The organism is Pseudoalteromonas sp. 19-MNA-CIBAN-0066, from assembly GCF_040308705.1.
Lineage (GTDB): Bacteria > Pseudomonadota > Gammaproteobacteria > Enterobacterales > Alteromonadaceae > Pseudoalteromonas > Pseudoalteromonas nigrifaciens.
Genome location: NZ_JBEONZ010000001.1, coordinates 1 through 115,343, shown reverse-complemented (window position 1 = coordinate 115,343; position 115,343 = coordinate 1). Strand labels below are relative to the sequence as shown.

Annotated in this window: 104 protein-coding genes, 1 tRNA gene and 1 pseudogene (1 of these 106 running past the window's edge); 44 read left to right on the top strand and 62 right to left on the bottom strand. The window is 40.1% G+C overall.

The window, feature by feature from the left end:
- The 5 genes from metK to serA form a co-directional block, all read left to right on the top strand.
- Positions 1–617: the 3' portion of a methionine adenosyltransferase gene (gene metK, locus AAEZ18_RS00530; RefSeq protein WP_011327367.1), read on the top strand. The gene continues 535 nt to the left of window position 1, outside the view; only the last 617 of its 1,152 coding nucleotides appear in the window; its start codon lies off the left edge, out of view; the stop codon is at positions 615–617.
- A 152-nt stretch (positions 618–769) separates the two neighbouring features.
- Positions 770–1,321 (top strand): hypothetical protein, encoded by a 552-nt coding sequence (locus tag AAEZ18_RS00525; RefSeq protein ID WP_011327366.1) that lies wholly within the window; start codon positions 770–772, stop codon positions 1,319–1,321.
- Positions 1,322–1,341: 20 nt separating this feature from the next.
- Entirely contained in the window at positions 1,342–1,938 is a 597-nt protein-coding gene (locus tag AAEZ18_RS00520) for a 5-formyltetrahydrofolate cyclo-ligase (RefSeq protein ID WP_011327365.1), read from the top strand.
- A 52-nt stretch (positions 1,939–1,990) separates the two neighbouring features.
- On the top strand, positions 1,991–2,644 hold the full coding sequence (gene rpiA, locus AAEZ18_RS00515) for a ribose-5-phosphate isomerase RpiA (RefSeq protein ID WP_041454659.1): 654 nt from the start codon (positions 1,991–1,993) through the stop codon (positions 2,642–2,644).
- A 9-nt stretch (positions 2,645–2,653) separates the two neighbouring features.
- Positions 2,654–3,883: a phosphoglycerate dehydrogenase gene (gene serA, locus AAEZ18_RS00510; protein WP_011327363.1), complete on the top strand. Its 1,230-nt coding sequence runs from the start codon at positions 2,654–2,656 to the stop codon at positions 3,881–3,883.
- Between the two features lie 103 nt (positions 3,884–3,986).
- Here serA and AAEZ18_RS00505 read toward each other — a convergent pair whose 3' ends face one another.
- From AAEZ18_RS00505 to radA, 3 genes are all read right to left on the bottom strand, one after another.
- Positions 3,987–4,565, bottom strand: coding sequence for a TMEM175 family protein (locus tag AAEZ18_RS00505; RefSeq protein WP_011327362.1), 579 nt, complete (start codon positions 4,563–4,565; stop codon positions 3,987–3,989).
- A 249-nt stretch (positions 4,566–4,814) separates the two neighbouring features.
- A complete protein-coding gene (locus tag AAEZ18_RS00500) occupies positions 4,815–5,747 on the bottom strand; it encodes an aq_1923 C-terminal domain (RefSeq protein WP_011327361.1) in 933 nt (310 codons plus the stop codon).
- An 81-nt stretch (positions 5,748–5,828) separates the two neighbouring features.
- Positions 5,829–7,214: a DNA repair protein RadA gene (radA, locus tag AAEZ18_RS00495; RefSeq protein WP_011327360.1), complete on the bottom strand. Its 1,386-nt coding sequence runs from the start codon at positions 7,212–7,214 to the stop codon at positions 5,829–5,831.
- A gap of 365 nt (positions 7,215–7,579) precedes the next feature.
- Here radA and AAEZ18_RS00490 point away from each other — a divergent pair, with 365 nt between their 5' ends.
- Positions 7,580–10,057, top strand: coding sequence for a PilZ domain-containing protein (locus tag AAEZ18_RS00490; protein WP_350593920.1), 2,478 nt, complete (start codon positions 7,580–7,582; stop codon positions 10,055–10,057).
- On the opposite strand, the gene serB is transcribed toward AAEZ18_RS00490, so the two are convergent.
- Positions 10,054–11,082: a phosphoserine phosphatase SerB gene (gene serB, locus AAEZ18_RS00485; protein ID WP_011327358.1), complete on the bottom strand. Its 1,029-nt coding sequence runs from the start codon at positions 11,080–11,082 to the stop codon at positions 10,054–10,056. The two genes, AAEZ18_RS00490 and serB, sit on opposite strands and share 4 nt — an antisense overlap.
- Positions 11,083–11,255: 173 nt before the next feature.
- Between serB and AAEZ18_RS00480 the strand changes: the two genes are divergently transcribed.
- Complete coding sequence (locus AAEZ18_RS00480) at positions 11,256–11,876, top strand: AhpA/YtjB family protein (protein ID WP_011327357.1); 621 nt, start codon at positions 11,256–11,258, stop codon at positions 11,874–11,876.
- On the opposite strand, the gene AAEZ18_RS00475 is transcribed toward AAEZ18_RS00480, so the two are convergent.
- From AAEZ18_RS00475 to prfC, 4 genes are all read right to left on the bottom strand, one after another.
- The gene (locus AAEZ18_RS00475; RefSeq protein ID WP_011327356.1) at positions 11,843–12,610 is read right to left on the bottom strand and encodes a TatD family hydrolase; all 768 of its coding nucleotides are present in this window, start codon (positions 12,608–12,610) and stop codon (positions 11,843–11,845) included. The two genes, AAEZ18_RS00480 and AAEZ18_RS00475, sit on opposite strands and share 34 nt — an antisense overlap.
- Positions 12,611–12,631: 21 nt before the next feature.
- On the bottom strand, positions 12,632–13,270 hold the full coding sequence (gene pdxH, locus AAEZ18_RS00470; protein ID WP_011327355.1) for a pyridoxamine 5'-phosphate oxidase: 639 nt from the start codon (positions 13,268–13,270) through the stop codon (positions 12,632–12,634).
- A 309-nt stretch (positions 13,271–13,579) separates the two neighbouring features.
- Positions 13,580–15,322, bottom strand: coding sequence for an arginine--tRNA ligase (argS, locus tag AAEZ18_RS00465; RefSeq protein WP_350593922.1), 1,743 nt, complete (start codon positions 15,320–15,322; stop codon positions 13,580–13,582).
- A gap of 57 nt (positions 15,323–15,379) precedes the next feature.
- A complete protein-coding gene (gene prfC / locus AAEZ18_RS00460) occupies positions 15,380–16,969 on the bottom strand; it encodes a peptide chain release factor 3 (protein WP_011327353.1) in 1,590 nt (529 codons plus the stop codon).
- A 366-nt stretch (positions 16,970–17,335) separates the two neighbouring features.
- Here prfC and AAEZ18_RS00455 point away from each other — a divergent pair, with 366 nt between their 5' ends.
- On the top strand, positions 17,336–20,002 hold the full coding sequence (locus AAEZ18_RS00455; RefSeq protein WP_350593923.1) for an ATP-binding protein: 2,667 nt from the start codon (positions 17,336–17,338) through the stop codon (positions 20,000–20,002).
- A gap of 65 nt (positions 20,003–20,067) precedes the next feature.
- Here the strand turns inward: AAEZ18_RS00455 and rimI are convergent, their stop codons facing one another.
- The 3 genes from rimI to AAEZ18_RS00440 all read right to left on the bottom strand — a co-directional run bounded on the left by rimI (position 20,068) and on the right by AAEZ18_RS00440 (position 20,984).
- On the bottom strand, positions 20,068–20,535 hold the full coding sequence (gene rimI / locus AAEZ18_RS00450; protein ID WP_179808051.1) for a ribosomal protein S18-alanine N-acetyltransferase: 468 nt from the start codon (positions 20,533–20,535) through the stop codon (positions 20,068–20,070).
- On the bottom strand, positions 20,522–20,842 hold the full coding sequence (locus AAEZ18_RS00445; RefSeq protein ID WP_350593924.1) for a hypothetical protein: 321 nt from the start codon (positions 20,840–20,842) through the stop codon (positions 20,522–20,524). Before AAEZ18_RS00445 ends, rimI begins: the two co-directional genes overlap by 14 nt.
- 65 nt (positions 20,843–20,907) lie before the next feature.
- Positions 20,908–20,984: transfer RNA gene (locus tag AAEZ18_RS00440), tRNA-Trp, on the bottom strand.
- Positions 20,985–21,788: 804 nt separating this feature from the next.
- Here AAEZ18_RS00440 and AAEZ18_RS00435 point away from each other — a divergent pair.
- The gene (locus AAEZ18_RS00435; protein ID WP_011327349.1) at positions 21,789–22,361 is read left to right on the top strand and encodes a TetR/AcrR family transcriptional regulator; all 573 of its coding nucleotides are present in this window, start codon (positions 21,789–21,791) and stop codon (positions 22,359–22,361) included.
- Between the two features lie 66 nt (positions 22,362–22,427).
- Positions 22,428–23,858 (top strand): MDR family MFS transporter, encoded by a 1,431-nt coding sequence (locus tag AAEZ18_RS00430; RefSeq protein ID WP_011327348.1) that lies wholly within the window; start codon positions 22,428–22,430, stop codon positions 23,856–23,858.
- A gap of 85 nt (positions 23,859–23,943) precedes the next feature.
- Here the strand turns inward: AAEZ18_RS00430 and guaA are convergent, their stop codons facing one another.
- Together guaA and guaB are read right to left on the bottom strand one after the other, a co-directional pair.
- A complete protein-coding gene (guaA, locus tag AAEZ18_RS00425) occupies positions 23,944–25,521 on the bottom strand; it encodes a glutamine-hydrolyzing GMP synthase (RefSeq protein ID WP_011327347.1) in 1,578 nt (525 codons plus the stop codon).
- Positions 25,522–25,627: 106 nt separating this feature from the next.
- Positions 25,628–27,097: an IMP dehydrogenase gene (guaB, locus tag AAEZ18_RS00420; protein ID WP_011327346.1), complete on the bottom strand. Its 1,470-nt coding sequence runs from the start codon at positions 27,095–27,097 to the stop codon at positions 25,628–25,630.
- A 136-nt stretch (positions 27,098–27,233) separates the two neighbouring features.
- Between guaB and xseA the strand changes: the two genes are divergently transcribed.
- Positions 27,234–28,568 carry an exodeoxyribonuclease VII large subunit gene (gene xseA, locus AAEZ18_RS00415; RefSeq protein ID WP_193038664.1) on the top strand — a complete coding sequence of 445 codons (1,335 nt, stop codon included), beginning with the start codon at positions 27,234–27,236 and terminating at the stop codon, positions 28,566–28,568.
- Positions 28,569–28,575: 7 nt separating this feature from the next.
- On the opposite strand, the gene AAEZ18_RS00410 is transcribed toward xseA, so the two are convergent.
- The 4 genes from AAEZ18_RS00410 to AAEZ18_RS00395 all read right to left on the bottom strand — a co-directional run bounded on the left by AAEZ18_RS00410 (position 28,576) and on the right by AAEZ18_RS00395 (position 34,140).
- On the bottom strand, positions 28,576–29,223 hold the full coding sequence (locus AAEZ18_RS00410; RefSeq protein WP_350593928.1) for a hypothetical protein: 648 nt from the start codon (positions 29,221–29,223) through the stop codon (positions 28,576–28,578).
- A gap of 18 nt (positions 29,224–29,241) precedes the next feature.
- Positions 29,242–30,060, bottom strand: coding sequence for a serine O-acetyltransferase (cysE, locus tag AAEZ18_RS00405; RefSeq protein ID WP_011327343.1), 819 nt, complete (start codon positions 30,058–30,060; stop codon positions 29,242–29,244).
- Positions 30,061–30,198: 138 nt separating this feature from the next.
- Complete coding sequence (locus tag AAEZ18_RS00400; protein ID WP_339683658.1) at positions 30,199–31,122, bottom strand: diguanylate cyclase; 924 nt, start codon at positions 31,120–31,122, stop codon at positions 30,199–30,201.
- 138 nt (positions 31,123–31,260) lie between these two features.
- Positions 31,261–34,140: a M16 family metallopeptidase gene (locus AAEZ18_RS00395; protein ID WP_086997831.1), complete on the bottom strand. Its 2,880-nt coding sequence runs from the start codon at positions 34,138–34,140 to the stop codon at positions 31,261–31,263.
- A 271-nt stretch (positions 34,141–34,411) separates the two neighbouring features.
- On the opposite strand from AAEZ18_RS00395, the gene AAEZ18_RS00390 reads away from it, so the two are divergent.
- Entirely contained in the window at positions 34,412–35,368 is a 957-nt protein-coding gene (locus tag AAEZ18_RS00390) for a methylenetetrahydrofolate reductase (RefSeq protein WP_011327340.1), read from the top strand.
- Between the two features lie 173 nt (positions 35,369–35,541).
- Here the strand turns inward: AAEZ18_RS00390 and AAEZ18_RS00385 are convergent, their stop codons facing one another.
- The 4 genes from AAEZ18_RS00385 to AAEZ18_RS00370 form a co-directional block, all read right to left on the bottom strand.
- Entirely contained in the window at positions 35,542–35,754 is a 213-nt protein-coding gene (locus AAEZ18_RS00385; protein WP_350593930.1) for a hypothetical protein, read from the bottom strand.
- 235 nt (positions 35,755–35,989) lie between these two features.
- Entirely contained in the window at positions 35,990–36,889 is a 900-nt protein-coding gene (locus AAEZ18_RS00380) for a hypothetical protein (RefSeq protein WP_350593932.1), read from the bottom strand.
- 452 nt (positions 36,890–37,341) lie between these two features.
- Complete coding sequence (locus AAEZ18_RS00375) at positions 37,342–38,589, bottom strand: DEAD/DEAH box helicase (protein ID WP_197182203.1); 1,248 nt, start codon at positions 38,587–38,589, stop codon at positions 37,342–37,344.
- A 157-nt stretch (positions 38,590–38,746) separates the two neighbouring features.
- A complete protein-coding gene (locus AAEZ18_RS00370) occupies positions 38,747–39,448 on the bottom strand; it encodes a DUF3581 domain-containing protein (protein WP_011327338.1) in 702 nt (233 codons plus the stop codon).
- A 203-nt stretch (positions 39,449–39,651) separates the two neighbouring features.
- On the opposite strand from AAEZ18_RS00370, the gene AAEZ18_RS00365 reads away from it, so the two are divergent.
- Positions 39,652–40,437 (top strand): CPBP family intramembrane glutamic endopeptidase, encoded by a 786-nt coding sequence (locus AAEZ18_RS00365; protein ID WP_350593934.1) that lies wholly within the window; start codon positions 39,652–39,654, stop codon positions 40,435–40,437.
- 104 nt (positions 40,438–40,541) lie between these two features.
- Positions 40,542–40,934, top strand: coding sequence for a hypothetical protein (locus AAEZ18_RS00360; protein ID WP_011327336.1), 393 nt, complete (start codon positions 40,542–40,544; stop codon positions 40,932–40,934).
- A 4-nt stretch (positions 40,935–40,938) separates the two neighbouring features.
- Here the strand turns inward: AAEZ18_RS00360 and AAEZ18_RS00355 are convergent, their stop codons facing one another.
- From AAEZ18_RS00355 to proB, 4 genes are all read right to left on the bottom strand, one after another.
- Positions 40,939–41,238 carry a hypothetical protein gene (locus AAEZ18_RS00355; protein WP_011327334.1) on the bottom strand — a complete coding sequence of 100 codons (300 nt, stop codon included), beginning with the start codon at positions 41,236–41,238 and terminating at the stop codon, positions 40,939–40,941.
- A 162-nt stretch (positions 41,239–41,400) separates the two neighbouring features.
- Entirely contained in the window at positions 41,401–42,885 is a 1,485-nt protein-coding gene (gltX, locus tag AAEZ18_RS00350) for a glutamate--tRNA ligase (protein ID WP_011327333.1), read from the bottom strand.
- Between the two features lie 38 nt (positions 42,886–42,923).
- Positions 42,924–43,283 (bottom strand): glutaredoxin family protein, encoded by a 360-nt coding sequence (locus AAEZ18_RS00345; protein ID WP_011327332.1) that lies wholly within the window; start codon positions 43,281–43,283, stop codon positions 42,924–42,926.
- Positions 43,284–43,459: 176 nt separating this feature from the next.
- Positions 43,460–44,563, bottom strand: a complete 1,104-nt coding sequence (gene proB / locus AAEZ18_RS00340; RefSeq protein ID WP_011327331.1) for a glutamate 5-kinase — start codon at positions 44,561–44,563, stop codon at positions 43,460–43,462.
- Between the two features lie 118 nt (positions 44,564–44,681).
- On the opposite strand from proB, the gene AAEZ18_RS00335 reads away from it, so the two are divergent.
- Positions 44,682–45,671: a DMT family transporter gene (locus tag AAEZ18_RS00335; RefSeq protein ID WP_350593958.1), complete on the top strand. Its 990-nt coding sequence runs from the start codon at positions 44,682–44,684 to the stop codon at positions 45,669–45,671.
- Here the strand turns inward: AAEZ18_RS00335 and AAEZ18_RS00330 are convergent.
- From AAEZ18_RS00330 to pdsO, 3 genes and pseudogenes are all read right to left on the bottom strand, one after another.
- Positions 45,671–46,093: pseudogene (locus tag AAEZ18_RS00330) on the bottom strand (class GN sortase); the annotation flags it as partial. The gene AAEZ18_RS00335 and the pseudogene AAEZ18_RS00330 sit on opposite strands and share 1 nt — an antisense overlap.
- A 62-nt stretch (positions 46,094–46,155) precedes the next feature.
- A complete protein-coding gene (locus tag AAEZ18_RS00325) occupies positions 46,156–48,150 on the bottom strand; it encodes a marine proteobacterial sortase target protein (RefSeq protein WP_350593936.1) in 1,995 nt (664 codons plus the stop codon).
- A 26-nt stretch (positions 48,151–48,176) separates the two neighbouring features.
- A complete protein-coding gene (gene pdsO, locus AAEZ18_RS00320) occupies positions 48,177–48,911 on the bottom strand; it encodes a sortase-associated OmpA-like protein PdsO (RefSeq protein ID WP_089367805.1) in 735 nt (244 codons plus the stop codon).
- A 202-nt stretch (positions 48,912–49,113) separates the two neighbouring features.
- Here pdsO and pdsR point away from each other — a divergent pair, with 202 nt between their 5' ends.
- The 3 genes from pdsR (at position 49,114) to AAEZ18_RS00305 (ending at position 52,253) form a co-directional block, all read left to right on the top strand.
- Positions 49,114–49,803, top strand: coding sequence for a proteobacterial dedicated sortase system response regulator (pdsR, locus tag AAEZ18_RS00315; RefSeq protein ID WP_011327326.1), 690 nt, complete (start codon positions 49,114–49,116; stop codon positions 49,801–49,803).
- A complete protein-coding gene (gene pdsS / locus AAEZ18_RS00310; protein WP_350544543.1) occupies positions 49,803–51,938 on the top strand; it encodes a proteobacterial dedicated sortase system histidine kinase in 2,136 nt (711 codons plus the stop codon). The genes pdsR and pdsS overlap by 1 nt, the downstream gene beginning before the upstream one ends.
- Positions 51,939–52,088: 150 nt before the next feature.
- A complete protein-coding gene (locus tag AAEZ18_RS00305; RefSeq protein WP_011327324.1) occupies positions 52,089–52,253 on the top strand; it encodes a hypothetical protein in 165 nt (54 codons plus the stop codon).
- 18 nt (positions 52,254–52,271) lie between these two features.
- On the opposite strand, the gene AAEZ18_RS00300 is transcribed toward AAEZ18_RS00305, so the two are convergent.
- A complete protein-coding gene (locus tag AAEZ18_RS00300; RefSeq protein WP_011327323.1) occupies positions 52,272–53,522 on the bottom strand; it encodes a multifunctional CCA addition/repair protein in 1,251 nt (416 codons plus the stop codon).
- Between the two features lie 142 nt (positions 53,523–53,664).
- Between AAEZ18_RS00300 and AAEZ18_RS00295 the strand changes: the two genes are divergently transcribed.
- Positions 53,665–53,892 carry a hypothetical protein gene (locus AAEZ18_RS00295; protein ID WP_089367803.1) on the top strand — a complete coding sequence of 76 codons (228 nt, stop codon included), beginning with the start codon at positions 53,665–53,667 and terminating at the stop codon, positions 53,890–53,892.
- Between the two features lie 15 nt (positions 53,893–53,907).
- Here AAEZ18_RS00295 and AAEZ18_RS00290 read toward each other — a convergent pair whose 3' ends face one another.
- From AAEZ18_RS00290 to AAEZ18_RS00275, 4 genes are read right to left on the bottom strand one after another with little or no spacing between them, the layout of a single operon-like run.
- Positions 53,908–54,408, bottom strand: a complete 501-nt coding sequence (locus tag AAEZ18_RS00290; protein ID WP_011327321.1) for a DUF1543 domain-containing protein — start codon at positions 54,406–54,408, stop codon at positions 53,908–53,910.
- A gap of 24 nt (positions 54,409–54,432) precedes the next feature.
- Positions 54,433–55,782 (bottom strand): sigma 54-interacting transcriptional regulator, encoded by a 1,350-nt coding sequence (locus AAEZ18_RS00285; protein ID WP_011327320.1) that lies wholly within the window; start codon positions 55,780–55,782, stop codon positions 54,433–54,435.
- Positions 55,783–55,784: 2 nt separating this feature from the next.
- Entirely contained in the window at positions 55,785–56,327 is a 543-nt protein-coding gene (locus AAEZ18_RS00280; protein WP_011327319.1) for a hypothetical protein, read from the bottom strand.
- A gap of 1 nt (position 56,328) precedes the next feature.
- Positions 56,329–57,786, bottom strand: a complete 1,458-nt coding sequence (locus tag AAEZ18_RS00275; RefSeq protein ID WP_309216869.1) for a HAMP domain-containing sensor histidine kinase — start codon at positions 57,784–57,786, stop codon at positions 56,329–56,331.
- Positions 57,787–58,096: 310 nt separating this feature from the next.
- Between AAEZ18_RS00275 and AAEZ18_RS00270 the strand changes: the two genes are divergently transcribed.
- From AAEZ18_RS00270 to AAEZ18_RS00245, 6 genes are all read left to right on the top strand, one after another.
- Complete coding sequence (locus tag AAEZ18_RS00270; RefSeq protein WP_011327316.1) at positions 58,097–58,330, top strand: EF-hand domain-containing protein; 234 nt, start codon at positions 58,097–58,099, stop codon at positions 58,328–58,330.
- A 27-nt stretch (positions 58,331–58,357) separates the two neighbouring features.
- On the top strand, positions 58,358–58,585 hold the full coding sequence (locus AAEZ18_RS00265) for a hypothetical protein (protein WP_058372653.1): 228 nt from the start codon (positions 58,358–58,360) through the stop codon (positions 58,583–58,585).
- A gap of 155 nt (positions 58,586–58,740) precedes the next feature.
- Complete coding sequence (locus AAEZ18_RS00260) at positions 58,741–58,977, top strand: EF-hand domain-containing protein (protein ID WP_011327314.1); 237 nt, start codon at positions 58,741–58,743, stop codon at positions 58,975–58,977.
- A 7-nt stretch (positions 58,978–58,984) separates the two neighbouring features.
- Positions 58,985–59,221: an EF-hand domain-containing protein gene (locus AAEZ18_RS00255; protein WP_011327313.1), complete on the top strand. Its 237-nt coding sequence runs from the start codon at positions 58,985–58,987 to the stop codon at positions 59,219–59,221.
- A gap of 123 nt (positions 59,222–59,344) precedes the next feature.
- Positions 59,345–61,018: an amidohydrolase gene (locus AAEZ18_RS00250; RefSeq protein ID WP_179807413.1), complete on the top strand. Its 1,674-nt coding sequence runs from the start codon at positions 59,345–59,347 to the stop codon at positions 61,016–61,018.
- A gap of 113 nt (positions 61,019–61,131) precedes the next feature.
- Entirely contained in the window at positions 61,132–61,800 is a 669-nt protein-coding gene (locus AAEZ18_RS00245; RefSeq protein ID WP_011327311.1) for a FlgO family outer membrane protein, read from the top strand.
- Positions 61,801–61,823: 23 nt separating this feature from the next.
- Here AAEZ18_RS00245 and AAEZ18_RS00240 read toward each other — a convergent pair whose 3' ends face one another.
- Entirely contained in the window at positions 61,824–62,060 is a 237-nt protein-coding gene (locus AAEZ18_RS00240; protein ID WP_011327310.1) for a YgjV family protein, read from the bottom strand.
- 277 nt (positions 62,061–62,337) lie between these two features.
- Between AAEZ18_RS00240 and AAEZ18_RS00235 the strand changes: the two genes are divergently transcribed.
- Positions 62,338–62,994, top strand: coding sequence for a Crp/Fnr family transcriptional regulator (locus AAEZ18_RS00235; RefSeq protein ID WP_011327309.1), 657 nt, complete (start codon positions 62,338–62,340; stop codon positions 62,992–62,994).
- Positions 62,995–63,083: 89 nt separating this feature from the next.
- Here the strand turns inward: AAEZ18_RS00235 and AAEZ18_RS00230 are convergent, their stop codons facing one another.
- Both AAEZ18_RS00230 and pepB read right to left on the bottom strand, forming a co-directional pair.
- On the bottom strand, positions 63,084–63,650 hold the full coding sequence (locus AAEZ18_RS00230) for a phosphoribosyltransferase (RefSeq protein ID WP_011327308.1): 567 nt from the start codon (positions 63,648–63,650) through the stop codon (positions 63,084–63,086).
- Between the two features lie 186 nt (positions 63,651–63,836).
- Positions 63,837–65,132, bottom strand: a complete 1,296-nt coding sequence (pepB, locus tag AAEZ18_RS00225; protein WP_011327307.1) for an aminopeptidase PepB — start codon at positions 65,130–65,132, stop codon at positions 63,837–63,839.
- A gap of 104 nt (positions 65,133–65,236) precedes the next feature.
- Between pepB and sfsA the strand changes: the two genes are divergently transcribed.
- The 8 genes from sfsA to AAEZ18_RS00185 all read left to right on the top strand — a co-directional run bounded on the left by sfsA (position 65,237) and on the right by AAEZ18_RS00185 (position 71,675).
- Positions 65,237–65,953, top strand: coding sequence for a DNA/RNA nuclease SfsA (gene sfsA, locus AAEZ18_RS00220; RefSeq protein ID WP_350593939.1), 717 nt, complete (start codon positions 65,237–65,239; stop codon positions 65,951–65,953).
- A 315-nt stretch (positions 65,954–66,268) separates the two neighbouring features.
- Positions 66,269–66,712 (top strand): RNA polymerase-binding protein DksA, encoded by a 444-nt coding sequence (gene dksA / locus AAEZ18_RS00215; RefSeq protein WP_011327305.1) that lies wholly within the window; start codon positions 66,269–66,271, stop codon positions 66,710–66,712.
- 20 nt (positions 66,713–66,732) lie between these two features.
- Positions 66,733–67,629, top strand: a complete 897-nt coding sequence (gene gluQRS, locus AAEZ18_RS00210) for a tRNA glutamyl-Q(34) synthetase GluQRS (RefSeq protein ID WP_350593941.1) — start codon at positions 66,733–66,735, stop codon at positions 67,627–67,629.
- 193 nt (positions 67,630–67,822) lie between these two features.
- Positions 67,823–69,244: a polynucleotide adenylyltransferase PcnB gene (gene pcnB / locus AAEZ18_RS00205; protein ID WP_080516806.1), complete on the top strand. Its 1,422-nt coding sequence runs from the start codon at positions 67,823–67,825 to the stop codon at positions 69,242–69,244.
- A gap of 5 nt (positions 69,245–69,249) precedes the next feature.
- Positions 69,250–69,735: a 2-amino-4-hydroxy-6-hydroxymethyldihydropteridine diphosphokinase gene (folK, locus tag AAEZ18_RS00200; RefSeq protein WP_011327302.1), complete on the top strand. Its 486-nt coding sequence runs from the start codon at positions 69,250–69,252 to the stop codon at positions 69,733–69,735.
- Between the two features lie 30 nt (positions 69,736–69,765).
- Positions 69,766–70,560, top strand: a complete 795-nt coding sequence (panB, locus tag AAEZ18_RS00195; RefSeq protein WP_306287496.1) for a 3-methyl-2-oxobutanoate hydroxymethyltransferase — start codon at positions 69,766–69,768, stop codon at positions 70,558–70,560.
- Entirely contained in the window at positions 70,560–71,408 is an 849-nt protein-coding gene (gene panC, locus AAEZ18_RS00190) for a pantoate--beta-alanine ligase (protein ID WP_208834617.1), read from the top strand. Before panB ends, panC begins: the two co-directional genes overlap by 1 nt.
- Before the next feature lie 30 nt (positions 71,409–71,438).
- The gene (locus AAEZ18_RS00185) at positions 71,439–71,675 is read left to right on the top strand and encodes a hypothetical protein (protein ID WP_011327299.1); all 237 of its coding nucleotides are present in this window, start codon (positions 71,439–71,441) and stop codon (positions 71,673–71,675) included.
- Between the two features lie 78 nt (positions 71,676–71,753).
- Here AAEZ18_RS00185 and AAEZ18_RS00180 read toward each other — a convergent pair whose 3' ends face one another.
- The 6 genes from AAEZ18_RS00180 to epd form a co-directional block, all read right to left on the bottom strand.
- Positions 71,754–72,722 (bottom strand): PstS family phosphate ABC transporter substrate-binding protein, encoded by a 969-nt coding sequence (locus AAEZ18_RS00180; protein WP_011327298.1) that lies wholly within the window; start codon positions 72,720–72,722, stop codon positions 71,754–71,756.
- Positions 72,723–72,812: 90 nt separating this feature from the next.
- Positions 72,813–74,144: a phosphate regulon sensor histidine kinase PhoR gene (gene phoR / locus AAEZ18_RS00175; protein ID WP_350593943.1), complete on the bottom strand. Its 1,332-nt coding sequence runs from the start codon at positions 74,142–74,144 to the stop codon at positions 72,813–72,815.
- 54 nt (positions 74,145–74,198) lie between these two features.
- Positions 74,199–74,888: a phosphate regulon transcriptional regulator PhoB gene (gene phoB, locus AAEZ18_RS00170; protein ID WP_011327296.1), complete on the bottom strand. Its 690-nt coding sequence runs from the start codon at positions 74,886–74,888 to the stop codon at positions 74,199–74,201.
- A gap of 562 nt (positions 74,889–75,450) precedes the next feature.
- Entirely contained in the window at positions 75,451–76,515 is a 1,065-nt protein-coding gene (gene fba / locus AAEZ18_RS00165; RefSeq protein ID WP_011327295.1) for a class II fructose-bisphosphate aldolase, read from the bottom strand.
- 208 nt (positions 76,516–76,723) lie between these two features.
- The gene (locus AAEZ18_RS00160; RefSeq protein ID WP_011327294.1) at positions 76,724–77,899 is read right to left on the bottom strand and encodes a phosphoglycerate kinase; all 1,176 of its coding nucleotides are present in this window, start codon (positions 77,897–77,899) and stop codon (positions 76,724–76,726) included.
- 43 nt (positions 77,900–77,942) lie between these two features.
- The gene (epd, locus tag AAEZ18_RS00155) at positions 77,943–78,974 is read right to left on the bottom strand and encodes an erythrose-4-phosphate dehydrogenase (protein WP_089367797.1); all 1,032 of its coding nucleotides are present in this window, start codon (positions 78,972–78,974) and stop codon (positions 77,943–77,945) included.
- Between the two features lie 511 nt (positions 78,975–79,485).
- Between epd and AAEZ18_RS00150 the strand changes: the two genes are divergently transcribed.
- Entirely contained in the window at positions 79,486–79,842 is a 357-nt protein-coding gene (locus tag AAEZ18_RS00150) for a hypothetical protein (RefSeq protein WP_011327292.1), read from the top strand.
- A 57-nt stretch (positions 79,843–79,899) separates the two neighbouring features.
- Positions 79,900–80,640, top strand: a complete 741-nt coding sequence (locus AAEZ18_RS00145) for a complement resistance protein TraT (protein WP_011327291.1) — start codon at positions 79,900–79,902, stop codon at positions 80,638–80,640.
- Positions 80,641–80,849: 209 nt separating this feature from the next.
- On the opposite strand, the gene AAEZ18_RS00140 is transcribed toward AAEZ18_RS00145, so the two are convergent.
- The 5 genes from AAEZ18_RS00140 to AAEZ18_RS00120 form a co-directional block, all read right to left on the bottom strand.
- Positions 80,850–81,947 carry a transporter substrate-binding domain-containing protein gene (locus AAEZ18_RS00140; protein WP_115121833.1) on the bottom strand — a complete coding sequence of 366 codons (1,098 nt, stop codon included), beginning with the start codon at positions 81,945–81,947 and terminating at the stop codon, positions 80,850–80,852.
- A 266-nt stretch (positions 81,948–82,213) separates the two neighbouring features.
- Positions 82,214–82,837, bottom strand: a complete 624-nt coding sequence (locus AAEZ18_RS00135) for a 3'-5' exonuclease (protein WP_350593945.1) — start codon at positions 82,835–82,837, stop codon at positions 82,214–82,216.
- A gap of 47 nt (positions 82,838–82,884) precedes the next feature.
- Positions 82,885–84,723: a putative nucleotidyltransferase substrate binding domain-containing protein gene (locus AAEZ18_RS00130; protein WP_089367795.1), complete on the bottom strand. Its 1,839-nt coding sequence runs from the start codon at positions 84,721–84,723 to the stop codon at positions 82,885–82,887.
- 115 nt (positions 84,724–84,838) lie between these two features.
- Positions 84,839–86,563, bottom strand: a complete 1,725-nt coding sequence (locus AAEZ18_RS00125; RefSeq protein WP_011327287.1) for a sodium:solute symporter family protein — start codon at positions 86,561–86,563, stop codon at positions 84,839–84,841.
- A gap of 10 nt (positions 86,564–86,573) precedes the next feature.
- Positions 86,574–86,837, bottom strand: coding sequence for a DUF4212 domain-containing protein (locus AAEZ18_RS00120; RefSeq protein ID WP_011327286.1), 264 nt, complete (start codon positions 86,835–86,837; stop codon positions 86,574–86,576).
- A 402-nt stretch (positions 86,838–87,239) separates the two neighbouring features.
- On the opposite strand from AAEZ18_RS00120, the gene AAEZ18_RS00115 reads away from it, so the two are divergent.
- Complete coding sequence (locus tag AAEZ18_RS00115) at positions 87,240–90,680, top strand: PAS domain-containing hybrid sensor histidine kinase/response regulator (RefSeq protein ID WP_350593947.1); 3,441 nt, start codon at positions 87,240–87,242, stop codon at positions 90,678–90,680.
- Between the two features lie 63 nt (positions 90,681–90,743).
- Here the strand turns inward: AAEZ18_RS00115 and AAEZ18_RS00110 are convergent, their stop codons facing one another.
- Together AAEZ18_RS00110 and AAEZ18_RS00105 are read right to left on the bottom strand one after the other, a co-directional pair.
- On the bottom strand, positions 90,744–93,389 hold the full coding sequence (locus AAEZ18_RS00110; protein ID WP_350593948.1) for a DUF2339 domain-containing protein: 2,646 nt from the start codon (positions 93,387–93,389) through the stop codon (positions 90,744–90,746).
- Positions 93,390–93,429: 40 nt separating this feature from the next.
- Positions 93,430–94,014 (bottom strand): YqaA family protein, encoded by a 585-nt coding sequence (locus AAEZ18_RS00105; RefSeq protein WP_011327283.1) that lies wholly within the window; start codon positions 94,012–94,014, stop codon positions 93,430–93,432.
- Between the two features lie 193 nt (positions 94,015–94,207).
- Between AAEZ18_RS00105 and AAEZ18_RS00100 the strand changes: the two genes are divergently transcribed.
- Positions 94,208–95,458: a TMEM143 family protein gene (locus AAEZ18_RS00100; protein WP_024605789.1), complete on the top strand. Its 1,251-nt coding sequence runs from the start codon at positions 94,208–94,210 to the stop codon at positions 95,456–95,458.
- Between the two features lie 83 nt (positions 95,459–95,541).
- On the opposite strand, the gene AAEZ18_RS00095 is transcribed toward AAEZ18_RS00100, so the two are convergent.
- The 4 genes from AAEZ18_RS00095 to AAEZ18_RS00080 form a co-directional block, all read right to left on the bottom strand.
- Positions 95,542–98,688, bottom strand: coding sequence for an efflux RND transporter permease subunit (locus tag AAEZ18_RS00095; protein ID WP_350593950.1), 3,147 nt, complete (start codon positions 98,686–98,688; stop codon positions 95,542–95,544).
- An 8-nt stretch (positions 98,689–98,696) separates the two neighbouring features.
- The gene (locus AAEZ18_RS00090; protein ID WP_024605791.1) at positions 98,697–99,929 is read right to left on the bottom strand and encodes an efflux RND transporter periplasmic adaptor subunit; all 1,233 of its coding nucleotides are present in this window, start codon (positions 99,927–99,929) and stop codon (positions 98,697–98,699) included.
- Positions 99,926–101,191, bottom strand: coding sequence for a TolC family protein (locus AAEZ18_RS00085; protein ID WP_024605792.1), 1,266 nt, complete (start codon positions 101,189–101,191; stop codon positions 99,926–99,928). Before AAEZ18_RS00085 ends, AAEZ18_RS00090 begins: the two co-directional genes overlap by 4 nt.
- A 165-nt stretch (positions 101,192–101,356) precedes the next feature.
- Positions 101,357–101,677 carry a hypothetical protein gene (locus AAEZ18_RS00080; protein WP_350593952.1) on the bottom strand — a complete coding sequence of 107 codons (321 nt, stop codon included), beginning with the start codon at positions 101,675–101,677 and terminating at the stop codon, positions 101,357–101,359.
- A 97-nt stretch (positions 101,678–101,774) separates the two neighbouring features.
- On the opposite strand from AAEZ18_RS00080, the gene AAEZ18_RS00075 reads away from it, so the two are divergent.
- Entirely contained in the window at positions 101,775–102,161 is a 387-nt protein-coding gene (locus AAEZ18_RS00075; RefSeq protein ID WP_024605794.1) for a Cd(II)/Pb(II)-responsive transcriptional regulator, read from the top strand.
- Between the two features lie 59 nt (positions 102,162–102,220).
- On the opposite strand, the gene AAEZ18_RS00070 is transcribed toward AAEZ18_RS00075, so the two are convergent.
- A complete protein-coding gene (locus tag AAEZ18_RS00070; RefSeq protein WP_350593954.1) occupies positions 102,221–103,366 on the bottom strand; it encodes an iron-containing alcohol dehydrogenase in 1,146 nt (381 codons plus the stop codon).
- A gap of 184 nt (positions 103,367–103,550) precedes the next feature.
- On the opposite strand from AAEZ18_RS00070, the gene AAEZ18_RS00065 reads away from it, so the two are divergent.
- The gene (locus AAEZ18_RS00065) at positions 103,551–104,435 is read left to right on the top strand and encodes an AraC family transcriptional regulator (protein ID WP_041454651.1); all 885 of its coding nucleotides are present in this window, start codon (positions 103,551–103,553) and stop codon (positions 104,433–104,435) included.
- Between the two features lie 8 nt (positions 104,436–104,443).
- On the opposite strand, the gene AAEZ18_RS00060 is transcribed toward AAEZ18_RS00065, so the two are convergent.
- On the bottom strand, positions 104,444–105,244 hold the full coding sequence (locus tag AAEZ18_RS00060; protein ID WP_050754469.1) for a hypothetical protein: 801 nt from the start codon (positions 105,242–105,244) through the stop codon (positions 104,444–104,446).
- A 311-nt stretch (positions 105,245–105,555) separates the two neighbouring features.
- On the opposite strand from AAEZ18_RS00060, the gene AAEZ18_RS00055 reads away from it, so the two are divergent.
- On the top strand, positions 105,556–106,659 hold the full coding sequence (locus tag AAEZ18_RS00055) for a polysaccharide lyase family 7 protein (protein ID WP_208834652.1): 1,104 nt from the start codon (positions 105,556–105,558) through the stop codon (positions 106,657–106,659).
- Between the two features lie 325 nt (positions 106,660–106,984).
- Here the strand turns inward: AAEZ18_RS00055 and AAEZ18_RS00050 are convergent, their stop codons facing one another.
- Positions 106,985–107,404, bottom strand: a complete 420-nt coding sequence (locus AAEZ18_RS00050; RefSeq protein WP_011327270.1) for a VOC family protein — start codon at positions 107,402–107,404, stop codon at positions 106,985–106,987.
- Positions 107,405–107,663: 259 nt separating this feature from the next.
- Here AAEZ18_RS00050 and AAEZ18_RS00045 point away from each other — a divergent pair, with 259 nt between their 5' ends.
- Positions 107,664–108,029, top strand: a complete 366-nt coding sequence (locus AAEZ18_RS00045; protein WP_176359692.1) for a hypothetical protein — start codon at positions 107,664–107,666, stop codon at positions 108,027–108,029.
- A complete protein-coding gene (locus tag AAEZ18_RS00040) occupies positions 108,029–108,424 on the top strand; it encodes a hypothetical protein (RefSeq protein ID WP_011327268.1) in 396 nt (131 codons plus the stop codon). Before AAEZ18_RS00045 ends, AAEZ18_RS00040 begins: the two co-directional genes overlap by 1 nt.
- A gap of 4 nt (positions 108,425–108,428) precedes the next feature.
- On the opposite strand, the gene AAEZ18_RS00035 is transcribed toward AAEZ18_RS00040, so the two are convergent.
- The gene (locus tag AAEZ18_RS00035; protein WP_086997331.1) at positions 108,429–109,241 is read right to left on the bottom strand and encodes a sterol desaturase family protein; all 813 of its coding nucleotides are present in this window, start codon (positions 109,239–109,241) and stop codon (positions 108,429–108,431) included.
- Entirely contained in the window at positions 109,238–109,681 is a 444-nt protein-coding gene (locus AAEZ18_RS00030) for an SRPBCC family protein (RefSeq protein WP_089368931.1), read from the bottom strand. The genes AAEZ18_RS00035 and AAEZ18_RS00030 overlap by 4 nt, the downstream gene beginning before the upstream one ends.
- A 96-nt stretch (positions 109,682–109,777) precedes the next feature.
- Between AAEZ18_RS00030 and AAEZ18_RS00025 the strand changes: the two genes are divergently transcribed.
- A complete protein-coding gene (locus tag AAEZ18_RS00025; RefSeq protein ID WP_089367787.1) occupies positions 109,778–110,788 on the top strand; it encodes an AraC family transcriptional regulator in 1,011 nt (336 codons plus the stop codon).
- 105 nt (positions 110,789–110,893) lie between these two features.
- Here the strand turns inward: AAEZ18_RS00025 and AAEZ18_RS00020 are convergent, their stop codons facing one another.
- Genes AAEZ18_RS00020 through AAEZ18_RS00005 form a run of 4 tightly spaced genes read right to left on the bottom strand, consistent with a single transcriptional unit; the run spans position 110,894 to position 115,177 of the window.
- Entirely contained in the window at positions 110,894–112,060 is a 1,167-nt protein-coding gene (locus AAEZ18_RS00020) for an FAD-dependent oxidoreductase (RefSeq protein ID WP_309216853.1), read from the bottom strand.
- Positions 112,057–113,247 carry a 2-octaprenyl-6-methoxyphenyl hydroxylase gene (gene ubiH / locus AAEZ18_RS00015; protein WP_309216851.1) on the bottom strand — a complete coding sequence of 397 codons (1,191 nt, stop codon included), beginning with the start codon at positions 113,245–113,247 and terminating at the stop codon, positions 112,057–112,059. Before ubiH ends, AAEZ18_RS00020 begins: the two co-directional genes overlap by 4 nt.
- Positions 113,248–113,262: 15 nt before the next feature.
- Positions 113,263–114,585 (bottom strand): Xaa-Pro aminopeptidase, encoded by a 1,323-nt coding sequence (gene pepP / locus AAEZ18_RS00010; RefSeq protein WP_309216850.1) that lies wholly within the window; start codon positions 114,583–114,585, stop codon positions 113,263–113,265.
- Between the two features lie 28 nt (positions 114,586–114,613).
- A complete protein-coding gene (locus tag AAEZ18_RS00005; RefSeq protein WP_011327261.1) occupies positions 114,614–115,177 on the bottom strand; it encodes a UPF0149 family protein in 564 nt (187 codons plus the stop codon).
- Between the last annotated feature and the right edge of the window lie 166 nt (positions 115,178–115,343).

The following is a 115,343-nucleotide window of genomic DNA, read 5'->3' as shown; positions in this document are numbered from 1 at the left end:
TAGGTATTGATGCTGTTGTACTTTCTACGCAGCACAGCGAAGATATTTCACAAAAAGATTTAATCGAAGCGGTGATGGAAACTATCATCAAGCCGGTACTTCCTGCTGAGCTAATTACTAGCGCGACTAAGTTTTTTATTAACCCAACAGGTCGCTTTGTAATTGGCGGACCAATGGGCGATTGTGGCTTAACCGGTCGTAAAATCATTGTAGATACCTACGGCGGCATGGCTCGTCACGGTGGCGGTGCTTTCTCTGGTAAAGATCCATCAAAAGTTGACCGTAGTGCTGCCTATGCTGCACGTTATGTTGCTAAAAACATTGTTGCTGCTGGCCTTGCTGATAAGTGTGAGCTACAAGTATCGTACGCTATTGGTATTGCAGAGCCTACGTCTATAAGCGTAGAAACCTTTGGTACCAGCAAACTAGAAGAAAGCCGTTTAATTGAGCTTATTCGTGAGCACTTTGACTTGCGCCCTTACGGTTTAATTAAAATGCTTGATTTAGAGCGCCCTATCTACCTTCCAACGGCGGCTTACGGCCACTTTGGTCGTGAAGAGTTCCCTTGGGAGCGTACTGATAAAGCAGAAGCACTTCGCGCTGCTGCTGGTCTTTAAGCCAACATACTATTAAAAATATAAACGGCCCTTTTAAGGGTCGTTTTTATATCTAAAGCTTATTATTCAAGCCGTGAAACATAAATCACTCTCGAATTGTTTTGCACTTTCGGTATATACTCGTTTTACTATAAAAGCTTAGGGAATTAAAAATGGCCGACAACTTTCGTGTTACCTTTGTAGGACTCGCTGAGGGCGTTGACAGCAAAGCTGTTACTGCCATGCTTGCTACTAAATTAAAAACATCAAATGAAAAAGTGTCGCTTTTTTTTAATGGTAAACCGCTATTTGTGCCAAGCAATAAAGACAAAGCCCTAAAGCAAGCCAAACTACTTGCCAGCTTAGGTATTAAAAGTAAGCTGCAGGCTGTTACCAACCCTAATCAAAATACTCAACTGGCAAGTGCAACGAGTAGCCAGCGCGATGACAGAATTTTTGATGCGCTTGATTACATTACCAGTAGCTTAATTCGCCTTGAAGAAAAACTAGACGAGCTTGAACAGCGCCTACCCGAGGTTGAAGCCACAGCAATTACCGATGAACACATAGAGTGGCAAGACGATGATCTTATGCTTGATGATGAGTTGCTCACACCACTGCAAAAACGCAGTAATGTGTTGTTATATTCACTCATAGCAACTGTGGTTACTTTGCTTATTTTATTAGCAATATATTTAACCGTCCCTAACTTATTCTCTTTTTAATTACGGGGTGAAATCCTAAAGTGAGCAATAAACGTGCAACAATAAGAGCATCTGTCCGCGAACTGCGTAATAATTTATCAAGTAACCAACAATTAATTGCCGCCCAATCGCTAAAAATGAATTTTATTCAATACTTAAATGGCAAAAAAAACACTAAAAAAGAGCATATTGCCATTTATTTTAGTAACGACGGCGAGTTAGATACCTCATTGTTAATTAATGAATTGTGGGATAAAGGGCACACCCTTTACCTACCTGTAATCCACCCCTTTAACGGGGCTAATTTACTATTTCAGCGTTATGAAAAAAACTCACCCATGAAGGCAAACCGCTATGGTATCTTGGAACCTAAGCTCAATTGTACTCAAATATGCCCGTTACCTGAGCTTGATTACCTACTTATGCCATTAGTGGCATTTGATAACCAAGGTAATCGCTTAGGAATGGGGGGTGGGTTTTACGATCGGACATTGGCGCGGCTACACCAGCAACACTGGCAAAAGCCGCAACTTATTGGTTTAGCACATGAATGCCAAAAAGTAACAGCTTTACCCATAGAATCATGGGATGTGCCACTTAAAACAATTATCACCCCAAATAAAACCTACTGTTGGTAAAGCGTTACTTTGTATACCAGCAGAAATTTTTGACATAAATGAGCATAAAACAATGACACAAGACGAATTAAAAAAAGCAGCTGCTTGGGCAGCGTTAGAGTTTGTAAAAGAGAACACTATTGTAGGCGTAGGTACAGGCTCAACGGTTAATCACTTTATTGATGCACTAGGCTCAATAAAAGACACCATTAAAGGTGCGGTTTCTAGTTCAGAAGCCTCAACTGCTCGTTTAAAAGCGCTAGGCATTGAAGTATTTGAACTTAATGACGTTGATGTTTTAGATGTATACGTTGACGGCGCTGATGAAATTAACGCCCATAACGAAATGATTAAAGGCGGCGGTGCAGCCCTTACTCGTGAAAAAATAGTAGCAGCGGTAGCTAAACAATTTGTGTGCATTGTAGATGACACCAAATTAGTAGCAACCTTGGGTGGTTTTCCACTGCCGGTTGAAGTTATACCCATGGCACGCAGTTACGTAGCACGCGAATTATTAAAACTTGGTGGTGATCCTGTGTATCGCCAAGGTGTAGTTACCGATAACGGTAACGTTATTTTAGATGTACATAATTTAAATATTACCCAAGCTAAACAACTTGAAACACAAATTAATCAAATTGTTGGCGTAGTTACCAACGGCCTATTCGCAGAGCGTGGCGCTGATAAAGTGATTATCGGCACTAAAAATGGGCCACAAATTAAATAGGATGAGGTTATGAGTAAGGTATCGTTGGCAAAAGACAAAATTAAAATTCTTTTGCTTGAAGGTGTTCACCAAAGCGCTGTTGAAACGCTAAAACGTAACGGTTATAGCAACATCGACTATGTTAAAACATCCTTACCTGAGGACGAGCTAAAAGAACGTATTAAAGACGTACACTTTGTGGGGCTTCGTTCTCGTACTCATATTAACCAAGCTGTGTTAGAAGCAGCTGAAAAGCTCGTTGCGGTTGGCTGTTTTTGTATTGGCACCAACCAGGTTGACTTAAATGCGGCGCGCGAACGTGGTATTGCTGTATTTAACGCACCATTTTCTAACACCCGCTCGGTTGCAGAGCTTGTACTTGGTGAAATACTGTTGCTATTACGCGGTATTCCTCAGCGTAATGCTGCTGCACATCGTGGCGGCTGGTTAAAAACCGCAAACGGCTCGTTTGAAGCTCGTGGTAAAACATTGGGTATTATTGGCTATGGCCACATTGGTACCCAGTTAGGTATTATGGCCGAAAATATTGGTATGCATGTTGAGTTTTACGATATTGAAGATAAGTTATCACTTGGCAACGCTAAGCAAGTACATAATTTAACTCAGCTATTACAACGCTCTGATATTATTACGTTGCATGTACCTGAAACCCCACAAACTAAGAACCTTATTGGTACTGCCGAACTTGCGGTTATGAAACAGGGCGCTATTTTAATTAATGCGTCTCGCGGCACTGTAGTTGATATTGATGCATTGGCAGAAGCGCTTACCGATAAAAAACTCAGCGGCGCAGCAATCGATGTATTCCCGGTTGAGCCTAAATCTAACGATGAAGAGTTTGTATCGCCACTGCGTAATTTCGACAATGTTATTTTAACGCCGCACATTGGTGGTTCAACTCAAGAAGCACAAGAAAACATTGGTATTGAAGTAGCTGGAAAACTAGCTAAATACTCAGATAACGGCTCAACTATTACTGCTGTTAACTTCCCTGAGGTTTCACTACCAGAGCTTGCTAATCGTAGTCGCTTACTGCATGTACATCACAACCGTCCTGGCGTATTAACACAAATAAACCAAGCGTTTGCGCAGCACGGTATTAACATTGCCGCGCAGTACCTACAAACGGATGAGTCAATTGGTTATGTAGTTATTGATGTAGATACCGACCACTCAGAAGTTGCCCTTAAAGAGCTAAGCGCTGTTGAAGGCACGATAAGAGCACGTATTCTGCACTAACTAATTTAAGTTTTAGAAAATTTTAAGCCGCGTTTGCTTTATAACAAACGCGGCTTTTTTATTGTCCTACTTAGCGGTAAAACTAATTAAAAGAGTAATAAATTTAATTTTGATTAACGGCCTGCTCTATTCTTTTATCTGGCACTAACCATAACAGCGCCACTGCCACATATATTACTTGTGCTAACCATGGTGCTACAAATGCTACGCCTACTGCCGATAAGTAAAGCGCCATAGACACTTTGCCTTTCCAGTCTGCACCGATTGCTTTGCGCAATACAGAGCTGCAGCCATCTGTCGCCATTATGCTGCGTTGTAAAATATTATACGCAATCGCCGCCATAAACAGCACGGCACCATAAGTCGCGGTAGGTAGTGGCTCAAAGTGATTACCTCCCATCCAACTGGTCGAAAACGGGAATAATGATAACCAAAAAAGTAAATTTAAATTTGACCACAATACCCCACCCGAAACACTGCCAGCAGCGTGTAATAAATGATGATGGTTATTCCAGTAAATCCCTACGTATACAAAACTTAAAACATAGCTAAAAAAGTTAGGGAGCATAGGCACAAGTGCTTCAATTCCCGCGCCTTCAGGTATTTTTAGCTCCAATACCATAATGGTAATAATAATTGCCAACACACCATCACTAAAAGCTTCTAATCGACCTTTTCCCATCTGTAACCCCATTCAACTTTAAGTAATTAGTTTGAGCCTTAATGGCTATTTAATATGATAAATAACAGTTTTTATAGTAATGAATACTAACGATAAAATGAGTACTGGTAAACTAATTGTTAATTTTGAGAGTTAACACCTAGTCTAAACGCAAAATTTACGCATAAAAAAGCGCGAGTTAAACCCACGCTTTAATTATGTGTATCGTGTTATCATTTTTAACTGATATCGCGATTGCTATAGCTACTTTTAGTCGCCTTTAACTTCTAGATTAATGTACTCTACAAGCTTTTCAGGCTGGCCTATTAGCATCATTATTTGTTGGTTAACTTCCATCATAGTTTTGCCTTCAGGTAGTTTTGCCGACACGCTAAATGAATTTAAGCCTTTAACAAAGCCGCTAATCGCTCCTGCAATTTCTTCGGTTACTGGCGCTTGCTGTAGCTGCTGCTCAACCATCATTTGCATTTGCTCAACACTCATACCTTGCTTAATAAGCTCGCTTTCTAGCAATGCTTTAAGCTCGCCTTGGTTATTAAGTTCAAAGTTAACACTGCGCGGCTCTAACTTACTCATAGCTTGCATTATTAGCGTTTGCTGCTGTAATTCTTGCTCATAAGTTAAAGGTTCGCTGCCCGCTGCTTGCTGCGCTTTACTGATCGCAAGCGATGCATCCATAAGTGCTTGTGTGTTTGCCAGACCCATATTCATATTAAAGCTAACAATGTCTTTTGCATCTAACTTAACTACCACATCGCTGTCGCCCGATTTTTCATCGTAATCAAGTGATGAATGTAAATCGTAACTGGCCGACGCTAACATAGTATTTGTATCGGCTGGTAATTTAGCCACAAAGTCTTTATTAAATTGAAAGCTTTTTACATCAAATGTAGTGTGTGGTGAAATTTTATCGGTTTCGTAGCCTGTCACTTCAATGCTTTGAATACTGGCAACATTATCGCCTTCAGAACTAATGACTTCCATATTGCTAATTTCTACACTATTGGAAATAACACTAGCCGATAAGTCTGCATACTTAAATGTAGCGCCGGTTTGCTCGCTCACTAGTGCTAGTTGCTTATCTATTTCTGCACGTACTTCTTTAGTGGCTACGTGATTTGCATAACTTACGCCACCAACACCGGCAGCTACAATTGCTGCAGCTATAACTAACTTTTTCATGTTATTTCCTTATTTAAGTCTTTATATAAATTGTTTCAGCTCAAGAGTAACATTGCAGAACATCACCGATAAGCGTTTTTGCTAATTAATTAAACTAAGTAACTCATGTACTGTTTTTATCGGGGTGATCTTAGCGCCCAGCCCTTCCATTGATTTATGGTAATTACGAAATGGAATAAATATTTCCGTAAAGCCATGCTGCGCAGCTTCTTTAACGCGCGGTACGCCACTGTCTATTGGGCGTACGTCGCCATTTAAGCTCAGCTCTCCCATAATACAAGTGGTACGTGGCACCACAAAATCATTTAAGCTGCTAAGTAGCGCAGCAACCAACGCTAAATCTATACAGGTTTCTGATTCATCAATTTTTAAGCCACCCACTATATTAAAAAACGTATCGTGAAATATTTTAGTTTTTGTGTGCTTACGCAGTATGCCGGTGAGCATTTTTATTCGGTTCATGTTTAAACCAACGCAAACACGCTGCGGAAATTCCGCCTCAATCTCAGTGGTTAAACATTGAATTTCGAGTAATAAATTACGATTACCTTTACGAATACACGTAATTGCAGAGCCAGGTGAATCTGTAGTTGAGCCTGATAAAAATATTTCGCTGGGGTTATCAACGCTGAGCATACCGCGTTCGCACATTCTAAAAATACCGACTGTATCTATATCACCAAAGCGGTTTTTATTTGCTCGTAAGGTACGAATTTGCCCATCGTTAGTATCTATATGCAATAGTGCGTCAACTATATGCACCAGCGTTTGCGGACCAGCTATTTCGTTGTTTTTATTTACATGGGCAATAATGAACATAGTGACATCATTTTGCTTACAGTATTGCGTAAGTGCTTGCGCGGCACTTTTCACTTGCGAAGGCGAGCCTGGGCTACCGTTAGCTGTGTCGGTGACCACTGCTTGAATGGAGTCTATTACTGCAAACTTAATTTTATTTTTATCGAGTTCTTCAATGATGGTTTCAACACTGGTTTCGGAAAGTAAATAAAGCGCATCAGGGTTATAATTTAACTTTAAACGATTCACTCTGTTTTTAAACTGCGATAAAGATTCTTCTGCGGTACAGTAAAGTGAGGGCATGCGTTGTGACATTCGTGCCACTAAATCAGATAACAAGGTTGTTTTACCAGCCCCTGGATCGCCAGAGATTATATTAACTGACCCCGTTGTTACACCGCCACTTAAAACACGATCGAGCTCGCCAATTTCAGTTAACTGTTTTTCAGTTTCTGCGGTAGCAATATCATTAATTTTTTTAGAACCGCCACCAATCCCCCCAGCATAACCACCTACACTTACGCGTGCCGATGCTTTTTTACTTTGCCCTGCTGACGGTTTAAATTCTGCTAATGTGTTCCATGCACCACAGCGGCATTGACCTTGCCAACGTTGGTAGTTCATGCCACATTCGGTACAAACAAACTCTACTTTTGCCGCTTTAGCCATTTATAACTTTACCTACTATTCTTTAATTTTAAAAATACTTAATGTTAAGTGCTTATTTTACCATTTTAAACTTTCGCCTAACAATGAGTCATGCCAACAAGATAATTTAGCACTACTATTATTATCTATAAATGCTGTTTTCTTTTTTACTATACTTTAGGGCATACTTATTGCTTGAATAATAGTTTAAAGTAACTTGCCAATAAATTGGTATTTAACACATAATAACAAGCGCTAAACTGTAGTTACTCGAATAATCGTACCTATATTAACAACAATAACACGATACGACATTTATTGAGTTTTCTAATAAATGGATTTAATAGTATACCTACTTTTTTAATTAGACGGTGATGGTTTTATAAATGGCTGAAGACATACTGCTCAAGCACGAAGATCTTATATCTGAATTAAAACATTATTTAGGCAATCCTAAATTTGATTTAATTTTTAAGTCTAAAATAGCTGGGCTTACAAAGCCTGAACAATTTTTAATGAAAATGGAAATGACACGCTTATCTCAGCCGATAGCGCGCTTTATTGACTTACGTGGTTTAGTGACTGGGCAGGTAAAGCCTTATGATCACAATGGCAAGCAACATTTCATGGATGAAACAGCGATTGAAGTATTTGAAGCTGCGCTAAAACAACACGGTGGTTATACCCTTGCCGTTTATGAGGCAGTGATGAACACCGAAAATAATCATCGGGTGTTACAACGCAAAACCACAGAAAAAATTGCAGAGCAAGCCATTGATGACTCCCTTAATACAAATGTTATAAAGTTTGCCTCTTATGAAAGCCGCTCTGAAGAGCGAATGAACTATTCAATTAAAGTAACGGTTGAATACAACGACAAAAAAAGTATTGCTGCTAGCACTTCCGATATATCCCTCAGTGGTTGTAAAATAAAGCTAGCCACTCGTTATGTACTAAAAAAAGGACATTTAATCGCCTTGCGTTTGGTAGGTTTAGAGCAAGACTTTGAGCTAGGTTTAAAAAATGGCATTCAGTATGAGGTTGTCGCCGTAGAAAATATTTCTAAAGAGTTTAATCATATTCGTTTAAAACGCACCTTTATTGAAAATAATGAAGCGTTTGATAATTTTTTAGAAAGCTTTATCCACGGTAATAAACGTCGCTATAAAGTAAACCTTGATAATACGCTCGATGCTGTGGTTTCTAAGGGTTACGAGCAATACTATATTCCACGCGTCACCTCTTTATATGTGTTTTTAAGTAAAAAAGACAATGTACTTTATCCTAGCTTAAGTCTAACCACCGAAAACAACATTTTTATTCAACGTTACTTTACCGATGAACGCCAAAACCCTTGTTTATACAGTGTGCTTAATGAGCAACGCATTAATGCATTACTTTTAAAACAGGCTCCAGTTAAAGAAGATTATTTATATACTTTTACTCATATTTCAGCGGGCAAAATTTATTATTATTCTGCAACACGTAATGAGCTTGAACAAAACCCTCAGCTAAAAAACTTATTTTTAAGTTTTGGCAGTCAAAAAGACACTTGGCAGTGCTTTAAAATACAAATTATGCCAAGCCATCCAGATGACTCATTTATTCCTTTATCGTTACCGAACACTGTAAGTAAAAATATTGAAAAGCTCAATAAGCCGCCTTCTCCTCGGGTAGAAGGGTTAGTGAAAAATGTAAAATATATGGTGGTACTAACTGCTATTGGTAATAAAACTGAACAGCAACACTATCAGCAATTAAATTACGATAAAGCTTTGATTAATCAATTGAAGAATTTTGGCCATAGCAAAAGTAAGTCTGCGCCTTATTTAGATATTGTACCTTTAGAGTATGTAAATCTTCGCTCTGATAAGCGCTACTTATATAAAACGAATGTGTCGATTAACGTAAACGATGAGGTAGTACATGGCCTTACTCGCGACTTTTCGGTTATGGGCTTGCAGCTTGAATGCAAACAACCAGTAAGCTTAAAAAAAGGCGACATTGTTTTACTCTCGTTTCCTGACTTACAAAAAATAACCAAAACATATCAGCTTAGTGAGCTAAAGTACGAAGTGATGGCTGTAAATAAGTCGTTCACTATTATTAATTTAAAAGCCAGCCGAGTTGCCGACTTACCCCATGCTGGAGTGCTGTTTTTTACGCAGTTAATTAACAGTAATAAAGATAAACTAAAAGTGTCAGAAGAAGCGCCTAAAGTGCCTGGGCTCTCTACAGCACTTAGAAATATGGTAACTAAAAGCGTTTGCCAGTTCCCACTTTATTTACATAAAGAAGGAGCGCACTTTAAAGCAGGTGCAATTGGCTTTGGCTTATACCCTAGCCCACTACATGTGCTTTTACAAAACTTTGGTTTGTTGGGTAATAAAACCGATTTATCGAGCATTATTACTGATGAGCAAATCGTTAATGTGATCACCCCACAGATAAAAGATCTTAGCCGCCAAGATCCGCCAAGCGCCTTTACACTTGTGATTAATTTTGATCCCCGTAAGGGCAGTATTTCAGAGTCTATTACCAGTTATTGCATAGCAGGTGAGGATTATAATGATTTTCAGGAACAAATAAGCAAAGGCTTAAAGTCGAATCTTATTTTTGTTATGCGCTTGTATATATCACGTACTGGACGCCCAGATACCGATTATTTATCTAACGAACTAAAATATGTGAGTCAATATGCGCTGCATAAAGCAAGGGAATTAGAAGAGGCATTGTGGTCTGTAGCGGGTGTCGGTGATATTGTCGATATCACCGAAGAAGCCTTAAGCCATTTAAAACTTGAACAGCAACAAGTTGACCAAATGGGTCGCCGCAAACTGCTTTGGCTAAACCGCCTGCGTTAAACAGTAGCCTCACTATTTAATGGTATAGCTAGCATATACAGTAATTGTAATAACGAGCCTTGGCAAATAGCTGCTTGGGCTTGCTCAACCACTTTTGCTTTACCATGTACTGCTACACCTAGCCCTGCTGTTGCCATCATTTTTAAATCGTTAGCCCCATCGCCAATCGCCACTGTTTGCGACTTTATTAATCCCAGCTGTTGCTGTAATGACTCTAAAATAACGGCTTTTTGCTGTGCATCTACAATTGTGCCTAATACTTTACCTGTGAGCTTATTATCTTTAAATTCAAGCACATTAGCGTGTACTTCATCTAAATTGATTAACGCTTGTACTTGCTCTGCAAAGGGTACGAAACCACCCGACGCAATGGCTAAGTGCCACTGATGCTGTTTAAGTATTTGGCAAAGCATTTTAATACCCGGCATTAAAGGTAAATTATTTTTTAACTCATCTATTAAGCTTTTTTCAATTCCGGTAAGTTTAGCGACGCGCTGATTTAGGCTTTCACTAAAATCAAGCTTACCAGCCATTGCCAGTGCTGTTACCGAAGCAACCTCATCGTATACGTTAGCTAAGCGTGCAATTTCATCTATGCACTCAATAGTAATAGCGGTTGAATCCATATCCATTACCAATAAACCTGGCTCATACAAGTTGGGTGGGCAAGCTATTTGCACTAGCTGAAAATCAAGTGTGCTGGAAAATTGTTGTAATACTAGCGGGTTAATCGGCAGCTCTGCTTGCTTAATATAAAAACACAGTGCCGCTGGTAAACTTAAGTCGGGCTGATACTGGCAAAGCCCTGTAACGGTTTGATTATGCTTCGCAAAAAAATCTATTATGGCTTTAATATGGGTAATACTAAAATTGCCAGCAAAGGCAATACTAAATAAACCTTGGTGTTTATTAGGTAGGTTTTTTAACGGTAAAAACACCTCATCCTGATAGCTAAACCATTTATTTAATACTAACTGCGTTAATGGTTGCTCAGCACCAGGCTGTGCCATGTTCGTTTGCGACATGGATTCTCCGTGAATTTTTTTGTTATCCTGATAGCTACTTACAAAATGTTAAATATATTACTTGCGCTAAATTCGCCATCAGGTGGGGTTTAAGGTTATAGTATACCCAAACAACTTGGGTATAGCATTTGTAACATCAAATCAAAATGCTGTCAGTAGTATATACGGTGACTATGAAAAATAACCATCTTAAAAACCCTATCACTGCCTCACAAAAAAAACGCTTAGTGCGTTTATTGCTTGCTACTGCCTGCTTAATATTACTGAGCTGGGTGGGCATTAATAGTAGTTTTCAAAGCCATCAATTACTTTATGACAGTGCCGATAGTACGGCAAAATCGCTCACCAAATTTATGGCATTAAATGCTAAAACCCCGTTAATTGAAAAAAACAAGCCGCAACTTAATGCATTATGTAACAACATAAGCAAAGATGAATTTGTACTTTCAGCTACAATTTACGACCAGCAAGGCATGCTTATAGCCAGTAGCGATAATTGGCAATCGCTGCATGTTAGCGGCCAGCTATCTGAATCAACTCCTGGTGTTAGTAAACTTAAAACACCGTTTATAGAGCCCGTGGTAAGTGACGACGACAGACCTGTTGGTTTTGTATCTATTACTTATTTAACCCGTGCGGCAGTTACATCTAGCCACAATCATTTTCATGACTTAGGTCGCCAAGTATTATTAATGTTGGTAATTGCATGTATTTTTACTTGGCAATTTGGCCGTGGCTTAAAAATATGGCAGGTTAATCGTTATATACAAAAAACATCACAGCATGAGTCGTAAAGCTCTGTAGCTAGTTGCTCTTTGTGTTGTTTGGGCTTTAATTCACACAATACATCAAATACCCGCACTATTTGCAGCGGCGTATTGATCTCCCCTTGATAACCACATAGCGGCATTGATGGCGAGTCGGTTTCAAGCACTAGGTGCGATGTATTTATATTGGCAATTACATCGCGCGTTTTAACCGCTCGCGGGTAGCTAATAACACCGCCTACACCGAGCTTAAAACCTTGCTTAATATAATATTGAGCTTGTTGAAGTGATCCCGAAAACGCATGAATTACCCCTCCATACTTAGGCTTACAACGCTTAAACGACTGCGCTATTAAATCATGGCTTTGCCTATGATGCACAATTAACGGTAACCCTAGCTGATTAGCCAGTGCTATTTGTTGTTCAAATAAAAAGGTTTGTTTGGAGAGGTTTTCAATACTTCGATCTAGACCGCATTCGCCAATTGCCACCAGCTGGTTTTTATTGGCCGTAGCAAATGTAAATAGCAGCTCTATATGGGACTCTTGATGCTGATTTAAAAAGTAAGGATGCAGTCCTGCAGCTATTTTTACGCCTGCAAAGTTAATTTTAAATTCAAGTAATGCACGCGATTGGGCCAAACTAATACCGGGCACCACAAACTGCTCAACTCCCTTTGCTACACACTCGCTAATGAGTGACTCGCGGTTTGAGTCAAACTCTGTAAAGTCGAGGTGGCAATGAGAGTCAATAAATTGCATTGTTACTTACTCATCGATTTATTAAGGGTTTAAGCGTGTAATTTGCCAGCTGTTGTCTGCTTGGCGCTGATACATAAAGCGGTCGTGCAGGCGGTGTGCCCCACCTTGCCAAAACTCAATTTTTTGCGGTACAACACAATAGCCACCCCAAAAGTCAGGTAAAGGAATTTCACCTTTAGCAAACTTGTTTTTCATATTGGCAAAGGTTTCCATCAACACTTTACGCGATGAAACTGGGCGACTTTGTGCTGATGCCCACGCTGCTAGCTGGCTTTCTTTAGGGCGAGATAAAAAGTACTTAGCCACCGCAGAAGTAGGTAAAGGTTTAGCCTCGCCATACACAATTACTTGGCGTTCCATAGGGTGCCAAGGAAAGTGCAGCGATATTTTATTATTACCTTTAAGCTCCTGCGCTTTGCGCGAACCTGTATTAGTAAAAAACACAAAACCATCATTATCTAAATGCTTAAGCAATACAATGCGCTGCGAAGGCTGCCCGGTATCATCAACTGTCGCCACTACCATAGCGGTTGGATCAGGTAAATTACTTGCTACAGCGTGCTCAAGCCAGGTTTCAAACTGTTTAAACGGATCATCAAGCAAGTTATCTTCGCTTAACGCGTTTTGCAGGTATTCACGACGGATATCTTCGAGTTTCATAATAAATCCTTTAAATAAAGCGTTAGAAAAGAGCTTAGAGTAACGAGCTTAAATAGTGATGCTAGTAACAACAAACATCAAGCTTTAGGTATATTCGATAGCAATAAACACAGAGTCTCAGGTGTATCGTTGGGTTTCGTTTCACTCAACCCAACCTACGGTGTCAATGTAAAGCGTTACATCTGCAAGTGTAGGAGTGCTAGCAAGGCGGTAAAACTATTTATGCCAAGGAACATACGGTTTGTATGTGACTTAGGCTAAATAGTTTTACCAACGCTGCTAAAGCGAACTACACGCAGCAGAAGGTGATTACATTTGCTCCATGACTTCAATGCCAAGTAAGTCCAATCCCGTTTCTAATGTTTTAGAAACCAAATTACATAACACTAAACGGCTATCACGTACGTTTGGCTCTACGCCTTCTTTAAGTACTGGGCAGGCTTCGTAGAACGTCATATATAAGCTTGCTAGCTCATATAAGTAACCACATAGTACGTGTGGTGTGGCTTCGCTGATCATTAAATCAAGTACTTCTTCAAGCTGCAGCAACTTAAGCGCTAGCGCTTTTTCTTGCGGCTCTACGATAGTAACGTTTGAATTTAGTGTAGCTGCATCAACGCCTGATTTACGAAAAATACTGCGTATACGCGTATAGGCATATTGTAAGTAAGGTGCTGTTGCGCCTTCAAAGCTTAGCATGCTGTCCCAGTTAAAAATATAATCACTGGTGCGGTGCTTAGAAAGGTCGGCATATTTAACTGCGCCAATACCTACTTTGCGGGCAATTTCGCTGCGCTCTTGCTCTGATAGATCAGATTCACGCTCGGCTAATTTTATTGCTGCGCGATTAATCGACTCTTCGAGTAAATCGGCAAGTTTAACTGTGCCACCGGTACGGGTTTTAAATGGTTTGTTGTCGGCGCCCATCATGGTGCCAAACGGGCAAAACTCATAGCTAGTTTCATCGCGTAAAAAACCAGCTTTACGTGCTGTAAGCTCTACTTGGTTAAAGTGCAGGCTTTGGCGCGCATCAACAAAAATTAAGATACGATCGGCACCCAACTTATTTGAGCGGTAATCACATGCGGCTAAATCTGTAGTTGCATATAAAAAGCCGCCACCCGATTTTTGTACAATAAATGCCGATGGTTCGCCATCTTTGTTTGCTAGTTCATCTAAAAATACAACCTGTGCGCCTTGCGACTCCACGGCAATATTTTTATCTTTTAATAAACTAATAATGTCATTTAGCTCAGCGTTGTATGCGCTTTCAGCCATAATATCAGCTTGTGTAAGCGTTACATTTAAGCGCTTATATACTTCTTCAGAGTGCTTAACTGAAGTGGCAATAAAAAGCTTCCACAGTTTTTCACAATGCGCGTCGCCGCCTTGTAATTTAACTACATAATTACGTGCTTTGTCGGCAAAGCCTTCTTCATCGTCAAAACGTTTTTTAGCGTCGCGGTAAAAGGTTTCTAAATCGGCAAGTGCTACTGTATCTAAATCTACGCCTTGGCTAATTTGATCTTCTAAATGCGCAATCAACATACCAAATTGTGTGCCCCAATCACCCATGTGATTTTGACGCACAACGCTGTCGCCTCTAAATTCAAGCGCACGCACAATCGCATCACCAATAATGGTTGAGCGTAAATGGCCTACGTGCATTTCTTTAGCAAGGTTTGGCGATGAGTAATCAACAACCACTTTTTGTGGATTAGCGTGTTCATTAACCGCTAATTTTGCATCACTGTTCGCCGCTTTAACGCTTTGTGCTAAAAATTCAGGCTTTAAATGAATATTTATAAACCCTGGGCCGGCAATTTCAGTTTTTTCGGCAATATCGCTTACATCTAGGTTATCAATAATTTTTTGCGCAAGCTCTCGTGGGTTGCTTTTCATTTTTTTAGCCGCGCCCATGGCAGCATTAATTTGGTAGTCACCAAATTGTGGACGAGTACTTTGTGTAACTGCTGGGTTAGTATCTGCTGGTAAGCCTACAGCTTTCATAGCGGCAATGGCTTTTTCTACTAAAATAGTACGAATGTTCATATTTTTTACCTTAATAAGCCCGCCAAAGCAGGCTTTTAAAATTTTACTAAGCTGGCTTTAGTTTTCGCGTGTATGGCTAAAGGTGACTTCTGGGTAGCGCTCTACTGATAAATTAAGGTTTACACGGCTTGGCGCTATGTAAGTTAAATTATCGCCGCCATCTAAGGCTAGGTTGCTTTCACATTTACGCTTAAAGTCTTCAAACTTTTTAACGTCGTCGCTACTTACCCAGCGGGCTGTATTTACGTTAACCCCTTCGTAAATTGCATCTACGTTATATTCTGCTTTTAAGCGCGCTACAACCACATCAAACTGAAGTACACCTACTGCGCCTACAATTAAATCGTTGTTTATTAGCGGTCTAAATACCTGTACAGCACCCTCTTCTGAAAGTTGTACTAAGCCTTTTAATAACTGCTTTTGCTTAAGCGGATCACGTAAACGAATACGGCGGAATAATTCCGGTGCAAAGTTAGGAATACCACTAAACTTAAGCTTTTCACCTTGGGTAAAAGTATCACCTATTTGAATCGTACCGTGGTTATGTAAACCAATAATGTCGCCAGCGAATGCATCACCTGCGCGCTCACGATCGCCAGCCATAAACGTAACCGCATCAGAAATACTTACTTGTTTGCCAATTCGCACATGATTCATTTTCATGCCTTGGCTGTATTTACCCGACACTATGCGCATAAAGGCAATTCGGTCGCGGTGTTTCGGGTCCATATTGGCCTGAATTTTAAATACAAAGCCAGTAAAGTTCTCTTCAGTGGCAACTACTTGGCGGTCTTCTGTTTCACGTGGCAATGGCGTTGGCGCCCATTTAGTTAAGCCGTCAAGTACATGGTCAACACCAAAGTTACCTAGTGCTGTACCAAAATAAACTGGCGATAGTTCGCCGGCTAAAAACAGCTCTAAATCAAATTCATTTGATGCGCCAATAACCAGCTCTAGCTCATCGCGTAATTGCGCGGCAAGATCGTCACCAATAGCATCAACCAGTTCTGGGTTATCTATCCCTTTAATGGTGCGCACGTCTTGAATTTTATGACCTTGGCCAGTTTTATATAAAACCGCTTCATCGTTATGAATATGATAAACACCTTTAAAGCCTTTACCGCTACCAATTGGCCAAGTAATTGGCGCACACGCTATTTTAAGCTCGGTTTCAACTTCGTCAAGCAGCTCCATTGGGTCGCGTATATCACGGTCACATTTATTCATAAAAGTAACAATTGGCGTAGTACGCAGGCGTGTTACTTCCATTAATTTACGCGTACGGTCTTCTACACCTTTGGCCGCATCAATAACCATTAAGCACGAATCGACTGCTGTTAGGGTACGGTACGTATCTTCTGAGAAGTCTTCGTGTCCAGGTGTGTCGAGCAGGTTAACCAAGGCGTTTTTATACGGAAACTGCATTACTGAGGTAGTAACAGAAATACCACGCTCTTTTTCCATGTCCATCCAGTCAGATTTAGCATGCTGGTTAGAGCCACGGCCTTTTACTGTACCGGCTTTTTGGATAGCTTGTCCGAATAAGAGTACTTTTTCGGTGATGGTGGTTTTACCCGCATCTGGATGCGAAATAATCGCGAAGGTACGTCGTTTATTAATTTCACTGAGGAGATTTTGCTCTGCCATTAAAAAAGTTCTTTTAGTTTGAATACGGACATTTATGTATGCTGACGTTTCAGAGCTAATATTGCTCAACCCCGAAAGCTCAACACACCCTAGGAAGAACCCAATTTGGCTCCTCACACGCGATCCGTTATGTTAATCGTAATTGAAGACTATTTTCGCTGATCTTCACTCTATAAACAATCAATGCTTAGTTATTAACTGATTCTTTTTTTATTAACTCTCCCAGAGCGCGTATTTACTCAATTATTGTCCTAGATTGTGCTTAGTTATAAATATTACCAGCACAATAAACAAACGCTAAGCTTGAGTAATATAGCTGTAAAACATATTATTACTAACATTACATGGAGGATGTGTTGTTTGGTAATGAAAACCAGTAAGTTAAGCATTAGGTTATTATGGTATATAACGCCGTTAGTTATACTTCCGCTGTTATTTTTAGGTGGTTTTACGCTAACTAATGTAACCAACTCAACACAAAAACAAGCTGATTTAATTATGAGCCGGTTTGTTGAACAACAACAACAAAAAGTATTTAACTATATTGACTCATTTCAATCCACTGCTAAGCTATTATCCACCTCACCCGTATTGAACGATTTTTTAGCTAACGATTTACATGCCGATGGTGGCTACACCTATCGCTTGGGTGCGTTAATGGATGTGTTTGCCAGTTATAGCGAGGCCTATCCCGATATTATTAGCATTAACTTAATGTCGGTAAACGGCAAAAGCGATGCCTACTACTCAAGTAATTTAAGCATAGCACCAAAATCGTATCCTTTTTTTGACAAAGTACAGCAAAGTAATTTAAGCCAACAGCAGTTTATGATGCAAAAAGCAGATGGCACCACCAGCTTGTATTTTATTCAGCGTATTTATAGCATTGACTACTATCTTAAGCGCCCACAACAGCTTGGTTTTATAGTACTGCATATTGATCCTTCTATTCTTAATACCAGTATTTTAGAAGCCCCTTACAACAACACTCTTAACTTACTCGTTAGTAACGAGGGGAAAATTTTATTTAGTTCCGATTATAGTATTCGTGGCCAATACATTAGTGAATTTGAGCTCAACCAAGTACATAACTTAGCCGACATTGGCTCTTTATCAACCATAGAGCTTTCGAGTATAGATAAAATAGAGCGGATGATTTTTGCGGTGCAAATGAGCGGTGGTTATTATGTATCGACTATTCCTAAAGCCGTTTTGTATCAATCGGGTAAGGCTATTAGCTTAATTACCGGCTTAATTGTTATTATTTCGGTTATTACGCTGCCAATACTTATTTTTATTGTAGTGCGTAATTTATTACTTAATCCTATTGAGCTATTAGGTGCAGCTAGCCACCGTGTAGGTGATGGCGATTTAGGTGTTTCACTGCCCGCGCACACCGATGATGAAGTAGGCATATTGTTTAACGACTTTAATCACATGGTTAATCAAATTAGGCATTATCAAGAGCAGTTAGAAGAATATAAACATCACCTCGAAGACAAAGTAGAAAGCCGTACCAAAGCGCTAGAAACCATGAACAGCCAGTTAGAGCTTGCGATTGGCCAAGCAGAGCAAGCAAATCAACTTAAAAGTCGCTTTTTGGCTAATATGAGCCACGAAATTCGTACCCCACTCACGGCAATAATGGGCTTTACCGAACAGCTTTTACATAACGATAAAATCACCAACAACAAACAGCATTTAAGCACCATTTTACGCAACTCTAAGCATTTACTAGAGTTAATAAATAACATTTTAGATTTGTCTAAAATTGAAGCCGAAAAAATTGCTGTAGAGCAAGCTCCACTAAATGTAGTGCGCTTAATGCACGACATTGAGTCAATTATTGAACCGCTGGCACAACAAAAAAAGCTAAAGCTTAGTATTAATTATCAACTCCCGTTACCACACACTATAAACAGCGACGAAACCCGCTTAAAACAAATACTGATCAACATTGCCAGCAATGCAGTTAAGTTTACCGAGCAAGGCCATGTATCTATAACGGTTCATTACCTAGCAAGCCAAGAGCTGATGTTTGTAATACAAGATAGCGGAATTGGTATGGTTGAAAGTCAAATTAAGCGCTTATTTACTCCTTTTGAGCAAGCAGACGCTACCACAACCCGTCGCTTTGGCGGCACCGGGCTTGGGCTATGTATTTCAAAAAATTTAGCACAACGTCTTGGCGGTGATATAACCGTTAAAAGCGAATTAGATGTAGGTAGCTGCTTTACTATAACCATAGCCTGTAATTTACAAACGCCATTAGCCGATAACCTGTTTTTAGAGCAATCCAATCAACTCATTCCAGAAAAAGATCCGCTGCTTTCCTTCGCTAGTAATAATTTTGATGCACATATTTTAGTGGCCGAAGATAACCCCGATAATCAATTATTAATAAAGCTGCTGCTGCAAACTTGGGGATTAGAGCCCGACATAGCAAACAATGGCGCTGAAGCGGTAGAAATGGCGCTAGTAAACGACTATCAGTTAATTATTATGGATATGCAAATGCCAGTAATGGGTGGCCTAGAAGCGACTAAAATATTACGCCATGCAGCATACGACGGCCCTATAATCGCACTCACTGCGAATGTAATGAACCATGACGTAGACACATATATTACTGCAGGATGCGACAAGGCTCTGGCGAAACCTATAGATAAAGATGCCCTAGAAAGCGTATTAGTAAGTTACCTACACCTTGAAAAAGACAATCAAAATAAATGGGACGTCATACTCAAAAGTGAAAAATTCCAACAAATAAATGCAAATTACGTCGCTAACCTGCCAACTTATTTAGCTGAAATAAAAAGCTTACAATTTTCGGGTAACTTAGTCGCATTACGCGCATTAGCACATAATATAAAAGGCAGTGCTGGGTGTTTTAACTTTGATGATATTTATCACTGTGCTGCGCGTTTAGAAGATCATTTAAAAAGCGATAGCAAAGCCGCGTTAAACGAATTAACAGCTAACTTAATTAACGCTATTGAGCAGGTTATTAGTGAGCAAAGTAAGCCGGTATAAGTTATCGGCTTACTGCAACAATATTCTTTATACAGTTATCACTGCAAACTCTTCACTACAAAATATTATTGAAAGTTTAAGCCCAGTGCCATGCCCATTAAAATAGCGTCTTCAAATCCGTTTTTAGCAGGATTGTCGCTTGGGTAATAGTTTTTACGCACTGACATTTCTATAAAGCCTGCATTTTCGTAGAGCTTTATTGCGGGGGTATTTGATTCGCGTACTTCTAAAAATAAATTTTCAGCATTTTGCTGCTCACCATATTCAATAAACTGGTTCAGTAGCTGTTTTGCAATGCCTTTTCCTTGCTCGCTTGGGGCAACGCAAATATCCATCAAGGTAAAGTCGGGCCCGGCCTTTTCGCCAATATAAAAACCTACCATGGTATCACCGTTAAACGCTGCTAAATTAAAATAGCGCCCACCAATACATGAGCTCATGGTATTTAACGTCCACGGGTGGCTGTGGCATGCGGTTTCTATAGCCATTAATTGCGGTATAGCGGTTGCGTCTACTGATTTAAAGTTTATCAAGATGGTCACTCATTAAAGCCCATAAAGCACGTTTATCGGCAGTACTGAGCTGTGAATTTGTTAAAACTAACTGATCGCCATGTAATTGCAGTACCGTGCCTTGTATTACACTATTGATGGTAATGGGGGCTATGGCACGCTTTATATCTGCAAATAACTGGCTTGTGAGCGAAATAGACTCAGGCGCGACGCTGTCTGCTTTAGTGTCAGTTGCTTTATTATTTATTGGGTGGTTATTAACCGTTTGATAATGCTGATTTAATTCGAGGTTTTCTATACCAAAAACAGCTGCGTAACGTGAATGCATAACGACTCGATGAAATTAGTAAGTAAGGTAATATAAGAAGTAATAAATTCGATGTAAAGAAGAAATGGCAGGGGCGGAGAGATTCGAACTCCCAACCGTCGGTTTTGGAGACCGCTGTTCTACCAATTGGAACTACGCCCCTGCAATACCGACGAATTATAGAGACCTTTGGCCAAAGGTAAAGAAAAAAATCATCTTTTTGGTTTGATTGCCTTTTAAATAAACAAAACGACGAATTAGCAGGCTAATTCTTCATTTTTTAATTACTTAGACTCAGGCAAATATTAATAGCCGAGCACTAAATTAATTATTTTTACGTTTTGTGAATAAAAATATAATAGCAATAAAGTGCTGTAGCTTACTTTATCTCACTGTGCTGATACTACTATTTGTTGTGGTTCAATAAAACTAGGCACTAATTTAGATAGTTTGCTAATAACTTACTGATAGCTTGCTGATAGCTTGCTGATAGCTTGCTGATAGCTTGCTGATAGCTTGCTGATAGCTTGCTGATAATTTGCTGATAGTTTGCTGATAGCTTGCTGATAGCTTGCTGATAATTTGCTGATAGTTTGCTGATAGTTTGCTGATAGTTTGCTGATGGTTTCTAGGCAGCTTTTAGATACTTTTTAAATAGTTTTTACAATTTGAATAACTCAAGCTCCCTGCCTTACTAATTTTAGCATGCTCTTAAATCTTCGCTATTCCCTTTAAACTTGCTCTTGTAGCTAAATTATCACCTTCAAACCATATTGATAAGAACAAAGCGTACTACTATTCCGCCCCCCTTTGGCTATCGCCTTTTGTCGCATTTTTAGAGCCATGCTGGTGATAATATTACCGGTTACACAAAATAAAATGTAAAGCCGATAGCATTGACACAGAGTCGATTCCTCCTTACCATTGAAATAATAGACCAGTCGTTATAATTTGAGGTGTTTTAGTTATGAGTGAAAAAGTAAAGCCGAAAGACGTTCTAATTGAGACGGCATCACGCTTATTTAGAGTGCGCGGATATTGCGGAGTGGGCCTAAATGACATAATTGAAGAAAGTGGCGTACCTAAGGGCTCCTTGTATTACTACTTTCCAAAAGGCAAAGAGCAGTTGGCGACTGCTGCAATTAACAATACTAAAAGACTTGTTATGGAAGATATTCAAAAAAACTTTGCGGGTGTATCCAATCCAATAGATGCTTTTCAAGCTTATGTTTATGAATTATCCAGAGTGTTTGGACAAGGCGGAACCCCTCTTGGCTCTCCAATTGGCACTATTGCTGGAGAAAAACATTCCACTAGTGAACCTATTCGCTTGGCGTGTGAAGCGACCTTTAAAAGTTGGCAATCTATTTATACTGAAAAGTTTCTTGAAGCAGGCTACACAGAGCAACAGTCCACAAGTTTAGCTACTGTTTTTCATGCGCTAACTGAGGGCGGTATTCTCTTAGCTTTAACAATGAAAACGGGCAAGCCGCTTGAAACAATAGCAGAGCAAATTCCCTCATTGCTTATTAAAAAGTAAATTTAAAAAGTAAATAAAGTATCAATCAACACAGGTCAATTTAGTTAATCAGCGAAGAGAGTTTTAATGTCTACAATTGCATATGAACAAGATAAAACAGTTATAAGACCAGTCCCTATTCTAATATCCTTTTTAATTGCCGGATTCATTGGCTTATTTAGCGAAACGGCTTTAAATATGGCACTTGGCAATTTAATGAGTGAATTAGATGTTGTTTCCTCTACCGTGCAGTGGATAACAACAGGTTACTTACTGACTATGGGGATCCTCATTCCCGTTTCTGCACTATTAATACAATGGTTTAGTACTCGGCAATTATTCGTTGCTTCGTTACTTTTTTCGATTATTGGGGCGATAGTTTCCGGTATAGCCCCCTCTTTTAGTGTTTTGCTGTTAGGTCGTATTATTCAGGCAATCGGAACCGGTTTATTAATTCCCTTAATGTTCCATACAGCCCTCATCATTTTCCCTGTTCATAAAAGAGGCACTATTATGGGGTTAATTGGCCTTGTTATGATGACAGCACCGGCTGTTGGACCAGCTACTTCGGGGCTAATTATTGAGCTGTTGAGCTGGAATTGGATTCTTTGGTTACTCATTCCGTTTCTTGTTTTTTCATTAGTATACGGGCTGGCTTATGTGCAGAACGTTTCTGTTTTGAGTAAGCCTAAAATAGATGTGCTGTCAATTTTGTTATCGACTGTCGGGTTTGGTGGCATTGTATATGGATTTAGTATTGCAGGTGAAAAAGGATGGGGAAATTTACTGGTAATTAGTACCATTATAATTGCGCTAATCTCTCTTATTATATTTTCGTTAAGACAGTTTAAACTCGATAAACCAATGTTAGATTTACGTACTTTAAAATACCCAAAGTATACTTTAGGTTTATTGAGTGTATCTGCCACATTCATGATTATTTTATCAACCATGATTCTTTTGCCTTTATATTTACAAATTGGCCTTGGATTAACTGCGCTTACTGCTGGCCTTGTGCTTATGCCTGGTGGAATAATAAATGGTGCTTTGTCTCCGATCGCGGGGCGTATATTTGATAAGTTTGGCTCTAAGTGGCTACTTACACCTGGCTTTATTATTATGATTATTACGCTATGGAATCTGTCGAATGTAACCACAGAAACCTCTATTGCAATGGTTATCTTTTTGCATTCATCTCTCATGATTGGCGTAACATTAATTATGATGCCTGCGCAAACAAATGGTTTAAATGAGCTCCCCAGAGAACTATATGCTGACGGGACCGCTTTAATAAACACTTTACTGCAAGTATCTGGCTCAATTGGCACCGCCTTGGCGATTACAATCATGTCGGCTTCTCAAAATAGTTTTTTGGAAAACGTTGCTGATCCATCAGCGCCCTCTGCAGTAAGTAGCTCATTAACAGCGGGTGTACAAACAGCGTTTATTTTGGGAATTGTACTTGCGATTAGCGGGTTAATTATGTCGTTCTTTATAAAGTCATCTAAAAATACTTAAAGTAATATTAGCAACAAAAAAGCCCATGAAATCATGGGCTTTTATTTTTATATACTGCTAATACTAGCTAGTAGCTAACGCGCGATTATTCCCACTCAATAGTTGCAGGTGGTTTACCCGAAATATCGTAAACAACACGCGAAATACCATCAATTTCATTAATGATACGGTTTGAAACCACACCTAAAAATTCATATGGTAAATGTGACCAGCGCGCGGTCATAAAGTCGATAGTTTCCACGCAGCGCAGTGATACAACCCAATCGTATTTACGCGCATCACCCATAACCCCTACCGATTTAACCGGTAAAAACACAGTGAACGCTTGGCTTACTTTATGGTAAAGCTCTGCTTTGTGAAGCTCTTCGATGAAAATAGCATCGGCGCGACGCAGTAAATCACAGTATTCTTTTTTAATTTCGCCAAGTACACGCACACCTAAACCTGGTCCAGGGAAAGGATGACGGTAAAGCATGTCGTACGGTAAACCTAGCTCTAGGCCAATTTTACGTACTTCATCTTTAAATAACTCACGTAGCGGCTCAACTAGGCCCATTTTCATGTCTGCTGGTAATCCGCCCACATTGTGGTGCGATTTAATTACGTGTGCTTTACCGGTGGCAGATGCCGCAGATTCAATTACGTCTGGGTAAATTGTACCTTGCGCTAACCATTTTGCATTTTTAAGCTTTTTAGCTTGCTCATCAAATACATTAATAAACGTGTGGCCAATGGCTTTACGCTTATCTTCTGGGTCTGACTTACCAGCAAGGTCATTTAAAAATTGCTCTTCGGCTTCAACTTTAACAATGTTTAGGCCAAACTTATTACCAAACATGTCCATAACTTGCTGGCCTTCGTTTAAACGAAGTAGGCCGTTATCAACAAATACACAAGTTAGCTTTTCGCCAATTGCACGGTGAATAAGCATAGCCACAACCGATGAATCAACACCGCCCGAAAGACCTAAAATAACTTCGTCATCGCCAACTGTTTCTTTAATGCGCTCAATGGCATTATCGATAATTTTTGCTGCAGTCCATAATTTTTCACAACCACAAATATCAATAGCAAAACGCTCTAATAAACGCTGCCCTTGATGTGTGTGCGTTACTTCTGGATGAAACTGTACGCCGTAAAAGCGTTTTTCTTCGTTCGACATTGCCGCATGCGGACACGTAGATGTTTTAGCTGTGGTTTTAAAGCTTTGTGGAATATCCATTACTTTATCGCCATGGCTCATCCATACATCTAGTACGCCATTGCCGCCGTCGGTGATATGATCTTCTATCGCATCAAACAACGCACAATTACCCACTTTTTCTACTTGGGCGTAACCAAACTCTTTTTTATCAGAGCTGTGTACACTGCCGCCAAGCTGAGCTGCCATAGTTTGCATGCCGTAGCAAATACCTAGTACTGGCACACCAGCATTAAATACATATTCAGGAGCGCGTGGGCTGTTTTCAAGTGTTGTCGACTCTGGGCCACCAGAGAGAATAATACCTTGTGGGTTGAACTCGCGAATTTGCTCTTCGGTCACATCCCATGCCCACAGTTCACAGTAAACACCAATTTCGCGCACACGACGGGCAATTAATTGAGTGTATTGTGAACCAAAGTCTAAAATGAGAATTCGTGAATCGTGAATGTCTTTGCTCATGGAGTATCTCGTAAAGTCAGATGCTAAATAATGCTACTGATATAGTGAGTAGCTATTTAAAAAGGGCTAGTAAAACTAGCCCATAAATTGATGTAATTACGGCTGATTAGCCTAAACGGTAGTTAGGTGCTTCTTTAGTGATTTGCACGTCATGTACATGCGACTCACCCATACCAGCTGAAGTAACACGTACAAACTGTGGTTTGGTGTTTAGCTCTTCAATAGTGGCACAACCGGTTAAGCCCATTGCGCTGCGCAGGCCGCCCACTTGCTGATGGATAATAGTTGCAATAGGACCTTTGTACGCTACGCGACCTTCAATACCTTCTGGTACTAACTTGTCGGCTTCGTTTGACTTTTGGAAGTAACGATCTGATGAACCTTCTTTTTGATCCATCGCGCCTAACGAGCCCATACCACGGTATGATTTGTAGTAACGGCCTTGGTAAAGCTCTACTTCGCCAGGTGCTTCTTCAGTACCAGCAAGCAAAGAGCCCACCATTACACACGATGCACCAGCAACAAGTGCTTTTACAATATCGCCAGAAAAACGAATACCGCCATCGGCAATTACCGGAATATCGCGGCCTTTTAAGCCATCAACAGCATCTGAAATAGCCGTAATTTGTGGCACACCACAACCTGTAACAATACGCGTAGTACAAATAGAACCTGGGCCTATTCCTACTTTAACCGCATCGGCTCCAGCGTCTGCAAGCGCAACAGCGCCTTCTGCTGTTGCTACGTTACCAGCAATAATTTGTAAGTCTGGGTATTCTTTGCGGGTTTTCGCAACGCGGTCAATAACACCTTGAGAATGGCCGTGCGAAGTATCGATAAGTAATACGTCAATACCTGCTTCTACTAATGCAGCAATACGCTCATCAGTACCTGCGCCAACACTCACAGCAGCACCTACACGCAAACGACCTTGGTCGTCTTTACAGGCATCTGGTTTTTCTTGTGCTTTTTGGTAATCTTTTACGGTGATCATGCCCTTTAGTTTAAACGCATCATCAACCACAAGAATTTTTTCAATGCGGTGTTCGTGCATTAAGCCTAAAATCTCTTCGCGCGCAGCACCTTCGTTTACAGTAACTAGCTTGTCTTTTTTAGTCATAACAGTAGAAACAGGCTGTTCAAGCTTAGTTTCAAAGCGCATATCACGCCCTGTTACAATACCAACAAGATTGTTATCGCTATCGGTTACTGGAAAGCCCGAAAAACCTTTTTCTTGCGACAGCTCAAGTGCATCTGCAATGGTTAAATCGGCAGTTACTGTAATAGGATAAGTAACAATACCCGCTTCATAGGTTTTAACTTTACGAACGTTTTTCGCTTGTTCTGCAATAGTCATGTTTTTATGAATAAAACCAAGACCACCTTCTTGCGCAAGGGCAATAGCTAAACGAGCTTCGGTAACAGTATCCATAGATGCTGAAACAAGCGGCAAGTTAAGTTTGATTCCACGCGTTAAGCGAGTTGAAATATTTGCCGTATGTGGCAAAACAGTAGAATGACCAGGTACTAAAAGTACGTCATCAAAGGTAAGAGCTTCTTTAGCGATTCTAAGCATTTTGGCAACTTCTCACATGGTGGATCTAAGATAAGGAATTGCGGCCAAATTTTAACAGCGTTGCTGGCACTAGTAAATCATATTTTGTAAATATTTATGATAAACTAGGGTTATAAATAGTTTTTGGTAGTTTTTTATGTTTTCGAAGCCTTTGCAAACGGTTTACACCGTGTCACGCCTTAATAGAGAAATACGTGTCCTACTCGAGCAAGGCTTTGCCTCGCTGGTACTAACTGGCGAAATTTCGAACTTTATTACTCCGGCATCTGGGCATTGGTATTTTTCGTTAAAAGACGATAAAGCACAAATAAAAGCAGCCATGTGGCGCGGCAATAATCGTAACCAAAGTTACCGACCCATTAACGGTGCGCAGGTAACGGTAAAAGCGCGCGTTTCACTTTATGAACCACGCGGCGACTATCAACTTATTGTTGAACATATGGAACCTGCTGGCGAAGGACAACTTAAGCAAGAGTTTGACGCCCTAAAAATGCGTTTAGCCGCTGAGGGGCTATTTAGCTCGGTTTATAAAAAACCTCTACCGCAAAACATTAACCGTATCGGGGTAATAACCTCTGCAACTGGCGCGGCCATAAAAGATATTTTAACCGTACTAAAACGCCGCGCACCGCAGTTAGAAGTTATTATTTACCCTGCTATGGTGCAAGGTAAAGACGCACATCTGCAGTTAATTAAACAAATAGAGTTGGCTAATATTCGCAGCGAAGTAGACGTGCTTATTTTAGGGCGTGGTGGCGGCTCTTTAGAAGATTTATGGTGTTTTAACCATGAGCAACTTGCACGCGCTATATTTAATAGCCAACTGCCTATTGTGAGCGCGGTAGGCCACGAAATCGACACCACTATTAGCGACTATGTAGCCGACGTACGTGCAGCTACGCCTTCTGCGGCGGCAGAGCTGGTAAGCCCTAATACGCAAGAGTTACATAATAAAGTAACTCAGCTAGTTAACCGTCTTGCTAATGCGTTTAAACACGATATGAGCGAAAAGCGCGCTCAAGCATTACAACTACAGCACAGGTTAAATTTATGCCATCCGCGTAATCAGTTAAATCAAAAAGCGCAGCGCTTGGATGAACTAAGCATTGCACTACAACAAGCTATGCGTAATAGTTTATATCAACAAGAGCGCACCCTTAATAATTTAACGCCTAGATTAATGCGCCAATCACCCGACAAAAAGCTCACTCAAGCAAGTCACCAACTCGCACAATTACAAACTCGGCTTAACCAAGCAATACAGCAGCAATTACAGCAAGCTAATAACAGCTTAGCACTGCAGGCAAGTCGCCTAGATTCGGTAAGTCCACTTAATGTATTAGCGCGAGGCTATAGTATTACAAAAACAGATAAGCAAAAGGTGGTTAAATCGGTAGCGGATGTAAAAGTCGGAGATACTTTAATTACTGAACTGGTTGACGGCACGCTACACTCGCAAGTACTAAGTTAGCAGCGTCTTACTCTTTAGTGCTCACTATAAAGTCTATCTGTTCATCGGTTGAATTTGACGAAGTGAGCTTAAATTGCTGCCACCATGGCATTAGCGCTAATTTATCGTTCAGCTCGCGCCACTGCACATGCCCTTGCTGATTAGTTTTATCGGCAACTAGGCTAAACTTACAAAGTGTTTGTTTGCACTCTAAACTAGTTAGTTGCGCGGTATTACTTAAATCGCTGGTAATTAAAAAATCAGTTAGCGCGGTTTCTACTTCGTAGCTCCACTGGCTATTTTCATCCTCAGCTATAAACTTCTCTTCTAACTGCTTAGCAAAATCAAGCTGATCTAGTTGCGCTAATTTTAACGCTTGTTCAACGCGTTTAAGTTGTTTGTTTTTAAGCTCAAGCTCATTGGTAAGCGTGGCAATTTTATGCGTATATGGCGCAATACTCTCAGCCTGAAAGTTACCATCGGCAGGGTTAACATGCTCGTCAGTACTATTGAGTGACTCATCGTTAGCTTGCTTTATAACAATACTTTTATAAGGAAACGGCTGGCTTTGTTGCGCTTGAATAGGCATAGAATGTAAAAACAAAAAGTAACCACTGGTTAATCCTACGCCTAAAATAAAACAGCACAGGCCAAGTAAGTTACTTTTGTTTAGCATTTTAAATTGCTCATTACTTTATAGCATAGAGCTAGTATGCGATTCATTTTCAGGCTCAGGTTTAGCTAAAAAGTTTTGGTTCATACTTTTTGCAGGGCATTCGCAATCTGGGCGACCAATAATTTTTGCCGGTACACCTACCGCAGTCGTGTGTGGCGGTACATTACTTAGCACAACAGAGCCTGCGCCAATACGCGCGCCCGCACCCACTTCAATATTGCCTAATATTTTAGCCCCAGCACCAATAAGTACCCCGGCTCTAATTTTAGGATGACGATCGCCTTGTTCATTGCCCGTGCCACCTAAAGTAACCGACTGCAGTATTGATACGTTATCTTCAATTACCGCCGTTTCGCCAATAACAATACCGGTTGCATGGTCAAACATTATTCCTTTACCCACTTTACAAGCAGGATGAATATCAACGCCAAATACTTCTGAGCTACGGCTTTGAATAAAGCGCGCCAACTCTTTACGGTTTTGCGTCCACAAACAATTAGCTAAACGATGCGCCTGAATAGCATGGAAACCTTTTAAATTTAATATTACCGTAAGGTAAGTTTCGGCTGCAGGGTCACGATCTTTTACCGCTTTAATATCGTGAGCAACGTGCGTTAGCATACGCTCACACCTTACAAATGACTGATCAAATAGCTCACGAATAGTAAATGCCGACACCACCGCATCTGCCAATTTATTAGCAACAATAAAACTCAGCGCCGCCCCTAAACATTCATGGTTCAAAATACACGAATAAACATGGCTCGCTAAAAGAGGTTCGCGTTTTACTACTTCATTTGCTTCGCTGCGAAGCTGTTGCCAAATTTCATGTCGCATATTACTGCCTTTGTTGATCAAAAAGAGCCTTTTGCTAAGTTTAACGGATTTAGCCGATAAGGTGTTAATTCCTTCTTTATTTTATCTGGTTATTAGATATAACCGTAATGAGCATAAGGTAGTACAGCAAAGCCCACATTAGCTTAAATCTGTCACTCGCACGCTATTTTTACCGGCTGTTTTTGCTTTATAAAGCAGTTTATCTGCTTCATTAAGTAAATCTTCAGCGCAGCTGTTATTACTTGGTATTATCGTCGCTATTCCCACACTTACAGTAACTATTTTACTTGGTAATGAGTGCTTATTTTCGATATTTAGTGCCTTTAATTGCGTAACAATCCGATCTATGTTGGCCGTTGCTTGTAAAGAGTTTGTATTGCCGTAAATTAATACAAACTCTTCGCCTCCAAAACGTGCACATAAGTCGCTCGGCCTTTTGCTATATTGCTTTAACAAGTTAGCAATTTGTTGTAAGCAAACATCACCTTGTTGATGGCCATAGGTATCGTTTAACAGTTTAAAATTATCTACATCTATCATCGCAATTGATAAAGGCAGAGCCAAACGCTCGCAGCGCCTCCACTCACTATTTAATACGCTATCAAAATACCTGCGGTTAGCAATTTTCGTCAACCCATCAAGTCTTGCCAACTGTTTAGCTTTATTTTCGGCCTGTTTTCGCTCGGTTATATTGTTATGGTTAATAACATAGTATTCACTGTTATTATGACTAAATGGCATCACCCTCATCATAAACCAACGTTGTTCATCATCGCTGTGACATGGATATTCTAAATAAAAATCAGCCTGTTTATGGCTTATTACAGCAGTAATTCCCTTCAAAGCACTGACACCAAACTCATCGCCTTGTTCAGCCGCCTTTTTGCATTCATGTAAATAATTATACTGTTGTGACATAGCTATATAATTACTGCTATTTTGTACGCCAAAAGATTGCCAACTTATATTTTCATAAATAATTTCACCAACCTTATCAATCACCACAATGTGATCAGGTATGGTATTTAATATCGATCGTAAAAATACTTTGTCGTCTAACATCTCTCCTCCATACCTATTTAATGTCACTTTATTTACTGTAATTAATAACTCAAAAAAGCAGTTTTTAACTAACTAAAAAAATACCCCGAATATATCGGGGTATTTTACTAAGTTAATTTTAATTGTTGCACTAATTACTTACTTAAATACTTTATCTACTGCTATTACTGCAATATTTTTTGCCGGAATAGCTAATTTGTAATCGGCAATCACTTTATCTTCTGCAACAAGCTCTGCTGGTTTATCGGTATTATAAACCATTGGCGATGTTTGCTCAGGCGCTAAACGCTTTTGCATATCAGCGCCGTCACCGGTAATAAATACATAATGGATATTATCGGTTTGTAGATTATCTTTAATAACGCGGTTTACATCCTTTACTGTTAGCGTTTTAAGTTTGTTAGTTACGTAACTTACAAAGCTGTCGGTATTGTAAAACTCGCTATCAAGTGCATAACCTAGTTGGCGATTTTGGCTTGCCACCATTTGCGGCACAAAGTTAATTAAAAAGTTACGTGTGGCTTCAAAGTCGTCTTCACTCATGCCATTTTTAATTAGCTTATCAAGCTCAAACAAGGCGGTACGAGTCGCAAAATGCGCATCGTTATTAGAGCGAAGTGGGCGTAACCACACTTGAAATATTTGCTCAGAGCGCCCTAGGTTTGCATCAGGCTTAGTTTGAAACATACCACGCGGAAAGTATTCAATGTACGCGTAATCGCCGTAGTTCATGCCACGGGTTTCACGAATACGCTCATATAAAAAGCTGTTAGAACTACGGTGCTCACCAAAGTAAGAACGCACTAACCACAGTGCAGTCCAATCCTCACTACTTCTTATTGTATCAATTGGAAAACCAAACGATACCGCTGTCGACTGCGCACTCTTTTCAACAATAGTAGCATGATGGCCTTTAAGCTCAGGCGCATCAGGAATACTTAAACGGCTTTGCTCGCCTTTAGGCAGGCCTGCTAAATCAGCTAACATAGTAGCTTTTAGTTTTTCCGGTACTGCACCAATTAAGCCAAGTGTTAGCTTAGATTGCGTAAGCTCTGTGTTATAAAACGTTTTAACATCATCAAGCGTAAGTGCTTCTAAATCTGAAATATCACCATAGTTGTAGCTTTCATAAGGATGGCCTTTGTAAAGCGCGCTGTAGAGTACTTCTTTACCTAGTTCTTCATCGTTAGATGCTTTTAAGCCCGATTTAATACCGTCAATTAGCTCTTTTTTAAGGCGCTTAAAGTCATCTTCTCTAAAACCGGGATTAAGTAACTGATCGCTCACTAATGCATACCACTTAGCAGCGTTATCTTTATGAATACGCCCTTGAAACGACAGCATTTCTTTATCTATTTGATAACCAAAGCTACCTGCCAGCGGATAAAGTGCTTGTTTAATATCTTTATAGCTTGTTGATTGTGAGCCACCTTGCGCCAGCATAGCTGCAGTTAATGCGCCAAGGCCTTTTTTACCTTGCGGGTCAGCAGCAGCCCCGGTATTGAATAAAAAGTTAACGTCGATTAATGGCGAGCTGTTAGTTTTATCTAGCACTTTAAATGCAGCAGCCTGAGGTGCTTGCTCCAGTTTTGCAACCAGTGCGTTTAAATCAACCTCTTGCTCAAAATTTGGCGCTTTATCAAGTGCCGACATAGTCACGGTAGTGCGTGCATTATCAACAAAATACTTGTTAGCAATTGCTTTAATATCTTCAGCTGTTATTTCATCTGAGGTTTTATATAGCTGGTTTATTACCCTAGGGTCACGCTCAAAATGCATATAGCTTGCAAGGGTTGCAGCAATTGCTTGCGACGAATCTAAACCATTTATAAAGCTGTATTTAAGGTTAGATTTTAAGTCGCTGAGTTTTTGGCTATCTACTAACTCAGTACGCGCTTGAGCGTAGGTACGATTGATTGCATCGCGTACTTTGGCTAAATCGTCTGCTTTTTCTACTTTTACAAATACATGCAGTAAACCCGGATCTTTGGTTTCTGGGTTATAGCTAAACATTTGGCTGGCAATTTGTTTATCTACCACTAGCTCTTGGTATAAATCTGAGTTGTTTGAAAAATAAAGCTGCGAGAGTAAATCAAGCGCAGCTCTGTCTTTTTTAGCCGGCTCCCACGCAGTGCCTTTATACGATACTAATAACCAATGCCCTGGTAAGCCTGGGTTTTGTTGATGACTATATTTTGGCGCTTGCTGTGTTGGCTCTGCTTTAATGTCGGCAACATAGTCACCCTTTTTCCACGCACCCCAGTGTTTTTTAACCATAGCCATAGTGGCTTTTGGGTCTACATCACCCACAATTACGAGTGATACATATTCGGGCTTATAAAATTTGGCAAAAAATTCTTTACCATAAGCCATTTGATCAGGCATGGCTTCTATGTCTTTAAAAAAGCCCATAGTGGTGTGTTTATAAGTGTGTTGCTCAAAGGCCTCTTCGCGTACTGCGCTAAGTAATTTACGCACTGGGCTGGCATTATTTTTTAAGTACTCGCCTTTTACCGTTTGCGCTTCGGTTCTAAATTGCTCTTCGGTATAGGTTAAGTTTTGAAAAATATCAGCTTCAAGTTCAAGTACTTTATCAAGATGCTGCTTTGAAAAGTTTAAATGATAGTTAGTGTAATCGTTGGTGGTGTAAGCGCGGTTATCAACGCCAGAATTTTTTAAAATACTTGAATACACAGCCTCAGGAAATTTTTCAGAGCCTTTAAACATCATGTGTTCAAAAAAATGCGCAAAGCCCGTTTTGCCCGCTTGCGTTTCATTACGTGATCCTACCGATACAGGAATTTGCAACGAGACTACATCAGGGTAATCGGTTTTAACCACCATAACGCGCAAGCCATTTTCAAGCTCTTCTAGTAAGTAGTCTTGTGAAAAAACGCCCTCGCCCGTAGTGTTTGTTTGTTGTTGTGTTACTGCTTGGCTCGTTTGATTTTGTTCAATAGCGCAACCCGACAGTGCCAGCGATACCGCTAAACTGGTTGCTAAAAATTTAAATTTCATTGTTTTTCCTTTTATAGCAATCAATTTTAATCGCTAAACGTTGAGCTAGTTTAATAAAAAGTACCATCTGATTATGCCGCAAAGCCGCCAATAATAAGAGCCTAAAGCGTTGTTATTATGTAAACAACTGTATCAAATTTACTAATTGGTAACGAGCTTGTATGAATAAACCTCACTACGATTGAAAAACTTTCATTAAATAAAGCTATCTAGCCATCTAAATGGCTGCTATATTAATTCCATCGTAACAAACTAAGCTGGAATGAGGATTATGGCTTTATCACTTCAAGAGAAAATAGAAGATAGCAATCAAGGCGTATACCTTATTGGTACTACGCCGCCAAAAATTGGTACCGATAAAGCGCAACTAAAAACCATTGCAGAAAAGCTATTGGGTCGCCTACACGAAATTGAATACGACGGCGTAATAATTTACGACATTCAAGACGAAAGCAGCCGTACTAATCAAGCGCGTCCGTTTCCATTTAGGCAAACTGTCGATCCACGTGAATACAGCAACCTATTACGTGGCTTATCGCACCTAGATGTAATTACCTATAAAAGTGTGGCGCAACGCAGTGCGAACGAGTTTAAAGATTGGCTAAGTGAAACTAAAAACGACTACGATTTAAAAAATATTGTTTTAGTAGGTAGCCCATCATCGATAGGCGATATAAAACTAAGCCTACCAGATGCGTATAAAACGCTGGCAGAGCAATCTGATGACTTCTTTTTAGGCGGCGTTACTATTGCAGAGCGTCATTCTAATAAACGTAATGAACACGAGCGCCTAATAGAAAAAACCGCTCAAGGCTGTAAGTTCTTTATTTCGCAAGCGGTTTACGACGCACAAGCAACAATAGAGTTAATAACTAGCTATGCACGTAGTTGTAAAGCACAAGGGCTTGAGCCTAAGCGCCTTATTTTAACTTTTACTCCGTGCGGCGGCGAAAAAACCTTAGAGTTTATGCAATGGTTGGGGATCTCAGTGCCAGAGGCCACTAAATGGCGCATGCTTGATGCGAACAATACGCTGAGTGAATCGGTACGTATTTGCCGCGAAAATCTCGATTTAATACTTAAAAGCTGTGCGCATTTAAACGTGCCGCTGGGCTTAAATATAGAAAGCTTAACTAACCGTAAAGAAGAAATTGACGCATCAATTAACTTATACCGCTTATTAAAAGCCACCATGGAATTAAATCTAGCTGAAAAGTTAATAGCTTAAGGGCTAAGCATTTAATACAAAACCAGATTAATTAGTTACACTCTTTGGCAAGCCTTATAGCTTGCCTTTTTTTATTTTAAATTTGAGAAGTAACGTATTTAGTTAAAGGTAAGGGGAAATTAGCAGTTATGTGCTAAATGCATTTTGCGCTTTATTATCAATGTTAACTATGTTTACTTTTGTTGCTGGCCGCTTTTGTTACTAACCTTTTGCCCTGAATAGCTTTTTAACGCTGCTCCCATAGCAGCGCACATAACACCAAAAATAACTCCTTCGTTAGATATAAACCTAAAGCTGGTAAAAATATCTAATAAATTTATTATTGCCAGCGATAAAACTAAACCTATGCCTGAATACAGCAACCATATTTTAGTAACTTTGTTCATAGATTAATTCCTTTTAAATGTGCTCATTAATAAAAACTTGCTTTCCCTATGCTGTAAAACGGCTTTGTGGTGGGTAATATTTCTATAAATTAATGAAGTTAATACCTAAGTATCCATACTACTTCTTTTGGGAGGGGACATTTGAAGGCTTCTTTTATTTCCCCTCCTCCTTAACTCTGATTACACTAACAATATTATCGTTTTCATTGGTACATTATTGAAAGTATAGTGTTTTCTAACCTACAAATTTAACACAGTTCAATTCATCTACAACGATAGGTTTTCCATTTTTTATAAAAAAGCCTCCGTAGCAAGGCTTTCCTTCTTTCGCAAAGTAATACGAGATGCCACGGTAAATTAAAATCGTCGGGTGTCTCTTAGAAACATTAATCAGCATATTTGATGCTTCTATATAGGGCAAATCAAGAAAACCCATTGTATCAGGCATACTTCTAGGATCTTTATTACCCCAAATAAACTGCTCCTCATTAATTTCGTCTAATTTAGGAACAGACATAACAGTCCAATCTAAATCCCTTTTACCTTCTGGCTCATCATAATTATAAAAAAGAGTAACTCTATCTAGTATGAAATTGGACGTTTTGATTTCAACTTTCTCAATAGGAGCGCCATTATGTCCCTTGTTAAAACTACTCTTGATGTACTCATCTGACATATCTTTGAAAAAACTAGATAGTGCTTTTTCAGTACATTTTAAATCGTCACACTTAGGGTCTTTATTGAAAAAGTATGTATAGGTTAGAGGGTGACGTTTCATATCTTTTGATACTAAAAAGCTCATAGCAGAAAACCCGAGTTGCCCCCAATTTGTGAAATTCCCAGGTGAGACCCAGGCACCTGATTCAGCTAGTACAGCGGCAGAGCTAACTAACCCACTTCCAAAAACAACATTTGTAGTAGTATCAAGCTGCGCGACAAGCTCTTTCGAATATTCATTATTTGGTAAGTCTTTAGTACTTTTTTCAAGTAGCTTCTTGATTTCATTATTTGATTGTATTTTAGTTTCCAGGAGTAATTGACCGCCTGCAGATAATGTTAACGGTTGCTCCGAAGTTGAACTACAACCAGCTAAAGTACTTAAAAATAATAAATATAATACCTTTTTAAATCTCATTTATTGCCTCATGTTAATAATATTGGAATTAAAATTTTATCTGTTTGCTACTTTGTTTGAATACGCTTATTCGTAACATCAAGTTTTAGGTGTATTTAATTCGTTTACTAAAAAACTCATAATTAAGCTTAAATTCTCTTACTTAATTCAATGTTATCATTATGTAAAACAATTTAAAATTACTTATGCGTGTTAAGTATTTAGAACAATATTGCAGCTAAAAATATGATGAGGGATTTCATTCTAAAATTGAATAAATAGATGGTATCTTTATAAAGTTAAAGATAATTATAGAAGGCTAAAGTTCACAGTTAAATGATTATGCCGTGTCTTACTCCGTTTTGAAGAGATTTACTCTTTGGATCAACCTGATCAATCCATACCACGGCGCTTAATTTAACGCCGTGGTACTTTTTCTCTTACAGGCCGCTGATAGCTAGACTAAAAAACTGTTATTTACGTCTTCTACTTGGCTCTCTTTGTCCTGTAATGCGTTTTTTATCGCGGTCTTTTCGTGATTTATTGGTGTTTTTGCGGTTATCTTTTGGCTTTTTGTTTGGATCTGGCTCGTAGCCTGCTAGCCACTGTGGCGTTAAGCGGGTATCTAACAGTACTTCTATTTCTTCAAGTAACCATTGCTCGTCAATACTTACTAGCGACATTGCAAGCCCTTGCTCACCAGCGCGACCTGTACGGCCAATGCGATGTACGTAGTCTTCGGCTATGTATGGCAGTTCAAAGTTAATTACAAACCTAAGTGTCGGAATATCCAAGCCACGTGCGGCTACATCGGTAGCAACTAATACACGGGTAATGCCTTCTTTAAAGTTTTGTAGTGCGCGGTCGCGTGCGCCTTGTGATTTATCACCATGGATTGACTCGGTTTTTAAACCGTCTTTACACATTTCTTTAGCCAGTTGGTCGGCCATTTGTTTGGTGCGGGTAAAAATAAGCACTTGGCGCCAATTTTTCATGCCGATCATGTGCGATACCAGCTCGCGCTTGCGATCCTCGTCTACTGAGTAAATTACTTGCTCAACCTCAACTGCTGCTGAGTTGCGTTTATCAACTTCAACTAATTCTGGGTTTTTAAGTAGTTTTTTACTAAGCGCAAATACGCTGTCATCAAAAGTCGCCGAAAATAACAAAGTTTGGCGATCGCCTGGAATATGGCGCAATATACGTTTAATTTCGTCAATAAATCCCATATCAAGCATACGATCGGCTTCATCAAACACCAGTGAGTCAACACTTGAAAGCACCACACTGCCTTTAACAATATGATCGAGTAAGCGCCCCGGGGTGGCTACTATTACTTGCGCATCTTTTAGGGCTTTTATTTGTGGGCCTATGCTTGCGCCGCCATACGCTAATGCCCCTTTAATATTGGTGCCTTGGGCATATTTTTCAAAGCTGGCAAATACTTGCTGAGCAAGTTCGCGAGTTGGCGTTAAAATTACCACGCGAGCAACACCTGGCTCATCTTTTTTAAGGGTGTTTAAAAGTTTGTGTAGCAGTGGTAGTACAAACGCTGCGGTTTTACCTGTGCCAGTTTGTGCACTGCCCATTACATCACTGCCCGCTAAAATAGGCGGGATGGTTTTAATCTGAATTGCGGTAGGTTGAGTGTAATTATTTTGCTCAATCGCAGTTAATAACAACGGGTCGAGATTAAGTGATGAGAACGTAGTGGCAGACATAGGCTTAGCTTTAAAATGACAAAGAGCGCTATTGTACTCATATTCACTCATGCCGTAAATTAGAGTGCTTGAGAAAACTATTTAATCGTATTTATCTGCTTTTATTTGTGCCAATAAAAAAGGCGCTAAATAGCACCTTTTAAAATTCATCTCGTTTTTAAGCTGGTTTTAAATTTGCTTTGCGCTCGTTGTAAAAAGCAATCAAATCATCAACCGTAGCTTGGCAGTACTCGCGAATACCCGATACCACCATGTGCTTTTCACCAAAACCCACTTTTTTACCGTTTTCTAGCAAATTAAAGCGCAAAGTAATTTTGCCGCGTTTACCTGCGTATTCAAAACTAGGCTCTGCAAATTCAAGTGTCGGTGCACTAATTTCAACAGTATCAAGATTTATAATCATCGATTCGTAAATAATCATCGGGCGTGCAGGGTTAATCATTACCTCTTGCTTACCCATGAGCGGAATAATCACGTGCGGAAACGCCGCGCCTGAAAACTCAACATAATTTTTAATTAAGCTATTAGTAAGTGCTGGGCATTTGCTGGTTTTACCTTCGCGTTTTACCTTTAAAATTACTTTATCGCCGTTTGTTACATCAAACTCATCGGCCTCTGCTGGGAAGCTAAGTTTGGTATTTTCGTCAACCATACCCGCAAAAGTAAACTCCATGCGTTCACTAATACCGTAACGATCTAATACTAATGAAAAAAGTAAGTCTCCTGGAGCACAAAATTTCTTCGCATCTTTATCGTGAAGTGGGTTGTAATCATCAGCAATACACTTGGCGAAACGACAGCCTTGCTCACGAGAGATCGAAACATAATCAGCATGTTGCTGATAAAAAGGACTTAACATAGGGTGTTCACTACTTAAACGGCTTATAACCTGGCTATACTAACAGAAAAAATAAAATGAGAGGTCGAATCTGTTAGATTAGTTACTAAATAAAACAGAGTAATAAAAAAATAATGACTTTTTATTTATTAGCATTATCGATTATATGTGTTTTTCCGTACTGTAAAGTATCAATAATACGGCAACCACTTTGGCACTACTTAATGGCTTTAAGTGTTATATGTGCGTATTTTGAGGGTTATATAAATTTATATGGACTGCTCAGTACTGGGCTTTACGTTGCTTTATATCACTTTGTGCTTCATATAAAGCAAACAATAATACGCGCTATATTAAGCACTGTTTTTATAGTTTCCTCATTGGCATTAGCGCTTCATTGGGTGCCTGGTTTTAACAACCTTCCTATTGCTATAAACGAGCATATTACCAGCGATGCAATTGCTTTTACCCTTTATGCTAATTTTGATAAAGCTATGGCTGGCCTCTTTCTTTGTGCTTACTTTTATTCAAATATAAAGCCTTTAAAAGCAGAGTCTAAAAAGACGACTTCATTAATTACCCCCCCTATTTTAATAATTATTACTACCATTTTAGCCGCACTTACTGCAGCTTTAATGCTTGGGCTGGTAAGCTTTAACCCTAAGGTTCCTGACTTCTGGTTAGCATTTATTGCTATAAACCTTTTATTTACCTGTGTTGCTGAGGAAGCTTTATTTAGAGGCTTATTACAAACCAAGCTTAGCCAAATTATTACGCCTACCCGCTTGGCAATATTTGCGCCTGTAATTACTGCAGGTATTTTTGCTTTGGCACATTTTGCTGGGGGAGTTAGCTATGTATTAGTTTCATTTATTGCAGGTTTGGGATATGGCTATGTTTTTTATAAAACGCAGCGTTTAGAGTGGGCTATTTTATGCCATTGGTTAGTAAATATTTGTCATTTCTTTTTGTTTACTTATCCTATGCTAAGTAAAACCGAGTGCATATAAAGTCATTTACAAATACTAACAATTTACTCAGTAGTAAACATTGCCCACATTCGATTTTGTTAGTAATTTACTACTTCAAACAATAAATTAAAGGACTAATTAATATGCTACGTTTTATGGCAATAATAACTGCACTGGCTACTTTAAGTGGTTGCTCAAACATGACTTTTCATACTGATATAGACAACGACGTTTTATCTCAAGAAATTGGTACCTACGTTAATAAAAGAGATTTGCAGCAGTTTTACAGCGACCAAGAAGCACACGAAAGTGGCGCTACACTTTTAGGCCGAATAGCAGGTGAAAGCTGTGATGGCGATGGTATGGGTAACAATAATGTAAGCTATAACCGTTCTAAATCAAATGCTATTGATTTACTTAAAGCTGATGCCATGCGCAGAGGCGCAAATGCTTTTACTATTAACTCTTGTAGCGAAACCTCTGTATCGTATTGCGACCTATCTGTTTTATGTACCGGACAGGCCTACGACTATTAATAAATCATATATTAAGTGCAAAGCTCAGTAGCACACGCTTTCCAGACTCGATTTTAGATACGCTGTGTTCGTACTTATCGGGCCTAAATAAATACACCCTATTAAACCAGTTAATAATACATTTAGCGCATTTAAACACCCCACCGCTTTTAGGTTTTACTAATACAAAGTTGAGTTTGTAATAGCGCCCTTGCTGCACCGGATCAATGTGGTTCATTACGCTGTGATTAGTTGGGTAAGTAACAAGGTTTATCGAAAATGTATTACTGCTAAAAATGGCTTTGTTTTTAACGGTTGCAATCATACTGCCTCCTATGAGTTTATATGCCGCATTGTAGCATTTAGTAAATTATGAATGCTTAGACTAAACAATATCAAAATACGATGTCATATAACTAAACAACCTGAAACAAAAAAGCCGAACTTATTTACTAAGCTCGGCTTTTAAAAATGCATTATTTAGCAATTATGCACTTGGGTATTCGCGGTAGGCACGTTCGATATTTTTAGCCTGCTTTTTAGAAATACCTAAATGCGCCAATGCTACACGTAAACGAGCACGCGATAAGTCAGATCCTAATATTTCCATAGCATCAAGCACAGAGGTAGATGACGTTTTACCCGTAATTGCCACAAAAATCGGCTCTAAAAAGTCTTTAATTTTAAGCTCGTGGAACGTTGCTACTTCTTTTGCAATGGCAAAAATAGCTGGTTTATCAAAGCTACGTAGGCCTTCTAGCTGCCATACAAAAAATTGTAGTGCTTGGCGAATTACGTCTTCATCGGCTTTGCCCGCTGTTAATAGCGCAGGATCATAAGTAGGTATACCACCAACAAAATGCCCAGCTAAGTCAACTAAGTCCGACAATGTGTTAATACGTGCTTTGGCTTCTGGTAATACTTTAGCTAGCATTTCGCCATTAAACTTCCAATCAACAAAGCGCTGAATTAACTGCTCGTCAGTTAGGTTTTCGCGGATCCACATGCCGTTTAACCAACTAAGTTTATCTACGTCGAATACTGGGCCACCTAGTGATACGCGCTTCATATCGAAGTTTTCAATCATTTCGTTAAGAGTGAATTTTTCACGCTCATCTGGCATTGACCAACCCATGCGGCCTAAATAGTTAAGCACGGCTTCTGGCAGGTAACCCATTTCTTTATAGTAGTTAATAGAGGTTGGGTTTTTACGCTTAGACAGTTTTGACTTATCTGGGTTACGCAGTAGCGGTAAATGCCCAAGTACTGGCGCTTCCCAACCAAAATCTTCGTAAAGTTTTAATAGTTTAGGCGCTGAGTTAATCCACTCTTCGCCACGGAAAATATGGCTAATTTGCATATGGTGGTCGTCAACTACGTTCGCTAAAAAGTAAGTTGGGAAGCCATCAGCTTTTAATAGCACTTGCATATCGACGTTTTCCCACGGGATCTCAATTTCGTCGCGTAGGTAGTCGTTAAATTTAAAAGTGCCTTCGCTAGGGATTTTCATACGTATAACGTAAGGTTTACCCGCTGCTAGGTTTGCTTTAATTTCGTCGTCTGTGTGGTTTAAGCCACGGCCGTCGTATTTAGGGCGTAGACCTTCTGCCATTTGCTCTTCGCGCATTTTATCCAGCTCTTCGCTTGTTGCAAAACAGTAAAATGCTTTGCCGTCGTCAACGAGTTGGTGTGCGTATTTTTTGTATAAATCGCTACGCTCAGACTGGCGGTACGGGCCAAACTCACCGCCCACATCTGGGCCATGATCCCACTCGAGTCCTAACCAACGCAAACTATCCATAATTGCTTGCTCTGACTCGGCAGTGCTACGTACTTGGTCGGTATCTTCAATGCGAAGTACAAATTCACCACCTTGCTGTTTAGCAAAACAGTAATTAAATAAGGCGATATAAGCGGTGCCAAGATGCGGGTCGCCAGTTGGCGACGGGGCAACACGGGTGCGAATTGTCATGGTAATGTCTCTTTTAATAAGTGAGATGGTAAAGTTATTTATGCTGCTACTTTATTTATATAAGCAATAATATCGTTTGATTCGTATAGCCAAGTTACTTGGCCATTTTGCTCGATGCGCAGACAAGGCACTTTAACTTTTCCGCCTTGTTCTAGCAGTTCTTGACGATATTGCTCATTACTTTTTGCATCACGCGTTTCTATTTTAAGGCCCTCGCGCTTAATAGCACGGCGCACTTTTACACAAAACGGGCATGCTTTAAATTGATAAAGCTTAAATTGTGCGGTTTGCTGATCAAGCTGCTGTTGCACTTCTGGAGCACGTTTTTTACTACGTGGCGTAAATACAAAATTAAAGAATAAAATTATACTTCCTAATAACCAACGAACTAATTTCATTAACTGCACTCTATTTACAACAAATTTAAGGTGCCAGATTTTAACACAAAAATAGCAGCAAAAAAGCTCAAATATACTCAGCCAGTATATTTGAGCTTTGTAAGCTCAACCTCGGGTCAGGTTAATTATTTAGCTACTAAAATGGGAGCTTATTTATTCAGCTATACTGCTTTTTATTACAGTAAAATTAAGTCATCGCGATGCAGTACTTCTGCCCCGCCATCGTAATCAAGTAACTCACCTATTTGCTTAGAGTGCGCGCCTTTAATTTTATTAACTTCGCTGCTGCTAAAGCGGGTTAACCCACGAGCAATAAGTTGTTTGTCGCTATTTATTACACTTATTAGATCGCCGCGCTCAAATGCCCCCAACGCATTGGTCACGCCTTTAGCAAGTAAGCTTGCACCTTTAGTTTGCAGCGCGGTTATTGCACCGGCATCAATAACAATTTGCCCGCTACTTTTAGGTCCAGCGAGTAACCACTTTTTACGCCCTTCTTTTGGCGCAGTGAGCTTTAAAAAACGTGTGCCGGGCAGTTGCTCGCTCATACATTTTAAAATGACATTTTTACCCGCACCTTTGGCAATTATAACCTCAACCCCAGCACGCCTTGCAATGTCGGCTGCTTGCAGTTTGGTTGCCATACCGCCGGTGCCCAAGTTTGTGCCACTACCACCAGCAAGCTGGCGCAATTCGTCGTTAATATCACTCACTTCACCAATTAATGTGGCATCGGCATTAGTGCGCGGATCGCTGGTAAATAATCCTTCTTGATCGGTGAGCAATAACAGCTTATTGGCATTAGCTAAAATAGCCACCAACGCTGATAAATTATCGTTATCACCTACTTTTATTTCACTAGTAGCAACCGCATCATTTTCGTTAATGATGGGCACTACATCGTAGTTTAATAATGCATTTAGCGTATCGCGGGCATTTAAATAGCGCTCTCGGTCGTTAACATCGGCGCGGGTTAACAGCATTTGCCCTACGTTTACACCATACAAAGCAAACAAGCTTTGCCAAATATGAATGAGCTGGCCTTGACCAACTGCTGCTAGCATTTGCTTATCTATTACGCTGCGGCCACAGGGCTTTAGTAATTGCTCTCGTCCGGCCGCCACGGCTCCGCTCGAAACTAAAATAACGTGATGCCCTTGCTTTTTAAGCTCACAACATTGGCGCACTAGTTCAACCATATGCGCTTTATCTAGCTTATCGGTGCCGCCAGTCAGTACGCTTGTACCTAGCTTTACAACGATTACCTGATCCCTTTGCATTTATTTTTACTACTGAATAATTAAAGATGAATTTATTTATACCAGCTGGGTATTTTTCAACAAGTAAAATATATTCATGCTAGGATCTGATTTTATTCAATTGTGTAAATTACCTGCTATGCCTGCCAGTTTATGTTTAATTATTGCCACCTTTTTATGGGGTAGTTCCTTTATTGCACTTAAGTATGCCATTGCTATTTACGACCCCGCTTTGGTGATATTTTTACGCATGCTAACCACATTATTTTTATCGCTGTGCTTATGGCGCTATGTAATACGCTTTGAATACAGAGTTGGTGACTGGAAGTATTTAATTGCTATGTCGCTGGCTGAGCCTTGCTTGTACTTTTTATTTGAAGGCCATGCAATGGAATATACCTCGGCATCGCAGGCAGGGGTAATTGTGTCGTGCTTGCCTATTATTATTGCTGTACTGGCTTTTTTTATGCTTAAAGAATACATCAGTAAATCTATTATTATTGGCTTTACTTTTTGTATTGGTGGCAGCATTTTGCTCACTGTGCTTTCACCAAACTCCAATCAAGCGCCTAACCCATTATTAGGTAATTTTTTAGAACTTATGGCCATGGTATGTGCGGCGTTTTATACCGTTTGCATTAAACACTTAGCGAGTCGTTATTCACCGTTAACGCTTATAGCGCTGCAAGGCATTAGTGGCAGTTTGTTTTTTGCACCGTTTTTGCTTTTTATCGACCTACCAAGCGAAAATCAACACAATATAACCGCTTTATTAAGTATTTTATATTTAGGCTCGTTTGTTACTTTAGGCGGTTATGGTATGTATAACTACGCTATTAGTAAGGTATCGGTATTAACCGCAGCGGCTTATTCAAATTTAATTCCTATATTTACGCTGATTCTTTCGGCCATCATTTTAAATGAAGTGCTTAACTTGTGGCAGTGGCTGAGTATATTTGTGGTATTTGTTGGCGTAATGATCAGCCAACGTCATCAAGAATTAGTGGTTGATATCCCCAGCGCCGAGTCGGGCGAGGATATTTCCACCGATCTTACTACCTCCGATATCATATCGGCCGAAACCAATAGCCTAAATTCGGTTCCCGATGCTAACGCGTCAAAAGGGTAGCACGTTAGTAAATACAATTGTGCAGTGTGTAAAAATGTGTTTTCTGACTCATGAATTACCTCGCTGCCGGTTACTTTATAATGCTGCAAGGTGCCATTTTGTAATTGCAGGGTAAACTGCTCTCCCACTTTAACGTGCTGTAAAAAAGCAAAGTGAGTGTCGTTATGCCCTGCAATGAGTGCCCCAGCTTGTTTACTACCAAGCTCTGCTGCGGGTAAAAAGTGGCTGGGCGCAAAGGCTAAATTACGCCCGCTAGCACCTGCTAATACGGTGAGTTTTTCATTATGCGCCGGCCAATTTAATTGTGCGGTTACATAACTATCGGCGTAAAACCATGGCTTAACTTTTGCTTCAGGCGTTTTAAGAGCCTGCTGCCAGGCCTGTTCAATTAGTAATTGCGCCAGCCATGCTTTGCCTTGCATGTAAGCGCCATGACCAAATAACCCCAAACCAAGTATTAATAGCCCCGCGCTTAGCCACTTTTTCATTTAAAACGCCTTACTAGCACAAACCCACTTAACAATAAAATCCCTAATATTATATGTACTTTGCTTTGCCCATCGGTTTGTGGCAAACGCATTGCCATACCCTGAGGAACTGCGTTAGTAGCATTAGCTGTTTGTTCTGCTATTGGATTAATTTGTGTTTGCTCTATTGCTATAAAAGCCGTGAATGGGCTGAGTAATTGATGAGTAAACGCCAATTGTTGCACTTCGTCTTTAACTGCATTTTGTGAGTTATAGAGCAGCAACGACTTAATTTTTTGACGAGCCCACAGCTTAGCAATTCCTTTAGCATTTGAGCCTGCTTGTGTGTTTAGGTTAATACTAATAGGCCCTTGTGCAGTTTGCCCGTTTAATATTACATTACTGGTATTATTGAGCTTTATAGCCACCATTATTGGCTCATTAAAATAGAGATCTGGCAGTGGCGAAGGCCAAAAGTCTAGGCTATTACCGTTTTCATCGCTTAGCGCTAAATTAGTAATTGCAGGGTGTGCGAGCTTATCAAATAACTGCTGCATTTTAGGTTGCACCTCGCTAGTGCTGCCTATAAAAGTAAACGAGCCCTTGCCTACATCTGCCGCACGGCGCATAAAAAAGCTATTGGGGGCGCTGCCAATACCAACTGTAAATAAGCGGCTATCGCCTAATTTAGCTTGAATACTTTTAAACAGTGCATCTTCGTTGCTTACGCTACCATCGGTTAAAAATATTACTTGGCGTACAAAACCATCAAACTGCGAACCATCTAAAACGGCATCAAGTGCGCCTTGTATTTCTGTACCGCCGTCGGCTTGTAACCCATATATAAAGCGCTCTGCGCGGCGTAAATTAAAGCCACTTGCAACTAAAGGTTTATCGCTCATTGGGGTTACTACATTATCAAACCCTATAATGTTAAAACTGTCGTTACTGTCTAGCAGCGATAGCGCATAAAACAATGCGTTTTTAGCTTGCTCCATAGACTGCCCATGCATAGAGCCCGAAGTATCGACTACAAATACTGTTTCGCGGGCTAATCGCTGCGTTGCTATAAAGTTATCTGCAGGCGGCATTAGCATAGCGAGCCCGTAGCGCTCGCCATTTTCAAACTGCTCGGTAAAAAATGCAGCTTGGGCTTGCTCTTTTTGCAGTGGTTTAAACTCCAGCACAAAGTCGCGGTTTAGCGCATTTTGCTCATTTAACTCTATTGAGTATTGTCCAAATGCAGTGTTTTGAATATTTACATTATGAAATTTAGAATTTATATCTACCAGCTCTAAACCTACGTCTATATCTAAGTTTAAATTAAACTGACTACTTGGCTTATCGTCATTTTTTTGCGTGCTATAAACTGGGCTTAGCCAACCATGTGGTAGCGAGTTAGTTGGTTTTTGGCTTTCTTTATTTATGTCAATTTCACCTTGGGTTACATGATAACGCGGTGTGATTGTGCCCGGAAAGCGCACTGTAAAGGTGCCGCTGCTGTAATCAATTATTTCTTGATATTCCAGCTCAATAATAACCTGCTCCCCAGGGGCTATATTAGCTACGTTTGTAATAAACATATTAGCGCGTTGCTGGCGTACTAGTGCTGCTTGCTTGCCTGCCTGTTTGGCTTCTGCGTATTTTTTTTCGGCCGCCACTTTTTTATCAATTTGGCCCTTAATTACTCGCTCGCCAATACGCATGGTCATAGCATGTACTGCGCTTTCATCGGGCAGCGGAAACACATAACGCGCATTAACAGCAAACGGGTTTTGGTTTTGATAAGTTTGTTTAACTACAACATGATTTATAAGTCCGGTTAATGTCATATTTGCATCACTTTTTAATATTATTGCAGGGCCTGCTTGTGCGCCGCTGCTATCAAAAAGTTCTAACTTGGGAGAGTGTGCGTGGCTTTTAAAGCTCGTTAACATCACCAGTATACCCAGTGTAAAAAGGCTTACCCATTTAAGGGTAAGCACTTTGCTTGGTTTACTCAAAAAAAACATAAAATCACTCCATCGAAGGCTTTAATTTAATTACTTGCTGTTTGGCTATTTACAGGATTTATTAAACGAGTAGTAAGGGTTACCCGCCGATCAAACGTGTTGTCTTCTACTGTGTTAGTTTTAGCAAGTGTTTGCTGCTCACCAAATGCTTGCGTGCTTAAGCGCGTGTGGCTTACGCCCTGTTTTATTAAATAGCTTTGCACCGCATTTACACGTGCTTTTGAAAGTAAAAGGTTGGCTTGTTCATCACCGCGTTGATCGGCAAACCCACTTAAATCGAGCGCTAACTGTGGCTGGTTTTTTAAAAGCGTAACGAGTTGGTCTAACTGCAATGCAAAATGTGGCGCAATAACACGTGAGCCGGTTTTAAACTGTACTGTCATGGCAAGTAAATTATTAATTTGCGATTGTGTTAACTGCTCATTTTGATTAGCAAGCACTTCGATTTGTTGCTCTAACTGGCTGTTATGGCTAAGCAGGTGTTGGTAGTCGTTGGTTTTTTCTGTCATTACAATTATTGCACGCTGTTGCTGGGCAATTTTGTTATCAGCAACTTTTGCATCGCCTATTAAACCACCAGCAAATGCTCCCACAAAAGCACCAATAGGGCCGCCTACTACACCACCTATAATAGCGCCCGATCCTAAGCCTATTGCGGTTTCGGTGTGCGCTTCTTTTGTAGCCGTATTATTAGAGGTTGATGCTAATGCGGGACCGCAAAAAACGGCCGCTAGGGTTAGCGCTATTAATGTCTTCTTCATGATTGATCCTTAAACTTACTTTTTAATTTATGATGTTTTGTTTTGATGGGTGTATTAAAACAAGCTCAAGTGGCAACAAAGGGGAGCAAAAATGGCAAACCACTGAGCAATTGTGGCAAAAAAAAGGCAATTGCCTTTTTAAGCGTACTTAGCTTAAAAACTTCGTTATAGTGCGTTGGTAATAAAGAGGATAAACCCAGAAATGAAAAAAATAGCCATCATTGAAGATGAACCCGCCATTCGCGAAAACTACACTGAAATGCTCAGCGCACAAGGTTATCAGGTAACTGGGTATGCAAATCGTAGTAGCGCAGAAGCGGCGTTTAAAAATGCCCTGCCCGATTTAGCCATTGTTGATATTGGCTTAGGTAATGAAATAGATGGTGGGTTTTTGCTGTGCCAAACATTGCGATCACTGTCTAAAACGCTGCCTATTATTTTTTTAACCGCTCGTGATAGCGAAATAGACACTGTATGCGGCCTACGTATGGGCGCCGACGACTACCTCACAAAAGATATTAGTTTGGCTCATTTAGCGGCGCGTATTGGTGCGCTATTTCGTCGTATGGAAGCACTTAAACAACCTGCCGACGAAAATGCACTTATAACTCGTGGGCCGCTAACGCTCGACACACAGCGCATGCAGGTGTTTTGGCAACAACTATTAGTTGATTTAACAGTAACCGAATTTTGGATGTTGCACTCCCTCGCACAGCGCCCCGGACATGTTAAAAGCCGTAATGAATTAATGAGTGATGCTAAAATTTATGTAGACGACAGCACCATAACTTCACACGTAAAACGTATTCGTAAAAAATTTATAGCACTCGATAGTAACTTTGACTGCATAGATACAGTGTATGGCATGGGCTACAGGTGGGAGCAAATTTAATGTTGCGATTTGGCCTACGTAGTAAGTTTATTTTACTTTCTTGCTTTTTATTTTTATTGCCCTGGTTGGGCTACGAATATGTGTGGGAAATGGAAAAGTTTTTACGCCAAGGCCAAGAAAAAACCTTAGTAGGCACTACCCGTGCCCTCGCCACTGCCCTGCATGAACGCCCTGCATTATTTGATCAGCAAACTAGTTTTTTAGATCAAGTTGTAAAGGGCCGCGATCTATACGCGTACAACCTTAAAAATCCTATTCAACTCGATGGTAAGCTCACAGATTGGGAGAGCTATCAGGCATTATTTTGGCAATACGACAAACGCTACTTACAAAAAACCGACAACAAGCATCAAGCCAGCGATCTGTCGTTTGAGCACATGGTAGGAAAGTTTGATAATTACCTTTATGCACTGTTTAAAGTAACTGATAACCAACTCGTTTATCGGCCAAAAAACAGTTTAAGTATTACTAATAACGACCATTTAAAAATTGGCTTAAAAACACCTGATGGGCAGTTTAACCGCTATATTATTGCGCCACGGCAAGATGGCTGGGTAAACGCTTTTAATGCAGATAGCAAAGTACCCTTTACAAAAATTCAGGGCTATTTTAGCAGTACGGCGGCTGGCTACAATATTGAGCTACGCTTTCCTATTAGTATGCTTGGCAATAAGCTTGGCTTTGCCATTGTTGATGTAGATAACAAAGAGCCCTTTTTAGAACCTAAAATAATGTCGACCTCAAACTTAAATAACCCCAGCGATTTAGGTTCAGTACTTGTGCCCTCTCCCGAAATTAATCGTATTTTAAAAGGCATGGGCCACAGTGGCAGCCGTATTTGGGTGGTTGATAAGCATCATAGAGTATTAGCACAATCGGGCTCGATTCATCATGCCGATGGCGTATGGGCTGACGGCCTTGCCAATCAAGCTCCTGAAACTTGGTGGCAACAGTTTGAGCAAAACTACTTGCATCCCCTTTATTATAAAATTTTAACACGCCCCGAAAACGAATTTTTAGATACTCTGCACGACGTAGCAGCTATGCAAGGCAGTCATTTAGCCAAAGCACTAAAAGGCCAGCCTGCATCATCGTGGCGATTAACCCCCGACAGTAAAGCCGTTATTTTATCGGCTGCTTACCCTATTTGGATCCAAGATAAAGTAATTGGCGCGGTAATAGCCGAGGAAACTACCAATGGCGTACGTACACTGCGTAATAAATCGCTCGAAAAATTATTTAACGTTATTTTAGCCGTGATGCTTATTGGCACTGTAACCTTATTCTTTTTTGCCTCTCGAATATCGAGCCGTATTAGGCGTTTGCGCGATACTGCAGAGCAAGCTATAGATGCACAAGGGCGAGTTACTGGCAGTATTAATTACAGCGATGCTAATGACGAAATTGGCGATCTATCACGCAGTTTTGCTAATATAGTCAGCCGCCTTGGTGGCTATACCAACTATTTAGAAAATATGTCGTCGCGGTTATCGCACGAGCTGCGTACACCTGTTGCGGTAGTGCGCTCATCGCTCGAAAATCTGCAAATGCAACCACAAAGCGAGCTGAGTCAAAAGTACTTAGATCGCGCCAGTGAAGGCGTTGAACGCTTAGGTAAAATTATTACCACCATGAGCGAAGCCACTCGCTTAGAGCAAAGTATTCAAAGCAATGAGCCTGAGCCATTCGACTTACAAAAAGTAATAAGTGGCTGCATGCAGGGCTACCAGCTTACTTACCCTAAGCAGCTGTTTACACTTGATATATGCCAAACTGCGCTTCCTATGCAAGGCGCACCAGAGTTTATAGCGCAACTGCTCGATAAGTTAATTAATAATGCAATTGAATTTAGCCACGCAGAAAAGCCAATTAGTGTTAGCTTAAAGCAAAACGACAGTGCAGCAATTTTAACCGTAGGGAATTATGGTCCATTATTACCTGCAGGTTTAACTGAGCATATTTTTGATTCTATGGTGTCGGTGCGTAGCCAGCAAATGCAGCAACAGCCACATTTAGGATTAGGACTCTATATTGTAAGGTTGGTGTGCGACTACCATAATGCCAGTGTAACCGCTAAAAACAATCAACAGGGCGATGGCGTAGTGTTTACTGTAAGCCTGCCATTAGTTAAGTAAAAGTGGGTTGTAATTTACTTAACTAATACTCGCCACTGGGTTGGCTTTTTTTGGGTTACAATTTAGTAAGAGTTAAAATGTAACTGTTCACTTTTAATTCAGTGGCAAGACCCTAACCTAGCGCTAATCACCCTAAGCTAAGGTTTAATCATGCACCCACTATTAGAGCAAGAAGAGCTAGATTTTATATTTGAATTATATAGGCCAACAACAAGCACTAAACCTGTAAGCGAGCAGAGCCAAAACCGCAACTATAAAAAAGTAACGCAGCGCCAGTGCAATAAAGATAACAGCACATCAAGTTACTTAATTTAATTACTTTTAATACCCTACTCACTGTGCCTGTTTTTCTCGTGTTAAAAACGCTTTTACACAGTTTATTTCCGCTTGTTTAACTTCCTCGCCTATTTCTGGGCCTTTTTTGCCGCTGTTAAGTGCAGCTTGTACCACTTGTTTTTTATCTAGCTTTAATAGTTCTGCATGAATAGCACGCAGCTTAGCTGCTTGCGGGTAAGGTTTATCTACGAGTGTTTCGCCGCGCCCTTGTGCATCGCATTGGCATGCTTGAGTAAAAGCAATAAAACGTTGTGGATGAACCAAGGCGTTTAAATTAGTCACAATTAACTTATGAACCGTTTCGGGCCTTAATTGCTCTAATGTATGACAAAGAGTGTGATTATCGCTAGTAAGTACGCCAATATCGCGAAAGCAATTAGGTATTTTTAAGCGTTCACAAAACTGTTCAACTACAGCAACCCCATCTCGTTCATGGCCACGTAAATTACCGCGTTTTTTAAAACTGATCGCTTTACCAAAGTCGTGAGTTAATGCAGCAAAACGCGTTGCTAAATCAAAATTCAAATCGGCTGCACGCCTAAGTACTAACATGGTATGCACAAACACATCACCCTCGGGGTGATGTTGTTTAGGTTGCGGCACATTAACCATTTTCTCAAGCTCGGGAAAAATCCCTAAGCCTTGCAACGCTTGAAAATAAAGTTCGGGATGCTTTTCACCCAGGGCTTTTTCGGTCTCTAACCATACTCGCTCTGGCACTAAATGATTAAGCTCGCCTTGCTGCTTAAGCTGTTGCATTAGCGCATAAGTGCTCGGATGTATACGCCACTCGCTGCCAAAACGGGCTAAAAAGCGAGCTATACGCAACACCCGCACTGGGTCTTCTACAAATGCATCTGTTGTATGGCGCAGTATTTTATCTTTAAGGTCTTGTTGGCCGTTAAATGGGTCAATTATATTGTCGTTAGCATCGAGCGCCATAGAGTTTATAGTTAAATCACGTCTGGCTAAGTCTTCCTCTAGAGTCACATCTGGGCTGGCATCAACCACAAAACCGGTATAGCCTTTACCACTTTTTCGCTCAGTGCGCCCAAGTGCATATTCTTCTTTGGTTTTTGGGTGTAAGTAAACCGGAAAGTCGCTACCTATTGGCACAAAGCCTAACGCTTCCATTGTCTGTGGCGTTTCGCCAATAACAACATAATCGTTGTCATTTGATGCTCTTTTTAGCAGTAAATCACGCACTGCACCACCAACTAGGTAAACCTGCTCCAATGCTTTATCCACGTAACCTCCAAAAACAAATACCAAAACTGCAATTAATGGTACTAATTATACCCAAAACCATATTAAAAGTCTGAGTAGTTTGACCTACCGCTAACTTGCTCATTACAATAGCGCTTTATTTTTAGCTAAAGTCATAACAACAATGAAAAAGCACTCTGCAAAAAAAGAACTCATGCTACTGCCTATATTACTGGTGGTTATTTTAATGTGTGTGGTGGGGCACTTTTTTATGCAAGCAGATTATCAAGACAGTAACATGATTGAATACATGTTAGCAGCGCTACCATTTGCAATGTTTGGCTTAGTGGTTGTAGCCTTTAAAATGGCGGCTAAAAGCGAAAAAAAAGAACAAAACGAGCAGGATTCTTAATCCTGCGTTATGTGTTTAAAGTACATGATAACCAAACCAATCAGGTTTAATTTTTTGTGCTTGCCCACTTGGGGTCAGTTTTATACTAAGCTGGCTGTCGAGTAAATCTATTGCAAAGCAATCGTCTACGTCGTGTAAATCATCTTTATGAATATGGCTAAAGCCAGCGAGTAAATCGTTTTTAGCGCGCTGTTTGGCCTCTTGACTACTGCTTGCTACATACAGTGCAAAGTCGTGTTGCTCAGCCATTAAATCGCTTCTGTAGGCGCCTAAGTTTACAAAGTAAAGCTGTTTAGTTTGCTCAACGGGCGTGTCGCTTACTGTAACTTTATAACCATCTATGTGGTTAATTGCCATATAGCTATCCATATGCACGCTGTTTTTGTCGCCCACCCATTGGCTTTTTAATTTAGTATAGGTTTGCTCAATGTTTTGCCCAACTACAAAACGAATGTCGTGCATTTCTATATGACAGCCCTGAATTCGCCCACCTAAATACACCATAAATAACTGCATGTTTAGTTCCTATAAATTGGTTATTTAAGCTAAATTATCAACATCTATATTGTGCTTTTTAATCAGTTTATAAAAATCTGAACGGTTACGTTTAGCTAGTTTTGCGCCTTCGGCGACATTTCCACCAGCCATTTTAAGGGTGTTTATTACGTAGTCGCGTTCAAATTCTTTTTTAGCGTCGTTTAGCGACAATGGCTCTACATTTTTTTCGTTGCTATTTAATGCACTTAGCACTAAATGCTCTGAAATAACTTCGCTTGGGGTAAGTGCTACAACTTGCTCTACCACGTTTTGAAGTTGGCGAATATTACCTGGCCAGTCGTAACGCACGAGTGCGTGCATGGCGTCGTTGGCAAAGTGTTTTTCGCTTTGCTTCATTCGCTTTGCAATACTGGCGCTAAAGTATTGTGCAAGTAGACTTATATCTTCGCGACGCTCGCACAAAGGAGGGAGTTTTAAATTAACCACGTTTAAGCGGTAGTATAAATCCTCCCTAAACTGCTGATTTATAATCGCTTCGGGGAGGTTTTTATGAGTTGCCGATACAATGCGAACATCTATGGCTATTTCTTCTTGAAAGCCGACTGGACGTATGGTTTTTTCTTGCAATACGCGCAGTAACTTAACTTGTAAATTAAGCGGCATATCACCTATTTCATCTAAAAATAAGGTGCCTCCCTCAGCTTGTTGAAACAGTCCTTGGTGATCTTTTATTGCCCCAGTAAACGAGCCTTTTTTATGACCAAATAATTCTGACTCTAGCAGTTCACCCGGTACTGCGCCGCAGTTTATCGCTACAAATGGGCCTTTACTTACATGGCTATGCTGATGAATAGCTTGAGCTAATAACTCTTTACCCGTACCACTGGCTCCCGATATTAATACGTTAACTTGCGTTGGCCCTAGCAGTTTAACTTGCTCTAGCAAATGTAGCATAGCGCCGCTACGAGTAACTATATTGCTAGTGGGTATTATTTCATCGGCATTTACGCCGTGTATTTCTATCGCTTTTGCTAAGCTGTCGAATAACTCGTCTTTATCTATTGGTTTGGTAATAAATGCAAAAATGCCTTGTTTGGTAGCCTCTACCGCATCAGGAATAGAGCCATGCGCTGTCATCATAATAACGGGCAATGCCGGATAGCGGCTTTGCAATTGGCGGTGCAGTGCCATGCCATCCATTTCGTCCATGCGCAGGTCGGTTACTACGGCATCGAACACTTGGCTTTTTAATATTTGTAACGCAATTAGGCCGCTCTCGCAGGTGGTAACCTCGTAGCCTTTTGATTCGATACGAATAGCGAGCAATTTTAATAAGCTGGCATCGTCATCCACTAATAATACTTTTGCACCTTGCGGTTTTATTGCTGGCATAACTACTGCTCCTTAGTTTCTTCGCGTAATAACAGTTGCTGCTCTATGGTTGCTAATGACGAGAGCGTTTGTTGCATTTTATTATTAAGTGCTTGCTGCTCTTTTTTAGCATTTATTTGTAGTGTTACTTGTTGTTTTTGTAGCCATAAATACTGTTTTATATCGTCTGGCCAATAGTAAGCTTGGTCAAGTTTAAGTAACTTACTCATTACCGTATTAGGATCGCTACTAGTGTTTAAACACATAAATTGAAAAAAGTTTTTTAGTTCTTTTTCGCCAACAAAATCTTTGTTATCTGGGGTTAACTTAAAACCACCACATTTATTAGCATGCCAGGCTATTACTTGCTCCGCAGGGGGATACATAGGATCGCTTTTAGGCCGAGGCTTTGGGCTTGGCTGGCTGTTTTTATCGCTCGTTACTTTAGTTTGCGTTTGCGCCACTGGGCTATCAACCACTTGCTGTTGGGGGTTATTAGTTTTGCACCCCGATAAAATGATGGCACTGCCACACACACATAAAATAGCCATTAAACGCGAGGTCATGCTAGTTAACTCCTTGATTTGTTATTATGGGAAGCGTAATTAAAAATCGACAACCTTGGGGTTCATTTTGCTCTATTAATAATTGTCCGTTTAATTGCTCTACTGACTCTTTAACAATAGTTAAGCCTAAGCCACTGCCTTGTAGCGTAACATTTTTGCTATGCTTACCTTGATAAAATGCGCTAAAAACATGTGCTTTTTCGTGCTCTTTAATTCCGCATCCCTCGTCGCTTATCGCCATTTTTAGCTTACTGTGCTCAAAGGTTAACGCTATAGATACTGCCTGCCCGTGTTGTGAAAACTTTAAGCCATTAGAAATTAATTGCACTAAAATCATTTCAATTAACTCCCCAGGTAACGCAAGCGCCTTATTAGGTAAGTTGTTATGCCAAATAAGGGTTTGCTCTCGGGCTGTTAGGCGGTGCTCAAAATGACTATTAATTTTATTAATTAAATGATTAAACTCAACCTCACTTACGCTGTCTTTACTAGTACGAATCGCGTTATAACTAAGTAGGCTGTCAATCATAGTACGAAGGCGCACCATAGACTGGCTAATAAGCTCAAGTACAGCGCGTTGCTCTTTAGTTATAGGGCCAACTATTTCATCGCTGAGCAAGTCGGTGCCCTCGACCATTGAGGCTAGAGGTGTTTTAAGTTCGTGGGTAACGTGGCGTAAAAAGGTGTCTTTTTGCTGCTCAAGTATATGTAACTGAGCTTGCACCCATTGTAATTTATTACCTAATTCAACTAGCTCTGCTGAGCCTTGCACGGCTATTTTTTGTTGCCAGTCACCTTGCCCTAATTTACCAATAATTTTAGTCAGGCTTTTTAAGCGGCCACTTATACGCCACAAAAAACCGCCTCCTACTAAGAGTGTTAGCGGAATTAGCGCCACCAGCCAGTTAATAAATGAAGTTTGTAACTGCGCTATTTCTTTTTGATTATTAGTAATTTGGGTTTCGCTTTTATCGCGTAACCATAAGGTAAGTTCGGCGAGTAAATCGCTAATAGGTAAAAACAAGGCTACCTGCTGTTGTTTTTGTTCAACAAGTCGAGTGTGTGCTAGTTGCAGAGTATTCGTTAAACGCTGCCATTGTGCGGTGTGACTTTTACTGGGCGCTATACGTGTAAGATCTTCAATACTTTGTAGCGATGCTTGCCACTTATCAACTATGAGCGTATCGAGTGACTCACTTTTTAGTACCCAATTTTGCCGAGTAGCGCGCTCTAAACTATTGAGTTCTTGTTTTAAAATATTAAACGATTTAGTTACTTGGTAGTTATTACTAACAATTTGCTGAGTTACAGCTAACTGCTTATTAAGCGCATTTAAAAATACAATAACCACTAACGATAAGGGTAATAACGACAGCAGCATACTCATTACAAACTGGCTAATTAAATTAGGGCGCCAATTAAGTATTGCTTTGTATTTTTCAGCCATCGCTGCTGGCATTGCATCCATCCTTTAGTAACTTTAAACAGCCTATTATTAAGCGTTTAAGTTATACACTAGCTGAATCAATTTATATATCTGTTATTCGTACTGCAAAGCCGCCTGTTGCCAAACAGCAACAACTCAACTCTTTGATTTATATTGCTTCTTTATTTATAAGCCAAATTTCGTTGCAAAAAACACACAGATACCTGTAAAACTTGCTTAACCTATAACACCAAAAACCATAAGTAACTGAATTTAAACGGTAAAAATAATTGGCATCGTTTTTGTAATAGTTAATCTAAGTTTATCTTATAAGGAAATGACCATGAGTAATCGCTTTTTAATTATTATGCCAATCGTTGCGCTAGGCTTTTTGAGCGCTAACGCGCTGGCAATGGATGTACAAGCTACTTTTAATGAACTTGATAAAGACAGTAACGGTACTCTCAGCGAAGCTGAAGCTGGTGAGGACGCCGTACTTCATGAAAACTTTTCACAAATAGATACTGATCAAAATGGTCAGCTGTCGCTAGATGAGTTTAAACAGTTTATTAAGTAACTAACCTAGTAACCAAAGGAGTTTTTTATGAAACAGCTTATAGCCGCATTTTCGTTACTGTTTTTAGTTATTAGTGCTACTGCCCTGGCTTCATCGTTTAATGCTCGTTTTGCTTTTTTAGATAAAAATATGGATGGAAAAATATCTATTACCGAAGCCAAAAAAGATAAAGAAGTAATGAAACAGTTTTCTGATTTAGATGTAAATAACGATGAAATGATCTCTAAAAAAGAGTTTGAGGCGTTTAAGCCTTAAGTTTAAATTCAAGTTTGGTCTTGTAAAATTAACTAAAAGTATTTGCTATAACCCCTGAGGGAGTGTGTAAATGGATTTAATGTTGGGCGTTAAATTATGGCAAGTACTTTATTTTATTACGAATGACATTAAAATGAGCTTTGCGAAGGAGCACCATGAAGATACGCGCTTGTTTAGTTAGTTGCTTATTATTACTAAGCTTTAATTCATTAGCACTTGATGTAAAGCAACGTTTTGATCACCTTGATACAGATCAAAGCGGCTATTTAATTCACCATGAGCTTGAGGCTCAACCGCACTTACTAAACAACTTTAGCAAATGGGATAAAAACCAAGATAATAAAATTTCATTGGTTGAATTTAAAAATTATCTTACGAATAACCTCTACTGAGTAATTTATGAAAAATATAAGCTATATAGCGCTCGTTGCGCTTAGTATTTGTAGCACACCAAGCTTTGCCAGCAGCAATAACATTGCCAAGCAATTTGAAAAATTTGATCGTAACCAAAACGGCTTATTAAGCCGAGCAGAAACAGCCAGTGACCCTGCCCTATGGTCTCGTTTTGCAAGTTACGATAAAGACAAAGACGGCCACCTTTCTTTAAGCGAATTTACACTTTATGCAAGTCAGTAATTAATTTACCAATAAATTAACTGGCTTACTCTGCACAAATAACAATCCAACCACCTCAAGTGGTTGGTATTATAAAAGTGAGTTTGTTATGTTAAAGCCATTAACAATAAAAATAAGCTCACTATGCCACTCAAAAAAATAATCAAACCTTTGCTACTCGCTTGCCTTTGCGCAGGCTCAAGCCTTGCGATTGCGCAAACTAAAGTTATTTACAACGCCAACGGCTACACACCTTTGTACAAAGGTGAAGTGCAGCAGTTTTCTACTTTAGTTATAAAAAACGGTAAAGTAGTTAAACTTGGCGGCGATACGCTAAAAAATAGCTTTCCTGATGCAAAGCTTATTGATGCTCATGGCAATACGCTATTACCGGGTTTAATTGACGCACACGGTCACATTATTGGTTTAGGTAATAACCTGTCACAATTAGATTTACGCGGTGCGCTTTCTATTGATGAAGTTACTAATAAACTCAAGGTATTTGCAAATAACAAACAAGGTTGGATTATTGGCCGTGGCTGGAATCAAGAGCTGTGGCAAAAAAAGCAGTTTCCTACCGCTGCCGATTTAGACAAAGTAGTGAGCGATCGCCCTATTGTACTATCGAGAATTGATGGCCACGCTATTTGGGTAAATAGCAAAGCCCTAGAGCTTGCGGGTATTACTGCAAACACCCAATCGCCAGAAGGCGGCGAAATTATTAAAGACGAATTTGGCAATCCTACTGGTATATTTGTAGATAAAGCAGAATCGTTAATTAAACAATTTATGCCAAAACCATCAAAACAAACTCTTAGTGACTCTTTAGATGCTGCCGGTAATCATTTATTAAGTTTAGGGATTACCTCAACCCATGATGCGGGTATAGATAAAACCACTTGGGAATTATACAAAGAACGCGGTGAACTAGGCAATTTACCACTGCGTATTGTGGCAATGCTCAGTGGCGCGAGTCCTGATTTAAAAACCATGTTAAAAGCAGGTCGATACCAAGATGCCAACGACTTTATGTCTATTCGCAGCGTTAAGGTTTATGCTGATGGCGCATTAGGTTCGCGTGGCGCGGCGCTAATTGAGGATTATGCCGACAGAAAAAACCACCATGGCTTAATGCTCGAAACCCAGCAAAAACTAGAAGAGCTATTTACGCTTAGTTTTAAAAGCGGTTTTAGTGCCAACACCCATGCAATTGGCGACAAAGCTAACCACGTTGTATTAGATGCTTATAAAAATGTATTTAAAGCAACCGGCGGAATTTTACTACGTAACCGTATGGAGCATGCACAAATAGTAACGCTTGATGATATTAAGCGCTTTAAAACATTAAAAATTATTCCTTCAATGCAACCAGTGCATGCCACCTCTGATATGCACATGGCAGAACAACGCTTAAGCGAAAAGCAATTAGCGGGTGCTTATGCATGGCAAACCTTTTTAAAACAAGGGTCAGTGATTGCAGCAGGATCTGACTACCCAATAGAATTGGCAAATCCTTTTGATGGCTTGTATGCAACAATTACTCGTATGGATCACAACCAACAACCAACCCAGGGCTGGCGCGCTAGCGAAGTATTAAGCCGTGAAGACGCACTGCGTGCTTTTACCCTAGGCGGCGCTTATGCAGCGCATCAAGAGTTTAAAGTGGGTAGTTTAGAGCAAGGAAAGTGGGCCGACTTTATTTTAATAGATAAAGATTATTTTAAAGCCCCGGTTGATGAACTATATAAAATAAACGTATTACAAACATGGATTGCAGGCAAACTTCGTTACGAAAAAGAGGCTGTGACTGCGCAATAAACTGAATACAAACTGAAAATAACAAATTAATGATAAAATTTAATTAAAGTAATCAAAAAGTGTGTCGATAAAGTGGGGTATTTAAAAATCCCCTTATGTTTCAGGAAGAAAACATGTTATCTAAAAAAATATCTCTTACTTTATCGGCACTTTTTACCCTTTCACTTTCAGCTTGTTCTAGTCACCCTGTTTACAATGGTCACGCTCCTCATAATGACTATTCTCATAACAAAAGGCACGTTCAAAATGACTCGCCTCGCGTGAGTAACTGGCAGTTTCCAGAAAAAAATTACCGCCCAATAAATAGCAGTAAATTACTTAGTAATTACACCGAACAATTAGCCATGAAGCTAATTGAAAATATGAATTACATAAATAGTAATACCCCTATTGCCATTACTTCTTTTGTAAATTTAGATGATAACCTACAAACAACTAATATTTTTGGTAACCATTTAGCTGAGAGCTTTATTACTGAACTACAAGAGTTTGGATTATCTGTTGTAGATTACAAACACACAGGTACTGTACATGTAACCCCAAATGGCGACTTTTCATTTAGTCGTAATGGTCGAGAAATTAAAGGCTACCCGCATATTGAATACACTTTGACTGGCACACTTACTTATACCAATCGCGGTGTTATTGTAAACGCACGTATTATTGGCGCTAAGTCAAAGGTAGTGGTGTCTTCGGCTAAAGGATTTGTGCCTAGTTTTGTGGTTGAGTCGTTATATCCCACTCGCCGCGTTGACGGCATAGCGCTTGACGCAATCTTATAAAAACCAAAAAGGATTAGCTTAGGCTAATCCTTTTTAGGCTCTGGCTGTTTATTACGGTATAATTTAATAATATGATACGCGTTTACAAACGCGAGTAAGCCGTTAGTAAAGGCAACGGGTACTGCACCAATAGCTAAGCCATAAATAGTAAAGGCGATACACCCAAATAAATTATACCAACGCAGCTTTACCACGTCGGTCATTGTTAACGATGCAACCAGTAAAGCAGATGCTATATAACCTAAATATTCCCAACTCAATTGTTCTCTCCTAGGCTTTAGGTTAGCATTGCATATTAAACTTTAGTACATTGAATCTGTACAGCAACGTAACAGCTAAATAAAAGTTAACCTATAAATGGCTTAAAACTCTGTTGGTTATCAGCAGCTATACTGCTCAAATAATTAGTCCAACAGTGCCAGCCCATTATATTAGCAGCACCTGATATGTTAATTAATTTAACATAATTTCTTAGAGCTTTGATGCTATCGCCATTAAGGTGCAATAAATAGGACAATTGTCCGAAGAGTATGATTGATGTTTCAATACCATTTTTCCAGTTATCTTGTTGAACAACTACTTACCTTTGCCGGTAGTAGTTATCAGCAATCAAAAAAAGAAATATTAATACAACAAGACCAACCTTTAACTAAGTTGGTACTTGTGCGCAGCGGAACTGTGTCGTTTAGTTACGATGTAGGTAACGGACGACGCCTGCTGCTTGGTCAACTCGATTGCAATAACACCCTCATTGGTGAAATAGAAGCGCTCAATAATAATCCCTGCATTTATACAGTAACCTGTTTTAGCGATGTAACTTATAATTTAATTGAGTTAAAGCATTGGCGTGCGTTATTACTTGAAAAACCTGAGCTGAGTTTATACACAGCACAAACTATAGCGGCTAAATTTCAAGAAAATCAAAAAATAAACCTAGATAAATTATTACTGCCACTGAGCTATAACATAGCTAAAGACTGCCTACTAAGAGCCGAGAACAACAACCCTACATTGCTGCGTGCGTATCCTACGGTAAATGCCGAAGCAGAACGTTTTGCAACCACTGAGCGCGCTTACAGGCGCGTTGTAACAGAACTCGTAGAAAAAAGCTTAGTACAAAGAAGTACCCAAGGTTTATTAGCAGTAGATATACCGCGCCTAAGCCAATATGTAGATAGCTTTGCGCAATTGTAATTTATTACATCAGGTTACATAGGTTGAAACGTTAAGTTTTATCCATAAAAAAAGGCCTTAATGGCCTTTTTTTTATTTATGCAGGTTGATTATTTTTCTAGCAAAATGTCATGTATTTTTGCTAGGTCTGATTTGCCAGCAATAATTTCATCCGGTGTTAAACCCGATAACTCATGCGGAAACACTAGCCATTCTTCAGACTCATGAATATAGTAATCTGGCTTCATGTCTACTTTAGAGTTTTTAGGCTTGTAGTAAGGGCATGCAATGCGAATATCGCGCGGTAAGTTTAAACGCATTAGCTCTGAAAGCTTTTCTTTTAATGCAAAAATACTGCGGCCAGAGTCAAACACATCATCAACAATGAGTAATGAGTCACCTGCATTAGCATTTTCTACAATGTAGTGTAAACCATGTACTTTTATCTCTTTAGATTGCTTTCCAATGCCATAATAAGACGATGTACGTACCGCAATGTGATCGGTTTCAATGCCTTTGTAATCGTAAAATTCTTGCACTGCAATACCTATGGGTGCACCACCTCGCCAAATACCAATAATGAAATCTGGACGAAAGCCATCATTATACACTTGCGCTGCTACGCGAAATGAATCTTCAAGTAATTGTTGAGCCGTGATATAGCACTTATCTGACATAGTTAGGATCCCAGTGGTGAGTACAACATTTGAGCGCAGCTTAGATTAAAGCTGTAAATGAAACGTTCAAACATCTAAGGCGAGGGATTTTACCGTAATTTAAATCAAAATGCTTGTTTGCAGCACAAAAAAATAGGCACCAAACGGTGCCTATTATAATTTTTTAATAAACTAACTCTGCAAATATTACGCTTTTTCTAACAAGGTGCGAGCAACAGTACGCATGCCTTGTGTGGTAGCGCCTGCAGCCCATTGGTTAGTGCTGCTCATATTAAATGCAGCTGCCAGATCAATATGCACCCAGCCTTTGCCATCATTTGCTACAAAGCGCGATAAGAAACCAGCCGCATTTGATGCACCACCATAACCACCGCCTTTTTGCGCACGGCTGTTAGCTGTATCGGCATAAGCCGATGGGCAGTTTTGCTGATGCCACTTTTCAAGTGGTAATGGCCACGCAGCTTCCATTTCTTGAGAAGCAAAGTCTTCAACTTCACGTACTAGCTCTTTATCAAGTGCAAACAAAGCATTGTACTCTTGGCCAACAGCAACTAGCGCAGCGCCAGTTAGTGTTGCAGCATCAATAATTAATGGCGCACCACTCTCACCTGCGGCCATTAAGCCGTCAGCTAATACTAAACGCCCTTCAGCATCAGTATTTACAATTTCAACTGTAGTGCCATTTTTATACGTTAAAATGTCACCTAATTTATAAGCATGGCCAGAAATTAAGTTTTCTGCACAGCATAAAAACAGCTTAATACGTTTTTCAATACCGCGATTAATAGCCAGTGCCAAACCAGCCGTTACTGTAGCAGCACCGCCCATATCGCACTTCATGCCTAGCATACCTTCGCTTGACTTAATTGAGTAACCGCCTGAGTCAAACGTAATCCCTTTACCTACAAGCGCAGCGCTTACTGGCGCATTTGCGTCGCCTGTTGGGTTGTAATCAAGCTCAAGTAAAACTGGCGGGCGAACACTACCACGGCCAACAGCATGAATACCGATCCACTGTTGCTCTAATAATGCATCGCCTTTAATAATTTGGTAGCTCACATGCTCAGGCGCTAACGATTGAATAAATTCAGCGGCTTTTTCAGCAAGGCTTTCTGGGTAAATGTCATCGGCAGTACCGTTAACCATTTCGCGAGCCCAAATAGCTGAGGTTTTTAAGTTACCTAGCTCTTTAATATCTGACTGTGCGTTGTCAACAAAGGTAACGCCATTTAACGATTTAGGCGTTACAAACCCTTGATAAAACGCCCACTGGCTTTCGGTACACCAAGTATCGCCAGTTAGTTCAACAGCTTTTACGCCTTGAGTAGCAATAGTACGCGCTGCTTTTTGAACATTTTTTAATGTTTCTTGCTCAGATAAATGAACGGTTGCCCCGTGTTCATTAAAAGATAACGACGCGTTTTCGCCCCAATGGCTTGGTGCTGACTGCTCGCTTAGTTGAACAACAAATTTTTCACTCATGTTAGAATATCCTTGCACTTAAATGTGCCACCGAGTTTACTATAGAGCGCTTGAGTTCCCAACAGCTTGAGATAAATAACATAAATTACGCTACGGAAGTTATTATGAAGTACCAACCTGCCCTGCAATCAGCCACCTTATTAAAACGCTATAAACGTTTTTTAGCTGATTTACAGCTCAGTGATGGCTCAGAGTTTACCGCCCATTGTGCCAATACAGGTAAAATGACTGGCTGCGCTGAACCCGGTTTTAATGCTTTTTACTCCACCAGTACTAATAGCAAACGCAAATACCCGCAATCGTTAGAGCTCACCCAAAATAGTTTATCGCAACTTATTTGCGTTAATACCGCAGTGGCAAATAAAGTGGTTGCTGAAGCTATAAATGCCAATCTTATTAGTGAGCTTAGCAATTATGAGCAATTACAAAGCGAAGTTAAATATGGCAACGAAAACAGCCGTATCGACTTTTTACTAACCAGCGATGAGCGTCCTAATTGCTACGTTGAAGTTAAATCGGTAACGCTCTTAAGCCAAGATAACCCCCGCAGTGGCCAAGGCTACTTTCCTGATGCACCAACTCTGCGCGGGCAAAAACATATTCGCGAATTAATAGAGATGGTAGAGCAAGGTCATCGTGCAGTATTACTTTTTGTTGTACTGCATCAGGGAATAAATCAGGTAAGCGCTGCTGCTCATATAGACAATAAATATGCACAGTTACTAAATGAGGCAATTAACCAAGGCGTTGAGGTATTTGCATATAAAGCAGATATTTCTACCAATGAAATCATCTTAAAAGAGAAGCTCCCTTTTATATAATCATCATTTAATACAAAGTGTTGTAATTAGGTTTTGGTAAATACAAATATAAAGCAGCGGTAATGGGCTAAATATATAAAGTAAACTTTAAGTAACACCTTGTTTTTTAAATTTTAGCCCACATATATAGGCAAGTTTAGAAACCGATAGTGCGATTAAAAAAAGTACAAATATTACTTATCATACTTTTAAATCAATAAACGTGGTTACAGCTAATTCGATTAATTAAAAATAAATTTGCCTAGGGTATAAGATTCTGTTATTTATACCGCCGGCTAATGCTGAGGCATTAAATTAAGGATTTAGGAGAGAGTTATGCCAAACCAAAATAGATTAGGATTATTGGCTCAAGCCGGTTTAGAACCATACCAAGAAAAACCAGGTGAAGAGTATATGAATGAAGCACAACGTGTTCATTTTAAAACAATTTTAGAAACTTGGCGTAACGATTTACGCAACGAAGTTGATCGTACTAAATCGTATATGCAAGATGAAGCTGCTAACTTTCCTGATCCAGTTGACCGTGCTGCGCAAGAAGAAGAGTTCTCTTTAGAACTGCGTACTCGTGACCGCGAACGTAAACTGATCAAAAAAATTGAAAAAACAATCAACTTAATTAAAGAAGATGATTTTGGTTTTTGTGAGTCTTGTGGTATCGAAATTGGTATTCGCCGCTTAGAAGCGCGCCCGACTGCTGATTTATGCGTAGACTGTAAAACACTTGCAGAAATTAAAGAAAAGCAATCTGGACGTGGCTAATTAACTTATATTAATTAGTTATGTTTACTACAGCCGTTATTACGCCAACGCGTAAATACTGCGGTCGCTTTGCACCGTCTCCTTCTGGGCCATTACATTTTGGCTCATTAGTAGCGGCTGTAGGTAGCTATCTTGATGCTAAAGCTAACCAAGGAAAATGGTTAGTTCGCATCGAAGATATAGACACCACTCGCGTTGTAAAAGGCGCCGACATCGACATTCTAAATACCTTACAAGCCTATTCTCTGCACTGGGATGAAAACGTCGTTTATCAAACACAACGTTTAGATTTATACCAAGATGTTGTTAACTCTTTACACAATAAAAACCTTATTTATGCCTGTAGTTGCTCGCGCAAACAAATTAAAGCTATTGGCGGAATTTACCAAGGTCATTGTAAAAACCTGCACCAAGATATAACCCACAGTGCCCTGCGCCTTAGCCAAAGCTTTGCCACCAACCAATTTAACGATTTAATTCAAGGCGACATAAACGTTAATAACGCCTTTGCTGCTGAAGATTACATAATAAAGCGCAGCGATGGTTTATTTGCCTACCAGCTTGTCGTGGTAATTGACGATATAGACCAAGGGATCACGCGCATTGTTAGAGGGGCTGACCTAATTGAGCCTACCGTTCGCCAGATCAGTTTGTTTAAACAACTTAATAGCCCAGTCCCCCAATTTGCTCATTTACCCTTAGCAGTTGCAAAGCCAGGCTTTAAGCTCTCAAAGCAAAATTATGCGCCAGCAATTTGTAAGCAAAACCCTAAACCGGTACTTATCGATGTGTTCGCGTTTTTAGGCCTAGCAGTCCATAGCCAGCTTATGGACTTAAATATTGAGCAACTACTTGCATGGGGGGTAAATAACTTTAGCTTAAATCAAGTGCCAAACCTTGCTGAAATTCAAATTTAGCAGCCCACAACTCCCCGTGCGCAATAATTTAGACCTTTAAGTAAATAAAAATCGCTAAAAATGGCTTAATTTCAGTGCAGCAACTTAATTTTTAAACCTTGCTGGTATATGATAGCCGCCTAAATATATGCTATTTACATTAATCAGCCAGTAATAGGTTATAACACCTACATTTGCTGTAATTTTGATTGCAATGGCAAGTCAATCAACACCTTCTAGGAGACAGACTATTATTTCCAAGCTTTTTCAATTTTGTCGACAAATAATCGGCCCAAATGCCAGTGCCGAAAACACGGCAATAAGCAGCGAACCGCTAGTGATCTCACGAGGTGAACATGGTATTTCTCGTAAACAATTTAGCCCAAATGCAATCAAAGTTTTATACCGTTTAAAAGACGGTGGTTTTGACGCCTACCTAGTTGGTGGTTGTATTCGCGATGTATTGTTAGGTCAACAGCCAAAAGATTTTGACGTTGTAACAAATGCCACGCCAGAACAAGTTAAAAAGTTATTTAGAAACTGTCGTTTAATTGGCCGCCGCTTTCGTTTAGCTCACATTGTATTTGGTCGTGAAATAATAGAAGTAGCTACCATGCGCGGGCACCACGAAGCGCCAGAGGACAAAAACCAAATAAGCCAATCGAGTGAGCAAGGACAATTGCTACGCGACAACGTATTTGGCAGTATTGAGGAAGACGCAGAACGCCGTGACTTTTCAATCAATGCACTTTATTACTCAATTAACGATTTTTGTATTTACGATTACGCCAATGGTTTAGCCGCAATAAAAGCTAAACAAATTGAGCTAATTGGCGATCCAGAAACGCGTTACCGTGAAGATCCGGTGCGCATGCTACGTGCGGTACGCTTTGCCACTAAGCTAGATATGAAAATTGCACCAAACAGCGAAAAGCCGATGACTGCTTTAGCAAGTTTGCTAGATAACATTCCACCGGCGCGTTTGTTTGAAGAAATACTCAAACTGTTTTTAAACGGCAAAGCACAAGCTAACTACTTAATGCTGCGCAAATACGGCCTATTTAACTCACTGTTTCCAGAGCTAAACCGTATTTTAGATAATAACCCGGGCGGGCTTGAAGCCACTTTTATTGAAAACATGTTTAAAAATACAGACGATCGTATTAACGCAGATAAAAAAGTAACCCCTGCGTATGTATTTGCTGCGCTACTTTGGTTTCCGCTATTAGAGCGCACTAAAACAGTACAAAATGAAGAGCAGCTCTCTGAATACGATGCATTTTCGCAAGCAATTAATAGTGTACTTAGCGATAACGCCCAGCACATAGCTGTTCCTAAACGCTTTACTTTAGGCGCACGCGACATTTGGCATATACAGCATCGTTTAGATAAACGTGCCGGCCAACGTGCATACAGATTAACGCAGCAACCTCGCTTTAAAGCCGCATACGACTTTTTATTAATGCGTGTGGAGGCCGGCGAAACACAACATAGCGAGCTTGCTCAGTGGTGGACACAATATTTGAGCCTAGATATTAATGGCCAAAAAGAAATGGTAAGAACCTTGGGTCAGCCTGCGGGGCCAAAACCACGCAGACGCGCTCGCCGTCGTACACCTAAAAAGCCAACAGAGTAACTTCTATGCACTGTGTTTATTTAGGTTTGGGTGCCAATTTAAACTCACCAAAAAAGCAGCTTGATAACGCTATTGCCGCGCTTAAAAAGCTGCCAGATTGTGAATTTATAAGTGTTTCGCATTACTATGCGAGTAAGCCCATGGGCCCACAAGACCAACCTGACTATATTAACGCCGTTGCCTGCATAAACACTACGCTTAGCCCTGAAAAGCTGCTTGATTTAACCCAAGCAATTGAGCTTGAGCATGGCCGTGTTAGAAAAGCCGAGCGTTGGGGGCCACGTACTTTAGATATAGATATGTTATTGTTTGACGCACAAACAATTAATACCGAGCGCCTTATAGTGCCTCATTATGGTTTAACTGAACGTGAGTTTGTTGTGTATCCACTGCTAGAACTTGCGCCAAAACTTATTTTACCCAGCGGCATTGCACTACACACTATTGCAAATACATTACCGCTTAACAATTTACAACAATTACCACAGTAATTAACTAAGGCTTATGCCGGTGAGAAAATTATGTCTAAAATAACAGTTTCAACTTTAAATAAAATGAAAGCAGAAAAAAATAAAATTACTGCTTTAACAGCTTATGATGCCAGTTTTGCTAAGTTATTTCATGATAACGGCGTTGAAGTTATTTTAGTTGGCGACTCTTTGGGTATGGTATTACAAGGCGGCGACGATACACTTGGCGTAACTAATCAAGATATTGCCTATCACACTCGTTGCGTACGTGCGGGTAGCCGTGAGCTGTTTGTTATTGCTGATATGCCGTTTATGACTTATTCGAGCCCCAACGACACCTGTAAAAATGCCGCTGAGCTAATGCGTGCTGGTGCTAACATGGTTAAGTTAGAAGGGGGTGAATGGCTTTTTGAGAGCATTGAAGCCCTAACTCAACAAGGTATTCCTGTGTGTGGTCATTTAGGCCTAACGCCGCAGTCGGTACATGTGTTTGGTGGTTTTAAAGTACAAGGGCGTGCAGAAGAGCAAGCACTAAAAATAATTGCCGATGCAAAAGCCCTTGAAGCGGCTGGCGCACAATTATTAGTACTGGAATGTATTCCAAGCGCACTGGCAAAACGCGTTACCGAAGCATTAACTATTCCTACTATTGGCATTGGCGCGGGTAATACTACCGATGGTCAAATATTAGTAATGCACGACTTAGTAGGTATTTCTGCTGGGTTTATTCCTAAATTTTCGAAAAACTTTTTACTCGAAACAGGCAATATGCCTGAAGCCGTTAAAAAGTATTGTACCGATGTAAAAAGCGGTGCCTTTCCAAGTGCCGAACACGAGTTTAAATAATGCAGTCAATTACTGAAATTAAATCATTACGTAGCCAAATTAAAGCATGGCGTCAAGCCGGATTAAGCATTGCCCTAGTACCCACTATGGGCAACTTGCACTTAGGCCACTTTTCGTTAGTCGAAAAAGCAAAAATGATGGCCGATAAAGTCGTAGTAAGCATTTTTGTTAACCCTATGCAATTTGGCGCTAATGAAGACTTAGACAATTACCCTCGTACCCTTGATGAGGACAAGCGTGGCTTAGCCGATCTTGAAACTGATATTGTATTTACGCCAAGTGTAGAGACTATTTATCCTAATGGTTTAGCTGCACAAAGCTTTGTAGATGTACCTGATATTTCATTAGGTTATTGTGGTGGTTCACGCCCAGGGCACTTTAGAGGTGTGGCAACAGTTGTTACTAAACTCTTTAATTTAGTGCAGCCAGATTACGCTTGTTTTGGCGAAAAAGACTTTCAGCAGCTACAAGTAATTAAAACTATGGCTCGCGACTTATCGATTCCGGTTGAAGTTATTGGTGTATCAACTATGCGTGAAGTCTCTGGGCTTGCTATGAGTTCGCGTAATGGTTACTTATCGAATGAGCAAAAAAACAGTGCCACCGTACTTTTTAAAGTGCTTAATAACTGCGCTGAGCAACTTAAAAGTGGTAATACAGACTTTGCTACGCTGGAAGAAACAGCCAAACAAAGTTTACAGCAAGCTGGATTAAAACCAGACTATTTTTCGATAGCTCAACGAGATACGTTAAAAGCTGCTACACTCGATGATAACAAATTTGTCATTTTAGCCGCGGCCTATTTAGGCAGTGTTAGATTAATCGATAACCTTCAGGTTGAAGTTTAATATAACCGCGACTTTCATTTAAGGATAAGCATGCATACTTTAATAAAAATGAGCGCAGTAGCCCTTACATTTATGCTATTAGCAGGTTGTCAGAATAACGCTGGAAATCCAGAGTTAAATCAATGTGCACAACAAAACTATCAATGCGAAAGTAGTTGTGAGCAACAATCAACTGGCGAAGGTTTAAAGCAGCAAGTATGCTCAGCTAAGTGTGTTGAGAGCTATAATCAGTGTAAAGCACAAGCCGAAAACTTAGGTAACATATAAGTATTAAGCTTGTACCTGAACAGTAAATATAAAAAAACCGCTCAATGAGCGGTTTTTTATTGCGTATAATTTAGTGACTTAATTTAAGCCTAACTTTTTAAGCTCAACTTCAGCCAATTTGGCTGAAAGCGGTACATAACCGTCTTTTTCTACAATTTTCTGCCCATCTTTCGACAATACCATTTTTAAAAATTCAGCTTCAATTGGTGCTAATGGTTTATTCGGGTGCTTGTTCACGTAAAGGTATAAAAAGCGCGACAGCGGATACTTACCTTGTGCTACATTTTCAAGCGTTGCATCAACAAAGTGGCTGCCTTTTTTGGCCAGTGGAACTGTGCGTACACCAGAGGTTTTATAGCCTATTCCTGAGTAGCCAATCGCGTTCAATGAAGATGAAATAGACTGCACTACAGATGCTGAACCCGGTTGCTCATTTACGTTATTACGAAAATCGCCTTTACACAGTGCTTTCTTTTTAAAGTAACCATAAGTGCCTGATACCGAGTTACGCCCATACAATTGAATATCTTTAGCAGCCCATTCTCCAGTTAAACCTACGTCACTCCAGCGGTTAACTTGCTGCGTTGCACCGCACTTACGAGTAGATGAAAAAATAGCATCTATTTCATCAATACGTAGCCCTTCTATAGGGTTGTCTTTGTGTACAAATACCGCAAGTGCATCGATGGCAACCCGTACTTCTGTGGGTTTATAACCATGGCGTTTTTCGAATGCTTCAACTTCTTTTGATTTCATTTTACGGCTCATTGGCCCTAAATTTGCTGTGCCTTCGGTTAATGCCGGTGGCGCAGTTGATGAGCCAGCTGCTTGTATTTGAATATTTATATTTGGATAAATACGTTTATATTCTTCAGCCCAAAATGTCATCATGTTCGCTAATGTGTCTGAACCTACCGATGAAAAGTTCCCTGAAACACCACTAATTTTTTGATACTCAGGTAGTGCGTTATCCAAAGCGACTGCTTGTGCAGATACAAACGTTGTAACAGCCACACCCATTGCGGCAACTAAGTTTTTAAATTTCATGTGGGGTTCTCCAATTTGTTCGTCCCATTTTTTAACTGTGTTCACTGTAAATTGTGTAGATGACAGTGATATTACCCTTAAATGACACTTTTATGACTTGCCACTTGTTTGTACTGTGCTGCTCATAGGTACTATTTTATTACTTGAAAAATCAAAAGAAAAACACGAACCTTGACCCAAAACACTACTAATCTTTAACTGGCTATTGTGGCGAGTTAATACGTGTTTGGTAATTGCGAGCCCAAGGCCTGAACCACCTGTAGTGCGACTGCGCGCTTTATCTACCCGGTAAAAGCGCTCCGTTAAACGATTTATATGCTCAGGCGCAATACCATCACCATTATCGGTTACGCTAAAGCAAGCTCGATCGTTTTGACGCTGCCAACATATTGTTATTTTTCCGCCTGGTTTAGTGTAATGAATGGCGTTAAAAACTAAATTAGAGAATGCACTGCGCAGTTCATCTGCTGATCCGCTAATATCTAAGGAAGTATCAATATTAAAAATAAGCTGATGCTTTTTTTGCTGATTAATTGAGTTAGCTTCTGTTTGAATATAGTTAAGTAGTAAGGGTACATTAACCGCTTTATCGTTATTTTGCTTACGCGCACCTTCTATACGTGATAGTGATAGCAGCTGAGTAACTAAACTGTCCATGCGTTTGCATTGCTCAAGCATAGTATTTTGGGCTTTATTCCACATTGCGGGCGGTGGCATCATGTCGCTATCCATCATCTCAAGATAGCCTGTAACCACCGTGAGCGGAGTTCGCAGTTCATGCGACACATTGGCAACAAAGTCTTTGCGCATTTGTTCTAGTTGCTTTAAGCGGGTTACATCGCGTACTACTACCATTAACTGTGTGCTGGCATAGGGCATAACTCTAAACTCAAGTATTTGCTCTATGTTATGACCACTTTCAAGCTCCAGTGGCTCGGTAAATTGGCCGCGGTGCATATACTTAGCAAATTTAGGTTCACGAATTAAGTTATCCAGACGCTGCCCTTGATCTGTAGGCCACTGCAAGCCTAATACTTTTAATGCCAGTTGATTACACCAATAAATGCTTAAATCATTTTGCAGCACTATCACCGCATCAGGAATGGCTTCAGCACCATCACGAAAGCGATGAATTAATGCCGATAGTTCATTACGCTTTTTACGATTACGATGCTGCAGCTGATAAATACCTTCGAATACCTGCTCCCATGCACCCTCTCCTTCGGGCGGGTTAAAGCTTTGTTGATTAAGCAACCAATCACTTAAACGATAAAGTTGGTAGTAGTGCCAAATAAGTAGCGAAAATGAGCCTAAAAATAACAATAAAAATGGGGCACCTACTAACAGCCCTATTAGCAGTAAAGGTATAAAATAGATAAACAGCCGTTTAACTAAGGTGCGTTTATTAATAACTCTATACATACACTGTTACCTTAAAGTCGCTATCCATTGGTACTTAGTTAAGCTGCAAGTACATTATAATTTACTTGAAAAGCGATAACCTGCTCCGCGTACCGTTTGCACTAAGCGGTCATGTCCTAAGGGTGAAATAGCTTTACGTAAGCGGCGAATGTGTACATCAACCGTACGGTCTTCAACATATACGTTAGTACCCCAAACTTGATCAAGTAATTGCTCACGGCTATATACGCGCTCGGTGTGGGTCATAAAAAAGTGTAGTAATCTAAATTCGGTAGGCCCCATATCAAGCTCACTGCCACCTGAGGTAACGCGGTGCGAAATAGGATCAAGGCGCAGGCCATGTACGTCAATTGCTTCTTCTAATGAGGTGGGCGACACACGACGTATAACCGCTTTAATGCGGGCCATGAGTTCTTTTGGCGAAAATGGCTTAGTAACATAGTCATCTGCACCTACTTCTAGGCCGCGTACTTTGTCTTCTTCTTCGCCACGAGCGGTGAGCATAATTATAGGAATAGCGCGCGTGTATTCATTTTGTTTAAACTTTTTAGCAATTTGAATTCCGCTCCCCCCAGGTAACATCCAATCGAGTAATACCATATCAGGGTATGGCTCTACCATTGCCGCAATAGCAGAGTCATAATCTTCTGCTTCAATTGCCTGAAATCCATTTTGTTCTAAAACAAAAACCAGCATTTCTCTGATCGGTGCTTCGTCATCAACGACTAATACTTTACGTGACATTCCATTTATCTCTTAGCTATCGAATTTGTTTTCATTATTATGACTAAGTATGACACTTTTATGAAAACCTAGCGCGTAAGTTAAAATATAACAGTAAAAAAATACAAAATAGTGACAAAATAAATATTTACACGCAATTATAGCGATAAAGCAAAGCGTATAGCAGGATCATTATTTTACTAACATTGCGTATTAAAGTAGCCAACTTTGCTCGCTTAAATAGCATGCGCTAACCTAGTAATACAATTATGATCAGCATTGTGATGATCTTAAATTAAAAGATCAGAGTTTTATTAAGTAGATCCTTCCAGGGATCAGTATTATACCTAGTGAAATAGCTAAGCTGATGATTGTTTGTACTATTCTTTTATTTAATAATGAATTTAAGCGCCAACTAGGGCTAAAATACCGGTTTACTTAGTAAAGTAATGATCTCAAACTGATCACGTTAGTAATTCAGTGATCCTAATTACCTGCTGTTAGTAAGATATTGATCCCTAAACGGCATAAAAAAAGCCAGTGACAATGCAACTGGCTTTAGTAAAAAGTCTAAAATGATCAATTATTTAATGCGTGGGTCTAACTCGCCGCTTAAATACTTAAGATGCATTTCATCTAATGAAATTGGTTTAATTTTGCTAGCTTGGCCTGCTGTACCAAACGACTCATAACGCGAAATACAAATATCGGTCATGGCTTGAGTTGCTGCCGCTAAAAATTTACGCGGATCGAAGTTTGCCGGATTAAGCGCCAAATGGCGACGCACCGCACCGGTAGATGCTAAACGTAAGTCTGTATCAATATTAACTTTACGTACGCCAAACTTAATCCCTTCAATAATTTGCTCTACTGGCACACCGTAAGTTTCTGGAATTTCGCCACCGTACTGATTAATTATTTCTAACCATTCTTGTGGAACCGATGATGAGCCATGCATTACTAAGTGAGTATTTGGAATACGTGCATGAATTGCTTTAATACGATCAATCGCTAAAATATCATCCGTTGGTGGACGAGTAAATTTATACGCACCGTGCGATGTACCACAAGCAATTGCCAGCGCATCAACATGGGTTTTATTTACAAAGTCAGCCGCTTCTTCTGGATTAGTTAGCATTTGCTCAGTGGTTAATTTACCCTCTGCGCCAATCCCATCTTCTTCGCCTGCTTCACCTGTTTCAAGCGAACCTAAAACACCCAGTTCGCCTTCAACAGAAACACCACACGCATGTGCCATTTCTACAGTTTTACGGGTTACTTCTACGTTGTATTCGTAGCTTGAAGGTGTTTTACCATCGCTCAATAATGAGCCGTCCATCATTACTGATGAAAACCCAAGTTGAATTGAACGCTGACATACACCCGGTGATGTACCGTGATCTTGATGCATAACCACTGGAATATGTGGCCACTCTTCAACCGCTGCTAAAATCATATGACGAATAAATGGGGCACCAGCATAAGCACGTGCGCCTGCAGAACCTTGCACAATTACAGGGCTATTGGTTTTGTCAGCCGCTTCCATTATTGCGCGCATTTGCTCTTGGTTGTTAACGTTAAAAGCAGGTACGCCATAACCATGCTCAGCGGCATGATCCAGAAGTTGTCGCATACTGATTAAAGCCATTGGGTTTTCTCCAATTTTTTGATAGCAGTTCTCTGCCATCTAGTTTGAACGGATGTGTTAGTTTGGCGCAATCACTGCGCCACGAATTAGTACTGATAAACAGTAACTAACGCGTAAAAATCAATTATTAAATTAGGGTGAGAGGTATTTAATAATTAATTATTGCGGATGAAGTAACCTCCATCCGCTTACGCCTAAATAAAATAAATTACTTAGCGCGCGATTCTAGCATTTCAACTGCTGGTAGCTTTTTGCCTTCTAAAAACTCTAAAAACGCACCACCACCAGTAGAAATATACGATATTTTATCGCTAATGCCGTACTTATCAATTGCCGCTAAGGTGTCGCCACCGCCTGCAATCGAAAACGCATTTGAATTAGCAATAGCTTGGGCAATAGCACGAGTACCGTTACCAAATTGGTCAAACTCAAACACGCCAACAGGGCCATTCCATACTACAGTACCTGCATTAGCAATTATTTTTGCCAGCTTGTTTGCTGTATCTGGGCCAATATCAAAAATCATATCGTCGCTGGTAACTTCACTTACATCTTTAAGTGTTGCTACTGCTGAGTCTGAAAACTCATTACCTACAACAACATCAGTCGGTACTGGAATTTCACCATTGTTAGCAACAGCCGCTGCGCATAAGCGATTCGCTTCATCCATTAAATCAGCTTCGTAAAGCGATTTACCAACAGGATAACCCGCCGCCGCAATAAAGGTATTAGCAATACCGCCACCGGTTACTAGCTGATCAACAATTTTTGATAGTGAATCAAGCACTGTTAATTTAGTAGACACTTTTGAACCACCCACAATCGCCACTAATGGGCGAGCTGGGTTATCAAGTGCTTTGCCAAGAGCTTCAAGCTCTGCCGATAATAATGGCCCTGCACACGCAACATCTGCAAATAATCCTACACCATGGGTAGAGGCTTGTGCGCGATGCGCCGTACCAAATGCATCCATTACGTAAACATCACATAATGCTGCAAGTTGTTTAGATAGCGCTTCGTCGTTATTTTTTTCGCCTTTGTTAAAGCGTACGTTCTCAAATACCACCACTTCGTTATCAGCAAGTTCAACACCGTTTAGGTAGTCTTTTTCTAAACGTACTGTTTGCTCTAGGGCATCGTTTAAGTAATTAACGACAGGAGCAAGAGAAAACTCTTCGTCATATTCCCCTTCCGTAGGGCGGCCAAGGTGTGACATAACCATTACTTTTGCGCCTTTTTCAAGGGCTAACTTAATTGTTGGTAGCGCCGCACGAATACGCGCATCTGACGTCACTTTACCTGCTTTAACGGGTACATTTAAATCTTCACGAATTAATACACGCTTGCCGTTTAAATCTAAATCTGCCATTTTTATGACCGACATGAACATCTCCTTAGTTAACGATACTAAACCCAATAAAAGGCGGTTATTTTATATTAGTTATTTTTTCTAACGCGACCATTGCACGCGCAGTGTCGAGCATTCGATTAGCAAAACCCCACTCGTTATCGCACCAAACTAGTAACTTTATCAGTCGTTTATGACTAACTCGTGTTTGGGTACCATCTATAATACAAGAATGTGGATCATGATTAAAATCAATCGATACTAGTGGCTCTGCGGTGTAACTTAAAATGCCTTCAAGGCGATCTTTAGCTTGTGCTTTAAGCGCGTTATTTACTGCATTTAAATCTACATCGGTATTAACCGTTACACTTAAATCCATAGCCGTTACGTTAATAGTAGGCACGCGTACAGCAATGGCTTCAAAGCGGCCTTTAAATTTAGGTAAAATACGGTCTATACCGCGGGCTAGTTTTGTATCAACTGGAATAATAGATTGGCTGGCTGCGCGTGTACGGCGTAAATCGTGGTGGTAGGCATCAATTACCGGCTGATCGTTCATCGAGGCATGTATTGTAGTAATAGCACCCGATTCAATACCAAATGCATCATCTAACACTTTAATAACCGGCACTACACAGTTAGTAGTACACGAACCATTAGAGACGATAGTGTGCTCTGGTTTTAGCTCATCGTCGTTAATACCATAAACAATAGTGGCATCAACATCGTTATCAGCTGGATGCGAAAACAACACTTTTTTAGCGCCTGCGGTTAAATGTAGCTGTGCATGTTCGCGCGAGTGATAAACCCCAGTACATTCAAGTACTACGTCTACACCTAAGGTTTTCCAAGGTAATTCCGCCGGATTTGGCTCACAGAAAAGAGCAATAGCATCGCCTGCTACGCTAATGGTGTCCTCACCAAGCTTTACAGGAAAAGAGAAACGACCATGAGAGGTGTCGTATTTTAATAAGTGAGCAATAGCTTCAGGGTCAGCAAGTTCGTTAATCGCAACAATTTTTATCTCGTTGCTCAAACCTGATTCGTATAACGCGCGGACAATATTTCGACCAATACGACCAAAACCATTAATTGCAAGTTTGATTGCCATGAAATATAAAATCCACTCTTTTTGCGTGCAGATAAAGGCAATGTGCCTTTTAGATGGCGGTATTGTAATCGACCTTGAGCTTTATTATAAGAGGGAGCGATTAGAAACTTTAAATAAATGATAAGTTAAATATGTAACTCGCGGCCATTCGTTGTCAGAACTTTGCTTAATAAATTGCTCCCAGAGCAAAACAACGCCTGCCATTTTCACGCTAGCAATAACGCTACTATAAACAAAGCTAGTCGCCGTTAGTAACCAACCAGCAAAACCCTATAGATTTAAGCTTCTGTTAAATATAGCATTATTAATTTTTCAATCGCTATTTTATTTTAATACAAAAAACTTTAACTGCATATTTTGACGCTACAGCTGGATACTTATCCATTTAGTATCTACTGCGCATAAGTAAAAAATGTCCCCCTGCCGCTCTGGTTGTTTTTTGAACAATGTTGACTATTATATAATTACTGCTACGCACATTCGCTTAAGCAACACTTTAAGGAGCAAGGTTATGAACAGTAGTCATGTTTCACTCTCCAACAGGTTAGTTTTACATCAGTTTCTAGCCATTTTTATTGCTATATGCGCATTTAATACCAACGCACAGCAAACCAAATCAGAAAAAAATGAATTGGCACGCATGCAAGCACAATTGAATGCTGAGGTTATGTCTAGACCCTTTTTGGCTGAAAAGCCTGAAGAGGTCGATGCTTATATAAAAAGTATGCTAGAGAAAAATATTAAACCTGAAGAATACAAAGGCACTTATTGGCGTAACGGCTATACCTGTCGAGATCTACTCAGATATAACTGGACTCAGTATCGTAATTGTCGTTACTACTACCGTTATCACGGCCGGTATTATTAGAGTAATGATTTTAGTTAATCTGTCTGATCCATAAATTCAAATTAGAAGGAAATTACTATGATAATGCATCAAATATATATTGTACTGTTTGCTGTTTTTACGCTTTTTATTTCGGGTTGTGGAGCAATTCATACCTCAATAGCTAAAAAAGATTTGGATGTACAAACCAAGCTCAGCACTTCTATCTTTGTTGATCCTGTTCCATCACAACAGAGAAAAATTTATATGGAGGTTCGATCTGCAGTAATGGAATTTGATCGTAATGTGTTTAGACAATCCCTGATCACTCAAATAGAGAGTAGTGGTAATGGCTATCAAATTGTCGATAGCCCTAGTGATGCGCAATACAGTATGAGTGTTTTTGTACGTAACTTAGAAAAGGCCTCTCCTACAGCAGCTGAAAACTATTTAAGCAGGGGTTACGAAGGCGTTGCTGCAGGTTCTGCAGTAGCATTTGCATCTGGTAGTGGATATCGCGGGGCCGCAGCCGGTGGCATAATTGGTGGCTTAGTTTCAACTGCCACAAATGCGTTTGTTAAAGACGTAACCTATCTTTTGGTGGCCGATATTCAAATAAAAGAGCGAGCTCGTAGTGGCGTAATAGTGCGTCGTGATTCAAAGACCAATACTAAAATATCTGACGATGGCGCAACAACTCAAACTTACTCAGAAGCAACTGATCAAAAAGAATACCGAACCCGTGTGGTCACCACGGCTAATAAAGCAAATTTAGAACTTGAGGAGGCCCAGCCACTTATGTTTGAAAAAACAGCCTACGCAATGGCTTCTTTTTTCTAATAATAATAACTAAAAGTACGGCATTATAGTGCCGTGCTTTTATTTTACTTCTTGATTATCTAATCTTAATTACTCTCTAATCTCTAGGCATTTTCAAAACAAATGTAACTACAAAATAAAACTGGCACCCAATAATTTAAATTATTGATGATAAAGTAAATAATAATTAATTATTGCCTTAAGGGTAGCCCCTAAGGCTTATATAACAGTTATTTATCACCTAAATACTCTGCCATTATTTGTTCAATTTTTTGATCTTCTGCAAGCCTTAATAAAACTAAGTTAACGTCGTTAACTAGTTTACTGTCGGCTCTAAATGCGAAGCCGTAACCTTGCTTATAATACTCCGCACTTGGAATATGAATATTCTCTGCTTTATGTTTATTTTTATAAAACAACAATTGTGGACGGTCAAAAACAACGCCATCAACACTTTTATCTTTTAGTCTTTCCATGGCTTGGCTTAGGTTATTTACCAATACTTTTTGGCCTTGATGTTCTTCAATAAAGCCTATAGCTGGCGAGCCTGCTGATGCTGCAATTTTTTTACCTGGAAATTGTTCAACTTGTGTAATAGTAGAACTGCTAAAGCTTGATACGGTAAGAGTACTGGCAATACCTGCAATCATTGATGTAGCAAAAATTAATGAAATAATCATCCAACAACCAGCTACAACTCGTCCTTTTAAGCTCACCGGTGCCATGTCGCCATAACCTGTTGTACTCATAGTCACTATGGCTAGCCACATACCGTTAGCTATCCCTCTTTTTGGATCTGCAGGAAACTGCTCTGGAGAATGTTTGCGCTCAGCAAGCCAAAAGAGCAGCCCAACAATGGCTAGTAAAGATAAAAATATGGCAACAGCAATTAGTAATTGCATGCTAAAAAAGGGTTTTATTTTACCCCAAATACTGGCATTTTCATCGCGCGAGGCAATAGTAAGACTCGATTGGTAATAAGGCTGAGAAAACAGAAACTTTTCCACTCGCTCCGAGGTAATACTAATCGGCCCAGCAAGTAAATCAACTTCGCCTTGCTGCAAAGCGGTAAGTGCCTCATCAACCGTAGTAAAATATTTATATTGGTATTCCCAATTTTTTTTATCGGCTATATTTTCCCAAATTGTAAGTGAAATCCCCTCTAGTGAATTATTTTGGGGATTGTGTATAACAAAGGGAGCATCCCCCGCTACACCAACGGTCAAACCTGTCTCTGGCAAAGCACTTTGAGCATGCACCGATAAGGTTAAAATTGCCATAAGGCTTAAAGCGCCTACACGTAATGAATTTAATATTTTTGTTAGCATAAAAACTCAATTGTTTGGGGTGATGTGAATAGCTTATAAGCTCACAAACATACTAATAGAATATGTATAAGGTTACGAAAGTGTAAAATAGTTTCAAGCTAAGGTCAAAAATAGCTTGATTTAGCGCTTAATTTTCAGATGGTAGCCTTAGCTTTCAGATAAAAATAAAAGCCAAGTACGGTGTTTAAAATGCATAAACACTATTTATTAAAGAGGTTAAGAGTGCATAAAGTAGTGATTTAAATCGTAGCAAATAAAGCTAGCAACTAAACAAGCTCCCTCACTTTTAATCCTCTGCCACTACTTATTTGATGGCACTGCGCCAAAAATAACTCTGCTGTGGCTTGTGCGTCGGTAAGTGCGTGATGACAATGATAACTAGGCAGTTCGTAGCGATTACGACATTCGTTTAACGTTAAATCATCTTGCTTTATTTCGACGCCTTGATGTTGCAGGCGCTTTTTTTCTATTTGTAAGGTGCAGAGTATTAGTTTTGGCCGCGTAGTAATATTGGCATTTTTAAGCGCTAGTTTTAAAAAACCCCAGTCGAGCATGGCATTATGAAACACTAAAATACAGTCATTAAAGTGCTCACTAAGGTGCTCTAAAATACTATGTAAACTTTGCCCTGCAGCTACATTATCATTATTAATGCCGTGATAAACTGGGCTTTGTGCCAAGTTTTTAACCTCTTTATTAATTAAATGCTGCGACTGACTCATTTTTATACATTGATTTTCTATAACCACCCAAGCTAGCGACACTATTTCGTGCTGCTTGGCGTCAAGCCCAGTTAGCTCTAAGTCAATCACTAGGTAGCGCTGCTTTAAAGCAGCATGTGCCAGTAGCTGTCGCCTTTTAAAATAACGGGTAATTATGCGCTTAACCATAATGTTTATTACTCGCTTTGTGCGCCGCTTTTTTATAAACAGCCATGCTATAAGCTACCACGGGCAAATTTAAACACAGCGGCTTGTTGCGCTTGTTTTACCAGATAAAATGCTTCTTTTAGTTGGTGGCGCTCTAAAGAGTTTAATTGGTCGGGGTTAATACAATTACTGGGCAGCCCTTCTTGATTTATTTGCGTGCTTAATCGCAGCTGGGTTAAAAAACGCCAGCAATCTTTTAGGTTATAAATATCTTCTTTGCTGAGTAAAGTGTGTTTTAACAATGCGTCTAAACGCTCTTGGGTATTGGCACGGCGAATCCCCGCTCTTAATGCATATAAACGCACTATGTCGTTAATTATTACTACGCCACGTTTTTTTAAGTCGATATATTTATAGTTTTTTTCTGTTTTTTCGGTTTTAAAATTATTAAACAAGCCTATGGGCACGCTGTTTGAGTCAATGTCGTTGGCCATGGCGGCGTAAAATAATTCGTTGCGTGACATGTGCGTAAGCTGCTCATAAAACTTACTATAAAGTGTGTGTGAGCCTTCGATAAAGCGTAAATCAAAAAATATTTTACAGTTGAGCATGGCTTGAGGGGTTGGGCTGCTTATCCATTTAAAAAAGCGCTCGCGCCAGTCACTAATACTCATTCGGCACAACTCGCTACTGGCCATTATATTGCCAGGGCAGCGTCTAATGCCGCACTCTACTAAGTTTTCGCAAACATATTCCCCCATGCCTTTAAAGTAGGCTAACTCATCGTCATTTAAACCATCGGGTAATAATAAGCCATTATCTTGATCTGAATGTAGGGTTTGTTCTTCACGGGCTTGGGAGCCAAAACAAATAAAACTAAAACTACTTGGTGCTACTCCATGTTCTTGTTGATACAAGTAAATTAGCCGCGAGGTGAGTGCATCGGTTAGGCCACTGAGTAATTTGCCAATTAGCGATATGTCGTCAATATTATACGAAAAGCCGCGCAGCAACTCTGGGATCTCTTTGGCGTAGCGTTTTAAATCGACAATAGCGCGCGCTTTATAAATACGACCTATAAGTTGTACCGGGTCGCTTTTTTGCTGGCGTAATAAATCGGTACTGGTGATCATTCCCAAAGGTTTGTGGTTTTCGTCAAGTACTGGAATATGATGAATATTATGTTTAAGCATTAGGTGCAGCGCTGAAAAAACCCGGTTATTTTCAAAAATAAACTTGGGTTTTGCTGTCATTATGCTGCTTACGCTTTGCTGTGGATCAACTTCATCTGCCAGTACCCGATTACGTAAGTCGCGGTCGGTTACTACCCCAACTAAGTGCGCATCTTGGGTGATCATAATAGATGACACACCATACTCTTGCATTTGTTTTGCCGCGTGGCGAATACTCGAATCTGGCGTTAAAGTAATGGCTTTTCGGGTCATTAACTCTGATATTTTTCTCTCCGACCAGCTTTCAGTTTTACTTTTATAATGTGATGAGAGTAAGCGGTTTGCATGAGCGCGAACAAAATATTGCTCAAACGGTTTATATTCACGGCGCAAATAATCAAACGGCTCCTGAGGCAGCATATACACTATGCCCTCTTTTTGTACTTCCAACCTGTTTTGCATCGCCTCACCGGTTAATAACGATGGAAAACCAAAATAATCACCTTGTGCTAAACGCGTAACTATATCGCCTTTACTATCCACTAAATCGTATAAGCCTGAGCGAATTAAAAATAACTTAGGATGCTCACTTTGCAGCCATTGTGCTTGGTTTTCACGGTTGAGGTAAGCAATATCAAGGTGCTTTACAAAATAACTGCAAGCACTCGCCTCAAGCATGCTAAACGGGGCCTGCATAGTTACAAATTGGGTTATATCTTGCTGCTCTGCACTCATAGTTACGCTCGTTAAGTGATTTATATAAGGTTTAATGTAATCATTTATTAAACAAATAAAAAGCCCGACTTAAGTCGGGCTTTTGGTACTTTTATTGCCTGTTAAGCAAATAGATTTAGTGATCGTGAGCTTCACTAGATCCTTTAGGATTACGAATACCTTCAACCAACTGCTGAATTTCCAGTGGTGTCGGTTTAGTAAATTTAAGTACTATTGCAGCAACTGCAAAGTTAATTATCATACCCACTAAGCCAATACCTTCAGGTGAAATACCTAAAAACCAATGCTCGGCACTATTAAGCTCTGGGCTAACAAATTTAAAGTAAATAATATAGCCAGCGGTAAAACCAATACCCGTTACCATGCCAGCAATTGCACCTTCTCTGTTCATTGCTTTAGAGAATATACCCATAATAATAGCTGGGAAGAAACTCGCTGCCGCTAAGCCGAAGGCAAATGCGACCACCGATGCCACAAACCCTGGCGGGTTAATCCCAAAGTAGGCGGATATAACAATAGCGACCATGGCAGCTAACCTCGCTGCGAGTAATTCTTGCTTATCGCTAATATTGGGCTTAAGGGTTCGCTTGAGTAAATCGTGCGATACGGAGGTAGAAATAACTAACAGTAAACCTGCGGTTGTTGATAATGCTGCTGCAATACCACCGGCAGCAACTAGGGCAATAACCCATGCTGGTAAGTTAGCAATTTCAGGATTAGCAAGTACCATAATATCGCGGTCAACATCTACTTCATTAGCACTGTTTGGATCGTCAATGCTGCCTGAAGTGTAAAACATTTTGCCATCACCATTTTTATCATTAAAAGTAATTAAGCCGGTACGTTCCCAGTTTTTGATCCACGTTGGTGCTTGTGCATACTCTGTACCGCTACCATCTTTACCGTTAATAGTATCAACCATGTTTACGCGAGCAAATGCAGCAACTGCTGGTGCTGTAGTATAAACAATAGCAATAAACACTAAGGTCCATGCCGCTGATATACGCGTATCTTTAACACGAGGTACAGTGAAAAAGCGAACAATTACATGTGGTAAACCTGCAGTACCCACCATTAATGCACCGGTAATAGCAAATACATCAATCATGCTCTTAGAGCCTTCGGTATACTGAGAAAAGCCTAATTGCGAACTTATGCCATCTAGCTTATCAAGTACATAAGCACCTTCTCCGCCAATTAATGTGGCACCAAAACCAGTTTGTGGCAAAAAGTGACCTGTCATCATCATAGAGATAAAAATAGCCGGTACTAAGTAAGCAAATACCAGCACACAATACTGTGCAACCTGCGTATATGTAATGCCTTTCATACCACCTAAAACAGCATAAAAGAATACAATAACCATACCTATGTATACACCGGTTTCAATTTCTACTTCTAAAAAGCGGGAAAAAACCACGCCTACGCCACGCATTTGCCCTGCAATGTAGGTAAAACAAATGAATATGGCACAAAAAATAGCAACTAAACGCGCTGTACGTGAGTAGTAACGGTCGCCAATAAAGTCTGGCACAGTAAACTTGCCGAATTTACGTAAGTAAGGCGCTAAACACATGGCAAGTAATACATAACCACCTGTCCACCCCATTAAGTAAACGCCGCCGTCGTAACCCGCAAACGAAATAATACCCGCCATTGAAATAAACGACGCCGCGCTCATCCAATCGGCAGCGGTTGCCATACCATTAGCTAAGGGAGGTACGCCGCCACCCGCTACATAAAACTCTTTAGTTGAACCCGCTCGGGCCCAAATTGCAATGCCGATATAAAGCGCGAAGCTTAAACCAACAATTAAAAACGTGAGTGTTTGAACATCCATTGCTTAGCTCCTATTCGTCTACGCCATATTTTTTATCTAACGTATTCATTTTGACTACGTACACAAAAATCAAAGCCACAAAGGTATAAATTGAACCTTGCTGGGAGAACCAGAAGCCAAGTTTAAACCCAAAAAAACGTACTTCATTAAGTACATCAACCAGTAATATGCCAAAACCAAATGACACGACAAACCACACTGCTAATAATTTAAATAACAGTGAAATATTTTCCGCCCAATAAGCTTTTGCTTGTTCTTCATCTTTAAAAGCCATTTTTATTTTCCCCTTTAAGCATCACTAAAAAGTAATGAGTGGTTTATTTTTCATCTACCAATTTAGCAACGCAATGCAAATATTGAATTGCGACCATAGTCGTAACAGCTTGTTAACTTCTAAGTAAAGAATCAGTGTTTAGCAGATGTTAAAATTAAAAAGCATTACTTTTCAGCTATTTAAAAATTTAATTAGAGAAGGTTTGTTAATATTTTGCAAGAATTTAGATTACATGCGACATTAGTCTTATACTGTATTGCTATAATTTAATGTTTATAAATAGTAATTAAAAACAATAACTTAAACTTATAAATAAATATCGCACCCACACTTAATTCAAGCTCTGGTATTGTGTATAGTCCATGCTAGTTGAGTGCATATTCAAAAAGGTTTAATAAATACATGACTGCCGTACTAATTTTTGTTGCTTTGAGCTATATAGGGGTGCTGTTTTGGCTCGCAAGTTGGGGCGATAAAACCACGCCTTTGGCTAAACGTATTAGTCATCACCCTTTTGTGTATGCATTTTCACTGGGTATTTATTGTACATCTTGGACCTACTACGGCTCGGTAGGAACTGCAGCCACAAGCAGTTGGAGTTTTTTGCCAATATTACTAGGCCCCGCATTATTATTTTTTTTCGGCCAAGGCTTTTTACGTAAATTAGTTTTAGTGAGTAAAAAGCAAAATATTACTACCATTGCCGACTTTATTTCTGCCCGTTATGGCAAGCGCCAAACCACCGCTATTATGGTGACTTTAATCGCGCTACTAGCGACTATTCCGTATATTGCGCTGCAATTAAAAGCGCTCAGTTCGAGCTTTTTACTGCTGCAAACAAGTAATAAAATATCTGGAGATATAGTCGCCCTGTCGGCAACTTTAATTATGGCGTTATTTGCGATATTTTTTGGCACTCGAAAAGTTGATGTCACTGAATATCGTTCAGGGCTAATGCTTGCTGTAGCGTTTGAATCTCTCATAAAATTAATTGCACTCATGGCGGTGGCTGGGCTGGCTGTGTATTCTTTATTTAACTTACCTGAGTCTTATGCTAATCAAGTAGACGAGCCTTTGTGGACACACTGGGCCGACTTTGACTTTTTTAGTTTTAACTTTATTGGCCAGTCATTAATGGCTGCGGCGGCTATTATTTGCCTACCGCGTCAGTTTCATGTAACCGTGGTCGACAATCAAGACAAGCGTCATTTATTTACCGCGCGCTGGGCGTTTCCACTGTACTTATTACTTACCGCAGCAATGATTTTTCCAATAGCAACTGCCGCTATTCACCCAGAAATAGGCCGTAGCTTTTCACCCGACAGCTTTGTGTTAGCCCTGCCAATGCTGCACTATAATGCCTTTTTAACCACCTTCGTTTTTATTGGTGGCTTGTCGGCCGCCACTGCTATGATAGTGGTAGCAACACTCACTTTAAGTACTATGATTTCAAACGATGTAGTACTGCCCCTAATACTGCGTCGCAAATTTAAACGTAACTTAATAACCACCAGCTATAGATCGAGAATACTATTAGTACGACGCTTTGCTATTGCCGGTATTTTAACCTTGGCTTATTTTTATCAGCATTGGTTTGGTCACGGAAGTGCATTAGCGAGCATGGGCTTGGTGGCATTTTCGTTAGTAACCCAATTATTACCCGCTATTGTAGGTGGTTTATATTGGCGAAAAGGCCATGCTTATGGCGTTTATGCGGGCTTACTTGCAGGCTTTATATGCTGGGTGCTGTTTTTAATTCTGCCTATTTTAGATGCTGGCAACACGCTAAATAACGAGCTACAACAAACCCTTATGACCCGCGGCACGCTGATTGCGTTATTTGCTAACATAGGTTGTTATATTAGCTTTTCGTTAGGGGCTGAGGAGCGATTAATTGATAAAATTCAGGCTGCTGCATTTGTTAACCCAAAAGATCAGACTATTTTATCAAAGCGTTTAAATAAAGATGTTAAAGCCACAGTATACGACTTTAAAATACTGCTACAGACCTTTTTAGGTATTCAGCGCAGCCAGCAAGTATTAGCCAATTATGCCCTAGCCCATCATTTAAGTGACAACAACGCGCACCCCAAACCTGAGTTTATTGCTTATTGCGAACGTGCGTTAACCGGTGTGCTTGGTGCATCGTCGGCTCAGGCATTAGTGCACACTGTATCGTCTGGTAAGCGCATGGCATTTGAAGAAGTGGTTAACTTTTTTGATGAAACCACCCAAGCACTGCAGTTTAATCAAAACTTATTGTTTACCTCGCTTGAAAACTTAAGCCATGGTCTTTCTGTGGTCGACAAAGATTTAAAACTTGTTGCTTGGAATAAACGCTATAGCGAAATGTTTAATTACCCTGAAGGCTTTTTAGAAGTGAGCCAACCGGTAGAAGACATAATACGTTATAACGCAGAGCGTGGTGAATGTGGTCCAGGCGAAATAGAACGCCATGTAGATAAGCGGGTTCGTCATTTAAAAAATGGCACCTCGCATCATTTTATTCGCCACCGCCGCAACGGCCAAGTGTACGAAATGATAGGTAACCCTTTGCCTGATGGCGGCTTTGTTACCAGCTTTTCAGACATAACAACACATATTAATACTCAAAATGCGCTGGAAGAAATTAATATCGATTTAGAAAACCGCATCGAGGCGCGTACTCAAGAAGTACAAACCATTAATAAAGACCTTCAAGCGCAAATAGATAGCCGAGTTCAAACTGAGCAGGCGCTAACTTTAGCCAAACGTGAGGCCGAAAAAGCCAACGACAGTAAAACCCGCTTTTTAGCACTGGCGAGCCACGATATTTTACAGCCATTAAATGCCGCGCGTTTATACCTTGCCGCCATTGACGAAAAGCAGCTCAATAGCACTAATCAAAATAATCTTGATAAACTAGGAGACAGCCTAGACTCTACCGTGCATTTAATGTCGGCACTGCTCGAAATAGCCAAGTTAGAACAAGGCGCAATGGCGCCTACACCACGCCACTTTTGTATTGACGATATTTTGCAACCGCTTAAAAGCGAGTCGAGTATTTTACTCAGTGTAAAAGGGTTATCGTTCAAAGTGCTTTCTAACCAACAAATAGTGCACAGCGATATTACTTATTTACGACGCATTATCCAAAACCTGCTCTCTAATGCAATTAAGTACACACAAAGTGGTAAAGTTTTAATTGCCTGTAGAAACCGTAAACATAGCCTGCGCATAGAAGTATGGGATACAGGACAAGGGATCAGTGAAGTAGAGCAAGCTAAAATTTTTAATGACTTCTACCGGGTTGAGGCTGGCGACAATAAAGGCATAGGCTTAGGTCTAGGAGTAGTAAAAAGAATGGCTGACTTACTCAGCTTACCGCTTGATGTATGCTCAGTGCCCAATAAAGGCAGCCGCTTTAGTATTGAAGTACCTTATGGAGATGCAAAATTTGTACAGCATAAAAATATTCCTAATAGTGTAATGGAAAACCGCGCCGCCATTAATATTGTTGCCGTTGACGACGATCCTGCTAATCTAGCTGCCATGGCAAGCTTACTCAACAAATGGCAAGCCAATTACACCTTATTTGATAACGTTGAACAGGTGCTTGCGCACGCTAATGAGCACAGCGCACCCGATGTGATTTTAATGGATTACCAGTTAGGTAATGATTGCGACGGCATAACACTTATAAAAACCCTGAGAGATATTTGGCAACACCAAGTCCCTGCTATTTTAATAACAGCGGTGCGCGATGAAGAGCTTAAACTAGAAACTAAAGCGGCTAATATTCATTACCTAAGTAAGCCTATTAAACCGGGCAAACTAAAAGCGCTGCTGAATCACAGTACTTAAAAATTATACCCAGCCTGTTAGTAATAGCGGGCTGGATTTTTCTTTACGTTAGTTTATAAAGGCTTAAGCAAGGTTAGCGCGGCTTCTCAGCTTTTGAAACAACCAGCTCAGCCCCACTAAAGATAACCCTAATCCAATAAACGATATCGCTTTTAGTAAACCTGTTAAGTTTGCCATATCGATTAAAAATACTTTTAAAATAACCGCGGCCAATAAGCCTAAACCTACTTTTTGTATTAGTAGCTGATTTTTAAGATGGCCCACAATAACCGTACTTGCTCCCAGTACTAGCCAAATAATAGAATAGCTATAAAGCTCAGCGTTACCTACCCCTTTAGATAAGTAAATATACGCCCCTTGCCAATATTGACGAATTAAACTGTTAATTGCCAAGAAGGTAAATGCCCCCGCAATTGCGAGAACTATTGCAATTACCTTAGTATTTATAGCTTTGCTATTTATAGTTTTAAGTAACCTTGCTAACCACAAAGTTAACCCTGCAGGTACTAACCATAATAACAATAACCAGTTAAATATTGGCGTTGTACCAATATCTATTGCACTCAATAACGGATTGTCGTCAACTAAGGTTTTTAGTGTAAACACACCAGCTAAGCCCGCCAATGCAAAGCCGCCAATGCGATACAGTTTTGCTAAACTCCCTGCTATTCGCGCGCGATATAAATACACACAACCTAACCCAAGCCAGTTACAAACCAGTAATACTTGCTCGTAAAAACTCAATGAATCAAATTGTGGATAATGCCCTACTAGCTGATAACTGGTTTCGGTGGTAATAAATAATGCCAAGCAATGCAGCGCTGCACCTTCTAGCCATAACTGCATTTTTGATGTGTTAAAACATCTTGCTGCAACATAAAATAGCACTGTACACAGCGGGTACACCACTATACTCCAGTGCAAACCAAAAATAGTAAGAGCCTCGTAACTTGGTGTCCAAGGTGAGAAAGTTAGTCGCAATAATAATGCTGCCACCAGTGCTTTAATAGGCCAATGTGGCATAGGTATGCTGTGGCGTTTGATCAGCAAGCTAATCAATAACACTTGAATAGCCAGCGCTATAGTTAAGCCACTGTCGTTTAATAGCATAGTAATCGCGAGCGTAATATTAGCATTTGCTGCTATCCAGTAGGTAAAACGCTGATACAAACTAGCACTGTGCTGCGCAATTTTTATTAAAACAGCACTACCAACAAGTAATATAACTGCCCAAAGCGGATACGCTGTACTTAACGCTGAATTAGGAATAAGTGCGTATAACGTGGCTATCATTAAAAAGAAACTAAATGCGCCGGTAATATGAAATGCCAAGCGCTTAGGAAACTTACGACCAAAATAAAGGCCATAAGCAGTCAAAGTAAAACCTAGTATTAAACCTAGTCCATATTCTTGTTTAAATATAAACAAGGCATCATCAAAATCAAAAGTTTGCTGGGTACTGACTAAAACGACCAGGGCTATGACTAAACACACAGCTTGCCATAAATCCCAGCGGCTATTTTTTAATACTAAAAACAGCATTAGCACTAAAATTATTAAGCTAAATATCTGAAACTGCGCGTCGAACCTATGCAATAGCATCATCAAAATAAACGGTACGGTAAACACTAACATTAACGGGTGATCGGGCAGTACGTTAATTAAACGCTTTAAGCTGTGCGGGCGAAACTCAATTAGTGTAAACCTTACCCCTAAACGAGGGATAGCTACGAGGCCAATAATACTGGCAACTGCATAAACACCCAGTAACCAAATGGTGCTGCTTTCAAGTAAAACAAAACCCGCTAAGTACCAAAAAACATGCCCAACCCAGAGTAAATACCACAGCCAAATACGCTGTACTTGGTGCGCCACTATGGCGGCAAATAAACTAACAAAGCCAACATACATAAATAAAGAAAATAAATTAACGCTATTACTACTAACCCAAATAGGCACGCTGTAGGCACCAATAATGCCCAAAACAGCAAGTAAAGGGCCAAACTTAATTGCCATAACGCTTGCACTTAAAGCTATAATCGCCAATAGCACAAATGCAACAGTGGAGCTAAGCATGGCGTAGTTACTGTAAGCAAGTAAGGCTAACGCAAAGCAGGTAATAAAGCCGCCACTAGCAAGGGCTGCCGGAATATAGTTATTAAACCCTTCAAATACAATGCGTTTATAATGTAAATACCCAGCAGCTGCTATTAAACCAAGGCCAAATAGTGCACCTAAACTCAACCGCATAACGGGTGAAAGTAACCCAGCTTCTAAGCTGTATTTTGCTAAAAAAATACCGCCAAACGCAAGCGCTATCGCGCCTATCCAGGTCATCCAGTTTTCTTCAAATCCTGCACGTAATTTATTAAATAATGTATGTAAAACGCTAGGTTTTTTAGGGAAGGTATTTGTTTTAGCTGTTTTAGTAACTGCAGCTTCATTGCCGCTTATAGCCGCAGTTTTTACCTGCGTTGAAACAGTTGCTGGTGTGCTTACTTGGGGTTGTGGTTGCGCTTGTGGTGGCGCTTGCTTACTAGCAAGCGGTGTTAATTGCTCTTGTTGCTGGAGTAAACTATTAACTTTAGCTGTTAACTGCACAACTTGTTGCCTTAAACTTTTAAGCTGTGTAAGTGCAATAAACCCGCAAATAGCGCCTGCTATTATCGCTAATATAAATAGCCCTACTAACCCAATCAACTCATCCATGGCATGCTCTTATTATTTTATTTAATATTAATTAGCGGTATTAAATTACCGTCGTTAACCACCATATACCGATTACAAAAACAGTTAAAGTAATCATGGCTTTAGTTTTATGTTTACTAATAAGTTGCTCGGCCTTATTACCGGCGTAATACACAACTACCGCTAAAGCAAAATATCGTATAGCACGCGAAATTGCGCTGGCTAATAAAAATAACCCGAGGGAATATTTAGTCGCCCCCGCTGCCAGCATGGCTATTTGAAATGGAATAGGCACTATGCCTAGCGTTATTACAAACCAGAAGCCTTGATTGTGCATTTGTTGTTTAACATTTTCAAACTGCTCGGGGCTTGAGAAACTATTAATAACCCAATCGCCAACTGCATCAAATAAGTAATAACCCAGCGCATAACCAAATAACGCCCCCACAATACATCCCAAAGTGGCCATTAAAGCAATAAGCCATAATTTTTCACGACGCGCTTGCATTAAGGGTACTAAAACAGCTTCAAGCGGAATAGGTACTATGGTCGACTCTAAAAACGACGCCACGGTAATGCCACTGAGCATATGTTTAGATTCAATAAAATTACGTGTTTTTTGTTTAAGCTTTTTTTGAATCGCCATAATAACTCCCTTTCATTGTGAATAAAACGCGATTTCAGATGCTTTATCATTACATACTTAAGTTAATCTAGACTGAAAATATAAACCGTTAGTTATAAAACACTTTAATTATTAACAAATTGGTAATAGCTACGGCGATCTTTTATTATTGAGTTATATCATTGAATTTACTTATCACAGTAGTTATTAATTTATGCAAAGTGCGCGTTTTATTCCCTTTAGAAAGCAAGATATTGTTGATATGTGTAGCGAAGAGCTCAATAACAGCACACAACAAACATCGTTTAAACAGTTTTGTGATTTACTAGCTAGCCTTATTCATTACGATTACCATACGGTACTTGAGTCACTTAAAAACAACTACGCCCCTTTTGATCCCAACAGTGACACGCGATCGTTAGCGCCAGTATCGGCAGAACAAAAAGCACAGTGCCAACGTGAGTTTGCTAAAGACTTTGCCAAGGTACTTAACGCCGCTAATTTTGAAGTAATCACCAATGAAGACTTACAAGACGCATTAAACGAAGAATCACTATTTAAGGTGCGCCTTGAAGTTGAATTTGACGACTTTGAAGAAGTGGTATTTTATCGCCGTGGCGAGTCGCAGCTCACTGAAACGATTACCAGCTTTTGGGGCTTGCGTAAAAAGCCGCTGCATTTTACTAATTACGATCGTGTTGCGGTGTTTATTCGCTTTAAAGATAGCGCTTATTTTGAAGCTAAAAACAAAACGCCACTGGGATTTGAGCCAAGCTCAACCATAGTAAAGTTGTTTCAAAATGTGCCTAAGGCCGATCTCGAAATGCTATTTCCTAATAGCGAAGTACGCATGCGCCCTATCGATAAGGTCATTATTGGATCGTCTGCTTTAGTTGGCGGTGCGGTGGTACTTATTACTAAATTGGGCGCATCAATCGTATTATTGCTTGCTCTGTTTGCTTTTTGGGGTGGTTTTAGAAGTGAAGCTGTAGAAATGACCCAACAACACTTTATTACCTTTGCTATCGGTATGGGCGTGTTTGGCAGCTTTATTTTTAAAGAATGGAGTAAGTTTAAAAACCGCAAAATAAAATTTATGAAAGCCCTAAGCGATAACCTCTACTTTAAAAACCTCGATAACAACGCGGGCGTATTTCACACGCTTATTGATGCCGCCGAAGAAGAAGACATAAAAGAAGCCTTGCTGGCGTATACCTTTTTACTAAAATCTGAAAGCGGATTAAGCGCACAAATGCTTGATGAGCAAATAGAGCATTGGTTTAAAAGCAAATACCAGTGCGTTCTTGATTTTGAAATTAGCGACGCGCTTGAAAAGCTGGTACGTATGCGTTTGGTAACGTGTAGTAACGAAATAGAAGGTAATGAAGTGTATAGCGCGCTGAGTTTAGAACACGCAAAAACCATTTTGGATGAGCGCTGGGATAATCTTTTTCAATATAATTAATGTAGTATTTTTACTAAATAATACTCAAAAAGAGCAGCTGTAAATACAGCTGCTCTTTTGATCAAGCTTTAAATAGCGAGTACTTAAGCTAACTCAGCTTTTGCTTTTTTAGTAAATTTAGAATGCACTAACTTATAAAGCGCAGGCAATATTAATAGTGTTAGTAGAGTTGATGAAATAATTCCGCCAACCACAACCGTTGCTAAAGGTTTTTGCACCTCAGAACCCGTCCCCGAATTAAGCGCCATAGGTATAAAGCCTAAACTTGCCACCAGCGCCGTCATCAGTACTGGGCGCAGGCGCTGTAATGCGCCGCTGTGAATTGCATCAAACAAACTTAAACCATCGCTTCGTAACTGCTTAATAAACGACAGCATAACCACGCCGTTTAATACCGCTACACCACTTAAGGCTATAAAGCCAACACCCGCTGAGATTGAAAGCGGCATATCGCGCAGCAATAACGCAAGTACACCACCCGTTAATGCCAGTGGCACACCACTAAATATAATTAATGAATCACGAAGCGATCCAAAGGCGCTATAAAGTAAGCCAAATATAAGCAGTAAAGTGACCGGCACAACTAATGATAACCGCTTACTTGCCGATTGTAGCTGCTCAAACGTGCCGCCATATTCAAGCCAATAGCCACTTGGTAAGTTAAGTGATTCATTCATGCTCGCTTGCGCATCACTTACAAAGCTTGCTAAATCGCGCCCCTCTACATTAGCGGTTACCACTACATTACGCTTACCACTTTCGCGGTTTATTTGGTTAGGGCCTTTTTCAATACTGATAGTTGCCACTTCGCCTAGCGGCACAAATGCAAGTTCTGGGTTACTATTTTGTGGCAAAGAAACAGGTAAACGGGCAAGTGCTGATACATCACTCGACCAACGTTTATCTAGACGCACCAATAACGAAAAACGTTTATCGCCTTCGTAAATTAGCCCTGTTTGCACCCCACCAACAGCGGCGGCAAGTGTTTGTTGAATATCGTTTACGCTTAAACCTAATAACGCCATGTGGTCGCGCATTGGCGTTACAGAAAGCGTTGGCAGCCCTTCCATTTGCTCTAAACGTACATCGGTAGCACCTGCAACATTACGCATTAAGCCTGTCGCTTTTTCGCCAAACTCTTTAAGTACACTTAAGTCGTCACCGTAAATACGCAGTGCTACATCGGCGCGTACACCTGCAATTAACTCGTTAAAGCGCATTTCTATTGGCTGTGTAAATTCGTAATTATTACCGGGCACATCATTAACACGAGTACGAATTTGTTTAACCAACTCTTCTTTAGTTAATTTAGGATTTGGCCATTGCTCTTGAGGTTTTAACATTAAAAAAGTATCGGCTACGCTTGGCGGCATAGGGTCACTTGCTACGTCAGCAGTACCAATTTTTGAAAACACGTTAGCGACTTCGGGTTGCTTTAAAATGGCTTGTTCAAGCTCTTTTTGCATTTGTACCGATTGCTCAATACCGGTGCCAGTAATGCGCAGCGCATGCATAGCAATATCGCCCTCATCTAGTTGCGGTAAAAATTCTGCGCCCATATTTTTAACTTTAAAACCAAGCACTAATACTAATACAGTGGCAATACCCACCATAAGCCACGGTAATTTAAGCGATATACCTAGTAATGGTTTATACACTTTTTTAACGCCGCGCATAACTGCGTTTTCGGTTTCATTAACCTTACCACGAACAAATACCGCAATAGCAGCAGGTACAAAGGTAATGCCAAATATAAGTGCACCTATTAATGCAGCGACTACGGTAAACGCCATTGGCTGAAACATTTTGCCCTCAACGCCGCTTAGTGCAAATAAAGGCAAGTAAACCAGCATAATAATTACAATACCAAATACAGCCGGTGTAAATACCTCTTTGGTGGCTGCAGTCACTACATTTAAACGCTCGTTTAAGGTAAGTAGCCTGCCATGTTTATGCTGAGCCACACCGAGTTGGCGCAGGCAGTTTTCGACTACAATTACAGCGCCATCAACAATTAAACCAAAGTCGATTGCACCTAGGCTCATTAAGTTACCCGATACGCGATTACCCACCATGCCTGTAATGGCAAACAACATACTTAGCGGAATTACCATTGCCGTAATAAGTGCGCCTGTTACATTCCCCAGTAGTAATAGCAAAATAACTATCACTAAAACGGCACCTTCAAACAGGTTGGTTTGCACCGTTGCTATGGTTTTATCTACAAGAGTAGTACGGTCGTAAACCGCTTCAACAATAACGCCTGCGGGTAAGCTCTTTTGTACATCAACTAACTTATCAGCCATGGCTTTTGCCACTACCCGGCTGTTTTCGCCAATTAGCATCATGGCACTGCCGAGCACGGTTTCTTCACCGTTATACGTAGCTGCGCCGGTTCTAAGCTCTTTCCCTAAATGCACGTTAGCCACATCTTTAATGCGTACAGGTGCATCATCGCGCTTAGCAATAACGGTATTGGCTATGTCTTCTACCGTTTTAAGTTGCCCTGGCGAGCGTACTAAATATTGCCCATCAAAGCGCTCAATATAGCCAGCACCTCGGTTACTGTTATTAACCTCAAGTGCACTAATCACATCGCTAATAGTAAGCTTATAGGCAATGAGTTTTTCGGGTACTGGCGCTACTTGATATTGACGCTCAAAACCACCTTGACTGTTTATTTCGGTTACGCCTTTTACTTTTAAAAGCTGCGGACGAATAACCCAATCTTGCAAAGTACGTAAGTCTTCGGCGTTGTAAGGCGTGCCATCGTCTTTTAACGCGTTAGGCGCGGCGTGCACACTATAAGTAAATATTTCGCCTAAACCACTGGCAATAGGACCCAAGTTTGGCTCTACGTTATTAGGCAGGTCGGAGCGAATACTTTGAATACGCTCACCAATTTGCTGACGCGCCCAATAAATATCTGTGCCTTCATTAAAAATTACTGTTACTTGCGACAATCCATAACGCGAAAGCGAGCGGGTGTAATCAAGCTTAGGTATGCCCGCCATGGCGGTTTCTACCAAATAGGTAATGCGTTGCTCTACCTCTAATGGCGTAAAGCCCTGTGCTTTGGTATTAATTTGTACTTGCACGTTAGTTATATCGGGTACTGCGTCTACCGCTAAGTTTTGAATGTTGTATACACCAAATCCAGCAAATAAAAATGTGAGCGCAAGCACCAGCATGCGGCGTTTAACCGCAAAAGAAACTATCCAATTAATCATGGTGCCTCCTAGTGAGCGTGGCTTGCGCCGCTTTTTAAAATATCGGCTTTAATTACATAACTATTGTCTGTTACGTATTCGCTACCGGGGCTTAAACCTGTAAGTACTTCTACCCATTCGCTATTTTTTGCACCTAAGGTAACGGGGCGCACTTCAAACATATTACTTTTGCGAACAAACACACTTGGCTTGCCGTTAAACTCTTGAATAGCTTGTGGTTTTACACGCACACTGGCATTTATTTTAGCCACACTTACATCGCTGTTTACGTGCATGCCTGGGCGCCAATGCCCGTCTGGGTTATTAAGCTCTATACGTGCTCGCGCTATGTGTCCACCGGTCATCATTGGTGCTATAAAAAACACTTTGCCTTGTGTGTTTAAATGGTGATGTAAGTCGTACACTTTAGCGCTTTGCCCTATGGCTAGCTTTTCAATGTTTTCAGGAAAAGCCGACAGCTCAACCCATACTTTATCAAGGTTAGCTACTTGCATAAGTGCGCTGGTGTTTGCAAGCTCACCACGCTTTAAATATTGCTCGGTTACAACGCCGCTAATTGAGCTTTTAATGGTGTAGTTTTGCAGTGTTTCGCGGTTAGTGATACTTACAAGCGCCTCGCCTTTTTTAACACTTTGCCCAATACTTACAAAAATATCGCTGATCAATCCTGTATATGGCGCCATTACTTCTACTGTGCCGTGCTGCGTTGGTGCAATAACGCCAAAAAGCGTATCGGTAATATCAACTTCACCACTTTGTGCAAGCTCGGTTTTAATGCCTGCGCGCTCAATAGCTCGCTCTGTTAGCGTGGTTCGTCCTTCGTGTTGCTCGTAGTCGTAGCTAATACTCTCGCCTTTATAATTAGCAGTAACGGCAAGTACAAATGAATGCGGTTCGTTAATTGATTGCGTACTTACGAGGTAGTCGCCCTCAGTTGTGAACTGTATATTTTGCGGGGCTTCAACTAATCGTTTTAAACTCATTGTTATATTTAAATCGTTTATATCAATTGGCTTACTTTGCTTGTAACCGTATATACGCAGCTCAACATTACCGGCAAACTCTTGTAATTTAAGCTCAAGGTTTAACTTAGGATCAGTTAATAAAAAACCACCGTGTGGACCTTGCTTTTGCTCTTGTTGCTCAGTTTCTCCATGCTCTGCTGATGCAAGTACACTGGTGCTTAACACGCTGCCAGCAAGTGAAAGTGATACTAATAATGCAATTATATTTTTATTCATGATTGGTAAGTCTCAATTAAAGATTGGCCAGTTAAACGCTCAAGGGTAAGTAGCACTTGGTACAGCTCTGCGTGGGTTGCAATGAGTGCACGTTTAGAGTCAAAGTGTGCTTGTTGGGCATCGAGCAGCTGCAACACCGAAATTTGCCCGCCTTTATAGCTGTTTAAGCTTTGCTCAATCAATGTTTGTGTCTGAGGAATTATTTGCTTATTTAATAACGTAGCTTGATTTGCTACCCCTTGATAATAAGCATACAGAGTACGTACTTGCTGGCGTAACTGAACTCGCAACTGCCCTTGCTGCTGGTTTAAAAGCGCAAGTTCACTTGCTGCTGCAGCAATATTACCGCTATTAGCATTACTGATTTGCAGTGGCATAGAAAACGAAAACAACAAAGAACTCGAATCACTTTGTTGGTTATAGCGCACACCACCACCAACATTTATATCACTTTGCCCATTGGCTTTTTGCAGCGCTAAGTTAGCCGTTTGCTGTATATATTGCTGCTGTAGTAAGGCAAATTCAGGTGCTAAATTTACCGCATCTAAAAGCGCTTGCTGTGATTTAAGTGGTGTGATGACGTTAATATTGCCCGCTAAAAGTGCACTACTTTGCTCATCAACCCAAAGTTCACTAAGTAATAAACGCGCGCGCTCAAACTCACTTGTTAGCTTTACCTGCTCAAGCTCTACTTGGCTAAGTGCATAACGCATACGACTTACATCGGCTTGCGATACAGCTCCAGCATTCGCTCTTTGCTCAATTGTTTTGAGCGCCTGTGTTACAACGCTTTTTCGCTCACCATTTAATGCCAATAAGGTTTGAAATTTAAGTGCGCTATAATAACGCTCTGCGGTAGTAGCTAATAACGCTAAACGAGTATTTTGATACTGTATAGCCTGCGCTTTAATATTTGCAGTAGCAAAACCTACTCGACTTTGGCGTTTATCGCCCAACTCAATAAGTTGGCTAAGCCCGAGCGTTATTTCAGCGCCTTTTACGCCACGCGCATCATTGGTGCCTAACACATTTTCAACTGCAACACTAAGCACAGGGTTTGGTGAAAGTGTGGCTTGAGATTTAAGTGCGCTCAATATTTTTTGATGATAAGGGTAGCGTTTTAATATCGGATTTTGTTGTTCGGTATTACTCAATGCTTGCTTAAGCGTGAGTATGTTTTCACTCGCACTAACTTTAGCCAGCGCATTAAATACCGGCAGCACGCAAAGTAGTGCCACCAGCATAATGGGTTTTTTATTCATATAGCTTGTCCGTTGTTTAACAAACAGGGTTAACTTACAAAATAATTTAAAATTAAAAAGCGTAATATAAATTTGTAAGCAACCTAAATATGCATATAACAAAGCCTAAATAGCGTCTAAACGCAGGCAGTAAAATGCACCATATTTTATTAAGGTAAATTAAAACTAGCTAAGATAAATTGGAGGGCGCGACATAGGTGGATAAATTAATCCACAATAGCGTACAGGTAACGCGGGGTTACTCTGCTCAGGGCTGATTGAATGATTTACTGTACTGTAATAGCCACTATGACAATGTTGGTGGGCATGAATTTCGGCAGAGGCTTGAGCCTCATTTTGGCTACCATCGGCAGTTATATTACTTTGTAACTGCGCGCTGGTTATGTGATCCACGTCTTCTTGTAAATGATACGCAGCACCATCACAGCTAATAAAGCTGTGTACAAGTACTAAAAGTATCACTATTAAAAAACGCTTTGAATACATTGCCTACCTATTAAATTCAAAAAGTTACATCTCTTTAAAGCTTGAGTATAACGGGAACAAACTTCATAATAAACCTTCTAGTTACTGGAAGGTCAATATGCAAATTAAACAACTCTCGAATTTAGTTAATCTTAACGCAAAAACAATTCGCTATTACGAACAAATAAACCTTATTCCAGCCCCAAAACGTGCTAGCAATGGATACAGAACCTACACCCAAGCTGATACAGAGCGTCTTATTTTTATTCGACGCTGTCGCGATTTACAAATTCCAATAGACGATATTAAAACTCTACTTGTTGCGCAATCATACGGCGATAAATCGTGTGTTGAGGTTGACGATATTATCGAAAACCAATTAATTAAAGTACGAGCGGCACAAAAAGAACTTAAAAAGCTCGAGGTATCGTTAGCCAGCTTATTAACTAACTGCACCGCAAATACTATAAACGACTGCCAAATAATAAAAGAATTAAATAGTTAATATATATAAAAAAACCGCTAACCTGCAAGGCTAGCGGTTTTTATTAATAGCACTTTAAATTAAGCGACTGCTTTTTCTAAAATTTCACGACTTTGTATTAGCGTGATTGCTTGGTTTTCACCAAGGGCAAGCATGCCATGCACTTCAAGCTTGCCAATAATATTGTCAATGGCTGCTGCTTTATCTTCACCATGTTCAGTAAGCTGCGTAGCTACATCAAGGCTATGGTAAAACGCTTCAATTGCTTGAATCGTTAGCTCTGCTAAATCGTCTGATTGTGCAAGGCCAAATACGTTTTTACCCATTTGCTCAAGTTTTGCTTTTTTAACTGCAAATTGATTGCGTAGTAAAGAAGGCTGAACTATTGCAAGCGAACGCGCATGGTCAACACCGTATGCAGCTGTAAGCTCGTGACCAATCATGTGGGTTGCCCAATCTTGCGATACGCCAGAACCAATCAAACCGTTTAATGCTTGATTCGCTGACCACATAAGATTTGCACGCCATGCGTCATCTTGGTTTTCAAAGTTATCGCCAAGTACTTTAAGTGCTTTAAGCAATGCTTCAGCGTAACCATCTTGTACTAATGCACCTTCAGGGAACGTTAAGTACTGCTCACAGGTATGCACCCATGCGTCTACTAAACCATTTACAAGTTGACGCTGTGGTAATGTTTTCATTACATCAGGGTCCATAATCGCAAATTTAGGTTGTACTGCTGGTGACATAAACGGGAGTTTTTGTTTTGTAGCAGCTTTGCTTACTACTGAGCCTTGGTTAGACTCTGAGCCAGTAGCTGGTAATGTAAGTACTGCACCAATTGGTAATGCGCTAGTTACTTTATGCTTACCAGTAGGAATATCCCAACCTTCGCCATCGTATACTGCTGAAGCTGCAATGTATTTAACGCCGTCAATTACTGAGCCGCCGCCAACACCTAGTACAAAGTCGATGTCTTGTTCTTTACAGATTTTTACTGCTTGATCTAGTACTTCAATTGTTGGGTTAGCGCCAACGCCCGAAAACTCTACCCAATCAAAACCTTCAAGTGCTGCTGCAACTTGGTCGTATACGCCGTTCTTTTTAATTGATCCGCCGCCGTACACAACTAGTACTTTTTGATCTTTTGCGATCAAATCAGTTAGTGAGGCTATTTGTTGTTGGCCAAATTGAATTAGTGTTGGATTTACGTAGCTAAATTTCATTATTTTATCCTAGGGTGACGATTAAATATGGTTCAACTTACTTAGTTACTAACTAAGTAAATTTTCAATGAGTGCATATTACTGGCAAAACAAACATAAAAAAAGCCCAATAACGCGCAAAAGCTTGCCTAAAACTATCAACATTGTTATTTTACGTAAAAGTCAGCCATGTAAAGATGCTTTTATGTCCACCATTGCCAATATGTTGCAGCAGTACGCAGAACAAAATCAGTTACTCAGTTTTGAAGGCACGATGGAAACCATTATTACTGGGGTTTATTTTCATCGCGCCAGTAAAAGCTCGCCGCGACAGCCGCTTATTTATAACTCTGGGATTATTGTGGTCGGGCAAGGGCATAAAGTAATTCATTTTACAGATCATAAAATACAATATGGTGCGGGGGATTATTTAGTATTGGGCGTTCCTGTACCGCTAGAGTGCGAAGCCTTTACTGATGGCGACTTACCAGTGCTTGGGATTGCTGTTGATATTAACCCTGCGTTATTGCACAAACTCGTTAACCAAATGACTGAGCATAAACAATTTGCTCTGCCACCAACATGCGGGCAAATGAGTGGCGTGCAATCGGCTAAACTCGATAACGCGATGGAGCTGGTAACTAAGCGTTTATTAACCGTGTTAAATAACCCACTTGAAGCACAAGTATTTGGCGAAGATATAGTAAAAGAATTAGTATACCGTGTACTTTGCGGCCCCCAAGGACATACCTTGTTTGGCCTTGCTATGCACGACGGCCACTATGCACGTATAGCGCGCACACTGTCTATTATGCATAGTAATTATGCCAACCCCATCACAGTAGAAGGGTTAGCAGAGGACGTAAATATGAGCATTTCGTCGTTTCATCGCGCCTTTAAACAAGTGACTTTTGAGTCGCCGTTACAATATTTAAAAAAGCTGCGTTTAGCCAAAGCAAAAGCACTTATAACCGCCAGTGGCAGCAAAGCCAACGAAGCCGCATTAAAAGTAGGCTATACCAGCCCATCGCAATTTAGCCGAGAATTTAAACGCCACTTTAATAAAACACCAAAAGAAATGTTACTCTAAGCAAACCGCTAAAGCTGCGTTTTAGCGGTATTAAAAGCAACCGGATTAACGTATTTACGGTTTATAAAATGGCTAAAAATAAGCGTAAACAACACCGAGCTAATAGTTGCCACTGTATAAACTTGCCAAATTAAAATATCGTATTTTAATAGCAATGCAATGGCGGCAAAAAATATACACCCACCTAATGAGCCAATAATACCGCCGTTTAGTATTTTAAACGCTGAGTCTTTTTTATCACTGATATACGCTATGCTGCCCATTACCGCTAAAATAACCGGAAAAGTAGAAAGCAACCCACTCCATGCCGAGCCAATATGCTCAGAAATAAAGGTAACCAACATAATAAAACTAGTTACTAACACTATTTTTATTGGCAGCTCCCATTTTGAATTTAAAGGCTTTGCATCTATCGCTACTTTTAATTTTGTAGTAGCAAAAGTTAAAGCCAATAAAGTACTAATAGAGAACAAGCACGCTACAAAAATATTAACCGGTAAAAATAATGTCAGTATGCTAAATAAACACCACACACTCAGCGCTATTAACAACGACTTTGCTAAGCCACACTTATACGAAACCGCCATATACACAAAGCAAAATAAACCAATACCACTCATGCCATATAAAGCGCCCACCGCTGAGTTAGCTGCAAACAGTTTTCCTTGCTCTATAGCAATAAAATATGAAATAGGCCCAGAGGTGATTGGCAGGCCAGGAATAATACCGCTTATAAAACTACCAAACTTTTTTTGCGCGTAAGAAATAAAGAGCAGTAATAGCGGGGCAACCATTAATTTAACTAACATGACTAATAATAAAAGATGAGTAATGGCGCAAATTCTACTCACTTAGTTAATACAGTCAATCAATATTGAGTTGAATTTAAATCATCTCATCAGGCGTATTTATCTTTTTATGACTAATTTATAGCTACTTTTTAATAACTTAAAATTATTTACTCAATTGAGAATGAATTGGCATTACAATTAAGCAGCTAAAAAACAAAGGTTGCAGTAATTGGTAATATAATAATTGCACTTTGGTATGTTAAGTTGATTTTAAATACGTTACAGTCATGTGCAACAATGTAAATATTTAACTTTATACTGAGGTACTAATGAATAAAAATAACATTACACATCTTATTAAGCCCGGCGCTTTAATTGCCCTCACTACCTCTTTGGTTATTGGTTGTGTTAGCCAACAACCAAAAAGCACTGAGCAACAAGCTAACCCATTAGTACCCGCCTCTAAATTTGATTTATCTCAGTGGAAAATTAATGTACCGGTTGATTTAGATAACGACGGTAAAATTGATGAAATAGATGTTAAAGAAATTCAGACTTACTCACATCCTGATTTTTTCTATCTGGATGATAAAGGTTACATGGTATTCACCTCGCCAAACAAAGCACTCACCAGTGCCAATTCTACCAATACACGCAGTGAATTTAGGCAAATGCTCCGCGGAGCAAATACAAAAATAAAAACCAAAAGTCCTAAAAACAATTTTGCTCTTGCTGTACACCCACTATCGGATCGATTTGGCTCTATTGGTGGCAAAATGGAAGCAACGCTAAAAGTAGATCATGTTGCATTACGTGCTACTGATCCAAGTAAAAATGCGGCCTACTCTGTTGTTGTGGGGCAAATTCACGCAGGTAAAGATCAGGCGCTTATTGACACTAAGCTTGGCTATGGCTGGGGTAACGAGCCACTAAAAATATATTATAAAAAGTGGCCTGGACATAAAACGGGATCGGTTTTTTGGAACTACGAGCGTAACCTACCAAAAACAGATCCTAACCGTACTGATATAGCTTATCCTGTTTGGGGTAACACATGGGAAAACCCTAACGAGCCAGGCAATGCTGGTATCGCGTTAGGTGAAGAGTTTAGTTACACAGTAAATGTGTATAAAAATGTGATGCACCTAACATTTAGCACAGCAGGCAAAAACGATGTTAGCTACTCTATTAACTTAGGTAATAACGTAGATGCGTATGGCAACGTAGACGAAAAAGATCACCCACATGGGTATGCGGCTGATTGGCACTACTTTAAAGCAGGCGCGTATAACCAATGTAGTACCAAAAATGCTAAAGGCATTTGGTATCCGGGCTGTTTAGGTACGGGCGACTGGGCTACAGATAAACAAAACGGTGACTATGCACAAGTGAGCTTTAGTAAACTTGTATTAAGCCCCGCTAGCCCACAATAAAGGTAACTAAATTATTACTGCCCCGCTTGTTTGCCTTATTAAATAAAGTAAACAAGCGGGATAAGGGTCTGTTGATCTTTCAAGGTTGAATTTGCAGCAGTATGTTTGGTATTTAGGCAAGGCAGAGCCTATGTGGTGTGGTTATTCCCCATAAATAGGCGATAACGTAGCATTAATGCCAAACATGCGCTGCCCGAAGGGTTCTGCCTAGGGGCGATTGACTCTTTGTTGCTCAGTTTTTACTTAGCCCACTAGGTTACAAATCTCGCGCCGTGATTAAATCGCCCCTAGTTTGAACAAATTTAACTGTAAAGGTCAACAGACCCTAACTTTTCTTAAATAAAACCTCGGGGTTAACCATGGTTTTCATTTCGAGTACGTTACCGTTAGGATCTTCTATAAAAAATGTTTCTTGTTCAAACTCATCTCCTATAAAACGGCGATATGGCTTATCTAAATACTCCAAGCCCGCGCTTTCAATACGTTGTTTTAACGCATTAAATTCGTTTTCAGATAAATGAATGCCAAAATGTGGTACGGCAACTGCGCCCATATCAACATCATGGCGAACTGTAGGTAGGCGCTCAACACTTTGGTGCAGTGTTAACTCGTTACCCCAAAAATCAATATCTATCCAGCGTCCTTGCTCGCTATTTCCGGTTTTACAGCCAAGTACATCGCAATAAAAAGTTTTAGCTATATTTAAATCACCAGCCGGAATAGCCAGATGTAAACAGTTAGACATAAATTACCCTTGATAATAGCTTTTAATAAATTAAACAGTCAGCATTATACATGCTTTGTAATTTATAGAACATTAACGAGTATATTTTAGCATTTACAGCCCTTACAACTATTAGGCTAATAAAATGATTAAATTCTGACACCTACTATTTTTGGCAATTAGCTATTATTAGTTATGCTATAAAATTCTAGCTTTGAGCTATCAAACATAAAAGTGTTACTTTATTATACGCACGCTATAAGGTACTAATTTGCGCGCTATGATTAAATTTTTATTATTAAAGTCCATCACATTTTTTGCCGGCTGTATGTCGTGCTTTGTAATGCATACAACCTTTGCATTACCGCTTGTTATATCTGCAGCATTAACCGGGCTAGTTGGCTCGTTTATTCCTTTTCCTAAGCTTTATCAAAACCACCCTTATGCGGCCATATATGCAGGTAGCTTTGCCGGTATGTGCTCAACTAGCTTAATTACTAGCTACTGGGAAGTGGCAATAATCTCAATTATTGGCGCAACGCTATACACCCTTACCTTAAATGCATTTGCTGGTTTTGGTGGCCGATTAGGCAGCGTAGCCTTTGCAAGTGTTGCTTTGTATTCTTTAGCTAAAGGCTTAGTGTAATGAGTATTGAATATTCTATATTAGCTTTGATAGGCGCTTTTTTAACATTTTATTTAGCCAAGCATAGTCGTTTTGATGGTATTAGAGCTTCTGCGGCCTTATCTATAGTTACTTACTTAATTTTTTACTGGCTTAACCTTGATCCTGAGTTATACAGCGTTGTGTTTTTTGGTGGTACTTTTATTGGTATGAGCGCCCCACACCGCTTTGGCATATATACGCTTGCCAGCTCCGCTGTTATATTTTCGTTATTATTTGAGTACTTAGTACCCATACTCGACGGCTACGGCGGTGCTTTAGGTGTGAGTGCATTTTTGTCGGTATGTATTTGTCACTTATTCATTATATTAGGTGCACCACGCAGTAAAAACATTTCCTTTCGACGTGTTAAATAAGCAGTTAATTGGAACTTGTAGGGTAACCAAATATCACTTTTAGCTTTGCCGTTACCCCTTTTGCTTTAAATGCACTTTTTACTAAATAAGCCCATTGATGAAAAGTTATGGTCAGTGGGTTGTTACTATTTAACTGCCCAACAATACCGTACTTACACGGTTTATCGGCTTTTTCCTCGGCGTAAGTGCCAAATAACTTATCCCAAATAATGAGTACACCGGCAAAATTTTTATCTAAGTAGCCGGGGTTAATAGCATGATGTACTCGATGATGCGATGGGGTGTTAAATACCTTTTCAAACCAGCCTAGTGTACTTACCGTTTGGGTATGCACAAAAAACTGATAGGCCAAATTAAGCGCCACTACGGTAAATACACTCAGCGGATCAAAGCCGATTAATATCATTGGCAACCAAAATAACCACATACCCGCAAGCGGATACATTAAGCTTTGCCTAAATGCGGTTGAAAAGTTCATTTTAGTTGAACTGTGATGCACCACATGGGCAGCCCATAACCAATGAATATGGTGCGACGCTTTATGAAACCAATAATACAAAAAGTCTTGTAGTAAAAATGCGCCAAATATCGTCAGCACCGACAGTTCAATATCAAATAACCTATATTGATGCAGCCAATAAAAAAATGGCATTAGCACAATTAAAGCAATTGCATCGGCGCCTTGGTGCATAAGCGCCAGTGCTGTATTCGCCAAGCTGTCTTTTATGTCGTAATAACGCCGATATTTAATAAATTCATAACTTACAAAAATAATAAATACAGGACTAAGGGCAAGTAAAATTATTTCTATGCTCATGATATGTTGCCCTTAAAGTTGGCTTTTAGTTTATTAAGCGCTTGTGCTATATCTTTTTTAATAAAAAATTTAATCACTAGGCTTGGCAGCCACCAAGGTGTTTTACAGCGTATGTTATAGGTAACTTCGGTGCTTGTTGGGGCATTGTCACTAACGCAAAAATAAATATCGCCACGATGCTCTGCAACTGGTTTATTACCTATTATTTGATAACTAATATGATTGCTATCGGCGCTAATTATACGCTCTTCAAAGCGAACTCCTGCCATTATAACTTGCCTAATAGCACCTTTACCGCCAATAATTTCGCCTTCATTTTGCTTTTTTAACAGGACAAATTTAGCATTAAAAAAACGTTCTAATTGCGCATGATCAAGCAAAGCGTCTCTGACTTGTAGAGGCGTTGCTGCAATCTTTTGTTTTAAGGTTATTTGTATCATTTTTATATAATAAGTATTTTCATAATGCCCTACCATATAAAATTTTTTCGTGGCAAACTTGCTGTTACACGACCATTTTTTAGCTTTAGGCGACAAATGAGCACACTTGCCGATCATTATTTTTCAAGCTGTATTGATTACCTTGAAACACTTGGACTTAATAGCCAAGCTGTTTTGTCGGCTATTAACTTTAATGAATACAGTAATAAGCAAGCTCAGCAACTCGCGCCACGCATTAGCTTAAACTGTTACAACGCACTGCTAAATTATGCTCAGCAAACTCTAAACGAGCCTTTGTTTGGCTTTAAGCTTGGTCAGCAAATTCGAACTGCCGACTTTGGCATATTGGGTTACTTAATTGAATCGAGTAATAACTTAGCCAGCGCTATTACCGCACTGCTTAACTACGACAGTTTAGTTGCAGATATTGGTAGAGCAGAGTTTGAACAGCAAGGTGAGTTGGCAATTATTCGTTGGCTACCTAATACTAACTGTAGCCCACAGGTTATTTTACGTAATATGACCGCTTGGGTAAGTGTTATTCGACAACTATTAAATCCACAGCTATCGCCCAGTACTATTTATTTTACCCAAGCTTCTACCAGCAATGAAAAAACAGTACTCACACACTGGTTTAACTGCCCCGTTAAAACTAACGCACAGTATAACCAAGTGGTATTTCCGAGCAGTTATTTAGCACTGCCATTTAAAACCGACAATACGCAAATTAATTTAGTGCTTAAACAGGTTTCTGAGCAGCAACTTTCACGCTTTAAAAGCCAGCAGCTACTAACCGAAAAAATTAGCCAGTTATTTATAGCTAAAAATGACTTAATCGACTGCAGTTTAATACGCACAGCAGGCGCGCTAAACATGACCCCGCGCACCTTGCAACGCCATTTAAAGCGCGAACAAATATCGTTTGCCGACTTACTTGAGCAAGAGCGTAAAAGGCGCGTAATACTGTGCATTGGCAAAGAGCCATTAAGTAACATAGCAATTAAACTTGGCTTTAACGACCAAAGTTCATTTAATCGTGCTTTTAAACGCTGGTATAACTGCACTCCACTGCAATATCTAAAAACACTACCTAAAAACATTGGCTAAAAATCAAACGTTACTTAACTCTTTAATTCAACATAGGTAATAAAAAGCCGCGGTTAAATTTAACCACGGCTTTTTATTCGCTTACTCGTGCGCTTAATAATACGCTTACTTTCCTATCGCTTCTTTAGCAAACAAATGCTTTATTGGGCCTAAGTTATCAACCATTGAAAGCCCAACTCCACGAATTAGTTTTTTAATTGGGTTAGCACCGGCAAATAACTCTTTTAAAGAGTACATCATGGCAATGTGTTTTTGCGCATCGAGTTTACGGGTGCGCTCGTAATCACGTAAAGTACGCGTGCTGGCAAATTCTTTATTATCACTTGTTAGTAACTCAATTAAATAAGCGGCATCTTTTAGGCCTAGGTTCATCCCCAAGCCTGCAAGCGGATGAATCGTATGTGCAGCATCGCCAATTAATACGACTTTACCTGCAACCCATTGCTGGGCATAACGCATTTTAAGTGGAAATGCAGCGCGTACACTTTGCACTTCACACAAACCACATTGGCCATCTATTGCCGCCATAATGGCTTTGTTAAACTGGTTGTCGTCCATTGCTAATAGCTCTTCACAATGCGTTGGGTTTGTAGACCACACAATTGAATGGGTGTTGGCATCGCTCAACGGTAAAAATGCTAATGGCCCGCTTGGTAAAAACACTTGGCGTGCGGTATTGGCGTGTGGCTCTTGGGTTTTAACTGTAGCCACCAATGCATGGTGGTCGTAGTCTTTAAAGCTCAGCGCCATATTAAACTGCTTTCGAATTGCCGAATTTGCACCATCGGCGGCCACCAGCAGCTTTGCAATGATTGGCTCACCACTTTTTAAAGTAACAAATACATCCGATTCGCTTTGGTGTATTTGCTGATAACAAGTGTCGAACATCAGCGTAGCATTTGGCTGCTGCTCTAGCTCCTTTACAAGCGCGTAGCAAATAATATCGTTTTCAACTATATGACCTAAATGATCAAGCTCTAGTTGCTCACTATTAAAAGCTATTTTGCCAAAGCTGTCTGCATCGCGCACATCCATATGGGTATAGGCACTAGCACGCAAAGCAACTATGTGTGGCCATACGTTTAATTGTTCAAGCAAGGTTTGACTCGCAATACTCAGCGCACTTACGCGCATGCCATACTCGTCTGTTGGCGGTGTTTGCTTTGGCGCAGCGTCAAGCACGACTACGCTTATACCTGCTTTTGCCAACCCAAGCGCTAAGGTAAGCCCTACGCTGCCACCACCTACAATACATACCTGTACTTGTTTCATAAACCTTGACCTTGTTTAACTTGCCCCATTAACTGCTTAGCCAATGGCGCTTTTAAAGAGGGGAATAAATCCATCGAAAACAACCCAATACTACGGCCAAGTGCCAGTATGCGTGATGAATTTGAAAAAAGCCTTACTAAACCATCTGTTAGGGTCATCACGTTATTTATATCAGCGCTGCGCTGCTGTGCATACTCGCGAGTAAATGCATAACTGCCTAAGTCATTTGGGCTCTGGGCAATTAAGTTACTAAGTACTTGTACATCTCGCAGGCCTAAATTAAACCCTTGCCCTGCAATGGGATGAATTGCATGCGCAGCATTACCTATTACTACCGTGCGGTGCGCAATAAGCGATTCTACTTGCCCATACACTAAGGGGTAATTAGCACGCATACCCACTTTAGTAAATTGACCACCGCGATAACCAAAGGCACTTTGTAGTGCGCTTATAAAGTCGTCTTCACTTTGTGCCATGTGCTGCTCAACGTGCTGTTGCTGCATACACCACACCAGTGAATAGCGGTTGTTGCTCATAGGTAATAGCGCCATGGGGCCATGTTGCGTAAATCGCTCAAAAGCATGGTTATTATGCCCACCAGCTACTTCTATATTGGCAATAATAGCCCCTTGCTCATAAGCTTGAGTGTTAAACTTAAGTTCAAATAAGCTGCGAGTTGGCGACTGTGCACCGTCGGCAATAACTAACAGCTTGGCGGCTATTTGCTCGCCACTTTGCAAAGTAACTATATTATTATGTAATTGCTGCTCAATGGCACTTACGCTATCAGGGCAATATAAACTGATATTTATTTGAGCGTTTAATAATTGATGTAACGAGCGGCCAAACGGGTTTACTTCAACCACATAACCAAGGGCATCTTTAGCAAACTCTTCACAGTTAATATCTGCTTTACCAAAATGGTGACGATCAGACACACTTACTTTTTTAATTGCTGTAGCGTACGGTGAATTTAACGCAAATAAATTTAAGCCTTGCAAGTACTCTACCGACTGCTGAGCAAGTGCTATGCTTCTATCATCAAAGCTTGGGTGATAGTCATTACTTACTTCATTAGCCTCAACAACAGCAATACTAAGCGCGGGATTTATTTTAGCCACACTTAACGCACAGCTAGCACCGGCTAAACCGCCACCAATAACAACAACATCAAACTGCTTAGGCACTTTTTTCTCCTAGTCTTATGCGCTTTTATTGCTTTGCATAAGTGCTTCTATATCGCTTATGGTTTTTGGCGCACTTAGGGTGAGGTTTTCATAACCACTTGGGGTTACTAATAAGTTATCTTCAATGCGAATACCAATACCTCGGTATTTTTGCGGTGCATTTGAATCTTCGCTGATATAAAGCCCAGGCTCAATGGTTAAAACCATGCCCGCAGCAAATGCGCGTTCGCTATTGTTTTGCTTGTAGTCGCCTACATCATGTACGTCTAGGCCTAACCAATGCCCCAAACCATGCATGTAATATTCTTTACACGCACCTTTTGCCATTAGCTCGTCAAAGTCGCCGGTTAAAATACCCAAATCTAGTAGACCTTGGGTCATAACTGCCATTGCTAAAGCATTAGCATGCGACATATAACCGCCGGGTTTAATTTCTGCAAACGCCACTTCTTGCGCTTTAAGAACAATATTATATAACGCGGCTTGCTCGGGGCTAAATTTACCATTCACTGGAAATGTACGTGTAATATCAGCAGCGTAGCCTTGTAGCTCGCAACCTGAATCTATTAACACTAGATCGCCACTTTTAAGGGCGTCGCTGTTTTGGGTGTAATGTAAAATATTAGCATTGTCGCCACTGCCTACAATAGTGCCATACGCTGGGTGCCGCGCACCATGCATTGCATAATGATGATGTAGCTCTGCTTCTAATTGATACTCGGTTGCACCGCTATGGGCAAAACACATTGCTCTAACATGGCCTTGCGCGCTAATTTCGCAGCCTGCGCGCATAATGTTTATTTCACTTGGTGATTTAAATAAACGCATTTCGTGAATTAACAAACGAATATCTTTAATGGTACTTGGCGCTGTGTCACCTTTTTTAGGGGCGCTGCGCAGAGTATTAAGCAAAGAGAAAACACGCCCATCAAAAGCCGAATATGCACCTTGCGCATAATATAAAACCGCTTTGCCATTGAGCAAATTAAATAACTGTTCACTCAACTCACTTAATCCATGGGTTGCATCAAACAAATATTCGTTTTTTGCTTTTTCAAAGCCTATTCTACGGCCATGCCATACTTCGGCTAGTTTATCTTTATTAAGGCAAAATAATGTACTGGGGGTATCGCTATTTGGAGCAAGTACAAGTACGGCATCGGGCTCATTAAAACCAGTTAAGTAAAAAAAGTCACTGTCTTGCCTAAATGCATAGTGAGTGTCGCGGCTGCGCGTAACTTCGCTCGCCGCAGGTATAATTGCCACACTGTTACTATCCATTTTTGCAAGCAGACGCTCACGACGTGCTTTAAACTCTGACTTTTGTATTTCAACCATGTGCAACAAACCCGTTTAACTTAAACTATTAATGAAGTGTTTTTTTAGTGCTAGCAGTGCTTTGATCTTTACCTAACTCTGCAAAGCAAAGTAATGCCGACACACGCACATACTCAATCACTTCATGTAGTGCTTGGCTGTCTTCTTCTGTTTCTTCAAAGGTAGTATCAAGGCGAGTAATTTCGCTAAAATCGGTAATAACTTCTTTTACATCGGCTGATAATTTACCGTAATCTTTTTGCTTTAAACCAAAGCCAAGCATAAAACCTGCAACCCAAGAAACCAAACCATTAGCCTGATCTATAAGTGTTTCATCGTCGCTGGGTAAAAACAAATCAAACGCAAACTCTTCATCATTAAAACTAGCAACGACCTGCTTATAAATGCTGCCAAAAAACTGTTTTAAATTATTACTAAACGAATCACCATCGTTAAACACATCGCTTAACAGCCCTAGGTATTCTTTGTCGTCAATCGTTAACCCACAAGCTAATAAACCACTAATTACACCGTGCGCTTCGGCCGGTGATACAAATATTTCGTTTTTTTCTAATAATAATTGGGCTTCTTCGTAATCTGGTAAATCGCTCATTGTTATATCTTCATTTTGCTAGTTAAGGCAATGCTACCACTCGATAAAAAGCAACTCCAATAAATTCTATAATCAAACCGCTTAAGGGGCACGGCAAGATCATTATAAATTGAACTTATAGAGCAAGTAGTGATCAGATCAAGGCATAATAATTACTTGGTCGCAT

Coding starts and splice junctions, on each gene's coding strand:
- AAEZ18_RS00060 (WP_050754469.1), bottom strand. CDS start 105,244: ATGTTAGTTAAATTAATGGTTGCCCCGCTATTACTGCTCTTTATTTCT.
- dksA (WP_011327305.1), top strand. CDS start 66,269: ATGCCAAACCAAAATAGATTAGGATTATTGGCTCAAGCCGGTTTAGAA.
- AAEZ18_RS00360 (WP_011327336.1), top strand. CDS start 40,542: ATGCTACGTTTTATGGCAATAATAACTGCACTGGCTACTTTAAGTGGT.
- pcnB (WP_080516806.1), top strand. CDS start 67,823: ATGGCAAGTCAATCAACACCTTCTAGGAGACAGACTATTATTTCCAAG.
- AAEZ18_RS00080 (WP_350593952.1), bottom strand. CDS start 101,677: ATGTATTCAAAGCGTTTTTTAATAGTGATACTTTTAGTACTTGTACAC.
- AAEZ18_RS00260 (WP_011327314.1), top strand. CDS start 58,741: ATGAAGATACGCGCTTGTTTAGTTAGTTGCTTATTATTACTAAGCTTT.
- AAEZ18_RS00285 (WP_011327320.1), bottom strand. CDS start 55,782: ATGCCAGCAATAAAACCGCAAGGTGCAAAAGTATTATTAGTGGATGAC.
- AAEZ18_RS00020 (WP_309216853.1), bottom strand. CDS start 112,060: ATGAAACAAGTACAGGTATGTATTGTAGGTGGTGGCAGCGTAGGGCTT.
- AAEZ18_RS00085 (WP_024605792.1), bottom strand. CDS start 101,191: ATGAATAAAAAACCCATTATGCTGGTGGCACTACTTTGCGTGCTGCCG.
- AAEZ18_RS00390 (WP_011327340.1), top strand. CDS start 34,412: ATGGCTTTATCACTTCAAGAGAAAATAGAAGATAGCAATCAAGGCGTA.
- AAEZ18_RS00400 (WP_339683658.1), bottom strand. CDS start 31,122: ATGTTAGACGACAAAGTATTTTTACGATCGATATTAAATACCATACCT.
- guaB (WP_011327346.1), bottom strand. CDS start 27,097: ATGCTTAGAATCGCTAAAGAAGCTCTTACCTTTGATGACGTACTTTTA.
- AAEZ18_RS00125 (WP_011327287.1), bottom strand. CDS start 86,563: ATGGATGTTCAAACACTCACGTTTTTAATTGTTGGTTTAAGCTTCGCG.
- AAEZ18_RS00040 (WP_011327268.1), top strand. CDS start 108,029: ATGAGTATTGAATATTCTATATTAGCTTTGATAGGCGCTTTTTTAACA.
- AAEZ18_RS00095 (WP_350593950.1), bottom strand. CDS start 98,688: ATGATTAATTGGATAGTTTCTTTTGCGGTTAAACGCCGCATGCTGGTG.
- AAEZ18_RS00130 (WP_089367795.1), bottom strand. CDS start 84,723: ATGAGTGCAGAGCAGCAAGATATAACCCAATTTGTAACTATGCAGGCC.
- AAEZ18_RS00370 (WP_011327338.1), bottom strand. CDS start 39,448: ATGTTAAGTCCTTTTTATCAGCAACATGCTGATTATGTTTCGATCTCT.
- pdsO (WP_089367805.1), bottom strand. CDS start 48,911: ATGAAGAAGACATTAATAGCGCTAACCCTAGCGGCCGTTTTTTGCGGT.
- AAEZ18_RS00135 (WP_350593945.1), bottom strand. CDS start 82,837: ATGGTTAAGCGCATAATTACCCGTTATTTTAAAAGGCGACAGCTACTG.
- AAEZ18_RS00265 (WP_058372653.1), top strand. CDS start 58,358: ATGAAACAGCTTATAGCCGCATTTTCGTTACTGTTTTTAGTTATTAGT.
- AAEZ18_RS00290 (WP_011327321.1), bottom strand. CDS start 54,408: ATGCAGTTATTTATGGTGTATTTAGGTGGGCGAATTCAGGGCTGTCAT.
- AAEZ18_RS00355 (WP_011327334.1), bottom strand. CDS start 41,238: ATGATTGCAACCGTTAAAAACAAAGCCATTTTTAGCAGTAATACATTT.
- gluQRS (WP_350593941.1), top strand. CDS start 66,733: ATGTTTACTACAGCCGTTATTACGCCAACGCGTAAATACTGCGGTCGC.
- guaA (WP_011327347.1), bottom strand. CDS start 25,521: ATGAGCAAAGACATTCACGATTCACGAATTCTCATTTTAGACTTTGGT.
- xseA (WP_193038664.1), top strand. CDS start 27,234: ATGTTTTCGAAGCCTTTGCAAACGGTTTACACCGTGTCACGCCTTAAT.
- AAEZ18_RS00505 (WP_011327362.1), bottom strand. CDS start 4,565: ATGGGAAAAGGTCGATTAGAAGCTTTTAGTGATGGTGTGTTGGCAATT.
- AAEZ18_RS00430 (WP_011327348.1), top strand. CDS start 22,428: ATGTCTACAATTGCATATGAACAAGATAAAACAGTTATAAGACCAGTC.
- AAEZ18_RS00005 (WP_011327261.1), bottom strand. CDS start 115,177: ATGAGCGATTTACCAGATTACGAAGAAGCCCAATTATTATTAGAAAAA.
- AAEZ18_RS00180 (WP_011327298.1), bottom strand. CDS start 72,722: ATGAAATTTAAAAACTTAGTTGCCGCAATGGGTGTGGCTGTTACAACG.
- AAEZ18_RS00280 (WP_011327319.1), bottom strand. CDS start 56,327: ATGACCTCGCGTTTAATGGCTATTTTATGTGTGTGTGGCAGTGCCATC.
- AAEZ18_RS00230 (WP_011327308.1), bottom strand. CDS start 63,650: ATGTCAGATAAGTGCTATATCACGGCTCAACAATTACTTGAAGATTCA.
- pdsS (WP_350544543.1), top strand. CDS start 49,803: ATGTTGCGATTTGGCCTACGTAGTAAGTTTATTTTACTTTCTTGCTTT.
- AAEZ18_RS00140 (WP_115121833.1), bottom strand. CDS start 81,947: ATGCTAACAAAAATATTAAATTCATTACGTGTAGGCGCTTTAAGCCTT.
- rpiA (WP_041454659.1), top strand. CDS start 1,991: ATGACACAAGACGAATTAAAAAAAGCAGCTGCTTGGGCAGCGTTAGAG.
- AAEZ18_RS00100 (WP_024605789.1), top strand. CDS start 94,208: ATGCAAAGTGCGCGTTTTATTCCCTTTAGAAAGCAAGATATTGTTGAT.
- AAEZ18_RS00110 (WP_350593948.1), bottom strand. CDS start 93,389: ATGGATGAGTTGATTGGGTTAGTAGGGCTATTTATATTAGCGATAATA.
- AAEZ18_RS00365 (WP_350593934.1), top strand. CDS start 39,652: ATGGCTTTAAGTGTTATATGTGCGTATTTTGAGGGTTATATAAATTTA.
- AAEZ18_RS00345 (WP_011327332.1), bottom strand. CDS start 43,283: ATGAAATTAGTTCGTTGGTTATTAGGAAGTATAATTTTATTCTTTAAT.
- AAEZ18_RS00050 (WP_011327270.1), bottom strand. CDS start 107,404: ATGTCTAACTGTTTACATCTGGCTATTCCGGCTGGTGATTTAAATATA.
- epd (WP_089367797.1), bottom strand. CDS start 78,974: ATGGCAATCAAACTTGCAATTAATGGTTTTGGTCGTATTGGTCGAAAT.
- AAEZ18_RS00475 (WP_011327356.1), bottom strand. CDS start 12,610: ATGCAATTTATTGACTCTCATTGCCACCTCGACTTTACAGAGTTTGAC.
- AAEZ18_RS00115 (WP_350593947.1), top strand. CDS start 87,240: ATGACTGCCGTACTAATTTTTGTTGCTTTGAGCTATATAGGGGTGCTG.
- AAEZ18_RS00030 (WP_089368931.1), bottom strand. CDS start 109,681: ATGATACAAATAACCTTAAAACAAAAGATTGCAGCAACGCCTCTACAA.
- pdxH (WP_011327355.1), bottom strand. CDS start 13,270: ATGAAACTCGAAGATATCCGTCGTGAATACCTGCAAAACGCGTTAAGC.
- cysE (WP_011327343.1), bottom strand. CDS start 30,060: ATGCGACATGAAATTTGGCAACAGCTTCGCAGCGAAGCAAATGAAGTA.
- sfsA (WP_350593939.1), top strand. CDS start 65,237: ATGAAGTACCAACCTGCCCTGCAATCAGCCACCTTATTAAAACGCTAT.
- AAEZ18_RS00490 (WP_350593920.1), top strand. CDS start 7,580: ATGGCTGAAGACATACTGCTCAAGCACGAAGATCTTATATCTGAATTA.
- AAEZ18_RS00245 (WP_011327311.1), top strand. CDS start 61,132: ATGTTATCTAAAAAAATATCTCTTACTTTATCGGCACTTTTTACCCTT.
- AAEZ18_RS00035 (WP_086997331.1), bottom strand. CDS start 109,241: ATGAGCATAGAAATAATTTTACTTGCCCTTAGTCCTGTATTTATTATT.
- AAEZ18_RS00255 (WP_011327313.1), top strand. CDS start 58,985: ATGAAAAATATAAGCTATATAGCGCTCGTTGCGCTTAGTATTTGTAGC.
- panB (WP_306287496.1), top strand. CDS start 69,766: ATGTCTAAAATAACAGTTTCAACTTTAAATAAAATGAAAGCAGAAAAA.
- AAEZ18_RS00065 (WP_041454651.1), top strand. CDS start 103,551: ATGTCCACCATTGCCAATATGTTGCAGCAGTACGCAGAACAAAATCAG.
- AAEZ18_RS00090 (WP_024605791.1), bottom strand. CDS start 99,929: ATGAATAAAAATATAATTGCATTATTAGTATCACTTTCACTTGCTGGC.
- AAEZ18_RS00445 (WP_350593924.1), bottom strand. CDS start 20,842: ATGCATTCACGTTACGCAGCTGTTTTTGGTATAGAAAACCTCGAATTA.
- AAEZ18_RS00435 (WP_011327349.1), top strand. CDS start 21,789: ATGAGTGAAAAAGTAAAGCCGAAAGACGTTCTAATTGAGACGGCATCA.
- phoR (WP_350593943.1), bottom strand. CDS start 74,144: ATGTATAGAGTTATTAATAAACGCACCTTAGTTAAACGGCTGTTTATC.
- AAEZ18_RS00055 (WP_208834652.1), top strand. CDS start 105,556: ATGAATAAAAATAACATTACACATCTTATTAAGCCCGGCGCTTTAATT.
- AAEZ18_RS00335 (WP_350593958.1), top strand. CDS start 44,682: ATGCCTGCCAGTTTATGTTTAATTATTGCCACCTTTTTATGGGGTAGT.
- pepP (WP_309216850.1), bottom strand. CDS start 114,585: ATGGTTGAAATACAAAAGTCAGAGTTTAAAGCACGTCGTGAGCGTCTG.
- serB (WP_011327358.1), bottom strand. CDS start 11,082: ATGTCGCAAACGAACATGGCACAGCCTGGTGCTGAGCAACCATTAACG.
- gltX (WP_011327333.1), bottom strand. CDS start 42,885: ATGACAATTCGCACCCGTGTTGCCCCGTCGCCAACTGGCGACCCGCAT.
- AAEZ18_RS00500 (WP_011327361.1), bottom strand. CDS start 5,747: ATGAAAAAGTTAGTTATAGCTGCAGCAATTGTAGCTGCCGGTGTTGGT.
- panC (WP_208834617.1), top strand. CDS start 70,560: ATGCAGTCAATTACTGAAATTAAATCATTACGTAGCCAAATTAAAGCA.
- AAEZ18_RS00480 (WP_011327357.1), top strand. CDS start 11,256: ATGAAAAATAACCATCTTAAAAACCCTATCACTGCCTCACAAAAAAAA.
- AAEZ18_RS00075 (WP_024605794.1), top strand. CDS start 101,775: ATGCAAATTAAACAACTCTCGAATTTAGTTAATCTTAACGCAAAAACA.
- AAEZ18_RS00410 (WP_350593928.1), bottom strand. CDS start 29,223: ATGCTAAACAAAAGTAACTTACTTGGCCTGTGCTGTTTTATTTTAGGC.
- AAEZ18_RS00250 (WP_179807413.1), top strand. CDS start 59,345: ATGCCACTCAAAAAAATAATCAAACCTTTGCTACTCGCTTGCCTTTGC.
- pepB (WP_011327307.1), bottom strand. CDS start 65,132: ATGAGTGAAAAATTTGTTGTTCAACTAAGCGAGCAGTCAGCACCAAGC.
- prfC (WP_011327353.1), bottom strand. CDS start 16,969: ATGGCAGAGCAAAATCTCCTCAGTGAAATTAATAAACGACGTACCTTC.
- AAEZ18_RS00045 (WP_176359692.1), top strand. CDS start 107,664: ATGATTAAATTTTTATTATTAAAGTCCATCACATTTTTTGCCGGCTGT.
- radA (WP_011327360.1), bottom strand. CDS start 7,214: ATGGCTAAAGCGGCAAAAGTAGAGTTTGTTTGTACCGAATGTGGCATG.
- AAEZ18_RS00235 (WP_011327309.1), top strand. CDS start 62,338: ATGTTTCAATACCATTTTTCCAGTTATCTTGTTGAACAACTACTTACC.
- folK (WP_011327302.1), top strand. CDS start 69,250: ATGCACTGTGTTTATTTAGGTTTGGGTGCCAATTTAAACTCACCAAAA.
- fba (WP_011327295.1), bottom strand. CDS start 76,515: ATGGCTTTAATCAGTATGCGACAACTTCTGGATCATGCCGCTGAGCAT.
- phoB (WP_011327296.1), bottom strand. CDS start 74,888: ATGTCACGTAAAGTATTAGTCGTTGATGACGAAGCACCGATCAGAGAA.
- pdsR (WP_011327326.1), top strand. CDS start 49,114: ATGAAAAAAATAGCCATCATTGAAGATGAACCCGCCATTCGCGAAAAC.
- AAEZ18_RS00070 (WP_350593954.1), bottom strand. CDS start 103,366: ATGAAATTTAGCTACGTAAATCCAACACTAATTCAATTTGGCCAACAA.
- AAEZ18_RS00025 (WP_089367787.1), top strand. CDS start 109,778: ATGAGCACACTTGCCGATCATTATTTTTCAAGCTGTATTGATTACCTT.
- AAEZ18_RS00455 (WP_350593923.1), top strand. CDS start 17,336: ATGAAAACCAGTAAGTTAAGCATTAGGTTATTATGGTATATAACGCCG.
- AAEZ18_RS00395 (WP_086997831.1), bottom strand. CDS start 34,140: ATGAAATTTAAATTTTTAGCAACCAGTTTAGCGGTATCGCTGGCACTG.
- AAEZ18_RS00295 (WP_089367803.1), top strand. CDS start 53,665: ATGAAAAAGCACTCTGCAAAAAAAGAACTCATGCTACTGCCTATATTA.
- AAEZ18_RS00105 (WP_011327283.1), bottom strand. CDS start 94,014: ATGGCGATTCAAAAAAAGCTTAAACAAAAAACACGTAATTTTATTGAA.
- AAEZ18_RS00525 (WP_011327366.1), top strand. CDS start 770: ATGGCCGACAACTTTCGTGTTACCTTTGTAGGACTCGCTGAGGGCGTT.
- AAEZ18_RS00380 (WP_350593932.1), bottom strand. CDS start 36,889: ATGAGATTTAAAAAGGTATTATATTTATTATTTTTAAGTACTTTAGCT.
- AAEZ18_RS00325 (WP_350593936.1), bottom strand. CDS start 48,150: ATGTTTTTTTTGAGTAAACCAAGCAAAGTGCTTACCCTTAAATGGGTA.
- serA (WP_011327363.1), top strand. CDS start 2,654: ATGAGTAAGGTATCGTTGGCAAAAGACAAAATTAAAATTCTTTTGCTT.
- AAEZ18_RS00150 (WP_011327292.1), top strand. CDS start 79,486: ATGAACAGTAGTCATGTTTCACTCTCCAACAGGTTAGTTTTACATCAG.
- argS (WP_350593922.1), bottom strand. CDS start 15,322: ATGAACATTCGTACTATTTTAGTAGAAAAAGCCATTGCCGCTATGAAA.
- AAEZ18_RS00270 (WP_011327316.1), top strand. CDS start 58,097: ATGAGTAATCGCTTTTTAATTATTATGCCAATCGTTGCGCTAGGCTTT.
- AAEZ18_RS00145 (WP_011327291.1), top strand. CDS start 79,900: ATGATAATGCATCAAATATATATTGTACTGTTTGCTGTTTTTACGCTT.
- AAEZ18_RS00120 (WP_011327286.1), bottom strand. CDS start 86,837: ATGGCTTTTAAAGATGAAGAACAAGCAAAAGCTTATTGGGCGGAAAAT.
- AAEZ18_RS00375 (WP_197182203.1), bottom strand. CDS start 38,589: ATGTCTGCCACTACGTTCTCATCACTTAATCTCGACCCGTTGTTATTA.
- AAEZ18_RS00385 (WP_350593930.1), bottom strand. CDS start 35,754: ATGAACAAAGTTACTAAAATATGGTTGCTGTATTCAGGCATAGGTTTA.
- AAEZ18_RS00160 (WP_011327294.1), bottom strand. CDS start 77,899: ATGTCGGTCATAAAAATGGCAGATTTAGATTTAAACGGCAAGCGTGTA.
- AAEZ18_RS00275 (WP_309216869.1), bottom strand. CDS start 57,786: ATGCCAGCAGCGATGGCTGAAAAATACAAAGCAATACTTAATTGGCGC.
- AAEZ18_RS00305 (WP_011327324.1), top strand. CDS start 52,089: ATGCACCCACTATTAGAGCAAGAAGAGCTAGATTTTATATTTGAATTA.
- AAEZ18_RS00185 (WP_011327299.1), top strand. CDS start 71,439: ATGCATACTTTAATAAAAATGAGCGCAGTAGCCCTTACATTTATGCTA.
- proB (WP_011327331.1), bottom strand. CDS start 44,563: ATGCAAAGGGATCAGGTAATCGTTGTAAAGCTAGGTACAAGCGTACTG.